The organism is Ruegeria sp. BE10 (assembly GCF_056538905.1).
On the sequence record NZ_JBQFTX010000001.1, the window covers coordinates 112,163 to 224,902 of the forward strand.

112 protein-coding genes, 3 tRNA genes and 1 other RNA gene are annotated in these 112,740 nt (G+C 56.7%); 49 read left to right on the forward strand and 67 right to left on the reverse strand.

The genetic code is table 11. The features are described 5' to 3' along the window. Nucleotides 1–100 precede the first annotated feature (100 nt). Nucleotides 101–1,246 (forward strand): tRNA 2-thiouridine(34) synthase MnmA, encoded by a 1,146-nt coding sequence (mnmA, locus tag ACR0M2_RS00595; RefSeq protein ID WP_170348649.1) that lies wholly within the window; start codon nt 101–103, stop codon nt 1,244–1,246. Here mnmA and ACR0M2_RS00600 read toward each other — a convergent pair. From ACR0M2_RS00600 to ACR0M2_RS00685, 18 genes are all read right to left on the reverse strand, one after another. Continuing rightward, nucleotides 1,243–1,824: a cadmium resistance transporter gene (locus tag ACR0M2_RS00600; RefSeq protein WP_170358391.1), complete on the reverse strand. Its 582-nt coding sequence runs from the start codon at nt 1,822–1,824 to the stop codon at nt 1,243–1,245. The genes mnmA and ACR0M2_RS00600 overlap by 4 nt on opposite strands. Beyond that, nucleotides 1,824–2,981, reverse strand: coding sequence for a lipid-A-disaccharide synthase (lpxB, locus tag ACR0M2_RS00605; protein WP_170409774.1), 1,158 nt, complete (start codon nt 2,979–2,981; stop codon nt 1,824–1,826). The genes ACR0M2_RS00600 and lpxB overlap by 1 nt, the downstream gene beginning before the upstream one ends. Then, nucleotides 2,981–3,775 carry an LpxI family protein gene (locus ACR0M2_RS00610; protein ID WP_480703768.1) on the reverse strand — a complete coding sequence of 265 codons (795 nt, stop codon included), beginning with the start codon at nt 3,773–3,775 and terminating at the stop codon, nt 2,981–2,983. Before ACR0M2_RS00610 ends, lpxB begins: the two co-directional genes overlap by 1 nt. Before the next feature lie 4 nt (nt 3,776–3,779). After that, nucleotides 3,780–4,565 carry an acyl-ACP--UDP-N-acetylglucosamine O-acyltransferase gene (gene lpxA, locus ACR0M2_RS00615; RefSeq protein WP_480703769.1) on the reverse strand — a complete coding sequence of 262 codons (786 nt, stop codon included), beginning with the start codon at nt 4,563–4,565 and terminating at the stop codon, nt 3,780–3,782. Next, nucleotides 4,562–5,035 carry a 3-hydroxyacyl-ACP dehydratase FabZ gene (gene fabZ, locus ACR0M2_RS00620; RefSeq protein WP_170358383.1) on the reverse strand — a complete coding sequence of 158 codons (474 nt, stop codon included), beginning with the start codon at nt 5,033–5,035 and terminating at the stop codon, nt 4,562–4,564. The genes lpxA and fabZ overlap by 4 nt, the downstream gene beginning before the upstream one ends. A 72-nt stretch (nt 5,036–5,107) precedes the next feature. Continuing rightward, on the reverse strand, nt 5,108–5,674 hold the full coding sequence (locus tag ACR0M2_RS00625; RefSeq protein WP_254428437.1) for an OmpH/Skp family outer membrane protein: 567 nt from the start codon (nt 5,672–5,674) through the stop codon (nt 5,108–5,110). A 24-nt stretch (nt 5,675–5,698) separates the two neighbouring features. Next, nucleotides 5,699–8,059, reverse strand: coding sequence for an outer membrane protein assembly factor BamA (gene bamA, locus ACR0M2_RS00630; protein ID WP_170358378.1), 2,361 nt, complete (start codon nt 8,057–8,059; stop codon nt 5,699–5,701). Between the two features lie 127 nt (nt 8,060–8,186). After that, complete coding sequence (locus tag ACR0M2_RS00635) at nt 8,187–8,315, reverse strand: hypothetical protein (RefSeq protein ID WP_264187062.1); 129 nt, start codon at nt 8,313–8,315, stop codon at nt 8,187–8,189. A gap of 90 nt (nt 8,316–8,405) precedes the next feature. After that, complete coding sequence (gene rseP, locus ACR0M2_RS00640) at nt 8,406–9,758, reverse strand: RIP metalloprotease RseP (RefSeq protein WP_226688478.1); 1,353 nt, start codon at nt 9,756–9,758, stop codon at nt 8,406–8,408. A 4-nt stretch (nt 9,759–9,762) separates the two neighbouring features. Then, on the reverse strand, nt 9,763–10,935 hold the full coding sequence (gene dxr / locus ACR0M2_RS00645; protein WP_480703770.1) for a 1-deoxy-D-xylulose-5-phosphate reductoisomerase: 1,173 nt from the start codon (nt 10,933–10,935) through the stop codon (nt 9,763–9,765). Beyond that, on the reverse strand, nt 10,935–11,717 hold the full coding sequence (locus ACR0M2_RS00650) for a phosphatidate cytidylyltransferase (RefSeq protein WP_170348640.1): 783 nt from the start codon (nt 11,715–11,717) through the stop codon (nt 10,935–10,937). Before ACR0M2_RS00650 ends, dxr begins: the two co-directional genes overlap by 1 nt. Further along, nucleotides 11,714–12,445, reverse strand: a complete 732-nt coding sequence (locus ACR0M2_RS00655) for an isoprenyl transferase (RefSeq protein ID WP_170577549.1) — start codon at nt 12,443–12,445, stop codon at nt 11,714–11,716. The genes ACR0M2_RS00650 and ACR0M2_RS00655 overlap by 4 nt, the downstream gene beginning before the upstream one ends. Before the next feature lie 8 nt (nt 12,446–12,453). After that, nucleotides 12,454–13,017: a ribosome recycling factor gene (gene frr / locus ACR0M2_RS00660; protein ID WP_170348638.1), complete on the reverse strand. Its 564-nt coding sequence runs from the start codon at nt 13,015–13,017 to the stop codon at nt 12,454–12,456. Between the two features lie 186 nt (nt 13,018–13,203). After that, on the reverse strand, nt 13,204–14,199 hold the full coding sequence (acuI, locus tag ACR0M2_RS00665) for an acryloyl-CoA reductase (protein ID WP_170348637.1): 996 nt from the start codon (nt 14,197–14,199) through the stop codon (nt 13,204–13,206). Nucleotides 14,200–14,298: 99 nt separating this feature from the next. Next, nucleotides 14,299–15,402: a dimethylsulfoniopropionate demethylase gene (locus ACR0M2_RS00670; RefSeq protein ID WP_480703772.1), complete on the reverse strand. Its 1,104-nt coding sequence runs from the start codon at nt 15,400–15,402 to the stop codon at nt 14,299–14,301. Further along, on the reverse strand, nt 15,403–15,909 hold the full coding sequence (locus ACR0M2_RS00675) for a DinB family protein (protein ID WP_480703773.1): 507 nt from the start codon (nt 15,907–15,909) through the stop codon (nt 15,403–15,405). Next, complete coding sequence (locus ACR0M2_RS00680; protein ID WP_170348634.1) at nt 15,909–16,613, reverse strand: DUF1326 domain-containing protein; 705 nt, start codon at nt 16,611–16,613, stop codon at nt 15,909–15,911. Before ACR0M2_RS00680 ends, ACR0M2_RS00675 begins: the two co-directional genes overlap by 1 nt. 4 nt (nt 16,614–16,617) lie before the next feature. Beyond that, nucleotides 16,618–17,409: a DUF2182 domain-containing protein gene (locus ACR0M2_RS00685; protein WP_170409754.1), complete on the reverse strand. Its 792-nt coding sequence runs from the start codon at nt 17,407–17,409 to the stop codon at nt 16,618–16,620. Nucleotides 17,410–17,495: 86 nt separating this feature from the next. Between ACR0M2_RS00685 and ACR0M2_RS00690 the strand changes: the two genes are divergently transcribed. The 7 genes from ACR0M2_RS00690 to ACR0M2_RS00720 all read left to right on the forward strand — a co-directional run bounded on the left by ACR0M2_RS00690 (nt 17,496) and on the right by ACR0M2_RS00720 (nt 22,245). Next, complete coding sequence (locus tag ACR0M2_RS00690) at nt 17,496–18,227, forward strand: FadR/GntR family transcriptional regulator (RefSeq protein WP_480703774.1); 732 nt, start codon at nt 17,496–17,498, stop codon at nt 18,225–18,227. 10 nt (nt 18,228–18,237) lie between these two features. Further along, nucleotides 18,238–18,600 carry a DUF4345 family protein gene (locus ACR0M2_RS00695; protein ID WP_480703775.1) on the forward strand — a complete coding sequence of 121 codons (363 nt, stop codon included), beginning with the start codon at nt 18,238–18,240 and terminating at the stop codon, nt 18,598–18,600. A gap of 36 nt (nt 18,601–18,636) precedes the next feature. Continuing rightward, nucleotides 18,637–18,984: a transfer-messenger RNA gene (gene ssrA, locus ACR0M2_RS00700) on the forward strand. Nucleotides 18,985–19,084: 100 nt separating this feature from the next. Then, a complete protein-coding gene (locus ACR0M2_RS00705) occupies nt 19,085–19,516 on the forward strand; it encodes an ester cyclase (RefSeq protein ID WP_170348630.1) in 432 nt (143 codons plus the stop codon). Nucleotides 19,517–19,644: 128 nt separating this feature from the next. Next, nucleotides 19,645–20,460, forward strand: a complete 816-nt coding sequence (locus ACR0M2_RS00710; RefSeq protein ID WP_480703776.1) for a chromate resistance protein ChrB domain-containing protein — start codon at nt 19,645–19,647, stop codon at nt 20,458–20,460. Further along, the gene (chrA, locus tag ACR0M2_RS00715) at nt 20,457–21,710 is read left to right on the forward strand and encodes a chromate efflux transporter (RefSeq protein WP_480703778.1); all 1,254 of its coding nucleotides are present in this window, start codon (nt 20,457–20,459) and stop codon (nt 21,708–21,710) included. The genes ACR0M2_RS00710 and chrA overlap by 4 nt, the downstream gene beginning before the upstream one ends. Before the next feature lie 76 nt (nt 21,711–21,786). Further along, complete coding sequence (locus tag ACR0M2_RS00720) at nt 21,787–22,245, forward strand: SspB family protein (RefSeq protein WP_170348627.1); 459 nt, start codon at nt 21,787–21,789, stop codon at nt 22,243–22,245. A gap of 12 nt (nt 22,246–22,257) precedes the next feature. On the opposite strand, the gene ACR0M2_RS00725 is transcribed toward ACR0M2_RS00720, so the two are convergent. Then, a complete protein-coding gene (locus tag ACR0M2_RS00725) occupies nt 22,258–22,785 on the reverse strand; it encodes a PH domain-containing protein (protein WP_480704209.1) in 528 nt (175 codons plus the stop codon). A 231-nt stretch (nt 22,786–23,016) separates the two neighbouring features. Here ACR0M2_RS00725 and fumC point away from each other — a divergent pair, with 231 nt between their 5' ends. From fumC to ACR0M2_RS00745, 4 genes are read left to right on the forward strand one after another with little or no spacing between them, the layout of a single operon-like run. Then, complete coding sequence (gene fumC, locus ACR0M2_RS00730) at nt 23,017–24,411, forward strand: class II fumarate hydratase (RefSeq protein WP_170393956.1); 1,395 nt, start codon at nt 23,017–23,019, stop codon at nt 24,409–24,411. Beyond that, complete coding sequence (locus ACR0M2_RS00735) at nt 24,411–24,587, forward strand: DUF4169 family protein (protein ID WP_170393954.1); 177 nt, start codon at nt 24,411–24,413, stop codon at nt 24,585–24,587. Before fumC ends, ACR0M2_RS00735 begins: the two co-directional genes overlap by 1 nt. Next, complete coding sequence (locus ACR0M2_RS00740; protein WP_170348623.1) at nt 24,584–24,805, forward strand: ribbon-helix-helix domain-containing protein; 222 nt, start codon at nt 24,584–24,586, stop codon at nt 24,803–24,805. Before ACR0M2_RS00735 ends, ACR0M2_RS00740 begins: the two co-directional genes overlap by 4 nt. 59 nt (nt 24,806–24,864) lie before the next feature. Then, on the forward strand, nt 24,865–25,467 hold the full coding sequence (locus ACR0M2_RS00745) for a DNA-3-methyladenine glycosylase I (protein WP_480703779.1): 603 nt from the start codon (nt 24,865–24,867) through the stop codon (nt 25,465–25,467). A gap of 6 nt (nt 25,468–25,473) precedes the next feature. Here ACR0M2_RS00745 and ACR0M2_RS00750 read toward each other — a convergent pair whose 3' ends face one another. The 4 genes from ACR0M2_RS00750 to ACR0M2_RS00765 form a co-directional block, all read right to left on the reverse strand. Then, nucleotides 25,474–26,355, reverse strand: coding sequence for a fructose bisphosphate aldolase (locus ACR0M2_RS00750; protein ID WP_480703781.1), 882 nt, complete (start codon nt 26,353–26,355; stop codon nt 25,474–25,476). Between the two features lie 73 nt (nt 26,356–26,428). Then, the gene (locus ACR0M2_RS00755; RefSeq protein WP_480703782.1) at nt 26,429–27,778 is read right to left on the reverse strand and encodes a cytochrome P450; all 1,350 of its coding nucleotides are present in this window, start codon (nt 27,776–27,778) and stop codon (nt 26,429–26,431) included. Next, nucleotides 27,775–28,989: a hypothetical protein gene (locus ACR0M2_RS00760; protein WP_480703783.1), complete on the reverse strand. Its 1,215-nt coding sequence runs from the start codon at nt 28,987–28,989 to the stop codon at nt 27,775–27,777. Before ACR0M2_RS00760 ends, ACR0M2_RS00755 begins: the two co-directional genes overlap by 4 nt. A 55-nt stretch (nt 28,990–29,044) precedes the next feature. Further along, nucleotides 29,045–29,797: a cytochrome c biogenesis CcdA family protein gene (locus ACR0M2_RS00765; protein WP_170348618.1), complete on the reverse strand. Its 753-nt coding sequence runs from the start codon at nt 29,795–29,797 to the stop codon at nt 29,045–29,047. Between the two features lie 105 nt (nt 29,798–29,902). Here ACR0M2_RS00765 and ACR0M2_RS00770 point away from each other — a divergent pair, with 105 nt between their 5' ends. Then, nucleotides 29,903–30,136: a sulfurtransferase TusA family protein gene (locus ACR0M2_RS00770; RefSeq protein WP_170348617.1), complete on the forward strand. Its 234-nt coding sequence runs from the start codon at nt 29,903–29,905 to the stop codon at nt 30,134–30,136. A gap of 55 nt (nt 30,137–30,191) precedes the next feature. On the opposite strand, the gene ACR0M2_RS00775 is transcribed toward ACR0M2_RS00770, so the two are convergent. The 7 genes from ACR0M2_RS00775 to purC form a co-directional block, all read right to left on the reverse strand. Continuing rightward, a complete protein-coding gene (locus ACR0M2_RS00775) occupies nt 30,192–33,044 on the reverse strand; it encodes an Rne/Rng family ribonuclease (protein WP_480703784.1) in 2,853 nt (950 codons plus the stop codon). Nucleotides 33,045–33,559: 515 nt separating this feature from the next. Then, nucleotides 33,560–34,894: a sigma-54-dependent transcriptional regulator gene (locus ACR0M2_RS00780; protein ID WP_170348615.1), complete on the reverse strand. Its 1,335-nt coding sequence runs from the start codon at nt 34,892–34,894 to the stop codon at nt 33,560–33,562. Between the two features lie 13 nt (nt 34,895–34,907). Continuing rightward, on the reverse strand, nt 34,908–36,686 hold the full coding sequence (locus ACR0M2_RS00785; protein WP_170348614.1) for a sensor histidine kinase: 1,779 nt from the start codon (nt 36,684–36,686) through the stop codon (nt 34,908–34,910). Between the two features lie 36 nt (nt 36,687–36,722). Then, nucleotides 36,723–37,391 carry a phosphoribosylformylglycinamidine synthase subunit PurQ gene (gene purQ / locus ACR0M2_RS00790; protein ID WP_170375204.1) on the reverse strand — a complete coding sequence of 223 codons (669 nt, stop codon included), beginning with the start codon at nt 37,389–37,391 and terminating at the stop codon, nt 36,723–36,725. 23 nt (nt 37,392–37,414) lie between these two features. Continuing rightward, nucleotides 37,415–37,645, reverse strand: coding sequence for a phosphoribosylformylglycinamidine synthase subunit PurS (gene purS, locus ACR0M2_RS00795; RefSeq protein WP_170348612.1), 231 nt, complete (start codon nt 37,643–37,645; stop codon nt 37,415–37,417). A gap of 116 nt (nt 37,646–37,761) precedes the next feature. Then, on the reverse strand, nt 37,762–38,424 hold the full coding sequence (locus ACR0M2_RS00800; protein WP_480703785.1) for a MarC family protein: 663 nt from the start codon (nt 38,422–38,424) through the stop codon (nt 37,762–37,764). 133 nt (nt 38,425–38,557) lie between these two features. Further along, entirely contained in the window at nt 38,558–39,313 is a 756-nt protein-coding gene (gene purC / locus ACR0M2_RS00805; protein WP_170358332.1) for a phosphoribosylaminoimidazolesuccinocarboxamide synthase, read from the reverse strand. 187 nt (nt 39,314–39,500) lie between these two features. Here purC and ACR0M2_RS00810 point away from each other — a divergent pair, with 187 nt between their 5' ends. Together ACR0M2_RS00810 and bmt are read left to right on the forward strand one after the other, a co-directional pair. Beyond that, nucleotides 39,501–39,818, forward strand: a complete 318-nt coding sequence (locus tag ACR0M2_RS00810; protein WP_170358330.1) for a DUF1476 domain-containing protein — start codon at nt 39,501–39,503, stop codon at nt 39,816–39,818. 122 nt (nt 39,819–39,940) lie between these two features. Continuing rightward, nucleotides 39,941–40,957, forward strand: coding sequence for a betaine--homocysteine S-methyltransferase (gene bmt, locus ACR0M2_RS00815; RefSeq protein ID WP_170358328.1), 1,017 nt, complete (start codon nt 39,941–39,943; stop codon nt 40,955–40,957). A gap of 5 nt (nt 40,958–40,962) precedes the next feature. Here the strand turns inward: bmt and ACR0M2_RS00820 are convergent, their stop codons facing one another. The 10 genes from ACR0M2_RS00820 to ACR0M2_RS00865 form a co-directional block, all read right to left on the reverse strand. Beyond that, nucleotides 40,963–41,739 carry an enoyl-CoA hydratase-related protein gene (locus ACR0M2_RS00820; protein WP_170348607.1) on the reverse strand — a complete coding sequence of 259 codons (777 nt, stop codon included), beginning with the start codon at nt 41,737–41,739 and terminating at the stop codon, nt 40,963–40,965. A gap of 72 nt (nt 41,740–41,811) precedes the next feature. After that, the gene (locus ACR0M2_RS00825) at nt 41,812–42,267 is read right to left on the reverse strand and encodes a cytochrome c-type biogenesis protein (protein ID WP_170375196.1); all 456 of its coding nucleotides are present in this window, start codon (nt 42,265–42,267) and stop codon (nt 41,812–41,814) included. Next, entirely contained in the window at nt 42,264–44,228 is a 1,965-nt protein-coding gene (locus tag ACR0M2_RS00830; RefSeq protein WP_170358324.1) for a heme lyase CcmF/NrfE family subunit, read from the reverse strand. The genes ACR0M2_RS00825 and ACR0M2_RS00830 overlap by 4 nt, the downstream gene beginning before the upstream one ends. 74 nt (nt 44,229–44,302) lie before the next feature. After that, nucleotides 44,303–44,881, reverse strand: coding sequence for a holin family protein (locus tag ACR0M2_RS00835; RefSeq protein ID WP_480703786.1), 579 nt, complete (start codon nt 44,879–44,881; stop codon nt 44,303–44,305). Continuing rightward, a complete protein-coding gene (locus ACR0M2_RS00840; protein WP_480703788.1) occupies nt 44,872–45,483 on the reverse strand; it encodes a holin-associated N-acetylmuramidase in 612 nt (203 codons plus the stop codon). The genes ACR0M2_RS00835 and ACR0M2_RS00840 overlap by 10 nt, the downstream gene beginning before the upstream one ends. 115 nt (nt 45,484–45,598) lie before the next feature. Beyond that, a complete protein-coding gene (gene ccmE, locus ACR0M2_RS00845) occupies nt 45,599–46,045 on the reverse strand; it encodes a cytochrome c maturation protein CcmE (RefSeq protein WP_170348602.1) in 447 nt (148 codons plus the stop codon). A 7-nt stretch (nt 46,046–46,052) separates the two neighbouring features. Further along, entirely contained in the window at nt 46,053–47,081 is a 1,029-nt protein-coding gene (gene argC / locus ACR0M2_RS00850; RefSeq protein ID WP_480703789.1) for an N-acetyl-gamma-glutamyl-phosphate reductase, read from the reverse strand. Nucleotides 47,082–47,175: 94 nt separating this feature from the next. Continuing rightward, complete coding sequence (locus tag ACR0M2_RS00855) at nt 47,176–47,985, reverse strand: glutamate racemase (RefSeq protein WP_170513897.1); 810 nt, start codon at nt 47,983–47,985, stop codon at nt 47,176–47,178. 8 nt (nt 47,986–47,993) lie between these two features. Beyond that, the gene (locus ACR0M2_RS00860) at nt 47,994–48,872 is read right to left on the reverse strand and encodes a lysophospholipid acyltransferase family protein (RefSeq protein WP_480703790.1); all 879 of its coding nucleotides are present in this window, start codon (nt 48,870–48,872) and stop codon (nt 47,994–47,996) included. A gap of 81 nt (nt 48,873–48,953) precedes the next feature. Continuing rightward, on the reverse strand, nt 48,954–52,373 hold the full coding sequence (locus tag ACR0M2_RS00865; RefSeq protein WP_480703791.1) for an indolepyruvate ferredoxin oxidoreductase family protein: 3,420 nt from the start codon (nt 52,371–52,373) through the stop codon (nt 48,954–48,956). 169 nt (nt 52,374–52,542) lie between these two features. Here ACR0M2_RS00865 and ACR0M2_RS00870 point away from each other — a divergent pair, with 169 nt between their 5' ends. The 6 genes from ACR0M2_RS00870 to grxD all read left to right on the forward strand — a co-directional run bounded on the left by ACR0M2_RS00870 (nt 52,543) and on the right by grxD (nt 59,577). After that, nucleotides 52,543–53,451 carry a LysR family transcriptional regulator gene (locus ACR0M2_RS00870; protein ID WP_226688493.1) on the forward strand — a complete coding sequence of 303 codons (909 nt, stop codon included), beginning with the start codon at nt 52,543–52,545 and terminating at the stop codon, nt 53,449–53,451. A 280-nt stretch (nt 53,452–53,731) separates the two neighbouring features. Continuing rightward, nucleotides 53,732–56,014 (forward strand): mechanosensitive ion channel family protein, encoded by a 2,283-nt coding sequence (locus tag ACR0M2_RS00875; protein ID WP_480703792.1) that lies wholly within the window; start codon nt 53,732–53,734, stop codon nt 56,012–56,014. Nucleotides 56,015–56,173: 159 nt separating this feature from the next. Beyond that, nucleotides 56,174–58,333, forward strand: a complete 2,160-nt coding sequence (purL, locus tag ACR0M2_RS00880) for a phosphoribosylformylglycinamidine synthase subunit PurL (protein ID WP_480703793.1) — start codon at nt 56,174–56,176, stop codon at nt 58,331–58,333. Nucleotides 58,334–58,468: 135 nt separating this feature from the next. Beyond that, nucleotides 58,469–58,705: a BolA/IbaG family iron-sulfur metabolism protein gene (locus ACR0M2_RS00885; RefSeq protein WP_155147029.1), complete on the forward strand. Its 237-nt coding sequence runs from the start codon at nt 58,469–58,471 to the stop codon at nt 58,703–58,705. A gap of 232 nt (nt 58,706–58,937) precedes the next feature. Beyond that, nucleotides 58,938–59,228: a hypothetical protein gene (locus ACR0M2_RS00890; RefSeq protein WP_170358306.1), complete on the forward strand. Its 291-nt coding sequence runs from the start codon at nt 58,938–58,940 to the stop codon at nt 59,226–59,228. Further along, complete coding sequence (gene grxD, locus ACR0M2_RS00895) at nt 59,215–59,577, forward strand: Grx4 family monothiol glutaredoxin (RefSeq protein ID WP_170513882.1); 363 nt, start codon at nt 59,215–59,217, stop codon at nt 59,575–59,577. The genes ACR0M2_RS00890 and grxD overlap by 14 nt, the downstream gene beginning before the upstream one ends. Here the strand turns inward: grxD and ACR0M2_RS00900 are convergent, their stop codons facing one another. Genes ACR0M2_RS00900 through ACR0M2_RS00910 form a run of 3 tightly spaced genes read right to left on the reverse strand, consistent with a single transcriptional unit; the run spans nt 59,578 to nt 61,120 of the window. Beyond that, on the reverse strand, nt 59,578–59,931 hold the full coding sequence (locus tag ACR0M2_RS00900; protein WP_480703795.1) for an MliC family protein: 354 nt from the start codon (nt 59,929–59,931) through the stop codon (nt 59,578–59,580). It abuts the gene before it with no gap. Beyond that, a complete protein-coding gene (locus tag ACR0M2_RS00905; RefSeq protein ID WP_170358299.1) occupies nt 59,928–60,323 on the reverse strand; it encodes a cell division protein ZapA in 396 nt (131 codons plus the stop codon). Before ACR0M2_RS00905 ends, ACR0M2_RS00900 begins: the two co-directional genes overlap by 4 nt. Next, nucleotides 60,323–61,120 (reverse strand): hypothetical protein, encoded by a 798-nt coding sequence (locus ACR0M2_RS00910; protein ID WP_170409697.1) that lies wholly within the window; start codon nt 61,118–61,120, stop codon nt 60,323–60,325. The genes ACR0M2_RS00905 and ACR0M2_RS00910 overlap by 1 nt, the downstream gene beginning before the upstream one ends. 234 nt (nt 61,121–61,354) lie before the next feature. On the opposite strand from ACR0M2_RS00910, the gene tkt reads away from it, so the two are divergent. Continuing rightward, nucleotides 61,355–63,379: a transketolase gene (gene tkt, locus ACR0M2_RS00915; RefSeq protein ID WP_170375168.1), complete on the forward strand. Its 2,025-nt coding sequence runs from the start codon at nt 61,355–61,357 to the stop codon at nt 63,377–63,379. Between the two features lie 57 nt (nt 63,380–63,436). Here tkt and ACR0M2_RS00920 read toward each other — a convergent pair whose 3' ends face one another. Continuing rightward, complete coding sequence (locus tag ACR0M2_RS00920) at nt 63,437–64,399, reverse strand: DUF808 domain-containing protein (RefSeq protein ID WP_226688497.1); 963 nt, start codon at nt 64,397–64,399, stop codon at nt 63,437–63,439. Between the two features lie 181 nt (nt 64,400–64,580). Here ACR0M2_RS00920 and gap (ACR0M2_RS00925) point away from each other — a divergent pair, with 181 nt between their 5' ends. From gap (ACR0M2_RS00925) to gap (ACR0M2_RS00935), 3 genes are all read left to right on the forward strand, one after another. Continuing rightward, entirely contained in the window at nt 64,581–65,582 is a 1,002-nt protein-coding gene (gene gap / locus ACR0M2_RS00925) for a type I glyceraldehyde-3-phosphate dehydrogenase (RefSeq protein ID WP_170393912.1), read from the forward strand. A 71-nt stretch (nt 65,583–65,653) separates the two neighbouring features. Beyond that, nucleotides 65,654–65,797: a hypothetical protein gene (locus ACR0M2_RS00930; RefSeq protein WP_170348585.1), complete on the forward strand. Its 144-nt coding sequence runs from the start codon at nt 65,654–65,656 to the stop codon at nt 65,795–65,797. Between the two features lie 82 nt (nt 65,798–65,879). Next, complete coding sequence (gap, locus tag ACR0M2_RS00935) at nt 65,880–66,884, forward strand: type I glyceraldehyde-3-phosphate dehydrogenase (RefSeq protein ID WP_480703796.1); 1,005 nt, start codon at nt 65,880–65,882, stop codon at nt 66,882–66,884. Here the strand turns inward: gap (ACR0M2_RS00935) and coaD are convergent. From coaD to ACR0M2_RS00950, 3 genes are all read right to left on the reverse strand, one after another. After that, a complete protein-coding gene (gene coaD, locus ACR0M2_RS00940; RefSeq protein WP_480703798.1) occupies nt 66,876–67,367 on the reverse strand; it encodes a pantetheine-phosphate adenylyltransferase in 492 nt (163 codons plus the stop codon). The two genes, gap (ACR0M2_RS00935) and coaD, sit on opposite strands and share 9 nt — an antisense overlap. 85 nt (nt 67,368–67,452) lie before the next feature. Further along, nucleotides 67,453–67,890 carry a CBS domain-containing protein gene (locus ACR0M2_RS00945; RefSeq protein WP_170358288.1) on the reverse strand — a complete coding sequence of 146 codons (438 nt, stop codon included), beginning with the start codon at nt 67,888–67,890 and terminating at the stop codon, nt 67,453–67,455. Between the two features lie 57 nt (nt 67,891–67,947). Then, nucleotides 67,948–68,850, reverse strand: a complete 903-nt coding sequence (locus ACR0M2_RS00950; protein ID WP_170348581.1) for a LysR family transcriptional regulator — start codon at nt 68,848–68,850, stop codon at nt 67,948–67,950. A 105-nt stretch (nt 68,851–68,955) separates the two neighbouring features. Here ACR0M2_RS00950 and ACR0M2_RS00955 point away from each other — a divergent pair, with 105 nt between their 5' ends. Together ACR0M2_RS00955 and ACR0M2_RS00960 are read left to right on the forward strand one after the other, a co-directional pair. Next, on the forward strand, nt 68,956–70,455 hold the full coding sequence (locus ACR0M2_RS00955; protein ID WP_226688500.1) for a CoA-acylating methylmalonate-semialdehyde dehydrogenase: 1,500 nt from the start codon (nt 68,956–68,958) through the stop codon (nt 70,453–70,455). Between the two features lie 212 nt (nt 70,456–70,667). Next, on the forward strand, nt 70,668–71,252 hold the full coding sequence (locus ACR0M2_RS00960) for a L,D-transpeptidase (RefSeq protein ID WP_170349399.1): 585 nt from the start codon (nt 70,668–70,670) through the stop codon (nt 71,250–71,252). Nucleotides 71,253–71,303: 51 nt separating this feature from the next. Here ACR0M2_RS00960 and ACR0M2_RS00965 read toward each other — a convergent pair whose 3' ends face one another. Together ACR0M2_RS00965 and ACR0M2_RS00970 are read right to left on the reverse strand one after the other, a co-directional pair. Continuing rightward, the gene (locus ACR0M2_RS00965) at nt 71,304–71,780 is read right to left on the reverse strand and encodes a fasciclin domain-containing protein (RefSeq protein ID WP_170348579.1); all 477 of its coding nucleotides are present in this window, start codon (nt 71,778–71,780) and stop codon (nt 71,304–71,306) included. Nucleotides 71,781–71,840: 60 nt separating this feature from the next. Further along, nucleotides 71,841–72,692 carry a class I SAM-dependent methyltransferase gene (locus ACR0M2_RS00970; RefSeq protein ID WP_170348578.1) on the reverse strand — a complete coding sequence of 284 codons (852 nt, stop codon included), beginning with the start codon at nt 72,690–72,692 and terminating at the stop codon, nt 71,841–71,843. Between the two features lie 133 nt (nt 72,693–72,825). Here ACR0M2_RS00970 and ACR0M2_RS00975 point away from each other — a divergent pair, with 133 nt between their 5' ends. From ACR0M2_RS00975 to ACR0M2_RS00995, 5 genes are all read left to right on the forward strand, one after another. After that, nucleotides 72,826–73,941 (forward strand): carboxylate-amine ligase, encoded by a 1,116-nt coding sequence (locus tag ACR0M2_RS00975; RefSeq protein WP_170348577.1) that lies wholly within the window; start codon nt 72,826–72,828, stop codon nt 73,939–73,941. A 91-nt stretch (nt 73,942–74,032) separates the two neighbouring features. After that, nucleotides 74,033–75,175, forward strand: a complete 1,143-nt coding sequence (locus ACR0M2_RS00980; protein WP_170358277.1) for an acyl-CoA dehydrogenase family protein — start codon at nt 74,033–74,035, stop codon at nt 75,173–75,175. Nucleotides 75,176–75,182: 7 nt separating this feature from the next. Beyond that, the gene (locus ACR0M2_RS00985) at nt 75,183–76,223 is read left to right on the forward strand and encodes an enoyl-CoA hydratase/isomerase family protein (RefSeq protein ID WP_480703799.1); all 1,041 of its coding nucleotides are present in this window, start codon (nt 75,183–75,185) and stop codon (nt 76,221–76,223) included. Nucleotides 76,224–76,226: 3 nt separating this feature from the next. Next, nucleotides 76,227–77,099: a 3-hydroxyisobutyrate dehydrogenase gene (gene mmsB / locus ACR0M2_RS00990; RefSeq protein WP_480703801.1), complete on the forward strand. Its 873-nt coding sequence runs from the start codon at nt 76,227–76,229 to the stop codon at nt 77,097–77,099. Between the two features lie 97 nt (nt 77,100–77,196). Beyond that, nucleotides 77,197–77,526 carry a hypothetical protein gene (locus ACR0M2_RS00995; protein WP_170375148.1) on the forward strand — a complete coding sequence of 110 codons (330 nt, stop codon included), beginning with the start codon at nt 77,197–77,199 and terminating at the stop codon, nt 77,524–77,526. An 11-nt stretch (nt 77,527–77,537) separates the two neighbouring features. Here ACR0M2_RS00995 and uvrA read toward each other — a convergent pair whose 3' ends face one another. From uvrA to ACR0M2_RS01010, 3 genes are all read right to left on the reverse strand, one after another. Continuing rightward, entirely contained in the window at nt 77,538–80,396 is a 2,859-nt protein-coding gene (gene uvrA, locus ACR0M2_RS01000) for an excinuclease ABC subunit UvrA (RefSeq protein ID WP_480703803.1), read from the reverse strand. A gap of 175 nt (nt 80,397–80,571) precedes the next feature. Then, a tRNA-Asp gene (locus tag ACR0M2_RS01005) sits at nt 80,572–80,648 on the reverse strand. Nucleotides 80,649–80,700: 52 nt separating this feature from the next. Next, nucleotides 80,701–80,777, reverse strand: a tRNA-Asp gene (locus tag ACR0M2_RS01010). Between the two features lie 555 nt (nt 80,778–81,332). Here ACR0M2_RS01010 and ACR0M2_RS01015 point away from each other — a divergent pair. From ACR0M2_RS01015 to ACR0M2_RS01025, 3 genes are all read left to right on the forward strand, one after another. Then, on the forward strand, nt 81,333–83,210 hold the full coding sequence (locus tag ACR0M2_RS01015) for a M10 family metallopeptidase C-terminal domain-containing protein (RefSeq protein WP_170358270.1): 1,878 nt from the start codon (nt 81,333–81,335) through the stop codon (nt 83,208–83,210). Nucleotides 83,211–83,336: 126 nt separating this feature from the next. Then, a tRNA-Val gene (locus ACR0M2_RS01020) sits at nt 83,337–83,411 on the forward strand. A 128-nt stretch (nt 83,412–83,539) separates the two neighbouring features. Beyond that, complete coding sequence (locus ACR0M2_RS01025) at nt 83,540–85,126, forward strand: APC family permease (protein WP_480703805.1); 1,587 nt, start codon at nt 83,540–83,542, stop codon at nt 85,124–85,126. Nucleotides 85,127–85,158: 32 nt separating this feature from the next. On the opposite strand, the gene lon is transcribed toward ACR0M2_RS01025, so the two are convergent. The 4 genes from lon to ACR0M2_RS01045 all read right to left on the reverse strand — a co-directional run bounded on the left by lon (nt 85,159) and on the right by ACR0M2_RS01045 (nt 90,402). Continuing rightward, nucleotides 85,159–87,567: an endopeptidase La gene (gene lon / locus ACR0M2_RS01030; protein WP_480703807.1), complete on the reverse strand. Its 2,409-nt coding sequence runs from the start codon at nt 87,565–87,567 to the stop codon at nt 85,159–85,161. Nucleotides 87,568–87,789: 222 nt separating this feature from the next. Continuing rightward, nucleotides 87,790–88,203: a DUF6636 domain-containing protein gene (locus ACR0M2_RS01035; protein ID WP_480703808.1), complete on the reverse strand. Its 414-nt coding sequence runs from the start codon at nt 88,201–88,203 to the stop codon at nt 87,790–87,792. A gap of 89 nt (nt 88,204–88,292) precedes the next feature. Next, on the reverse strand, nt 88,293–89,423 hold the full coding sequence (gene tgt / locus ACR0M2_RS01040; RefSeq protein WP_480703809.1) for a tRNA guanosine(34) transglycosylase Tgt: 1,131 nt from the start codon (nt 89,421–89,423) through the stop codon (nt 88,293–88,295). A 67-nt stretch (nt 89,424–89,490) separates the two neighbouring features. Then, nucleotides 89,491–90,402, reverse strand: a complete 912-nt coding sequence (locus tag ACR0M2_RS01045; protein ID WP_170349397.1) for a nucleoside hydrolase — start codon at nt 90,400–90,402, stop codon at nt 89,491–89,493. 174 nt (nt 90,403–90,576) lie between these two features. On the opposite strand from ACR0M2_RS01045, the gene ACR0M2_RS01050 reads away from it, so the two are divergent. From ACR0M2_RS01050 to ACR0M2_RS01060, 3 genes are all read left to right on the forward strand, one after another. Next, nucleotides 90,577–91,467, forward strand: a complete 891-nt coding sequence (locus ACR0M2_RS01050) for an SPFH domain-containing protein (RefSeq protein WP_170348566.1) — start codon at nt 90,577–90,579, stop codon at nt 91,465–91,467. Then, nucleotides 91,467–91,745 carry an NfeD family protein gene (locus tag ACR0M2_RS01055; protein WP_170348565.1) on the forward strand — a complete coding sequence of 93 codons (279 nt, stop codon included), beginning with the start codon at nt 91,467–91,469 and terminating at the stop codon, nt 91,743–91,745. The genes ACR0M2_RS01050 and ACR0M2_RS01055 overlap by 1 nt, the downstream gene beginning before the upstream one ends. A 96-nt stretch (nt 91,746–91,841) precedes the next feature. Beyond that, entirely contained in the window at nt 91,842–92,204 is a 363-nt protein-coding gene (locus tag ACR0M2_RS01060; protein WP_170348564.1) for an SUF system Fe-S cluster assembly protein, read from the forward strand. A 220-nt stretch (nt 92,205–92,424) separates the two neighbouring features. Here ACR0M2_RS01060 and ACR0M2_RS01065 read toward each other — a convergent pair whose 3' ends face one another. Beyond that, nucleotides 92,425–92,760 (reverse strand): hypothetical protein, encoded by a 336-nt coding sequence (locus ACR0M2_RS01065; RefSeq protein ID WP_170358260.1) that lies wholly within the window; start codon nt 92,758–92,760, stop codon nt 92,425–92,427. 179 nt (nt 92,761–92,939) lie between these two features. On the opposite strand from ACR0M2_RS01065, the gene ACR0M2_RS01070 reads away from it, so the two are divergent. Together ACR0M2_RS01070 and tpiA are read left to right on the forward strand one after the other, a co-directional pair. Beyond that, the gene (locus ACR0M2_RS01070; RefSeq protein ID WP_170358258.1) at nt 92,940–93,305 is read left to right on the forward strand and encodes a HesB/IscA family protein; all 366 of its coding nucleotides are present in this window, start codon (nt 92,940–92,942) and stop codon (nt 93,303–93,305) included. Between the two features lie 140 nt (nt 93,306–93,445). After that, nucleotides 93,446–94,195, forward strand: a complete 750-nt coding sequence (gene tpiA / locus ACR0M2_RS01075; protein WP_170548641.1) for a triose-phosphate isomerase — start codon at nt 93,446–93,448, stop codon at nt 94,193–94,195. Nucleotides 94,196–94,203: 8 nt separating this feature from the next. Here the strand turns inward: tpiA and ACR0M2_RS01080 are convergent, their stop codons facing one another. The 6 genes from ACR0M2_RS01080 to ACR0M2_RS01105 form a co-directional block, all read right to left on the reverse strand. Next, complete coding sequence (locus tag ACR0M2_RS01080; protein WP_480703810.1) at nt 94,204–94,515, reverse strand: DMT family transporter; 312 nt, start codon at nt 94,513–94,515, stop codon at nt 94,204–94,206. Nucleotides 94,516–94,676: 161 nt separating this feature from the next. Beyond that, complete coding sequence (locus ACR0M2_RS01085; RefSeq protein ID WP_170348559.1) at nt 94,677–96,053, reverse strand: TRAP transporter large permease; 1,377 nt, start codon at nt 96,051–96,053, stop codon at nt 94,677–94,679. Then, nucleotides 96,053–96,730, reverse strand: coding sequence for a TRAP transporter small permease (locus tag ACR0M2_RS01090; RefSeq protein ID WP_170348558.1), 678 nt, complete (start codon nt 96,728–96,730; stop codon nt 96,053–96,055). The genes ACR0M2_RS01085 and ACR0M2_RS01090 overlap by 1 nt, the downstream gene beginning before the upstream one ends. Nucleotides 96,731–96,850: 120 nt before the next feature. Further along, complete coding sequence (locus tag ACR0M2_RS01095; protein ID WP_302476798.1) at nt 96,851–97,852, reverse strand: DctP family TRAP transporter solute-binding subunit; 1,002 nt, start codon at nt 97,850–97,852, stop codon at nt 96,851–96,853. Nucleotides 97,853–98,224: 372 nt separating this feature from the next. Further along, nucleotides 98,225–99,454: a sigma-54-dependent transcriptional regulator gene (locus ACR0M2_RS01100; RefSeq protein WP_170513802.1), complete on the reverse strand. Its 1,230-nt coding sequence runs from the start codon at nt 99,452–99,454 to the stop codon at nt 98,225–98,227. Further along, nucleotides 99,451–101,184, reverse strand: a complete 1,734-nt coding sequence (locus ACR0M2_RS01105; protein WP_480703812.1) for a sensor histidine kinase — start codon at nt 101,182–101,184, stop codon at nt 99,451–99,453. The genes ACR0M2_RS01100 and ACR0M2_RS01105 overlap by 4 nt, the downstream gene beginning before the upstream one ends. 47 nt (nt 101,185–101,231) lie before the next feature. Between ACR0M2_RS01105 and ACR0M2_RS01110 the strand changes: the two genes are divergently transcribed. Further along, nucleotides 101,232–102,404 carry a cytochrome P450 gene (locus ACR0M2_RS01110; protein WP_480704210.1) on the forward strand — a complete coding sequence of 391 codons (1,173 nt, stop codon included), beginning with the start codon at nt 101,232–101,234 and terminating at the stop codon, nt 102,402–102,404. A 6-nt stretch (nt 102,405–102,410) separates the two neighbouring features. Here ACR0M2_RS01110 and ACR0M2_RS01115 read toward each other — a convergent pair whose 3' ends face one another. Beyond that, complete coding sequence (locus ACR0M2_RS01115; RefSeq protein ID WP_170348555.1) at nt 102,411–102,890, reverse strand: Lrp/AsnC family transcriptional regulator; 480 nt, start codon at nt 102,888–102,890, stop codon at nt 102,411–102,413. A 141-nt stretch (nt 102,891–103,031) separates the two neighbouring features. On the opposite strand from ACR0M2_RS01115, the gene cobA reads away from it, so the two are divergent. The 7 genes from cobA to infC all read left to right on the forward strand — a co-directional run bounded on the left by cobA (nt 103,032) and on the right by infC (nt 108,655). After that, nucleotides 103,032–103,808, forward strand: coding sequence for a uroporphyrinogen-III C-methyltransferase (cobA, locus tag ACR0M2_RS01120; protein WP_480703814.1), 777 nt, complete (start codon nt 103,032–103,034; stop codon nt 103,806–103,808). Beyond that, nucleotides 103,808–104,122, forward strand: coding sequence for a DUF2849 domain-containing protein (locus ACR0M2_RS01125; protein ID WP_170348553.1), 315 nt, complete (start codon nt 103,808–103,810; stop codon nt 104,120–104,122). Before cobA ends, ACR0M2_RS01125 begins: the two co-directional genes overlap by 1 nt. A 66-nt stretch (nt 104,123–104,188) precedes the next feature. Continuing rightward, the gene (locus ACR0M2_RS01130; protein ID WP_170358243.1) at nt 104,189–105,853 is read left to right on the forward strand and encodes a nitrite/sulfite reductase; all 1,665 of its coding nucleotides are present in this window, start codon (nt 104,189–104,191) and stop codon (nt 105,851–105,853) included. Further along, the gene (locus ACR0M2_RS01135; RefSeq protein ID WP_170348551.1) at nt 105,843–106,604 is read left to right on the forward strand and encodes a phosphoadenylyl-sulfate reductase; all 762 of its coding nucleotides are present in this window, start codon (nt 105,843–105,845) and stop codon (nt 106,602–106,604) included. Before ACR0M2_RS01130 ends, ACR0M2_RS01135 begins: the two co-directional genes overlap by 11 nt. Further along, nucleotides 106,601–107,008 carry a DUF934 domain-containing protein gene (locus ACR0M2_RS01140; protein ID WP_170348550.1) on the forward strand — a complete coding sequence of 136 codons (408 nt, stop codon included), beginning with the start codon at nt 106,601–106,603 and terminating at the stop codon, nt 107,006–107,008. Before ACR0M2_RS01135 ends, ACR0M2_RS01140 begins: the two co-directional genes overlap by 4 nt. 106 nt (nt 107,009–107,114) lie before the next feature. Next, nucleotides 107,115–107,948: a ferredoxin--NADP reductase gene (locus ACR0M2_RS01145; protein ID WP_170358241.1), complete on the forward strand. Its 834-nt coding sequence runs from the start codon at nt 107,115–107,117 to the stop codon at nt 107,946–107,948. Between the two features lie 245 nt (nt 107,949–108,193). After that, complete coding sequence (gene infC, locus ACR0M2_RS01150; protein WP_238528775.1) at nt 108,194–108,655, forward strand: translation initiation factor IF-3; 462 nt, start codon at nt 108,194–108,196, stop codon at nt 108,653–108,655. A 78-nt stretch (nt 108,656–108,733) separates the two neighbouring features. Here infC and ACR0M2_RS01155 read toward each other — a convergent pair whose 3' ends face one another. After that, on the reverse strand, nt 108,734–110,050 hold the full coding sequence (locus ACR0M2_RS01155) for an aspartate aminotransferase family protein (RefSeq protein WP_480703816.1): 1,317 nt from the start codon (nt 110,048–110,050) through the stop codon (nt 108,734–108,736). After that, complete coding sequence (locus ACR0M2_RS01160) at nt 110,047–110,826, reverse strand: beta-keto acid cleavage family enzyme (RefSeq protein ID WP_480703817.1); 780 nt, start codon at nt 110,824–110,826, stop codon at nt 110,047–110,049. Before ACR0M2_RS01160 ends, ACR0M2_RS01155 begins: the two co-directional genes overlap by 4 nt. A gap of 89 nt (nt 110,827–110,915) precedes the next feature. Between ACR0M2_RS01160 and ACR0M2_RS01165 the strand changes: the two genes are divergently transcribed. Continuing rightward, entirely contained in the window at nt 110,916–111,815 is a 900-nt protein-coding gene (locus ACR0M2_RS01165) for a MurR/RpiR family transcriptional regulator (RefSeq protein WP_480703819.1), read from the forward strand. 43 nt (nt 111,816–111,858) lie between these two features. Here ACR0M2_RS01165 and ACR0M2_RS01170 read toward each other — a convergent pair whose 3' ends face one another. Continuing rightward, nucleotides 111,859–112,650, reverse strand: a complete 792-nt coding sequence (locus tag ACR0M2_RS01170; RefSeq protein ID WP_170348546.1) for an FAD binding domain-containing protein — start codon at nt 112,648–112,650, stop codon at nt 111,859–111,861. Nucleotides 112,651–112,740: the final 90 nt, after the last annotated feature.

A 112,740-nucleotide genomic window follows, 5' to 3' on the forward strand; every position in this document is an offset into this window, starting at 1 on the left:
CTGACACCACCCTACTTAATGCTGAGTGAAACCGCCCCTTGAGAGTGTGTAGAATTTTCCTATATTCTGCCGGTCTTTCTTAACCCGCACTGGAATCACCATGGCCCTCGCTGCCGAGACCCAACTCAATTCGCTTGGCTTTGCCAAACCGCCCTCGGAAACGCGGGTGGTTGTTGCCATGTCCGGTGGCGTAGACAGCTCTGTCGTGGCGGCCCACCTGGCCGACCAGGGCTATGACGTGGTTGGTGTAACGCTACAGCTTTACGATCATGGTGCAGCGCTGGCCAAGAAAGGTGCTTGCTGTGCGGGGATCGATATCCATGACGCACGCCGTGTGGCCGAGGAACGCGGATTTCCGCACTATGTTCTGGATTACGAGAACATCTTCAAAGACGCGGTGATCGACGAGTTTGCTGACAGCTATCTGGCAGGTGCTACTCCGGTGCCCTGCATCCGCTGCAACGAACGGGTCAAATTCAAGGATTTGCTGGAGACCGCCAAAGATCTTGAGGCCGACTGCATGGCCACCGGTCACTATATCCAACGCAAAATGGGTCCCAATGGGCCAGAGTTGCATAGCGCCGAGGACGCGAACCGCGATCAGTCCTATTTCCTGTTCTCGACCACACCCGAGCAGTTGGATTTCCTGCGTTTCCCTCTGGGCCACCTGCCCTCGAAGGACGCCACCCGCGAGATGGCAGCGCAATACGGGCTGGCCGTGGCGGACAAGCCGGACAGTCAGGACATCTGCTTCGTGCCCAACGGCAATTATGCCAGCGTCATCGAAAAACTGCGCCCCGGTGCGGCAGAACCCGGTGAGATCGTGCATGCGGACGGTCGCGTTCTGGCGCAGCATAACGGTGTGATCCACTATACCATCGGACAACGCCGCGGTCTGGGCATCGGTGGCCTTAGCGAGCCACTGTATGTCGTAAAACTGGACGTCGATGCGAAACAAGTCGTTGTTGGCCCCAAAGAGATGCTGGCCACCCGAACCATTCCTGTGCGTGAAATCAATTGGCTTGGGGATGAACCCTTCACCTCACGAGATGAATGGCATGTTCTGGTTAAGGTCCGCTCGACCCGACCCCCGCGCGAGGCGATCGTAAGACCTTTGTCCAATACCACGGCAGAGGTTGAGCTGTTGACGCCCGAAGAAGGTGTCTCACCCGGTCAGGCCTGTGTGTTCTACGCGTCGGAAGGCAGCCGTATCTTTGGCGGCGGCTGGATCTGGCGCGGGTACTAAATCGCGTCCGTCCACGAGTTGCTAAGGATATAGAGCCCGGCGCAAATCATCACATAGGGAACCAACCGTTCCAACCGCCGGGCCAGCGTGCCGCTCATGAACGGCGCTTTGGCCCCTAACAGCGCAACGGTTGCCAGACCAAGTGCCGCCAACACGGCCCCGATAACACCAGCCGTTCTGAACGTGGGGGCCGAGTCGGCCAGCAGAGGCGCAAGGACGGCAAACGTATCCATCGACAGGCTGATGAACAGCAGCGTGACCATGATCACCGACGCCCCGGTATCCAGATTTGCGTGCGTTTCAGTCTCGGTTCCCCGCCTTTGCCGGATCAAGGCTAAGATGCCCAAACTCAGAGGTATCAGACCCAGATACCCGGCCCAGTGCGGCACGACATCCTCAACCCCCAACGCCAGCAAAAGCGCTGCGCTGATCACGACCCCCTGCGCAAGCAGAAAGCCAAAGACCGCGCGTTTGGCCCCCGACACCAGCGATAGCGCCAGCAGCGCCGCCAGATTGTCCAGATTGGTCAGAATCTGAGCCATAAAGGCGGACAGTCCGAACAGCACGAAGTCCAGCATTACGGAGTCATCCGATCAAGAACGGCTCGGGCGGCCCTCAAACCGGGGGCCTCACCTCCGCGCCCCAGACGTTCCATCGTGAGGGTCATGGCATCGCGCTGCGCATCGGGGGCAGCCGCGACCTGTTTCAACGCCCCTGCTATCTGTTCAGGCTGACAATCATCCAGCAAACACTCGGGGACTGTTCGGGTCTCGGACACCAGATTGACGAGCGTTACAGTATCCAGCTTGACCATCCGCTTGGCAATCAGAGTGGTCAGCCAGTTCAGATTATACGCTATCACCATAGGCGTCGATTGCGCGGCCAGTTCCAACGAAACCGTCCCCGAAGCGGCGAGTGACAACTCTGCCGCCGCAAACGCGACCCGCTTTTGTGCTTGTGCCTGATCCGAAGGCATCTCGCGCGGATCGACGACAACAGGGTTTCCGGGCCAGCTTTGCATATGCTCGGTGACGGTATCCACCATATGCGCAACCGCGGGCACCACAATACGTGCGCACGGCCGTTCATTCAGATAAAGGCGCAGCGCCTCACCAAAGATCGGAGCCAGACGCTCAATCTCGCTTCCACGCGAACCAGGAAGCGCCAGTATGATCGGTGCGTCGCCCAGTTCGTAGGTCGCGCGAAAATCCTGGATATCCTGATCCGAAGCTATCGGTTCGCTGGCCACCGGATGACCAACGAAATCACACTCCATCCCTGCACGTTCCATATAGGGCGGTTCAAATGGTAACAACGCCAGAACTTGGTCGATCACCTTGGCCATCTTGTCCGCGCGCCCGGGGCGCCATGCCCAGACACTGGGGGCGACGTAATGCACCGTTCTGATATCACTCTGCGCTTTTACCTGCTTGGCGACGCGCAGTGAAAAATCCGGGCTGTCGATGGTAATCAATACATCGGGCTGCGTATCCAGAACGGCCTGAGCGGTCTCAGAAATCCGGCGTTTCAGGTGGAAGAACTTGGGCAAAACCTCAACCAGCCCCATCACCGACAGTTCGGCCATTGGAAAGCGGCTGTCCAAACCCTGTGCCTGCATCAGCGGTCCGCCAACGCCATCGAACTGGATATCGGGTACGAGACTGCGCAACCCTTCCATCAAGGCGCCGCCCAAACGGTCGCCCGAAGGTTCACCGGCGACCAGGAAGACTCGCATCAGATCGCCCGCTCACGCACATACAGAAACAGGCCCAGACGGTTGCATTCGTCGATCACACGATCCTGTTGCAACACGATCACGCCACCTTTTTCGATGACAATACCCGCTAGCCCAGCTGCCACCGCACCAGAAACGGTCCCAGGGCCAATGGTCGGCAAGTCAGCACGTCGGTCCTGATCGGGTTTCGGCGCTTTGAACAAAACGCCACCCCCCGCATCCGGTCGTTGGGTCAAGGATTGCAGCATCCAATCTGTGCCGTAGATGCTTTCGACCGCAAGCGCCTGCCCTTTGGACACCGCACAAGCCTGACCGATATCCGCAGCTCCCATGGCCCGTAGAATACCCGCTGCCCTGTCTGCATCGGACAGTTCAGCCTCGGATGGCTGCGTTTCGGTAAGGCACCCTAGTTCCGGCAGTAACGCCGGGGCAATTTCGTGAGCGGCACGAACGGTCAGTCCAGAGTTTTCGAATATGCCGATCACGGCGCGCAATGCCCCGTCATCCCCGGACATCATCGCCTGTTGCAGTACTGGAACCAGAGTCATCGTGGCCGCATCAATCCGCGATGGATCAATCGCGGGACGGCGCACCGCGCCAGCCATGCAAATCTCGGTCACGCCGCGCGCTTTCAAATCCGCAAGGAAGCTTCCCAGCTGTTCCAATTGAAAGACGATATCCGCAGTCAAAGTGTCCGGTGTGAACCCTTCCATCGCACAAATCAGAGGGCGATCGGAAAGTTGGTCAACCACTTCGCCCGGCAATGCGCCTGTTCCAGCAATCAATGCCAGCATCGACCTATTTCCTCGGCGTCAGGAACGAGCGATCGGATTGCCCGGTCACGAAATCCACGATCCGCTGCACATATTCGCTTTCGTTGTCCACACCTACCCGGTGCGCGCGTTCCATGAACGTGCCATCGCCAGTCGACAATTCGCGGAATGCAGCACGCAGGGCCGAGATATCCTCGCGCGAGACACCGCGCCGTTTCAAGCCAACCAGGTTCAGTCCGTCCAACTCACCCCGAGGCGCCTGAACCAGGCCATATGGGATCACGTCATTGGGCACCATAGTCAGTGCGCCGATGATCGCGCCACGGCCCACGCGCACCCATTGATGAAGGCCGGAAATTCCGCCCACGATCACATCATCCTCGATGACACAGTGACCCGCCGCGCCGGAATGGTTCACCATGATCACACGATCCCCGATCTGAACGTCATGCGCCACGTGCACACCTGCCATAAAAAGACAATCGTCGCCGATCCGGGTCACACCGCCGCCGCCCTCGGTTCCGGCATTCACCGTCACATGTTCACGAATGCGGTTACGCTTGCCGATCTCAAGCCGCGTATCCTCACCCCCGAATTTCAGGTCCTGCGGAATTTCTCCGATCACCGAGAAATTGAAGATCACGGTCTCATCACCGATCTGGGTGTCGCCGGTCACGACGACATGGGACTTCAATTCGACCCGGTCGCCCAGCTTAACCTGACTGCCGACAAAGCAGAATGGTCCGATGGAGCAGCCTTCACCGATCTGCGCACCGTCTTCGATGATTGCGCTGGGGTGAATGCCGCTCATGTTGTCTTTTCCATGTCCCAGTCGACATAGGCCGAAAATTCGGCTTCGGCTGCGACTTCGCCATCAACCGTCGCCCGGCCGCTGAATTTGAAGATCTTGCCACCCTTCTTACCCCGCACGGTTTCCACGTGCATTTCAAGCACATCGCCAGGGATCACTTTGCGGCGGAATTTGCACTTGTCGATGTTCATGAAATAGATCAGCAATTCGCTGTCGATCACGTCCATACCGACACCCAGCATCACACCTGCAGTTTGCGCCATCGCTTCAACAATGGTCACGCCGGGCATGATCGGCGTTCCGGGAAAATGGCCCTGAAAATGTGGTTCGTTCATTGTGACATTCTTGATGCCAACGGCCGATTGATAACCCGAGATATCAACCACCTTGTCGACCAGCAGAAACGGATAGCGGTGCGGCAAAATCCGTTGGATCAACTGGATGTCGGCGCTTTTGGTTTCCGTGCTCATGGTGTTGTAGTCCCATTCTGGATTTCTGTTTGCGGCGTGGTTAGCAATACCGCGCCCTAAGGGCAAGCAAACCTATTCACTGGCCCCATTTTCAACGGCGCTGCCGTCGCCGATCGCCGCATTGATCCGAGCAATGGCGGCATCGGTGATATCGGTTCGATCCGAACTGAGGAAAACGCTGGATCGTTCAATAATGATCGAAGCGCCGGATTCGCGTAGCAGGTCAATCAAAACCGGCCGTGCAAGTTCCAGAAACATCTGCCGAGCCTCTTCACTGCGTCGTGCCAACACGTCCAGTTTTGCGCGCTGCCCCTCCCGATGCGACTGAACCTTTTCGTCAAAGGCATCGGCCAGGGGGCGAAATTCTTCGGCCGTCATGGTCGCACGCTGTTCCGTCAGAACCTTTTCCTCCCGGCTCAGCTCGGCCACGATCCGTTCGTTTTCTTCCCCTAAAAGAACGCCTTCGGCCTCTATCTCTCGAAGGACACGTTGACCAAAGGCAGATTCAGCAAACAAACGCTCGCTGGACAACGTCACCACGCTGCTTTGCGGAACCCCCAATTGTTGGGCCGCTACTGGCTCCAAAAAGACAAGGGTCAGAAATACACACAGGGCCCATAAAGGGCCCTGCAGTTTCATGAACACACTTTTCAACATTCAGGATCAGAACCGAGCCTGAACCGTCAGGTCGAAATTCTGCTCTTTGTCAAAGTCTTCCTTTTTCAACGCTTTCGAGAAGTTGAAGCGCAGCGGACCAAACGGCGTTTCCCACAGAACCGACACACCAATTACGTGGCGGATCGAGCCGTCTTCGCCGACGATATCGGCACCGGTCGTATTGACGTCGTTTAGATTGTACAAGTTACCAAAGTCGTAGAACACGCCGCCACGCAGGCCGAATTCTTCGGGCAGACCCAGCGGGAAATCCGACTCCAAACGCGCAACCCAATAGTAATTGCCCCCGATCGCGTCATCCTGTCCGTTGGACAAGTCGCGCGGACCAAGACCCGCGGGCTCGAACCCGCGGAAGATGCTGGGTCCCAAAACAAAGCGGTCGATAGTGCGGCTGAAATCATCACCTCTCCAGTGCAGCGCACCGACTTCCATCGACGCACGCAGAACAACTTCTTCGTTCCAGACACGTGTCTGGGCGACACCACGGGCCGTCGTCTTGAAGTATTCGTTGTCGCCGCCCAGTCCTGCAGCATCGATACCGGCCTCAAACAGGACGCCTGCATTCGGGTTCAGACCTCCGATCCGGCTGTCATAAACATATGAGAGGCCAAGAGAACTGGTGGTACGCTCACCCTGATCAATTTCCGAAGAAATGACTGCACCGTTAGTTTCGTCACCTTGCTGGGTCATTTCGCTGTTTTGCCAACCATAGCGCAGACGCAGGGATGACAACTCGCCAATCGCATAGCTCAACTGAGGCCGGAAGAATAGCGTCTCGGTGTCATAACTGGCAAAGCTTGAATTGGTCGTCGACAGACCCAATCCCAGATCAAACCGAAGTTTGCGCCCCAGCAGGTAAGGTTCTGAGAAGTTCAACGTGTATTGTTCGGCATCCTGGGCAGTCGACAAATTGACGCCAATTGTTTGCCCGCGTCCCAGGAAGTTAGATTCCTGAAGGCCAATCGCAACCCCGAAACCATCAGAAACCGAGTAGCTACCACCCAGGCTCAGCGAACCCGTCGGCTGTTCCTCTACATCCACATCCACAATCACCTGGCTGGGCGAAGACCCTTCGCGCGGTTCGACATCGGCCGCAGCAAAGAAACCCAAGGCCCGGATACGTTCGGCGGCCTGACGGATCTCACGCGGGTTAAAGGGGTCACCTTCCACCGTATCGAATTGACGACGGATCACGCGGTCAAGCGTGGTTGTGTTGCCTTCAATATCGATCCGCTCGACAAAAATCCTTGGGCCTTTGGTCAGAACAAACTGCACATCCAGCGTCAAGTCACGTGCGTTGCGCGTCACGCGCGGCTCCACACGCAGGAAATCGACGCCCTGCTTGATGCCGAGACGTTCCATCCGCGCAATCGAGTTTTCGATCAGCATCGGAGTGTAAGTCACTCCCGGTCGAATTTTCAGTGCATCCTGATACGGAGCAGGATCCACACCCGGAATTTCGCTGACAGTGCTGATCTGCCCAAATGAGAATTTTTGACCTTCGGTGATGTTCATCACCAAGAAGAAAGCGTCGCGCTCGCGAGTGAATTCCACATTTGCGCTGTTCACGCGGAAATCGACATAACCACGCGACAAGTAGAAATCCCGAATGACCTGTTTGTCGAATTCGATCCGGTCAGCAATGAAAGTATCGCTGCTTACAAACGTCCGCAGGATATTCGCCTGTTTCGATTCCAGAACCCTGCGCAGGCGCCGGTCAGAATAAGCTCGGTTGCCGACAAAACTCACACGCTCGACTTCGATCGTGGTCCCTTCTGCGACCTCGAATACCAGATCGACACGGTTGTCACTGCGGCGAATGATGCGGGGAATGACCGTTGCAGACACCCGTCCCTGAGACGAGTAGATCTCGGCGATCAGGTCGGCGTCAGCCTCCGCGACTTGCGGTGTAAAGACGCGGCGTGGCTCTGATGAGATCGCTTCAAGCAGCACGTCGTCTTTTACGCGGCTGTTACCTTCAACGCTGATCTGATTGATTGTCGGATATTCTTCAACTTCGATAACCAGCGTACTGCCACGCGGCGTCAATTCGACTGTCTCAAAAACACCACTGTCAAGCAAACGCTGATACGCATCGTTCAATTCGCCCGCTGTGACCGACTGGCCCGGCTCGATTCCTGTACGTTCAATAATGGTCGAGGTTTCGATACGTCGGTTGCCTTCGACATCGAACGAATTAAAGACGAAATTTTGCGCCCACGCGGCCTGCGGAAACGGTACAAAACCTACCAATGTAAGAAGGAATATTAACGTTAGTGACCGCCACAAAATCTTGTTTTTCGGCTTCTGCCCACCGCAGGATGTGCCCGCGCCTCGCCTATCAGTCATATTTTTCACTACCCAATATTTTTGGACTTTAAAGCTGATTAGCGAGAATATTTAGCCTTGTCAAAAGACCAAAACAGAAAGCGGCCCGTGGGCCGCCTTGTGTAGTTTCAATAACAGGTCTTAAGAATCACATAGTGATCAAATAGGCCCAACCGCCCATTGCCACGGCAGTCACACCGAAGAACAGCAATGTATCCCAGTTCAACACGAACAAGCACCCAAAGCTTTTGGCGGATTTACGCAGGGCCTTTGTCATAACTACCTCTGACACGGTTCAATTACCGGCTATTAAGCTAAGCTGGAATTGAGGCGGAATTGGGGCATTTTCTTGTGATCAATGCCACAATCAGCAGAACAGATCGTTCGTAACCGAAAAGACCATAAGTCCAAGGATCAACGATACGCCAACCCCCATAAGCACGCGCAGTACACCGTCGCTGGGTGGTTTGCCTGCAATAGCCTCATACGCATAGAATACCAGATGGCCCCCATCCAATGCCGGAATGGGAAAAAGGTTCAGCAAGCCTACTGCGGTCGACAGAACGGCAATAAAGAAAATGAAATTCTGAGCACCCTGACTGGCCATAGCGCCCGAAGTTTCCGCAATGCCGATGGGACCGGAAATGTTGCAGGTGCTGATCGCCCCCGTCACCATATGCCAGACGCCCGACAAAGAGCCGTCAACAATGCGAATGGTCTGCTGCACACCGCCGGAAAGAGATGCCAGAAGGCCCGCGGGTTCCGTCGCTGGTTCCAAAGCCATTCCACCCACAATCCCGATGCGCCAATGGGTCACAAAGCCACCTTCCGGCTGCGGCTCATCCGTGCGACGCGGGGCCAGGGCAAATTCAAGCTCGGCCCCGTCGCGCCAAACGTTCAGCAACAGAACCTTGCCGTCCGATCCCTCTACATGTTCTTTGAGCTGCTCAAAGGCAAAGATAGGATCGCCGTTGACGGCCGTGATAACGTCGCCCGACTTCAGATCGATATCCATGGCTGCACTGCGTGGAACGACCTGTTGGATCAGCGCCGGGAACAACCAGGGGCCGGATACATCCAGTGTCTGCCCATCGCGGATCACCGTGTAATCCAACTCCGGTTCAACAGGCAGTGCATCCGTAAAATCAGACCAGGCCCCCTGCTGATCAAAATCAGGAACGGGAAGACCCGCAATTGCGACGATTTCATCCCCGTCCTGCAACTCCTGCACCGAACCGGGCAACGAGCGCAATTCGCCGACTGTAAAAGGATCGCGCGTAACGCCCTGAGACATAAAAATCAGGCCAAACACCACAATGGACATCACAAAGTTGAACACCGGCCCTGCGGCAACGGTAGCTGCCCGCGCCCACAAGGGCGCGCCGTGCATGGTGCGGCGTAGCTCTTCGGGGGTTTGCTCGGTGATTTCCTGCATTGCGCCTTCGTCCTTGCCGGATGCGGCGTTGGCATCCCCAAGGAATTTGACATACCCGCCGAAAGGCAAGGCTGCGATCTGCCAACGTGTTCCGCGTTTGTCGATACGGCTCCACAATACCGGGCCAAACCCGACCGAGAACACCTCGGCATGGATACCGGACCAACGCCCGACGATATAATGGCCGTATTCATGTACCGCGACGATGACGGACAGGGCGATCACAAAGGCAACGATGGTATAAAGCAAGTTGCCGAATTGAGGGATCAGAGAGAGTACGTCCAAGTTTCTATCCTGCTTTCTGCATCACGGCTTCTTCTGCCCACTTACGTGCCAGATGGTCCGTTTGCAGTACGTTATCAAGGGTTAAAGAGGCATCAAGAAGGCCGTCTGACGTCTCAAATCTGTCCAATACACTTTCAACGATCTGGGCCATCTCTGGAAAACTGACCCGGCGTGCGATGAACAGGTCCAGCGCCCGCTCTTTCGCGGCGTTGAACACCGCACCTGACAGACCGCCGCGCTGCATCACGTTACGGGCGAGGCGCAGCGCTGGATAGCGGGTCTCGTCCGGGTCCTGAAAGCGCAACTGACCCAGTTTCGCCAGGTTCAGACGTTCGACCGGTAGCTTGCGCCGATCCGGCCAGTGCAGCGCATAGCCAATTGCATGGCGCATATCCGGTGCGCCCATATGAGCCATGACCGCGCCGTCATTGAACCCAACCAGCGAATGCACGATGGATTCGGGATGCACCAACACTTCGATCTGATCAGGGGAAACACCAAAGAATTCCCGCGTTTCAATCACTTCGAGCGCTTTATTGAACATCGAAGCGCTGTCTATGGTGATCCGCTGACCCATATCCCAGTTCGGATGGCTCGAGGCTTGCTCGACCGTGGCATTGACCAGATCGCTCAACGGCCAATCGCGGAACGCGCCACCGCTGGCGGTGATAATGATCCGTTCAACCGCATCCATATCCTCGCCCACCAGCGCCTGGAACACGGCAGAGTGTTCGCTGTCCACCGGCAAAAGTCGGGCATTGTGTTTTCGCGCCGTTTCCAACACCAACGGTCCGGCACAAACGAGCGTTTCCTTGTTTGCCAGGGCTAGGGTCGCACCTTGTTTCAATGCCTCAAGACCCGGTGGCAATCCGGCCGCACCGACGATGGCCGACATGACCCAATCCGCTGGCCTCGCTGCCGCTTCGGTCAGCGCAGCCTGTCCGGCCGCAGCCTCGACACCGCTGCCGGATAGTGCAGCACGCAGGTCCTCGAGCTGATCCTCATGCGCGGTCACGGCCAAATCAGCCTGCAGTCGGCGTGCATCGTCGGCCAGCTTTTCGATATTTGCACCGCCGGTCAATGCCACCACGTCATAGGCCGACGGATTCCGGGCAATCAGGTCGATTGTGTTCTGTCCGACCGATCCGGTCGCGCCGAAAATGGAAACTCTTCGCATTACATGCCCCCGGGGGAGTAAATCAAACCCGCGATCAGAACGAACAAGGCCGCCCCCATCATCCCGTCAAACCGGTCGAGAAATCCGCCATGTCCCGGGATCAGGTTCGAACTGTCCTTGACCCCAAATTTCCGTTTGGTCGCACTTTCGACGATATCTCCGGCTTGACTGGCCATCGAGGCCAAAACCGAAATCACAACAAACATGAACCCAAATCCGGCATAGATCGCAAAAACAGCCCCCACGATGGCTGCTGCGGCCCAGCCTCCGGCAGTGCCCGACCATGTTTTCTTGGGGCTGACCTTGGGCCAGAACTTAGGGCCCCCAAAGGTTTTGCCAACAAAATACCCGGCGACATCCGTCGCCACGACCACCGAAATCAGCCAAACCATCCAGCCAAAACCCATCGTCTCGCGGATAGAGATGAAGCCCAGACCAGATGCCGCAATCCAGACGGCAAATAGCGCATAAATCGTTTTCGAACGACCGACCTGCCCCGCCCCAACCAAAGCCGGAGCCACCAGAACCGGAAGCTTAAAAAGCGGAGGCACGTGATAGCTGATCAAGACGGCCACTCCGGTCAGAATGCCAAGCTGAACGCGCACGCCGACCTTGTCCGGGTCGATCATCCGCACCAGCTCCCAGGTCATCAAACCGCAGGCAATTGCGATGAATGCTTCGAACCAAAGGCCGCCCAGCCAAACCTCGACCGAACCGATGGCAATTAAAACGGCTGCGGACAGAATCCGGGCGCTTAGGTCAGACCATCGGCCGTCGCTCATACCCGCACTGCCCCAAACCGGCGCTCGCGAGAGCCAAAGTTGCGACACAGCCGTTCCAGCTCGGCCGCTGTGAAATCCGGCCAGAGCGTGTCGATGAATTCATATTCGGAATAGGCCGATTGCCACAGCAGAAAGTTGGATATCCGCGCCTCACCACTGGTCCGGATAACCAGATCGGGATCAGGAAGAACATGCGTGTCCAGATACTTGGGCAGAGTTTCTTCATCAACTTCTTCGGGGCGCAACCGTCCTTCGGCTACGTCCAGCGCAAGACGTTTGGTGGCCCGCGCAACCTCATCCCGACCGCCGTAATTCAGGGCGACCGTCAGGTGTACCAGATCGTTGTTCTTGGTTTCTTCTTCCAGCGCGTCCATCAAGGCGATCAGCTTGGCGTCCAATCGAACGCGATCCCCAATGAACCGAACCCGGATACCATTTTCCTTCAGAGTCCGGGTTTCTTTGATGATGTAGCGCCGAAATAGGCTCATCAGCCCGGCAACCTCAGCCTGCGTGCGTTTCCAATTCTCAGTCGAAAAGGCAAAAACCGTCAGGTATTTGATTCCAAGTTCCGGGCAGGCCTCAACCACCTCGCGCACGCGCCGCGCCCCGGCGTGGTGTCCGAACAGTCTTGGCCGACCACGCGCCTGCGCCCAGCGACCATTTCCGTCCATGATAATAGCGACATGGCGCGGCCCAAGCGCGGGCGAAGTATGAGGGGTGTTGAGCATTCCCTGTCTCAGACCTGCATGATCTCGGCCTGCTTGGTCTCAAGCGCGGCGTCTACAGATTTGATCATCTCATCGGTAAGGTCCTGAACCTCGGATTCCCAGAATTTCTGATCGTCCTCGGACATACCGTCCGCTTTGGCTTTTTTGACTTGATCCATCCCGTCGCGGCGCACATTCCGGATCGAGACACGGGCGTGTTCGGCATATTGCCCGGCAACCTTGCCCAATTCGCGGCGGCGTTCTTCGTTCAGTTCCGGGATCGGCAGCATGATGATCGTACCGTTCAGCTGCGGATTGATCCCCAGCCCGCTTTCGCGGATCGCCTTTTCGACCTTGCCCACCAGACCCTTGTCCCAGACGTTGACGGTCACCATGCGCGGTTCGGGTACATTCACCGTCCCAACCTGATTGATCGGAGTCATCGAGCCATAGGCATCCACCATCACCGGCTCAAGCATCGAGGCCGACGCCCGCCCGGTCCGAAGCGAGGCGAATTCGGTTCTGAGGTTGGCCATGGCGCCTTCCATGCGCCGTTTCAGATCATCGGTATCCAGTTCGAAATCGTCAGACATGCTGCTCACTCCCCGTATTCAGGTGCTGTTTGCATGGCTTCTAAGCCATCGCAATTGGGATGTATAGCAATGATGATGTGGAAATGCGCCATTGACCAGAGGTGTCTTCAGCATTTTTTCGGTTGATTGAATACCAAACAGACCAGCCGACATCCTAGTCGGCGGGTCTGAAGGAAGCTTTTCCGATCAGGCGTTTACGTCAACGACGACGCGGCCTTTGACCTGACCTTTCAGAATATCGGCGCCCAGTTGCGGCAGATCGTTAAGGGTTGCTGGCTGAACCATTGCCTCAAGCTTATCCATCGGCAGATCGGTGGCGATACGTTGCCACGCCCGGACGCGATTTTCATAAGGCTGCATCACGCTGTCGATGCCCAGCAGATTTACGCCGCGCAGAAGGAATGGAATGACCGTCGCAGGCAAAGCAGCACCACCCGCCAACCCCACAGCCGCGACCGAGGCGCCGTATTTCATCTGCCCCAGGACGCGCGCCAGCATCTCTCCTCCGACCGCATCAACGCAGCCAGCCCAGCTTTCGCTTTCCAGAGGCCGCTTGGTGGTTTCGTTCAGCTCTTCCCGCGGGACGATTGTGCTGGCCCCCAGAGATTTCAAGTAATCCCCCGCCTCGGGTCGACCGGTAACAGCCGCCACTTCGTAGCCAAGATTGGACAGAATGGCCGTGGCCACAGATCCGACCCCACCTGCGGCCCCGGTTACCAAAACCGGCCCGTGATCGGGTGTCATTCCGTGATCCTCAAGCGCCATCACAGCCAGCATCGCAGTAAATCCGGCCGTGCCTACAGCCATTGCCTGGCGCGCATCCAAGCCATCGGGCAAGGGCACCAACCAATCGGCCAGCGCATTGGCTTTCTGCGAATACCCGCCCCAATGCGCCTCACCCACGCGCCAGCCGGTTAAAACTACCTTGTCACCGGGCTTATAGCGGTCATCTGATGACGCTTCGACGGTCCCGGCATAGTCAATGCCCGGTACATGTGGGTAGTTGCGCACCAGCCCGCCACCCTTTGGCGACGTACACAAACCATCCTTGTAATTCACCGTCGAATACTCGACCGCCACGGTCACGTCACCATTTGGCAAATCATCCAGAGACAACTGCTTGACCGAGGGGCTGGCCAAGCCGCTCTCTTCATCCTTTTCCATCACCAATGCGTTGAACATCCGATTTCCTTTCGTTTTCCTAGCGCCAGGCCGTTCTACGCCTGGCTAAATGAGTTCGGGTGCGCCGTGTAGCGACGAGGGCGACGCCCAAACCCTCCCTTAGATCCAGAAACGCTCCTGCACTGTGGCGCGGCGCATGCCGTCTGGCGTTTCAACCTCGACAATCGTTCCTGCTTCCCAGTGACTTAATCGCAGCATGCCGATTGAGACATTCGTCCCGAAATCCGGGGACCACGCGGCTGAGGTCACCTGCCCCACACGCCTTCCACCTGCGAACACAGACCACGGTCGGTCGCAGGGCGGTACTGCGTCGCCCTCAATCGCAATTGGACGAATCTGCTGTACCGGGCCTTCCTTAGCCACACGCAACAATGCATCCCGACCGATACACCCAATCGCGGTGTGAGTATTACAGAACTTGCCCAAACCACATTCGTGCGGCGTGTTGTCGTCGGTCATGTCATTGCCATAAGACAGCAAACCACCTTCGATCCGCTCGATCAGGTTGGGACAGCCCGCCCGCACCTGCAGGTCCTCACCCGCCGCAAAAAGGGCGTTCCACAACGGCATGCCTATTTCAGTGCCTTCGAGATAGATCTCGAACCCACCCTGTTTCGAATAACCCGACCGAGCCACAGCCAGGTCACGCCCTTCGAATTCGAACATATCGAATTTGAAAAACCGGATATCCCGCACGCGATCCCCGAATACGCGCACCATCAGGTCATCCGCCTTGGGCCCCTGAACCGCCAAGGGCGACACGTCGGGTTCATCCACCAGAACATCCAGCCGATACCCGTTGGCGACCCCTTTGACCCAAAAAAGCAGGTCACTGTCAGCAATGGAAATCCACCAACGATCATCGGACAACTTCACCGCCACAGGATCGTTCAGCATCCCACCGGTTTCATCGACGATGGGCACGTAAAAGCACTGCCCCGGCAGCATCCCCCGCAGATCACGCGGCGTCAGCATTTGCATCAATCTGCCCGCGTCCGGGCCGCGCAGCTCAACCTGCCGCTCACAGGAAACATCCCAGACCTGAACTTGGGATTTCAGATGCCTGTAATCTGCCTCGACGCTTTCGAAAACTGTGGGCAATAACATGCGGTTATAGACCGTGTATGCTTTAACTCCCGCAGCCTCGACACCGTCTGAGAAGGGCGTGCGCCGCAACCGGCGGGATAAGGAAATTTGCGGCATTCAAACCTCCTTTGGCATAAACACCAAATCGCTAACAGGTGCGGCTGATCCGGTCTCGGTCAGCATTTGGTGCAATTGCCCGCGATGATGGGTCTGATGGTTGAACATATGGATGACGCATTGCGCGTAAGGCAATGTAACGTCATCTTCTTTTGCCGCCGAGAACCACGTGAATTCACCAGTCAGAAGGTCCTCTTCAAGCGATCCAGCCCAATTGGAGATGCGGGCGTCGACTGTTTTGCACAGCGGCAACCACTCGGCCAGATCAGCGCACAAAGACACACTTTCCGGGATGCCGCCACCTGGACTATCGCCCTGATCAAAACGCGAAACCCAAATCCAGTTACCCCACAAAAGATGGTTAGCAGTCCTCATGATCGAGCCAAAAAAAGCGCCGCGATCTTTCGCTAACTCCTCGGGCGTCAGGTCTTGAAGAAAAGCGGACAACTGACTGTTCTGCCATTGATTATACCGCGCCATTTCCTGTGCATAGGCCCCGGTGATCATTATTTTGGTCCATGCCAGTCAATCGGGCAAATCTCGGCCGACTTACCGCCGAAATCCCAGACGCGGCCATAATCACGCACCTTGGATTTGGTTCCACGCGCTACGATGATATCCGGTCCCATCCAGTATTTCGAGTTCGAAACCATCACCGGATGCTCGGGGTCTTTACCCGCCAACATCTCAATCTCGCCCTGAATCTTGCGACCGATTACGATGCGGCGCTTGTTGCCATCACGTTCGATCTGGACAGGGGCCCGCTCGGCCCCGATGATCTCGCTGACCAGCATGGTGAACAGACCAGTTGTACCGCCCGCCTGCCCGCTGAAGATTTGCAGCAGACCGTTATAGGCCTTGCCGCTAGCGCGTTCATCGACATAGGCCGCGACTTTCCACTGGCCCTCGCCCATGCGACCGGGAATATCGACCAGCAAACCAACGTTCAAACCCGACAGGTCCTCGCCCTCGTAATGGCCTTCATCGATGATGACCCCCATCCACGCGTGGCAATGCCCTTCGGTCGGAGGATGCGCCCCCAGTGATACAACGCAGGGACAAAACACATCGCACGAGCAGTTGAGGATCAACTCTCCCTTGATGACCCAATCAGTCGGGCTCATCTCACGCCGCTTGGGATTTGGCATACGACTGTCGATACGTTGGCTGATCGGCAACCTGTCTGCTTCAGGTTTTCTGTTCTTAGCCATATACTTATCCTCCGAAAATAAAGGGATAGATCAACAGGAGAATTCCCCCTGCAACAAGAGCAAACCCCATTGGTCGCGTCACTGCGTGACCGATCTGAGGCAATTTTTCCAAAACCATGAACAGAGTCGCCAACCCCATCCAAAGCAAGCTCATGACGCCTCCAACGAAACCCAGCGCCATAAAGCCCCAACAACATCCGACGCAAAAGGCACCTAGCCCCAGGCCCATGCGCAACCCGCCTGTGAAACCGGTTTTCCAATGAACTAGAAAATAGGTCATGGGCGCGTGGCAAACTCCGTGGCAGACCTCTTTCGCGCGGGTGAACTGAAAAGCGCCAACTGCGATCATCAAACCACCGGCCACAAAGCTAGATTTGGCGATGCCCAGCATGTCGACAACGCCACCGAACAGTAAAACCAGCTGAACCCCCGTGATCAGCGCCGCGAACCCGACCCAGACGATGAAATACCCCGCCAGAACGCCCAGCCAACCAGCTCGTGTGCCATTGACGCTGTAGATCAGGTCATCATAGCTGCGCAAGGTCGGCACAAGGGTCGGCAACATCATAGCGGCCATCATGATGGCCCACATCCAGAACAGCGGGCTAAATTCGGCCATCGGCATGTACATATCCATGCGCGGATCCATGGCGGCCATCGCTTGCCCCATTGGGCCGGGGCGCCCGATCCAATCCAGATCCATTCCGCGGCTCATGGTGAACATCATCCACCAGGCCCACAGAATCAGGCTGTAAAACCCAAGCCACAAACCGCTGCGTAGAACTGCGCGACTCATGCGTCCCTCCCGACTCAGTCCTTGCAATTCAAATGTCAGACTTTTAAATGTCAGACAAATAAAATCTTACCAACGGTCCCCGGAATATGAAAATCGACCCACGAAAACCCGCCGATTTGTCCGCGCAAATCGCGCAGGCCATCCGTGATGCCATCATCTCGGGTAAATTGATCGTGGATGAGCGTTTGCCGTCCGAGGCAGAACTGTCCGATCAGTTTCAGGTCTCACGCCCCACGGTGCGCGAGGCATTGAAACGTCTAGCCGCGCAATCCTTGATCCGAACGCAGCGGGGCGCCAGCGGGGGTGCTTTTGTCAACCGGATCAGCTTTGAGGACGCGTATTCGCAGCAAATCACGACCTCAACACTGTTGTTGTCGATGAATGAGGTCAGCTTTGATACTGCCTGCGAGGCCCGATTTTCGTTGGAACGCGCCTGCGCGCCTTTGTCTGCGCAACGCCGTACTTCGGATCAACTGGCCACCATGCGGGCCGAGATTTTCCGTCAGGCACAGCCTGGGCTTTCGGATGAGGCTTTTTGCGCTTCAGACGTCACATTCCATCGGGCCTTGGTAGATGGTGCCGACAACCCGGTGCTCTCTTACCAGTTGGCCGGCGCTGTCGAGGCCATGCAGCCCTTGATGAACATGATCACCTTCACCGCCCGATCGCGTGAACAAATCATCTCCTTGCACAATCAGATTGCCGATGCGCTGGAACAAAGGGATGCGGCAAAGGTAGATGCAAAACTAGTTGAGCTAGAAGAATACACCCGTAAGCTGGCCCAGGATGTCGCCCAGCAACATCGTAAACCTGCTTGATGAGGGACAGATGACAACAGCGCTGAACGTAATTGCCGCCCTCTTGACCATAGGTTTTGGCCTCTTCGGATTTCTGGCGCCCGCGTTCACTGCGGCCTCATTGGATTTGACACCAACCGACAGCAACATGGGTCTTAGCGAGATGCGCGCATCAGTCGGTGGGCTATTTGTCGTAACCGGCGCAGTGGTGCTGTGGCTGAACAATCCTATGGCTTATGCCATGTTGGGCATTGTTTATGCGGGCGCGGCGCTTGGGAGGTTTGTCTCGGTCATTCTTGACAATCCGCCACTCATCAAAGCCATGACATTCGGAGGAATCGAATTGGCCCTGGCGCTGTGGTTGATCTTGGCGAACATCAACAGGGCCGCGTAAGCATTTGTTTTTAAAACAAGCGTAGATTAGAATTCCTGGTTTGCATCCACGCGCGCGCTCACCTATATAGGATATGTCTTTCGGGACTATGGACATAAACGCGCTCGTAATAAGCGGATCGGACCCGGGGGCGGTACCCGGCGGCTCCACCAACCATCCTTCGTTTGAGGATTCTGGGGCCGAAATAGGATCGACGAACGTCTAAAGGGGTTAGCTTTGTCTCGGCTGTCTGCCACCGTTACCGGCGAAAATAGTACAATTGCAAACGACAATCGTGCTCCGGTTGCAGTTGCTGCGTAAGCAGTAACAAGACCGAAACTTAAGTCCTTGCGCCTAGCCGCGTAAGGCGGGGTTCGCAGGTACCTGGCAACAGAAACCTGCATTTTCTCCCTAATGTCTGCTGTTTAACCCTGATCTTGTTCACGTTCAGAGTTTATTCATCCTTTGGTCTCATGCTGACCCCGACAGAAAAAGGAGAGTCGGGATGTCCCATACAGATGTCGTCAAAGGATGGTATTCCGAGGTTTGGGAAAACGGGAACCTTGATGCGATAGATCAGTATTTTAGCGCTGATACGATGGCCGAAGGGTTGATCCCCGAAATGCAGGTCGGCGCGGATGATTTCCGCGATCTGGTCATGGCGTTTCGTCACGTTCTTGGGGACATCAAGGTCGAAATTCCAAAGATCGTCGAAGATGGGGACTGGGTTTCTGCCATTTTGCATGTCAGCACGACGCGGGCCGACAATGGCGCCCCGCTAAAGGCCACGGGCAGTGTGTTCGCGCGGGTCAAGGACGGTCGCATGGTCGAGGCTTATAACCAATTCGACTTCATCTCTTTATTCGAACAACTCGGGCAGTTTCCGCAAGACACTTTGCCTGTCTGCATGACAGGTCAAAGGCTCGATTGGGCGTAACACGGTTCAGGCAATCTTGACCCTTTTGGCGCTTAGCCGTAAGCAAAGATCATGGGGTAAGATTGCGAACGCCCCGTGAGGCGCCAGCCCAAGTTTCGCATGTATCCGCCCAAAACAGGAGACATGCTATGCCTGCGCCCAATTCAATTACACCTAAACAGCTGATGCGCCTAATCGGAACGCCACAGGCTCCGGTTTTGGTCGACATATGTCTGGATGAGGATTTCACAGCTGACCCCTATCTAATCCCCGGCTCATTGCGTCATCCCGCCAAAGATATCGACGGGATCGCCGAAAGGATTGGCGACCGTGCGGCTGTCATCATTTGCCAAAAGGGCAAAAAGCTCAGCCAAGGGGTTGTCTCTTGGCTGCGCAGCAAAGGTTGTGTGGCGGAATTCCTGGAAGGTGGTATGTTTGGCTGGCAGGAAATGCCCGACGCGCCGCGGGTTCCAGCCTCGGCCGTACCATGGCACGAGGGTGGTCGATCCGTCTGGGTCACGCGTCACCGACCCAAAATCGACCGGATCGCATGCCCTTGGCTGATCCGCCGCTTTGTCGACCCGGACGCGCAGTTTCTATTCGTGGCACCGTCCGAGGTGCAAGCCACCGCCGAAGCCTTTGACGCAACGCCGTTCGATATAGAGAATACGTTTTGGTCCCACAGACAGGATCGCTGCACCTTTGACACCATGCTGGACGAGTTTCAGCTGCACATGCCCGCGCTTGACCGATTAGCCACGGTCGTTCGGGCCGCCGACACCAATCAACATGATCTCGCCCCCGAAGCTGCCGGACTATTGGCAATCTCGGTCGGCCTGTCACGTCAATACCGCGATGATCACCAGAACCTCGAGGCTGGGCTGCATCTGTATGACGCGCTGTACCGCTGGGCACGGGACGGGTTTGACGAGGGGCACGACTGGCCAACGGATCGCAAATCATGACGCCATCCCTTTCAGAACTTGTCCGGGTGTTTGGCCGCATCGGGTTGTTGTCGTTCGGAGGGCCGGCCGCGCAAATCTCACTGATGCACCAGGAACTGGTCGAGCGACGCCCGTGGCTGGACGAACAGGCCTATCTGCGCGCCTTGTCCCTGTGCATGCTGCTGCCCGGCCCCGAGGCCATGCAACTGGCCACTTATGCGGGTTGGCGTCTGCGCGGCGTGACCGGCGGGTTGATCGCTGGTGCCCTGTTTGTGCTGCCAGGGGCGTTTGTCATCGCCGTTCTTGTTGGGCTCTATGCTGCGTTTGGCGACCTGCCATTGGTACAGGCTGGTTTTTTGGGTGTGAAAGCGACGGTGATTGTCATCGTTCTTCAGGCTCTTAGGAACCTGTCGCGCAAAGCTCTGACCGACACACAGCATCGGGCGATCGCTGGGCTGGGTTTTCTTGCTATATTCGCGCTAAACCTTCCCTTTCCTCTGATCATCCTTGCGGCAGCACTCTGGGGCTTTGTCACCTTTAACGGCGAGGTCAATACCGCAAATGCACCCCCTGCCCCAAAGGTCAAAGGCATGCTCGGTACCGCCGCAATTTGGCTGGTTTTGTGGCTGGGGCCACTATTGGCACTGACCTTGACGGGACAAAAACTGTTGAGCGATCTGGGCTGGTTCTTTGCTCGCCTTGCCGTTGTCACGTTTGGCGGGGCCTATGCAGTGCTGGCCTATATGACCCAGACTGTGGTGGAAAAATATCAATGGGTCAGCACAGATCAAATGATCGACGCGCTGGGTCTGGCCGAAACGACCCCGGGACCGTTGATTCTGGTGACACAGTTTGTCGCCATGTTGACTGGTCAAATCAACGGCGGTGCGTCGCTTGCAATAGCGGCCGGCGCAGTCGCCCTTTGGGCCACATTTGTACCGTGTTTTTTGTGGATTTTCATGGCCGCCCCCTATCTGGACCAATTGGCGACCCGTCCAAGGTTATCCGCCGCGCTGCACGGGATTACTGCCGCTGTAGTAGGTGTGATTCTTAACCTGTCGGTGTGGTTCAGTCTGAACGTTCTGTTTAAGACTATTCCCCAACAGTCGTGGGGTCCGGTGACCATCCCCAGGCCCGATCCAGCCAGCCTGGATCCTGCCGCTCTGATCCTGACACTATTGGCTGGGCTATTGATTTTTAAGTTTAAATTTGGGATGGCAACGACTCTGGCCATCATGGCCGTGATTGGAACGGGAATTCACTTCCTTTGAACAATCCTCGCATACCCGGTCTTTCGTTTCCGTCGAAATCCCCTATGCTGAGGGTAACCACTTTTGAGGATGACACATGTCGCAAGACATCGATTATGGAAACTTGATGCACACCGCGATGCGCGGGCTCATCAAATCCGTTCTGAACAGCGTTGCCGATAATGGCCTGCCTGGGGCGCATCATTTCTTTATCACCTTTGATACGCGTCAGGATGGCGTTGAGCTGGCGGATTGGCTGCGCGAGCGGTACCCTGAAGAGATGACAATTGTCATGCAGCACTGGTTCGAAAATCTAGAGGTTGGCGACGAAGGCTTTGCCATCACGCTAAACTTTGGAGACGCACCGGAACCGCTATACATCCCTTATGCGGCGATCAAAACCTTCGTCGACCCATCCGTCGAATTCGGCTTGCGGTTTGAAAGCCCCGATGATGAGGAAGAAGCCGACCCCATCGTCGAGGAATCAATCGAGGTTGAGGAAGGGGCAGATCAACAAGACGCCGAGGTCGTCTCGCTGGACAGTTTCCGCAAATAATTGCTCAATAGACTATTGTTTTTTAAGAAAAGTCTCGACCGAACGGGACTTTTCCCCATTGCGGAACCGCGAAAACGACAGGTCCAGACCGCCCTCAGCCAATGTACGGTCGTATTGCTGCAATTCGTAGTCGCCGGTTTCGCCGATAAACAGAGAAAATATGGTTAGAGTATCACCTTGGATCCGGCCCCAGACAAAGGGTTCGCCCTGCATCGGGTCAAGCGGTACTTCGTGTCCGAACACATTGCGTTTCATCGCAGCCGAAAAAACATCTGCCCGGTCGGACTGTTTGAAATCAATCGAGAATTTCTGTTCCTTGATGCGGCCATCCGCCTTGTAGGTCGTTGTGGTCCAACTGATGTTAAAACCGTTCTTCATCTCGTGAATCGACACGCTCATGTCGCGTGGCGTTTCGGTACCGTCATCATCGACAACACTTGCAGATCCAACATAGTCGCCGACAAAAGGCGAAATATCCGCCGCTTGGACAGGAACGCCAGATAATGCGATCAAAAACAGGAAGCACAGCGAAAAGACTATATATTTCAAGAAATAAGTCTGAACCAATTTGCCCACCGGAGCCTCCAATATGGTGATCCTATTATTGTAGCGGACACGTATGCACGCACAATGCGATTCACAAGAAATTTCACCGTCCCTTCCACCTATACCTCTGGCACCCTTAAGTTTATGGTGCGCGCAACTGGCCAATTGCTCTGCAACTATGTTGCGGGTAAATGGCATACGAACGTATACACTACGGAGTGATAGATGTCTCAGACCCGCACCGAATCCGACAGCTTTGGCCCGTTGGAGGTTCCTTCTGACAAGTATTGGGGTGCCCAAACGCAGCGATCAATCATGAACTTCCCGATCGGTTGGGAAAGGCAACCCGTTGCCATCGTGCGCGCGCTGGGCGTGATCAAAAAAGCCTGTGCGATGGAAAACAAAGCCATTGGTAAGCTGGATGCAAAGATCGCAGATGCCATCATTCAAGCCGCTGGCGAAGTGATCGAAGGCAAGTTTGACGACAATTTCCCTCTGGTCGTCTGGCAGACCGGTTCGGGTACGCAGTCGAACATGAACTCGAACGAGGTGATCGCCAACCGCGCGATCGAAATTCTGGGCGGCGTTATTGGTTCGAAGGAGCCTGTTCACCCCAACGACCACTGCAACATGGGTCAATCGTCGAACGACACCTTCCCCACCGCCATGCATATCGCTACCGCGATGAGCGTGCGCGATGTGCTGTTGCCGGGTCTTGAAAAATTCGCTTCGGCGCTGGAAGCCAAAGCAAAAGAGTTTGCAGGCATCATCAAAATCGGCCGGACCCACACTCAGGACGCGACGCCACTGACGCTGGAACAGGAATTTGGCGGTTATGCGCACCAGATCCGTCAGGGTATCGCCCGTGTCCATGCGTCGATGCCCGGAATTTATGAACTGGCGCAAGGTGGTACGGCTGTTGGTACTGGTTTGAACACCCATAACGGCTGGGATGAGGCCGTGGCCAAGAACATGGCAGACATCACCGGCCTGCCCTTCATCACCGCACCGAACAAGTTCGAGGCACTGGCCGCCCATGACGCCATGGTGTTCCTGTCGGGTGCTTTGGCGACCATCGCGGGCTCTTGCTACAAGATCGCCAACGATATCCGCCTGCTGGGATCGGGGCCGCGCTCAGGTCTGGGTGAGTTGATCCTGCCGGAAAACGAACCCGGTTCGTCGATCATGCCGGGCAAAGTGAATCCGACACAGGCCGAGGCTCTGACTCAGGTGGCTGCCCATGTAATGGGCAATGATGCCGCGATGAAGTTTGCCGGTTCGCAGGGGCACTTCCAGCTGAACGTCTATAACCCGATGATGTCCTATAACCTGTTGCAATCGATTCAACTGCTGGGCGACGCAACCGACAGCTTTACCGAGCGGATGCTGCTGGGCATCAAGGCTAATGAGCCGCGCATCGACAAGCTGATGAAGGAATCGCTGATGCTGGTGACCGCTCTGGCCCCGACGATTGGCTATGACAACGCCACAAAGGTTGCCAAAACCGCGCACAAAAATGGCACCACCCTCAAGGAAGAGGCCATCGCGCTGGGCTTTGTCGACGAAGAAACCTTTGACGCAGTCGTACGTCCTGAACATATGATCGGCCCGAAAGACTGATGGGTAAGCCGGTCAATCTGAACCGGTACAGAAAAGCAAAGGCTCGGGCCGAGAAAAAGGCCCGCGCCGACCAGAACGCTGTCAAATTCGGGCGCAACAAGGTCGAAAAGGCCGAGGCCAAGTTCGAGCAGGACAAACAGCGCCGCGACATGGACAATCACGAGTTGGATGAATGAGCGGTCGCCCGGTCAAACGCTCACTGACTTTGAAAGGTCATCGCACTTCGGTGTCCCTTGAGGATGAGTTCTGGCAAGCCTTTCGCGACATTTCGAAAGAAAAAGAAATGGCAATAAATGCGTTGGCGGCTGAGATTGACGTCGAACGTGACCCCGATATCGGTCTAGCTTCAGCCATTCGCGTCTATGTTCTAAATTGGTACCGCACCCGCGATTGATGCTTGTCACCCTGTTTCCTTTGCCTGTACCCTGATCCGGAACAAAAGGGGTACATCATATGAGCAAGACTGTAGCCGGACCTGATGGACAACCGCGCTGTGCTTGGTGCCAAGCCGCCCCCGAGTTCTTTGAGTATCACGATCAAGAATGGGGCTATCCGGTCGCGGACGATCAGCGATTGTTCGAAAAGCTGTGCCTTGAAAGCTTTCAGTCCGGACTTAGTTGGCGAACAATTCTGAACAAGCGCGAGAATTTTCGCAAAGCGTTTAATCAATTCGATTTCAACGCTGTAGCTGCATTTACTAATGCAGACATCGAGCGTCTCTTACAGAACGAAGGCATCATACGTCATCGCGGCAAGATCGAGGCCGTGATCAACAACGCCCGCTGCGCGCAGGACCTTATCGTGGCCGAGGGGTCTCTGGCCGCTTATGTGTGGCGATACGAGGCCGACAACCCGCCTGCGCCGCAAACTGCGTCAACCTCGGCCGAGTCCATTGCAATGTCGAAGGATTTGAAAAAACGCGGTTGGAAGTTTGTTGGGCCAACCACGGTATTTGCTTTCATGCAGGCCATGGGGTTGGTCAACGACCACGCAATCGGCTGTACCATGCGTGAAAAAGCGGCGCAGATGCGCCGCGAATTCATCAAGCCGGAATAGCGCCTCTTAGACCGAGGCGCGGAAGATCTTGTCGATATTGCCGCCCAGAGCCGTATTGAACTCAGCATCTGATTGCTGTTTGGACAGCCCTTCGGTCAACGCGCGCGAAAACGACGCAATCATCTTGCCGTTCTGGTTCAGCAGATCACAGGCTTGCTTGGTTGAATAACCACCAGACAAGGCCACTACGCGGACAACACGAGGGTGGTCGGCCAGTTCGTCGAACAGGTTGGCATTGGTGGGGATGGTCAGTTTAAGCATGATGTCCTGCCCCTCGTCCAGTTGATCGAGGTTTTTCAGGATTTCGGCCTTCAGAATATCCTCGGCCTCGGCCTTGGTGGAGGAATTGATGTTCACTTCGGGCTCGACAATCGGAACCATACCTGCGGCAACAACCACGCGCGCGACGTCAAATTGCTGGGCAACTACGGCGGCAATTCCTTCGGCGTTGGCTTCATGGATCACCGAGCGTTCCTTGGTGCCGAACACGCCATCCACCTTGGCCAGTGTTTCCGCCAGTCCAGGAATCGGTTTCATCATCTGTACACCGTTGGCCTGATCTTCCAGACCCTTGTCGATCTTCAGGAACGGCACGATACCTTTCTGCGACCACAGGTAATCGGCGACTTTGCGGCCATCGATTTCCTCGCCCAGCGTGCGTTCGAACAGGATCGCACCGATCACTTTGTCCTTGGTAAAGTCGTCAGCCAGAATAATGCGGGCGCGCATCTTCTGGATCTCTCCGAACATTTCCTCGTCCGAGCTATAGTCCGAGGCCTCAACCCCATAAAGAGCCAGCGCCTTAGGCGTCGACCCGCCGCTTTGATCCAGGGCCGCAATGAAACCCGCGCCGTTGGACATCTGCTCGCGCTGTTCTGCTTTGGACATAAGACTTTCCCGTTTAACAATGATTCCGCATTTTGCACTCGCATACAGCAAGGCGGCGGGCGATGGTAGCGTGTTAGCGCTCAACCACGCGCAGCCAGATGCCATCTTTGGACCGCACCGTCAGATGCGCCACTGGCACTGGTGTGCGATCTTCAACCATTTCGAACCGGAAATTTTGCAACAACATCGACAACAGCAATGGCCCTTCGACCATGGCGAACCCGGCCCCGGTACACACGCGGGGACCGGCGGAAAAAGGGATATATGCGTGGCGCTGGCAGGTTTTCCCGTTTGAGGTAGACCATCGAGTAGGATCGAAATCATCGGGTCGATCCCACAAACGCTCTTGCCGATGCAGGTGCCAGGGGCTGATGACGATCTGCGCGCCCTTGGGAATGTCCCGCCCCCGGAATTGTTCAGGGCACGTCGCTTCGCGCACCATCATCGGTACCGGAGGGTACAGGCGCAGCGCCTCGCGAAATACATCGCGGCTGAGCTTCAATCTGGACACTGCGCTAAAGCTGGGATCATTCAGAATATCCGCCTCAGCGCTTAGTTTTTCCTGCCATTCGGGGTAAAGCGCCATCAAATACAGCGTCCAGGCCAGCGCTGATGCACTGGTTTCATGCCCAGCCAGGAAAAAGATGGCGACCTGATCCACCATCTCTTGCGAGTCGAAACAATGACCGGTTTCCGGATCAGGTGTGGTCATGATCTTGGTTGCCAAGTCGTCCGGCGCCTGACCCGTGGCGATCAGATCGGCACGCTCTGCTATTAGACCTGAAATCAAAGCCCGGATATCCTGCGCGTTTCTGCGTGTATTGCGCGCATGCAACCGGGGCACCCACTTCGGTACCGGAATAAAGGCCGCCAGGTTCAACAAAGGCTGTTGCCGCTGATAGGCTCGGAACTTTTCGAACACCTGCGCGGCTACTTCATGTTCAATCGGAACTGAGAACAGCGTTCGGAAAATCACGTCCGCCGCGGCGTGGCTGGTAACCTCCTCGCATTCAATCACCTGCCCCGCTTGCCCTTTCAACCGCGTGACACAGGCTTGCGCGGCTTCCAGCATGGCTGGGAACGTGTCTTTCAACCGCCCGCCTTCAAAGGCCGGGTCGATGATTCGGCGCTGCCGTTTCCAGGTCTCACCATTGGTCAGAAAGACCGAGTCACCCAATAACGGGCGCAACCCCTCGCTTATGCGACCAGATTTCGGGAAATCGTCGGGGCGCTGCTTAAGGACGGTTTCTACAAGCTCGGGCTGGTTGATCATGTAGGACCGAAAGAACGGCGTTCGGAACTCGGCCATCCAGGCCCGGTACAGGCGCTGTGGTTGGGCCGATAACAGGTCCTTGCGGAACAGTTTCAGATAGCGCCACAGAGAGACCTTATCCGGGCGGGATGTTGGTTTGGGCGGCTTCACGGAAGAACCGACCTGTATTTCGAAACCGGCTGGTCGATACGCGATTTTGACGGATCACGGCCTTGAAACCTTTGCGCCAATGAAAGCGGCCCTGCGGTAACGCGGAAATAGTCATAATCGCCGGGGCGATCAAACGCGCAGAGATACTGAAAATGCAGCCGGAAAAACCGCCAGCGCAGCTCGTGCCAGCGTTCTGGCGACAGAGTCTGTGTAAAGGCCGCGGACAGCACCAGCGGCCAACGTTTTTGATCGGGGGCAACGCCACTGACGCCCACTGGGTCACATAGAGCAAAGGCACACCCATCCCCCGGGGCGGACACGTCAACCCAGGTGGGTTCACTTCGGGTCGACAGAAATTGCAGATCGGTGCGCAAATCCCTGGCGTCCGGCAGGAATGAGACCATAGGCACCACCTGCCCAAGGCTTAGAAAGGACAGGATCGGGCCGTCGCTGGGAAGGTTTTGCGAACGGATCAGATCAGCCAGTACCATCACACCCAGATGCGCCCCCGATGAATGGCCAACGACCAGAACCTCATCCACATCCGTCTCAAGTGCGCGTTGAATATGTTTGGTAAATTCGGCCAGACGTGACCGTAACTCGGCTGGGGTGGAGCCGTTCGAAGCAGCCGAATAGGCATAATCATGCATCAGGTAGTACGCAAACAAGCGATTATCGATCTTGCGAAACCAATGCAGCAAGCCATAAGCGGCCGCTATTGCCGGCACCAACGCCACCCACCCAGCAACAGGCCATAGCAACGCCGCAAATATCCACAGCACGCCTAGCGACAGGGCCAATTGCGCAATCAGCATGCCGACAGGATACAACGCTGCAATCACTGGCCCTTTGCGCAAGCGCATAAGGCGCCACAATGCCCCTGACCCAATATAAATCCAGGCCGTGCGCACAAGCTGCAAGTAGGCCGCGGGGATCGAATTCGACATGCTGTCGCGCACGATGTCCGACCAGACCAAGACCTCGATATCTACCTCGACGTCGACGCCATCCTGGTGCGAGCGGACATGCCAGCCGTACGGACCGTCACCTGACTTGGGCGACAGTGAGATCTCGTAGCCTGAGATTTCCGCCTGCGCCCGACCTTCTTTTCGGTACAGCTCTCGATATCGCCGAGGGTGAATCGGATCGTAGCCGGGTATGTAGAAAACCCGACGCCGTCTTACCTGAGGCTGATTTGTGTGACTGCTCATGGCCTTACCTTCTGCGGCGCAGGTTAACGCAGCCTTGCCGCCAAGGTAAGTCAGATCATCCGAAATTAGCGAGTGCGGGGAAGGTTTCCAGCAGCCACCAGCTGAACTCGGTGAACAGGCCAGTGATCAGCATGATGCCGACGAACAGCAGCAGACCCCCCATGACCTTTTCAATCGTACCCATGTAAGGCTTGATCCGGTTCATCACTGACATCGACCGGTTCAGGAACATCGCGGCCAGTAGGAACGGAATACCCAGACCTGCCGCATAAACACCCAGCAACAACGTACCCCGCGCCACCGAGGACTCGGACGCCGCCAGCGACAGGATCGCACCCAGTTGCGGTCCGATGCACGGAGTCCAGCCGAACGCAAAGGCCAGACCCAGGATATAGGCACCAAAGACCGAGCCGCCGGAATCTCCGGTTTCGATCCGCGCCTCACGATCCAGGAAAGGAATGCGGAAAACATTCAGGAAATGCAGACCAAAGACAATCACCACTGCACCGGAGAGTTTGGCGAAAAGCACCTGGTTCTGCAGCACGAATACCCCAAAGGCCGATGCTGTGAACCCCAATAGCAAGAACACCGTGGACAGACCCAGCACAAAGAACAGCGCCGACATCGTCGCCTTACGCCGCGCACGCGCCTCATCCTGCATCTCGTTGATGGTCACACCACTCATATACGCCAGATAAGGTGGCACTATGGGCAGAACGCAAGGCGACAAGAAGCTGATCAGCCCGCCCAGCATCGCGATGAACATGGCGGGCAGCAGGCCCGCGTCTATGATATCAATTCCGAACATAAATCAGCACATATGGTATCAACCCCGCCACGTCACGGGGCCATTCGGTCACATCCCCGTGCTTGGACGCTGGACACTGCGTCAACTTGGAAATATCTGCACATTATGTCTAGCCCCACTGAAACATTGGATGCGCTGGGTCTTTTGTGCCCTTTGCCCGTCCTGAAAGCCAGAAAACGCCTTAAATCTATGCCCTCGGGGGCAATTTTGCGCGTGTTGGCCGATGATCCTGCCGCCATCATCGATGTTCCGCATTTCTGCACCGAAAGTGGGCACCAGCTGGTGTCACAAGAGGATGCGGACGGACATCAGATCTACCTGATACAAAAATCAGGCTGAGGTGGAAACACGTCTGGTTCAAGAAAAAGGCGGGCTCAAAGCCCGCCTTTCTTATTTATTGCCCCAAGGACCACCACCCGCGCCGTTTCGGCTTGGGCGGTTCGCTGGGTTGCTCAGGCTCTTCGGCCACAACTTCCAGAACAGGCTCAGGCGTTTCTGCAACCGGCTCTTCCAGCGCTACTTCGACTTCAGCGGTCTGGACAGTCTCGGCAACCTCTTCCACAGCTTCTTCAGCTTCGACAGCTACTTCGGTAATCACTTCTGTCTCGGTTACCTCATTCGCTGTCGGCGCATCGGGTTCCGCTGAAACCGGTTCGGTCACCACCTCAGCAGCTTCGGGCTGTTCAACGGCTTGTTCCGGCGCAGGTTCTCCTGCAGTGGTTTCCTCGGCCTGCTTAGCGACTGCTTCCTCAGCTTTATCAGCGGGTGTTTCGTCGGTTGCTTCAACCGTTTCCGCGTCCTTCTTACGACGGCGCGGCGCACGGCGGCGCTTCGGTTTTTCAGCCTTTTCTTCCGCAGCAGGTTCTTCGGGTTGAGCCTCAGCAGATGCTTCATCCGTAGCTTCGGCTGCGGTCTCACCGTCCTCTGCACCAGTTTCAGGTGTATCCCCCGAGCCGTTGCTTTTCTTACGACGACGGCGGCGACGTTTGCGCTTGGGCTTAGTCTCTTCTTCGGCCTGAACCGCCGTTTCTTCTTCGACGGCTTCGTCCTCGTCCGCATCCACCAGATCCATCAGCGTTGCGTCCACGGATACAACCGGCGCTGTCGCCTCGGGCACGATACGGCTGGCGGTCTTAAACTTCTCCATCGAGAAATCGGGACTGACCAGATGCACGTCGCCTTCGATGCGAACTGACAAGCCATAACGTGCTTCGATCTGCGCAATATGTTCCCGCTTTTGGTTCATCAGGAAGTTAGAGATACTGACCGGGCAGCGCACCAGAACCTCGCGCGAGCGGCGGCGAGTGCCCTCCTCTTCGATCTGACGCAGGATGGTCAGCGCCATGTTGTCATCCGACCGGATCAACCCGGTGCCATGACAGGATGGGCACGGCTGTGTTGTCGCCTCCAGCATGCCAGGGCGCAGACGCTGTCGGCTCATCTCCATCAGGCCAAAGCCGGATATCCGACCCACCTGAATACGCGCGCGGTCTGTCTTGAGCTTGTCTTTCAGACGCTTTTCAACGGCCGAGTTGTTCTTACGCTCGTCCATGTCGATAAAGTCGATGACAATCAGACCAGCAAGATCGCGCAACCGAAGTTGCCGCGCCACTTCTTCAGCGGCCTCAAGATTGGTCTTAAGCGCGGTTTCCTCGATCGAGCCTTCCTTGGTTGCCCGGCCCGAGTTCACGTCAATCGCCACCAGCGCTTCGGTCACGCCGATCACGATATATCCGCCGGACTTCAGCTGCACCGTCGGGTTGAACATGCCGGTCAGATAGCTTTCGACCTGGTAACGGGCGAACAGCGGCAGCGCGTCTTCATACCGTTTCACGTTCTTCGCGTGGGACGGCATGATCATTTTCATGAAGTCCTTGGCGATGCGGTAACCGCCTTCACCCTCGACCAGAACCTCATCAATCTCACGATTATAGAGATCGCGGATCGACCGTTTGATCAGGTCACCCTCTTCATAAATCTTGGCGGGCGCGATGGACTTCAGCGTCAGCTCGCGGATCTGCTCCCACATGCGCTGCAGATATTCATAGTCGCGTTTGATTTCGGACTTGGTGCGCTTGGCCCCCGCAGTCCGAATGATCAGGCCCGCACCAGTCGGCACGTCAATTTCAGCCGCGATTTCCTTTAGTTTCTTACGATCCGGGGCATTGGTGATCTTGCGGCTGATGCCACCGCCACGCGCGGTGTTGGGCATCAGAACGCAATAGCGACCCGCCAGCGACAGGTATGTGGTCAACGCGGCACCCTTGTTGCCGCGCTCTTCCTTGACGACTTGTACCAGCAGAACCTGGCGTACCTTGATCACTTCTTGAATCTTGTACCGGCGCGGACGCGGCTTGCGCGGCGGACGGATGTCCTCGCTGTCGTCCTCATCAGCAACTGACTCAATGCTATCATCCTTAGCCGATGCGTCTGAACGAGGTTTTTCTTCGGCATCGTCTTCGTCTTCGGCGTCGGTTTTGGTGGCTTCCGCAGCAGGCGCGTCGTCTGCGTTGTCGTCCGCAGCGCTTTCGGCTTCAGCCTCCCCTTCGGGAGAGGCACCTTTCGCCTCAACGTCTGCAGTTTCTTCTACAGGCTCCGCAGATACCTCTTCCGTGGCGGCTTCCTCAGCCTCGGCTGCAGGCTCCTCCGCGGTCGCAGGCTCTTCTGCCTCAGCGGCAGGTGCCTCAACTTCATCCGAGGCTTCTGCGTCATCGCTGGGTTCCTCAACCGGCGTCTCAGCAACATGATCCATCGGAGAGGTGCCTTCTGGAACAGAAAGACCAGCCCCTTCTTCGCCCTCATCCAGATCAATCGTTTCCATGCCCGTTGGCTCAGACGAAACCTCGATGGATTCGACTGCGTCGTCGGATTTCACATCCGCCGCCTTGGTCCGCGATCGGGACCGGCGCTTTTTAGGCTTGGCTTCTTCCGCCTCGTCCCGCGCCTTCATCGCCTCGGCATAGGCGCGCTCTTCTTCCATCAGCGCTTCGCGGTCGGCGACCGGAATCTGATAGTAATCCGGGTGGATTTCCGAGAACGCGAGGAACCCATGCCGGTTCCCGCCGTAATCCACAAAGGCCGCCTGAAGGGACGGTTCTACTCGCGTAACTTTTGCTAGATAGATATTGCCAGCAAGCTGACGTTTGTTTTCGGACTCAAAATCGAACTCCTCGACCTTGTTTCCGTCGACCACCACAACGCGGGTTTCCTCCGCGTGGGTGGCATCGATAAGCATTTTCTTAGCCATTTGTCCTTGGTGCACCGCGCCAAACGCGTTGTCCTGGCCCGTCCGGGAGGACAGGCGCTTTTGGGGTGGTGTCTTGTCAGGGCGATATTGGACGGCGCGCGGCAGGGTCTGGCGCTTTGGCCCCCTGCCCGTACTCTCGATCGTTGCGCGCGCGTCATCGCGGTTCTTCTCCGACAGGTGCGGAATGCCGCGTCCTGCCCATTTTTTCCTTTCGCCCGCTCAGGCGGGCTCAGGCGTTCAACTGCCCGGTTAAGGGCATAATCGGTCTGCTTTGCCTCGTGGGGATCATCACCATCCGCGGCAGAGCAGCGAAACTCAAAGCTTGGGGCTTAAGGGCGTGAAAAGGCCCGGCCCGTCCCGCCACCATAAAGGCAGTCCTGTGGAAAAGACAATGGGCAAACTGCACGGTTCACTCCGAACACCGGCCAGGATCGCTTCATCTGGCCAAAAATACCTCGGGGGAGAGTAAATTGGCCCAAAGGGCCAAGAGAGGGGGCTGGCCCCCTCCCTGGTGTTTACAGGTAATCCGAACGCTGCAGGCTGTATTTGGCCATTTTCTCGTTCAACGTCCGTCGCGGCAGGCATAGCTCTTCCATCACGGACGCAATCGAGCCCTTGTGACGGCGCATCGTGTTGTCGATCAGCATCCGTTCGAACGCCTCGACATATTCCTTCAGCGGCTTGCCCTCAGTCGTCATAACCGGCTGCATTTCTTCGTGATCCGACATCAGCAACGATGCAATAGTCCCGGAACCCCGGCGAGATTGCAGCACGGCTCGTTCGGCGATGTTGATCAACTGGCGCACATTGCCTGGCCACGGCGCCTGCAACAACTGCGCGGCCTCCTGCGCGCTGACCTGCGGTGCGTCACAGCCATATTCTTCAGCAAATTGCTCGCTCAAGCGCGTGAACAGCGTCAGGATATCTTCTCCGCGCTGGCGCAAGGGCGGCATGGTAATCCGAAGCGCGGCCAGGCGATAAAACAGGTCCGGGCGCAGGACATCTTCGCTGGTCTTACCCGCCTCTTGCAGGTTCGAAATCGCAACGATCCGCGTCTCGGCCGGTGTACCCTGATCATTCATGACGCTCAGCAGTCGGGCCTGAAGCGTGTCACTGAGGGCTTCGACATCTTCCAGCACCAACGTCCCACCGCGCGCCTCTTCAATCGCGGGCAGTTGCGCGTCTTCGGGCATCATCGGACCGAACAGACGTTTCGACAGCGCCTCTTCTTCCAGCGCTGCGCACGAAACCAGAACGAATTTCTTGCCCGCCCGGCTGCCAACAGCATGCAGAGCATGCGCAACCAGGGTTTTACCCGTGCCGGTCTCACCGTCGATCAGAACATGGCCGTCCGCCTGCCCCAAATCCAGGATATCCTCTCGCAAGCGCTCCATCACCGGGCTGGCCCCGATCAGCTTGTTCATGATCTGAGTGCCGCCGGACAGCTCGCGCCGCAAGGCCCGGTTGTCCAATGTAAGACGGCGTGCATTGCTGGCGCGTTTTGCCAGCTCTGACATGCGGTCCGGGTTGAAAGGCTTTTCAAGAAAGTCGAACGCGCCCACGCGCATCGCCTCAACCGCCATCGGAACATCGCCGTGACCGGTGATCATGATGACCGGTAAGGTGCTATCAGCCCCCATCAGCTTTTTCAGCAATTGAATGCCATCCATTCCCGGCATCTTGATGTCCGAGATGACAATGCCCGGATAATCCGGTCCCAGTACCTTCAGAGCGTCCTCGGCGCTCGAGAACGTTTCAGTGTCATATCCCGACAGTGCCAGCCATTGGCTGATCGACTGGCGCATGTCCTGTTCGTCATCCACAATGGCGATTTTCATGGCCTGTGCCATAGTCATTCCTTTGTTATTCAGCGGCCTCCAGGCCGTCGCTTCCTAGTATCGGCAATTGCATCTCAAACACCGCGCCGCCGTGCTGGCCGTTGCGCGCAGTCAACCGTCCCCCATGGTCGTTCACGATACCCGACGAGATGGCAAGCCCCAACCCGACCCCATCGCCGGGCTGCTTGGTGGTGTAGAAGGGCTCGAACAGATTCTCGATATTCTCGATCCCGTGACCATTGTCGCGGACGGTCAGCACCGCCATGTCACCAGCTGCCAGGATGATTTCAACATCCGGCTCTGATACAGATTTGGTGGCGTCCAGCGCATTGCGCAAGAGGTTCACCATCACTTGTTCGATCCGCATCCGGTCCCCCATCACTATAACGGGTTCTTCGGGCAGGATCTGCGTTATTTTAACGTGTCGCTGCCGCAGCTGCGGTTCCATCATTGACAGGCTGGAAGCCAGCGCTTCACCAAGATTTACTGGTGAAAACGCATCCGCGCCCTTGCGCGCATAGGATTTAAGCTGTCGGGTGATCGCCCCCATCCGTTCGATCAAGCCGTCGATGCGACCAAAGCTGGCCAGCGCCTCTTCGGGGCGGTTTCTGCGCAGCAACAGACGCGCGCCAGCCAGATAGGTCTTCATTGCAGCCAGCGGTTGATTCAGCTCGTGGCTGACAGCGGCCGACATCTCACCCAAGGCCGCAAGTTTCGAACTTTGCGCCAGCGTTTGCTCGGCAACTTCTAGTGTCTTTTCAACCCGTTCACGTTCAGCAATTTCCCGCTGTAGCCGCATGTTCAATGCGCGAAGCTCTGCCGACTCGCGCTGGAACAACGCCATCCGCAGCGTCGCCCGGCGGCTCAGCGCGTAAAAGGCCAGCGCCAGCAGAATCGCGAATCCCATAATCTCAAGCGCCAGAACGCTGTTCACCTTTTCCCGGATCGACGCATAGGTGGTGAATGACGTCATTTGCCAACCGCGGAATGGAATGCGCGTCTCCATGCGCATCACGGCCTCACCCTGCAGGTAGGCATCAGGCGGCAAGGCGGTCCAATCGGTCGTTGCCCGGATTGCGCGCTGGATGGCCCCTTCGGGCGGCTGACGCAGCATCGCCTCGCCTTCTTGCACGCCGCGCCACTGTGGTTCGGTCGACAAGATGATCGTGCCGGTACTATCTGCCACCATCACCGCGTCCGAAATCCCTGCCCAGGCCAGTTCGAATTTGTGCAAATCGACCTCAACCACGATGACGCCAAGGATTTCGGCGTTGGCTTCCATACGACGCGAATAGACAAAGCTATAGCCGCCGGATTCCTTCGGGATTACCGTAAAGATCGTGGCGTTCGAGCGTACAGCATCAATGAAATAAGGCAAACTCCTGTGTGCCTCACCCAAACGGTTGCGATCGGTGGACGCGACCGAACGCCCATCCCCATCCAACAGCATCAGCGAGGCTGCTCCAATTTCTTCCACAAATGAGATCAGGCGCTGGGTCGACAGAGAATAATCGCTGGATTGAAGCGCCGAGATCAGCGTGGGATCCCGCGAAAGCAGCTGCGGCACAATCGCATTTCTGCGTAGTTCGCTCAGCAGGTTGCCGGAATACAGGGCTAGACGCAGCTCGGCGCGGTTGCGGGTGGACTCAGTAAATCTGTCCGTCAGCAGCCGGTTTGTGATCCAGATCGTCGCAACAGCGACCACCAGAAGGGTAATGACGGCCAATCTCAGGCGCCACCCAAGGGGCGCGCCGCGAAAAGGTTTTGTCAGAATGGACCAGCCAGAGCGAACATCAGAACTCATCCCGGGAAATTACGCGGGCTTGATCGCAACCTCAAGTCACGCAGGTGCGAGGACCCCCGACAATGCGCGGAACAATGCCGTTCCGTCAGTGCCGCCGTGACCTTCATCCGCCGCCCGTTCAGGATGCGGCATCATCCCCAACACCCGGCGGTTTTCCGACAGGATACCAGCAATATCACCGACCGAGCCGTTTGGATTCTCGGTATAGGTGAATGCAATCCGATCCTGATCCCGCAACGCAGCCAGAGTGGTGTCATCCGCGAAATAATTGCCGTCATGGTGTGCAATCGGAATACCGATCACATCGCCGGCGTTGTAACCTTGGGTAAAGGCGCTGTCGCTGGTTTCCACCTTCAGACCGACAGTTTTGCAGATGTATTTCAGACCCGCATTGCGCAGCAATGCACCCGGTAGAACGCCGGTTTCTGTCAGAATTTGGAAGCCATTGCAGACACCCACGGCATAGCCACCACGGTTGGTATGTTCGACAACCGCCTTGCAGATCGGCGATTGCGCGGCAATCGCGCCGCAACGCAGGTAGTCACCATAGGAAAACCCGCCGGGAACGCCCACGATGTCGATGCCCTCGGGCAGCGCGGCATCCTTGTGCCATACCATGTCGACCTGAAACCCCGCCTGTTCAAAAGCGACGGCAAGGTCCCGGTCACAGTTGGACCCAGGGAATACAATAACAGCAGCGCGCATGGCGAGGCCTCCGGGGTAAAGGGTCAGACCAGTTCGATTTCGTAGCGTTCGATGACCGTGTTGGCCAACAGCTTTTCGCACATCTCGGTGATGTCGGCCTCGGTCGCGCCTGCAGCCAGCTCAAGGTCGATCACCTTGCCTTGACGCACGCCTTCGACCTGATCGAAGCCCATAGCGCCCAATGCGTGCCGCACTGCTTCACCCTGCGGGTCAAGGACCCCATTCTTGAGCATCACATGCACCCGTGCTTTCATTCCTGCAACTCCAGCTAAGGGCCATGGTTCCGGGCCCGTTCCGTTGCGCGGGGGATAACGCGACAAACCGCGTTCGACAACCCTTGTCCGCACACAGTTTGCCGCAGGTGTGACGCTCAGCCACTGCCGGTTAATCCGGGGTAATGCGCATCAATGGCGTTAAACGTACCGGTCAGCACCATTTCGACGGCCACAGCCACAAGTATAATCGCCATGACACGAGTGATGACGTTGATCATGGTCGGCCCGAAAAACCGCGAGATCGGGTCCGCGAACAGTAATCCCAGCCCTACGATGGCGCAGGCAATCAGCACGGCGGAGCCTAGTGTCACGATCTCGGCCCCATTCGACAGCGTATGAGCAAACACGATGGTCGTGGCAATCGTGCCGGGTCCGATGGTCAAGGGTATTGCCAACGGTACGACGGCAATGTTGCTTTTCTTCTTTTCGCCCTCTGCAACCGCCCTTTGATCACCTTTTGGCGGGTCAGACGCGTTCAGCATCGACATGCCGACCCCCAGAATGATCAACCCGCCGGCAATGCGGAAGGACGGGATGTCGATGCCGAAGACCGCCAGAATCTCTTCGCCAACCAATACCGCGATCAAGGCCACGACAACCACTGTTCCGGTTACGACCAGTGCCACGCGCTTGCGTTCGGGACCCGAGTAGCCTTCGGTCATACTCAGAAAGATCGGGATACCGTAAAGCGGATTGAAGATCGCCAGTAACGCCGCGAGGAATTTCAGAAAAACCGCCTGATCGAACAATTCGGCCATTTCGGGACTATCCTTGATTGCACCTGCCCCGACAATGCGAAGGTGCGGACCGTCTGTCAAACCACCAGAGCAAAAGAAAAAAGCGCCGTCTTAGAAACGGCGCTTTTGACAGAATTTACATCCGAAAACCGGCTTAGTTGATCAGCGTGGGCTTGGTCACGTTGCTTTTTGGCAGAACGCCCAGACGTCGTGCGACCTCTGAATAGGCATCAGTCAGATTACCCAGATCGCGGCGGAACACGTCCTTGTCCAATTTCTGTCCGGTTTCGATATCCCATAGGCGGCAGCTGTCCGGACTGATCTCGTCCGCGATAATCAGACGCTGATAGTCGCCGTCATAAACGCGGCCAATCTCAATCTTGAAATCGACCAGACGGATGCCCACGGCCAGCATCACGCCGCTCAGGAAATCATTCACGCGCAGCGCAAGGCTCAGGATATCTTCCATGTCCTGCTGGCTCGCCCAGCCAAAGGCGGCAATGTGTTCCTCGGTTACCAGAGGATCACCCAGCGCATCATCCTTATAGCAGTATTCCACGATCGGGCGCGGTAACTGCGTTCCTTCGGCAATGCCAAGACGTTTCGACATCGTACCGGCGGCATAGTTGCGCACGATCACTTCAAGCGGCACGATCTCGCAGCTGCGCACTAACTGTTCGCGCATGTTCAGGCGGCGAATAAAGTGGGTCGGTACGCCGATCTGGGTCAGGCCGTTCATGAAGAACTCGCTCAGGCGGTTGTTCAGCACGCCCTTGCCGTCGATCACGTCCTTTTTCTCGGCGTTGAACGCGGTGGCATCATCCTTGAAATATTGCACGATGGTGCCCGGCTCTGGGCCTTCATACAGAATCTTAGCTTTACCTTCGTAGATTTTCTTGCGACGCGCCATAAGCGACCCTTCCAGTCTGGTAAGAGGGAATGAGTCCCCTCACGTTGGCGTCCTCATAGTGCAAGCCCCCCTTTCCCGCAAGTTCGCACACAAGAAAGACTTTGATACAACGCAAATCCCTTGCACGCGGCGTCCTGTATGGTCATATCAACATCAACGATATGTTACTCGAAGAGGTCCCCAACCTATGACGACGTTTGACGAACGCGAATACGCATTTGAAGCCAAGTTTGCGCATGATGAAGAGATGCAGTTCAAGGCACAGGCCCGCTGCAACAAACTGCTTGGCCTATGGGCCGCGGAAAAGCTGGGCAAAACCGGTGACGAAGCGGAAGAATACGCCAAAGCCGTCGTGAAATCCGATTTTGAAGAAGCCGGTCACGAAGACGTCGTGCGCAAGGTTTCCGGCGATCTGGGTGCTTTGTCGTCTGACGATGAAATTCGCGCCAAGATGGCCGAGCTTCTGCCCGAAGCCAAGTCGCAGATTCTTAGCGAGACTGACTAAGGGCTTTTGCCCCACCTCATGATCTTCATGAGATTTATGAGTTTGCTTTGGCGTCCCGGTCATGAGACACGGGGCGCCTCTGTTATTATCAGGCCACTTGCGCCTTTTTCCGGATAACCCCAATGACAAATGCATTGACCGAACTTCTCAAGACCAAAGATGCCATTTTGGCAGATGGTGCAACTGGGACCAACCTGTTCAACATGGGTTTGCAATCGGGTGATGCGCCCGAATTGTGGAACGTGGACGCGCCGAATAAAATCCGCGCTCTATATCAAAGCTCGGTGGACGCGGGCAGTGATCTTTTCTTGACCAATACTTTCGGGGGCACGTCGGCCCGGTTAAAGCTGCATGATGCGCAAAACCGCGTGGCCGAGTTGAACCGGATCGGTGCCGAGTTGGGACGTGAGGTTGCTGACAAAGCCGGACGCCCGATCGTTGTGGCCGGATCGGTCGGCCCAACCGGCGAGATTCTGGTGCCCGTTGGCAGCCTGACCCATGCCGACGCCGTCGAAATGTTCCATGAACAGGCCGACGCGCTCAAGGCTGGTGGCGCCGATGTTGTGTGGCTGGAAACCATAAGCGCCCCTGAAGAATTCCGCGCCGCTGCCGAAGCGTTCGCTTTGGCCGATATGCCCTGGTGCGGCACCATGAGCTTTGACACCGCTGGGCGTACCATGATGGGTGTTACTTCGTCCGACCTGGCCCAACTGGTCGAAACCCTGCCCAACCCGCCGATTGCTTTCGGGGCCAACTGCGGCACCGGTGCGTCGGATATCCTACGCACCGTTCTGGGCTTTGCCGCGCAAGGCACCGAGCGGCCCGTGATCTCGAAGGGCAATGCCGGTATTCCGAAATACGTGGATGGCCACATCCACTATGACGGGACGCCCGAGTTGATGGGTGAATACGCCGCCATGGCGCGCGATGCTGGGGCCACAATCATCGGCGGTTGCTGCGGTACCATGCCCGACCACCTGCGCAAAATGCGCGAAGCGTTGGACACAAAACCGCGCGGGTCACGCCCGACCTTGGATCAGATTACGGATGCCCTGGGGCCGTTTTCCTCGGCTTCGGATGGTACCGGCGACGAAGCCAACGCGCCCGAGCGGCGCACGCGCCGCCGCCGCCGCGCCTGAACGGTTCAGCGCCCCTCGAATTTCGGGGGGCGTTTTTCCATGAAGGCGACGACACCTTCGGCAAAATCACGGCTGCGCCCGCATTCCCCTTGTAAATGTGCTTCGGCGGCCAATTGCTGTGGCAGCGTTTTCTCATACGTCCCGCGGATGGCCTGTTTGATCGCGCCAAAGCCGGCTGTGGGACCATTCGCCAGATAGGCTGCACGTTTGCGCCAATGGGCATCGAATGTGTCGTCGGACACGGCTTCCCAGATCAGACCCCATTCATCAGCCTGCCGCGCGCTGATCTTGTCCGCGAATAAGGCGGCGCCCATCGCTTTGGCAAACCCCATCTGACGCGGCATGAACCACGTACCGCCCGCATCCGGCAACAACCCGATCCGAGCGAACGCCTGCAGGAAGTATGCGCTTTCGGTGGCGATCACCACATCAGCGCACAGCGCAAGGTTTGCCCCTGCCCCGGCTGCCGGTCCGTTCACAGCCGCAATAGTGGGCACCGGGCAATCATAGATCGTTTCCAGCATCGGTTCATATTCATCACGCAGCGTGCGTTCTAAATCGACCTTGCCGGTGCTGGACGCATCACCCAGATCCTGTCCTGAACAAAAGGCGCTTCCCGCTCCGGTCAGAACGATCGCCCTTGCATGACGCGCCGCATGTTTCATTGCATGAGTGACTTCGGCCCGCATCTGCGCGGTCATCGCGTTCATCTTGTCGGGCCGGTTCAGGGTGACAACAGCCAAATCATCCGTGATGTCCAAAAGGATTGTTTCGTATTCCATGAACCTTCCCCCAATTCCAAACTTTTCGGAACCCTGACCGAAATGGAGGGGAAGGAAAAGATGAACGCGGGGTCAGTCTTCAAGAATCTGGCGCAAACGCTCTTTCTCAGCCTCGCTGAGCGTGTCCTTTTCACCCGTGATCTGAACCCGGGACCGTTTTCGCAGGAAACTCCAGCCCATGACGGCTGCGATCAACAACATGATCGGGCCCGCAAGCCACAGCATCAGATTCGATCCCGAAGTGGTTGGCTTCAGCAAGACATATTCACCGTAGCGATCGACAATGAAAGCGATTGCCTCGTCATCCGTGTCCCCAGCCACCAGTCGCTCACGCAACAACAGGCGCAAGTCACGGGCCAGTTCGGCGTTGCTTTCGTCGATGCTCTCGTTGCGGCAAACCAGACAGCGAAGGCCGGTGCTAAGGTCGCGCGCCCGCTGTTCCAGCGCTGGATCGTCCAGCACTTCGTCCGGTTGTACGGCAAACAGGGGCGACGCGATGAGAGACAGGATCAGGACCAGACGTTTCATTCCGCAGGTACTCCGCCCGATGGCGCCTTGCGCGCACCTGCCGCCACACGGAACCGGCGGTCCGACAGGCTGAGCAGCCCGCCCAGAGCCATCAGGATACACCCACCCCAGATCCAGTTGGCCAGCGGCTTGATATAGGTCCGCATGACCCAGCCACCATCCGCTTGCTGATCGCCGATTACCACGTAGAGATCCCCCAGGAACCGATAATCAATTGCAGCTTCGGTCGTGGGCATCCGTGCCACTGGGTAATCGCGCTTTTCAGGATGCAATGTTCCCATAGGCCGTCCATGCTTTTCGATCCGAACGTCAGCAGTGGTCGAGAAATAGTTTGGCCCTTCCACAAGCCGGACGTCTTCCAAGGTCAGAGTAAACTGCCCCACCTCGAACGGCTGACCTGGTTGTGCAACACGAATGTCTTCGACCTCCCACGCGGTCAACCCGGCGATGGCGAACATGGTCACGCCCATACCTGTATGAGCAACGGCCTTGCCCCAATCCGCACCGGGCAAACGAAACAGACGTTTCAGATTGCCTTTGCGGCCCGTACGGCTCCACAAATCAACCGCTGCGCCAAAGGTGATCCACGCGCCAAGGAACAGCCCAACCGGACCCAGCGCACTGCGCCCTGTTTGCATTGCCCAGACCAGCAATGCCAGCGCAACCGCCAGAACAAAGGCATAGCGCAGCGAATAGGCAGTTTTGCCAAGCTTGCCGCGCTTCCACGGCAACATCGCACCCACTGGCAATGCAATCCCTAACGCCACCATGAAGGGCGTAAATGCCGAATTGAAGAACGGCGCGCCGACCGAGAGTTTGCGGTCAAAGGCCATCTCAGCCACCATCGGCCACATTGTTCCGACGAATACGACGAAACAGCTGACGGCCAGCAGGATATTGTTCAACACCAGCGCGCTTTCTCGGCTAACCATACCAAAAACGCCTTTGGCCTCCATCGCCTGCGCCCGCGCGGCAAACAGGGTCAGCGCGCCGCCGATGAAGATCACGAGGATAATCAGGATGAACACGCCACGCTCGGGGTCATTGGCAAACGCATGGACCGAAGTCAGAAGGCCCGAACGCACAATGAAGGTACCAATCAGCGAAAAGCCAAAAGCAATGATTGCCAGCAGGATCGTCCAGCTTTTCAACGACTCGCGTTTTTCCACGACGATGGCCGAATGCAACAGCGCAGCGGCCAGCAGCCATGGCATGAACGATGCATTTTCGACCGGATCCCAGAACCAGAACCCGCCCCAGCCGAGTTCGTAATAGGCCCACCAGGACCCCAGCGCGATACCGATGGTCAGAAAAACCCAAGCCGCCAGCGTCCATGGGCGTACCCAGCGGCCCCACGCGGCGTCTACGCGCCCTTCGATCAGGGCGGCGACGGCAAAACTGAACGCCATGCTCAGCCCCACATAACCCAAATACAGAAACGGCGGATGAAATGCCAAACCGGGGTCTTGCAGCAACGGGTTTAGATCGCGCCCGTCAAAGGGGGCCACGATCAGCCGGTCAAACGGGTTCGAGGTGAATAGGATAAACGCGAAAAACGCGACCCCAATTGCTCCTTGCACCGCCAATACCCGCGCCTTCAAAGTCGGCGGCAAACCGCCCCCAAAAAACGCGGCCATCGCGCCAAACAAGGACACGATAAGAACCCACAACAGCATCGAGCCTTCGTGGTTACCCCATGTTCCGCTGATCTTGTACAACATTGGTTTGGCCGAGTGACTGTTTTCAACCACGATCCTCAGCGAGAAATCGGACGTCACAAAAGCCCAGACCAGCGCACCGAAGGAAAAGGCAACCATCGTAAATTGTATGATAGCAGCCGGTTCAGCGAAATTCATCCAGCTAGGCCAGCGTTTCGCTGCGCCTATCAGTGGAACCACCGATTGCACGATGGCAACCAGAAAAGCGAGGATCAGGGCAAAGTGGCCAAGTTCGGTAATCATGGCCCGGGTATATTCCTGTTCCTGGGCAAGCACCAATCACTTTCGCCCCTTTGGGGCGAGCATAGTGTCGCGGGTCAGGCCACGCGATTGCGTCGCCAATCCTCAAGCGCCGGATTTGCATCAGGACGGCCTGCCTTTTCCGCCAACGCGGCGTCCGTTCCGGGATTTGCTGCGCCGACAGCGTCGCCATGCATTGCCTTCAGGGCTTGCAGGTTTTCTAAAACCTGAGGCGTGCGCTGCATCGTTGCGGTGATCTCTCGCTGCAGATCCTGCACCTTGGCCTGATGACGCGCGCCGAAATAGAAGGACACAATTACCCCCAGCAACCACCACAGGGGTTCCGGTACCAGGGCAATCCCCTGCATTCGGGCCGCAAACCACAGCGGATCAACCATCGCCGCCACAAACAAACCCAAAGTACCAAGTGCCATAGCCGGTCGCGGCAGACGGTTGAGCCCATCCATGAACCGGTCAAACGCGCCCTTATTCGGGCCCTCAAATTCATCTCCGAACTGAACCATCGCCTGTTGTTGCAAAGCCAGACCACGCTCTGCCCCGTTTTCAGCATTTTCCCTAAATATTTCAGCAGTTTCCCGCACGACATTACGGCCACCGCCAAACAAAAACGTCAACACGTCCGTGATCAAACCCATCCTGAAACCCTCGCTTGAAATTCCGCGTCACTCAGGTGGTAAATCGGCGAAACAAATTCCTCGGCCCGGCGAATCCAACCGCCCTTGCGGCCCGCCCGAGTACGGGCATATTTGCGTGACGCAGGCCGATGATCTGCCAGACGGAAATAGTAGTTCCGCCGCGCCACACCGTACGCATCCCTGAGTGCATCCGGATCGGGGTCAGCCGCATCCCGGCAGGCCCGCGCGGTTTTGGGACCAATTGCCCCATCAACCACGATTTCGAACCCCATATCGCGCAACAGACGTTGCAGGATTTTGACCGCGTGACTGCCAGCGTTGACATACATGTCAAAAACCGAAGCCCGCAATTCGTGCGGCAAGAGGTCCAACCGCGGTTGTTCAAAATAATGCTGCACGAAAATATCAATGGCCTGAGATTTGCTGAGCATCCGAACATCGGTGCGGTTGATTATCCCGTCACCTGAAAGATCAAGCCCGAGACGCCGCATCGTGTGAATGGTCAACCCGTATTTCGTCGCGCCACCGGGATCGTCCGAATCGTCCACAAAGCCACCTTCTCGCGCCACGATCTCAGTTGCAATCTGTCGCACCGTCTGCATCGCACCCTCCGCCTGCCGTTGACCAAACGCTGAGGCTAACCGGTTAATTTGGCGCAATGAAAAAGGGCGCTGCATGCGCAACGCCCATCAGTTCTTGCTTGTCAGCTAAGGTAAATCAGCTTTCACCAGCCTCTTTGTAAACACCCTGTTCTTTCAGGGCGTCGACCACCTCTTTCGGCATGTACGTTTCGTCGTGTTTTGCAAGAATTTCTGTGGCTTCGAATACACCGTTCACGTAAGAACCCGTCCCTACCATGCCCTGGTTTTCCGCAAACAGATCCGGCAGAACCCCGGTAAACGCCACCGGCACACTTTCACCGCCATCGGTCACGACGAAACGCACCGTCTCGCCCTGCCCGCGAATGATCGAGCCTTCCTCGACCAGACCGCCGATACGAAACACTTCTGTCGGTTTCGGGGGTTCAGCAATCACCTGACTGGGAGAGCGGAAAAAGTTAATGCCATCGCGCATCGCAAACCCAATCAACCCCGTCGCCAAGACCAATGCCACGACGGCCAGAAGAATGACTTGTACTCGACGACGTTTCTTGAGCGTTTTCATACCGTCCTCACGGGAATAGCGGGGCCATCATCAGCCCCCGGGTTTCATCTTCACCTAACATCAGGTTGGCGTTCTGCAAGGCTTGGCCGCTGCTACCTTTTGTCAGGTTATCCAATGCGCCGATCACGATGGCGCGGCGTTCGATCCGATCGCCGACAACACCGATATGGCAGAAATTCGAACCGCGCACATGGTGGGTCGAAGGTGTTTCGCCGAACGGCAACATCTGAATAAAGGGTTCATCTTCATAGGCTTTGGCAAGTGTCTCATAAACACTTGCCGAGTCCCCTTTGACGTAAGTCGTCGCAAGAATTCCCCGGTTAGCCGGGATCAGGTGCGGCGTGAACTGCACATGCACCGTACGCCCCGCCAGTGCCGAGAATTCCTGATCAAACTCACCCAGATGCCGGTGCGTACCGCCAACGGCATACGCATTGTAGCCTTCGCTGAGTTCCGCATGCAGCAGATTTTCCTTCAGCGACCGGCCTGCGCCTGAAACGGCGCATTTCAGATCCAGCACGATATCATCCAAATCGATAACACCTGCAGAAATCAACGGACGCAGCACATACTGACCCGTCGCTGCATTACACCCGGTTCCCGCGACCAACCGCGCATTGCGGATGTCATCCCGGTAGAACTCGGTCAGGCCATAGACGGCCTCTTCCTGCTGTTGCAGCGCGGCGTGCGGGTTTCCGTACCATTTTTCGTATTCATCCGGGTCACGCAGACGGAAATCCGCGGACAGATCAACGATTTTGAGGTTTTTCGGCAGGTCACGAATGACCTCTTGGCTGGTTTTGTGTGGCAAGGCGCAGAAACACAGGTCGATCTGCGAAAAGTCGATCTCAGAGATCTTGCACAGGTCTGCCAAATCCATGTGGCGCAGATGCGGAAAGACCTGTGCCATTGACATGCCGGCCTTCCGCTCGGCGGCCAAGGCAGTGATTTCCATATTCGGGTGCTCGGCGATCAGCCGCACCAGTTCGGCGCCGGTATAGCCGGATGCGCCCAAAATTGCGATTTTATGGGTCATGTCAGACCTCTTGTTCCAGTGTGTCACAAATCACGACCGCCGATGTGACGGTCTTCGAATAAAGGAGAGTGTGCAGCAGCGTCCTTGACCTAAGTCAGGCGGCCTCGAACGAAATTTGTCGTCGGAGGAACTGCGTCGCCCGGTCGCTGACAAAATCTGGCTTTCCTGTCGTCAAGAAGCCGCCCTTGCCTTCACCCTGCATGTTGGGGTGACGTTGAAGGTAATCCCTAAGGCTTTCAGCAACCAAGGCGCCCTGACTGTAAACCTGAACATCCGGGCCCAAGGCGGCCTGAAAGGTTTCCGCCATCAACGGGTAATGCGTGCAACCCAGAATGGCTGCTTGCGGTTCTGGCATTTTCCGTTTCAGCGCATCCACATGGCTGCGTACCAGTGCCTCGGCCAAGATCATGTCGCCGTCTTCGATGGCATCAACCACGCCGCCGCACGCTTGCGCCTCGACGTCTACGCCGATGGCTCGGAACGCCAGCTCTCGCTGGAAGGCTCGGCTAGACACCGTTGCGGGCGTGGCAAACAAAGCAACGTGCTTTACGGCAACCTCACGCGGAGGGCTGTTGTCGCCCCACTGCCGCTCAGTCAATGCCTCGATCAAGGGCACGAAGACGCCTAAGACACGCTTGCCAGCAGGCACACCCTCTTCCTGCATCCGACGCAGCGCGGCGGCGCTGGCGGTGTTACAGGCCAGAATCACCAGATCGCAGCCACGGTCCCACAAGTTGTAAACAGCGTGCCGTGTCAGATCATAGATATTCTCGGCGTCCCGCACGCCATAGGGCGCATGCGCGCTGTCCGCAAAGTACAGAAAATCCACGTCCGGCAGACGTTTCTGCGCGGCGTCAAGAACGGTTAAACCGCCCAAACCAGAATCAAAAATGCCTACTGCCATTAGCCTCTTTAGGCGCGATGCCGTTCCTCGAATTCATAGCCGTAATCATAAGATTTCAACGGCGTCGGGGACAGCTCATACGTGGCTTTGCGCAAGAAATCCATCATCTTGCGCGTATCCGTGGCCAATGGGTCCAGAACGTCGCGGCCGATGGGCTCTCCGATCACCACTTTGACAGGTGTATCCACGCGTTTTTTGAACTCTTTGATCAGCAGTCCCATGCGTAAAGTATTGTGCAAATGACTGGCGATCTGAAACAAGCGCGACGTGTGACCGTCAAAGAAGACCGGCACTACAGTGGCGTTCGATTTGGCCACCATTCTTGCCGTGAACCCACGCCAGCCCGGATCCATCGGGTGTGAAAAGGGTTTGAGCCCGGTGCTGACCGTACCACCCGGAAATACCCCGATGGCTCCGCCCTCGTCCAAATATTTCAACGCCGCTTTGCGCGTCTCAAGGTTCTGTCTCATCGCCTCTTTGGTTTCATCAAACGAAATCGGCAGGACGATCTTGTTCAGATCCTCGGCTTTGCGAAACACGTGATTGGCCAAAATTCGGAAATCGCCACGTGTCTGAGACAGGATGTGGCCCATCATCAACCCGTCCAGAATACCGTACGGATGATTGGCAATCAGAATCAGAGGCCCGGTCGTCGGAATATTCGTCAACGAACCGTCGACAATATCCAGCGACAGACCATAGCGACCCACCATGACCGACCAAAAGTCGCGCCCTTTGGCGACCTCTTTCTCATAACCGTCTGCGCGCTTGATCAGGCGCAAACGCCCAGTGGTGTTCTCCATCAGCTTGATCACCATCCGCCCCCCTTTGGTTGCGGCGGAATAGGCATAGGATATGTCACGAGCGATATGGCGGCGCGAGGGCATACGACTCTCCGAGAGTTTGCGGCCTGCAAGATAAGTATAAGCGGCAATTTTGCCTAGGTTTCGTGACAATCCCGTTACGGTTTATTCGGCGGCAGCGCGCAGCTCTGGTCCTCCGTTCCGTATGGTGGCCAGTAATTCCTCGCGCCGCTTGGCCGCCTTGGCCTCGTTGGCCTGCAACACCGGCCCGAACCCGCGAATGTCCAGCGGCAATTGCGCCAGCGCAATCACTGCGTCGCGGGTCTGAGGTGTAACAAGAGGTTTTATCTCATTGAGATCATTTTCATATTGCTTGATCAACGCGCGTTCCATCCGCCGTTCTGCACTGTAACCAAAAATATCCAGAGGTGTTCCCCGCAGTGACTTCAACCGCGTGAGCAGTTTCATCGGCTTCAAAATCCACTCACCGAAGGAACGTTTGCGCGGACGCCCGTCAGCACCAGTTCCGCCAAGGATGGGCGGGGCCAGATGAAAGGTCATTTTGAAATCCCCGTCAAACTCAGCCACGGCTTTTTCGCGGCTGTCCAACATCAACCGAGCAACCTCGTATTCATCCTTGTAAGACAACAACTTATGATAGCCTTTTGCCACGGCTTCGCGGATTGCTTCATCATCAAACATATCCACCATTTTGCGATATCGTTTGGCCAACCGACCGCTTTGATACGCTGTCAGGTGCTGCGCGCGATAGTCGATCTTTTGCTCCAAAGATCTTGGCATATCTGACACGTTAGGCTCTAAAATGCCTGCGACCTCTTGCGAGTGCAGAACCGCCCAACGCCCAATGTCAAAAGCACGCTTGTTGCGCTCGACCGCAGTTCCATTCAGTTCGATGGCCTGAATTACGGCATCATGGCTGATGGGCAGCAAGCCCTTCTGCCAGGCCGCACCAAAAACCATCATGTTGGAATAGATCGAGTCGCCCATCACCGCGCGCGCCAGATCGGTTGCGTCAAACAGTGAGACGTCATCCTTCAACCGCGCCTGCAAGGCCAGTTCAAGCCGGTCACCCGGAATACGGAAATCGGTATCGCGAGTGAAATCTCCGGTCACCGTCTCATGGTTGTTGATCACGGCCCCGGTTTGACCCGCGCGCGTCAGACCCAGCGTCTTGGCCCCGGCAGAGACAACCAGATCGCCACCGATCAGTGCATGTGCCTCACCTGTGGCAACACGAATGGCGCTGATATCCTCGGGCCGGTTTGCCAAGCGACAATGGATATGAACGGCACCACCTTTTTGAGCAAGACCTGCCATCTCCATCATTCCGGCGCCTTTACCGTCGATCTGTGCCGCCTGTGCCAAGATCGCACCCAGCGTCACCACACCTGTGCCGCCAACACCAGTGATCACCACGTTATGTGTCCCTTTGATTTCAGGCAGCACTGGTTCAGGTAGATCCGGTAGATCGATATCGGTGGTTGCTTCCTTGCGGATTTTTGCACCTTCCAAGGTTACGAACGACGGGCAAAACCCGTTGAGGCAAGAGAAATCCTTGTTGCAGCTTGATTGATCAATAGCCCGTTTGCGACCGAACTCCGTCTCTTTCGGCACAATCGAGACGCAGTTCGATTGCACGCCGCAATCGCCGCATCCCTCGCAAATGTCAGTATTGATGAATACGCGCTTATCGGGGTCAGGAAACTCACCTCGTTTGCGCCGACGCCGTTTTTCGGCCGCGCAGGTTTGGATGTAGACGATGACCGAAACACCCTCGGTCTCGCGGAACTGTTCTTGTACCCGCATCAAATCCGCGCGCTCAAAGGTTTCCACACCAGCAGGCATCGCCTTGAAATTCACATCTTCCTTTTCGTCATAGACTACGGCCACGTTCTGCACGCCCATAGCCTTGACCTCGGCTACGATCCGTTCCGCCGACAGTCCGCCCTCGTTTTCCTGACCGCCGGTCATGGCGACAGCGTCGTTGAACAGGATTTTGAAAGTGATGTTGGTGCCCGCAGCCAACGCCGCCCGGATCGCCTGCACACCGGAATGGTTATACGTCCCGTCACCAAGGTTCTGGAACACGTGCTTGGTGGTCGAAAATGGCGCTTCGCCAATCCAGTTTGCGCCCTCACCCCCCATCTGCGTGAACCCGGTGGTCTCGCGGTCCATCCATTGCACCATATAATGACAGCCAATACCCGCATAGGCGCGACTGCCGTCGGGCAACCGGGTAGAACTGTTATGCGGACAGCCCGAACAGAAATACGGCAGACGAGTCGCGATTTCTTCGGCGTTGTCGGCTCGGCGGGCCTCGGACAGTTTGGCCAAACCGGCGCGGACGCCTTCTGTGTCGTGGCCCTCTTCGATCAGAATCTCACCCAGCTTCTCGGCGATCATATTCGGATCAAGCGCACCACGAGTTGGAAACAGTTCCTCGCGATGCAAGGTGCCAGCCCCGCCCTTATACCAGCCGTAAACCCGGCGGCCGCGACGGTCGTCAAAGATGGCTTCTTTGACCTGAACCTCGATCAATTTTCGCTTTTCTTCAACGATAACAATCAGGTCCAGTCCTTCAGCCCAGTCGTGAAATCCAGTCATGTTCAGCGGGAAGGTCTGACCTATCTTGTAGGTCGTGATCCCCAACCGTTCAGCCTCATCCGCGTCGATGTTCAGCAACGACATGGCATGGGACAGATCCAGCCAGTTCTTGCCGGCCGCAACAAACCCGATCTTGGCACCGGGTTTGCCCCACACACGCTTGTCCATCTTGTTGGCGTGCGAGAACATCTCGGCCGCGAAACGTTTGTGGTCGATGATCCGCCCTTCTTGCAGGTGCGGCGTGTCGCCCAAACGTATGTTCAACCCGCCCTCGGGCATATCGAACTCGGGCACGACAAGGTTCATCCGGTCAGCACTACCATCAACGACCGACGTGACCTCAATCGTGTCCTTCATCGTCTTCAGGCCAACCCAAAGCCCCGAAAACCGGCTGAGCGCGAAACCGTAAACGCCATAGTCTAAAATCTCTTGCACACCCGCAGGGCTGACAATTGGCATGTACATATCAACCAAAGACCATTCCGACTGATGCAGAACGGTCGAGCTTTCGCCAGTATGGTCATCACCCATCGCCACCAGCACGCCGCCATGTGTGGCCGTACCCGCCATATTTGCGTGACGCATCACGTCACCGGACCGGTCTACACCCGGCCCCTTGCCGTACCAGAGACCGAAAACACCATCGAACCGCCCATCCCCGCGCAGCCCAGCCTGCTGGCTGCCCCAAAGCGCTGTGGCGGCTAGGTCCTCGTTCAAACCGTACTGGAATGTGATGTCGCTTTCAGTCAGCTGTTTCTGTGCCCGCGTCATCTGTAGGTCCACCGCGCCCAGCGGTGAGCCGCGGTACCCGGTCACCAATCCAGCTGTATTCAGTCCTGCCTGCGTATCCCGGGACTTTTGCATCAGCATCAGGCGAACCAGCGCCTGCGTGCCGTTCAAAAGAATTGGATTCTTATCCAGATCGTAACGATCATTTAGCGATATTTGCGGCTGACTCATCAAACGCCTCCCCACGTCAGATCAGTGTGCTATATATTTCTACATTTTAGGTCATAAATTCTGACCTGCATAGGGTTTATCCCCTGAAACCTAAGGATTTCACCGTTTGAATGTAGAAGTTGTTACCTATTTCATATAGGCAGTTCGAAAGATAACGAAAGTTGCGGCGATGGATTGGGACAAGCTTAGAATATTTCACGCAGTTGCGGATGCAGGCAGCCTGACTCATGCGGGTGACAAGTTGAACTTGTCGCAATCGGCCGTCAGCCGACAGATCAGAGCGTTGGAAGAGTCGCTTGATTCGACGCTGTTCCACCGCCACGCGCGCGGGTTGATCCTGACAGAACAGGGCGAGTTGTTGTTTGACGCAACCTCGGCCATGACAAAACGTCTGGACGCTGCTGCTGCGCGCATTCGCGACAGCGAAGAAGAAGTGTTTGGCGTTCTGCGCGTCACAACTACGTACGGCTTTGGCACGCTTTGGCTGGCACCGCGCCTGCCGAAACTGTACGAGCAGTTCCCCGATCTCAATATCGACCTGATGCTGGAAGAGCGCGTGCTAGACCTGCCCATGCGCGAGGCTGATGTCGCCATCCGTATGAAAGAGCCCAGCCAAGCCGATCTGGTCCGCAAACGCCTGATGACCGTGCAGATGCAGCTGTATGCGACGCAGGAATACATCGATACCCATGGCGGTATGCTGAAATCTTTGGACGAAATTAAAAATCACCGGCTGATCTGTCAGACACCTTCAGCACCGCAAGTTGGTGCGGGTGCTGCGATGGTGCGCCATCTGATGACGTACAATCCAGGATCCCTGCTGACCGTGAACAATTATTTTGGTGTTCTTCAGGGTGTGTTGCATAACTTGGGTATTGGCGTCCTGCCGGACTACGTTACCCAAGGGCTTCCCAATGTCGCGCCGATCCTGTCGGATATCGAAAGTGCGGATGTTCCCGTATACCTCGCCTATCCAGAGGAACTGCGCCATTCCAAGCGCGTCGCGGCCTTCCGTGATTTTGTTCAGGATGAGATCATAACGCAGCGCAAACAATTGAAGCAGATGGGAAAACTCTAGCTATGCACCACTGGCATAGCGGGGTTGATCAGCAATCATTCTGAAATCTCTTGATCGTTCACAAAGTGATCCCTAAATGAACTCTCGAAGGCGGTGATGCTGAAACGCTCATCATCTTCATACCTCCCTGTTGGACTACGGCCGAGCTTAGTGCTCGGCCTTTTTTTTGGCCATTCGGCAACGCGCCCTGTGTTCGGCTGGCAAAACATCTGGGAAACTCGGGCACTTAGACCTATGATCACGAAAAATTCACGAAGACTTGTGTTCGAGGACAGATTCGATGTTTCAGCCCCTTCGCCTTTTGTTGGCGATACTTTCCGTCATTTGCCTTTCAGGGCCGGTTCTTGCGCAGGATAGCGGATCGACCGGTTCCTCAACCACTATCAGCATTCCCGATGATCTGACGCCTGAACAGGTGGACGATCTGGTCGCGCGTATGTCTGACGATCAGGTCCGCGCTATTTTGCTTGAGCGTTTGGACGCGGTCGCTGAACAAAAGGCTGCCGAAGCAGAGGATCGCGAAGATCCCATCAAGGAAATCGGCGCGATTTGGGCGGCAATGGTGACGTCCTGGACGCAAGTCGTAGTCACGGTGCCAAATATATTCAGCGCTCAGGCCCATGCGGCCAAGAACTTTATAGGCACATTCGGATCAAGCGGCGCTCTTACGTTGATGGGTTTGATTCTGAGCGTTTTGATTGCAGGCTACATTGCGGAAAAGCTTTTCTACCTGCTCACCAACAGATGGCACAGCCAAGCAAGCGCGACCGAAGAAAGTGACCTTTGGGGTGCGGTACGCTTCCTGTTTCGCCGTTTTTGTCGCGAGATCGCCGGGCTAGTTGTTTTTTATGTCGTGATCCGCGCCTTGGGACGCGGATTGTTGACGCCTGAACAACTGACCTACGCCGCACCTTTCGTCCTTTACCTGATCTGGGTTCCACGCCTGGGCGCGGCTGCCTCGCGGTTCATACTGGCCCCGAACCAACCCCAATATCGGCTGGTCAACATTGACGACCACTGGGCAAAATACCTGCACCGTAATCTGATCGGGCTGTTGATCCTGATCGGGTTGACGTTGTTCATTATCCATTTCAACGAATTGAACGGCATCACCGGGCGTGAAACCCGGATCGGGTTCTGGCTGAACGGTGCGATCCACATCTATATCGGAGTGATTGCCTGGAAAGCCCGTGAAGGCCTGTCCCAAATGATGCTGGGGACAGACCCGGACCACACCAAGTTCGACGAGGAAGTCGCTCATTATTATCCATATTTCGCCATCGGCGTATCTGCGGTGATCTGGCTACTTGTCGAGTTCCTGGCTGCTCAGCGCGACCCGATGTTGCGCGCCTTGTTGCTGCAGGGTGCACATTTCACCACCATGTTCTGGCTGCTGATTGCACCCGCGCTTGATACGTTGATACGTGGCTTGGTGCGCCATCTGCAGCCGCCCATGCAGGGCGAAGGCCCGGTGGCCGAAAAGGCGTATAAATCGACTAAGCGCAGCTATATCCGCATCGGACGGGTCTTGGCTGGCATTCTGGTCATCTTGATGATCGCCAACGCCTGGGACCTTGATCTTCGGGAAATCGCAGGCGGCGGCGATGAATCCGGCAGCAAGGTTATCCAGTTCTTTATTATTATTGCCGTTGGCTACATCCTCAATGAGCTTGTGTCGCTTTGGGTCAATCGCCGTCTGGCCAAAGAACAAGCAGCCGATCAAAGCCCGGATGAAGAGGCTGGCGAAGGTGGTGGTTCGGGCGGGTCACGATTGGCCACCGTCCTGCCCCTGCTGCGTGTGACCGCTCAGGTCGCTATCGCGGTCATCTTTGTGCTGCTGGCGCTTGGGGCGTTGGGGATCAACATCACCCCCCTGCTGGCCGGTGCTGGTGTCCTGGGTCTGGCCATTGGTTTTGGCGCACAAAAGCTGGTGGCCGATATCGTGGGCGGTATCTTCTTCCTGGTCGATGATGCCTTCCGTGTTGGAGAATACGTGGATGTCGGCGGCACCACAGGTACGGTCGAAAAAATCTCGATCCGTTCGATGCAACTGCGCCACCACCGCGGGCCGGTTCACACTATTCCCTACGGTGAGATTCAAAAGCTGACCAACTACAGCCGCGACTGGGTCATCATGAAGCTGAAATTCACCGTGCCCTTCGACACCGACCCCAACAAGGTCAAGAAGATCTTTAAGAAGATCGGTGCCGAGATGATGGAGGACGAAACCCACAAGGACGGCTTCCTGCAGCCCTTCAAGTCTCAAGGCGTGTTCGACTTTGATGATGTCGGCATGATCATCCGCGGTAAGTTCATGGCCAAGCCGGGTAAGCAGTTCACCCTGCGAAAGGAAATCTTCAACCGTGTGAAGGCCGCGTTCAAGGAAAACGGCATCGACTTTGCCCGCCGCGAGGTGCGCGTTGCGATCCCCGGCCTGGATGACGCGGATAACCTGAACGAGGAGCAAAAGGCAGCTATCGGTGCAGCAGCCGGAGAAGCAGCCAACCAACAAGCGGAACAGCAGGGTCAGAAATCGGGTTCCGAACACGGTGCGCCAAAATAACGACCTGACAATACAAACACGCAAAGGCCGCCCTCAGGGCGGCCTTTTTTCATCGGATTGGCACAGGAAACCATCAGACCCCGGTCTTAACCCTTTCCACCGACGCGCCCTTGCCCTAAAAGGCGCGCAATCTCGGCCACCTTGAGAACAGGACAGACGATGCAAGAGCCCGCCATCACACCGGATCTGATTGCCGCCCACGGATTGAAGCCCGACGAATACGACATGATCCTTGAGATCATCGGCCGCGAGCCGACCTTCACCGAGCTGGGCATCTTTTCCGCCATGTGGAATGAGCATTGCTCGTACAAGTCCTCGAAGAAGTGGCTGCGCACCCTGCCCACTTCGGGTCCGCAGGTGATCTGCGGTCCGGGTGAGAACGCCGGTGTCGTTGATATTGGCGATGGGCAAGCGGTTGTTTTTAAAATGGAAAGTCACAACCACCCATCTTACATCGAACCCTATCAGGGCGCGGCGACCGGGGTTGGTGGTATCTTGCGCGATGTCTTTACAATGGGTGCGCGTCCCATTGCGTCAATGAACGCACTGTCCTTTGGCGAGCCCGGCCACCACAAGACCCGCCAGTTGGTCAATGGCGTTGTCGAAGGCATCGGCGGCTATGGCAACTGCTTCGGAGTACCCTGCGTCGGCGGCGAAGTTCGATTCCATCCCGCCTATAACGGCAACTGCCTTGTGAACGCCTTTGCCGCAGGTCTGGCCGACAGCGACAAGATTTTCTACTCGGCGGCGTCCGGCGTCGGCATGCCCGTCGTCTATCTGGGTGCCAAGACCGGTCGAGACGGCGTTGGCGGCGCAACCATGGCCTCGGCCGAGTTTGACGACACGATCGAAGAAAAACGCCCCACCGTTCAGGTTGGCGACCCCTTCACCGAAAAGCGCCTGATGGAGGCGACGCTGGAACTGATGCAGACCGGTGCCGTGATCTCAATCCAGGACATGGGTGCGGCGGGTCTGACCTGTTCCGCCGTTGAAATGGGCGACAAAGGTGGTCTGGGCGTGCGCCTCGATCTGGAGAACGTCCCTCAGCGCGAAGAGGATATGACAGCGTACGAGATGATGCTGTCTGAGTCTCAGGAACGCATGCTGATGGTCCTGAAGCCTGAGCTTGAGGCCGAAGCCCGCGCCGTGTTCGAGAAATGGGATCTGGATTTTGCCATTGTCGGCGAGACCATCGCCGAAGATCGGTTCCTGATCGTCCATAACGGCGAGGTTAAAGCCGATCTTGTGCTGTCGAAGCTGTCTTCCACCGCACCGGAATACGACCGCCCGTGGGAGCCTACGCCCGAAGCTGAAGAACTGGCCGAGGTCCCACAGATCGACCCGATCGACGGCCTGCGCGCCCTCCTCGCTTCGCCGAACTATGCGGGCAAGCAATGGGTGTACGAACAATACGACACCATGGTCATGGCCGACACCGCGCGCACGCCGGGTCTGGGTGCGGGCATGGTTCGCGTGCATGGCACAGACAAGGCATTGGCCTTCACCAGCGATGTCACCCCCCGCTATGTGCGCGCCAACCCGGTTGAGGGTGGCAAGCAGGCCGTCGCCGAAGCGTATCGCAACCTGACTGCCGTTGGGGCAAAACCACTGGCCACCACGGACAACCTGAATTTCGGCAACCCCGAAAAGCCCGAGATCATGGGCCAGTTTGTTGGCGCAATTCAGGGTATCGGCGCTGCGGTCGCCGCGCTGGACATGCCCATCGTGTCGGGCAACGTGTCGCTGTATAATGAGACCGACGGTCAAGCGATCCTGCCTACCCCGACCATTGGCGCGGTTGGCCTGTTGGACCACACCGACGAAATCATCGGTAACGAGGTCCGCGAAGGCCACGTCGCGCTGGTCATCGGCGAAACAAATGGGCATCTGGGTCAGTCGGCCCTTCTGGCCGAAGTGTTCAACCGCGAAGACGGCGACGCGCCGCATGTCGATCTCGACGCCGAAAAGCGCAATGGTGAGTTTATCCGCGCCAATCGCGAGATGATCAAAGCCTGCACCGATCTGGGTGATGGTGGTCTGGCCCTGGCGGCTTTCGAACTGGCCGAAGCCGCAGGCGTTGGCGTTCACCTCGACGAAGCCTCGACCGAGTTTTTGTTTGGCGAAGATCAGGCCCGATATCTGGTTGCCTGCAACTTTGACCAGGCCGAGGCGTTGATGATCGCAGCAGGTCAGGCCGGTGTTCCACTGGTCTCGGTCGGTCGCTTTACTGGTGACGCCGTCAAGGTCGGCAATTCCGAGGCCCCTCTGGCCGAGTTGACGGACACGTTCCGCGACAGCTTTGCCGCTGCCGTGGCTTGATCATATCTTGAAACTTATTCGCAAAACCTGTGCCCACACCGGCGCAGGTTTTGTCGTTTCAAGCCAACCATCACACCCTTGCGCGCCCCGCCCCGGCGCTCTACATCTTGGGAAAGATCTTCAGGAGTTACCTACATGCCGATGAGCGCCCACGAAATCGAACACTTGCTGCGCGAAGCCTTTCCGGATGCGGAAATACAGGTTGGCGGGCATGACGGCGTGCATATGTCCGCCATGGTCGTGGACGAAAGCTTTCGCGGGAAAAACCGGGTGCAGCAACAACGCGCGGTTTATGCAGCGTTGAAGGGTAAAATGGATGGCCCGGATGGAGAGCTGCACGCGCTGGCGTTGACGACGAAAGTGCCTGAATGACGATCACGTTCTGGATTTATACAATTAGCGGCTTATTGACGTGCGCCGGTTTCGTGTTGATTCTGAAATCAACTTTCGGCAAATCCCGATACAAACAGAAGCGCGGCGCAACACCCAGCCAGAACGCGAGCTTAGTTGCGTCTACAACAGACACGGGTAAAGGCGGTGGCGTTAGTGCAATGCCGATACCTCGAGATCCTCAGCAATATACTAAAGCAATGTCCCCGAAAAAATGAGCGGCTGGCTGTTCTGGATAGGTGTAATCGCAACATTGATAGTTGCCGCTGCTCTGATCGAAGCCTATGTGAAGCGGAACAGAAAACGCAACCTCGCCGATATGCGTCCGGACCCGGACAAAATCAGTAAGGTTGGCGGCATTGAAAGATACGGGCTGGACCCGCTGGCCCTGGCGCAAGCCGAACACCGGCGGTTGGAGGAAGAAGGATGGGACCCCGACCCGTCACAGAATGAAATTACTGCCCCCGATGCGGGCAAAGAGGACAAGCAAGATGACCGACGTTAAGACCCAGATCGACGACACAGTCAAAGCCAACGACGTGGTGCTGTACATGAAAGGCACCAAAGAGATGCCGCAATGCGGGTTCTCGTCCCGCGTGGCCGGTGTGCTGAACTATATGGGTGTGGACTACACCGATGTGAATGTCCTCGCCGATGACGAAGTACGTCAGGGCATTAAGGACTATTCCGACTGGCCGACCGTTCCGCAACTGTATGTCAAAGGCGAGTTCGTTGGTGGCTGCGATATCATCACCGAGATGACCCTTTCTGGCGAGTTGGACACGCTGTTTGACGACAACGGTGTCGGCTACAACAAAGAAGCAGCCGACAAGATCCGCGAAGCAAACGCTTGATCAGCGGCTGACGCAATTATCCAAAATGACCTGCTCACTGGCGGCATCCGATCCTGTCGCCAGAAAGCTCACCGTTGCGTCCCATCCTTTTGAGCGCAGGATGTACGTCCCTGTCCCTCCGTCGGATTCATAGCGTATGCCGGAACCGCTTTGGACCTGACGCAGAGTGACCAATTGGTTGTCTACCATCATTGCTGCTGCACTCGACCCGTCCGGCGCGTTGAAATAGGCCACTTCCAATGGCACGCCGTTCTGGCATGTGAATGTCACTGGCAGAATGTCGATCTCAGCCCAAGCCAAGCCACCGGGCAAAGCAAATGCCACGGCGAAGGCGACCGTCTTTACAGAGTTCATCCCGCTGACTTCTCCTCGATCACGGATGCCAAGGCTTCGGCCCGCGCGGCTATTTCCGCCAGCGTGTCCGTCACTGACGGAGGTACCACGGCCACCTCGATACGCTCAGGCTCGGGCTGTGGCATGTTTCTGAGGGTTCGAAGCTCGGTCTCAACCTCGGCCAGCTTTGCCTCGAGCGCCTTGATCTTGTCATCGGTTCCGGCGGCCTTGTCGGCCAGCATCAGCCCGGCCATCAGCAGCATCCGTGATTCTGGCATGCGCCCGATCTGATCGGACAAAACTTGCGCCTCGTCATCCAGCAATTTTGCAGCCGAGTGCAGGAACGCTTCTTCCCCCTCCTGGCACGAGACATCAAAGCCGCGGCCACCGATTTGAATAGTCAATTCGGGCATTATTCAACCTCTCCTTCTGCCAGTTTCGCCTTCGACAGCAACGGCTCTAACCGCGCCAGAACTGCGTGCGCTTCGGCAGCGTCGGTTGCTTGTGCGGCGCGCGTCGCCTCAAGTTCGGCCACTGTTGCGCGGTTAAGCAGATCAGCATCCGGCACGCCGTCTTCGGCGGCGGCGCGCAGTTCATCCACCGATTGCCGCAACTGTTCATTCGCCTTGCGCATGCGTTGCAGATCGTCATCCAGACGGGACATCGCCGCCCCGTGACTGGATCGCTCAGCGCGCAACATATCCAGCTCGGCGCTCAACTCGGCGACGCGTTCGCTGTCCGCCAGTTCAGACCGCAGGCGCGCGTTTTCGGCTTCGACACCCTGTGTCGCAGCCGCGGCAGCCTTGAGCTGTGCATTTTCGGCCTTTAGCGTCTCAACCTCATCCTGATTTTCCAGCGCGGCCTTAGCCGCGGCCAACTCGGCGCGGGCGGCCTCAACCGAGGCCAGTTTTGCCTGCGCCTCTGCCAATTGCTCGCGCAATGCCCCGTTTTCCGGGCTTTCAACGGGCGTGGTCCGCAGCCGTTCCATGTCCGAACGCATGGCGTCGACTTCTAGTTCGTGGCGCTCTTTCAGCGATTTCAGACGTTCTTCCAACTGCGCATTGGCGACACGTTCATCATCCAATGCCGTCCGCAGAGCGTCATCTGCACCACCGCTGACCGGAGACGTATCCCGCAGCGTATCGACGCCGGTCCCTATCCGATCCATTGCAGCAACAATACGGCGATGTAATTCTTCGATCTGGCTCATGCCCCTGCCACCTCTTAACCAAGGTTCCTTGTATCGCGGATAGTCCGAATCAATATCATCCACGTCTTGCCCTAGTCTAACCTAACGAGGCGGAAAATACCCACTGTTTGCTTTCAACAACTTGGGCAGCTTTCTTGAACCACTACCTCATCAGAAATCCCGGTTCTACTTGCACTTTGGAGGCTGGATGGTATTGAGCGCCACATCTGCCTGTAATCCAAAGGAACAACGCCCGTGGACCTGACTGCGCTGCGCAATGCAAACCCCGAACACTGGGACAAAGCTGCGGCCATCCGCACCCTGACCCTTGACGCCGTCGCCGCCGCCAATTCCGGCCATTCCGGTATGCCGATGGGCATGGCCGACGTTGCGACCGTGCTGTTCGAAAAGCACCTGAAATTCGACGCCTCGGCCCCGAATTGGCCTGACCGCGACCGGTTTATCCTGTCGGCGGGTCACGGTTCGATGCTGATCTATTCGCTGCTGTATTTGACCGGCCACGGCGACGTGACCCTTGAGGAAATCAAGAACTTCCGCCAGTTGGGTGCAAAGACAGCTGGTCACCCGGAGAACTTCCTGGTTGATGGCATCGAAACCACGACCGGCCCGCTGGGCCAAGGCATCTCGAACGCTGTGGGCTTTGCCATGGCCGAAGAAATCCAGCGCGCGCATTATGGCAAGAAGGTTGTGGATCACTATACCTATGTGATCGCCGGCGACGGCTGCCTGATGGAAGGCGTCAGCCAAGAGGCAATAACCTTGGCCGGTCGTCATGAACTGAGCAAGCTGATCGTCTTCTGGGACAACAACAACATCACAATCGACGGCACCGTCGATATGGCTGATCGCACCGATCAGGTGCGCCGTTTCGCAGCCTCGGGCTGGCACGTAATCGAGATTGACGGGCATGATCCGCAAGCCATCGACACAGCCATCGTACAGGCGAAAAAGTCGAATAAACCGACCATGATTGCCTGCGAAAGCCACATCGCATTGGGTCACGCGGCTCAGGATACCTCGAAAGGTCACGGCGCGCTGACCGATCAGGACCAACTGAAGGCTGCGAAAGAAGGCTATGGCTGGCCGCATGACGCGTTCCATGTGCCCGCCGAAGTGAAATCCGCATGGGAGGCCATCGGTTCCCGCGGCGTCGCCGAGCGTACGGCTTGGGAAGAACGTTTCGCGCAGTTGTCCGAACGCAAGCAAGCCGAATTCAACCGCGCCTATGCGTTTGAAGCGCCCAAAAAACTGGCCGGTGCGATCCGCGCGTTCAAAAAGCAGATCTCGGAAGATCAGCCGAAACTGGCAACTCGAGCGTCGTCCGAGAAGGTTCTGAACGTTGTGAACCCGATCATGACCGAAACAGTTGGCGGTTCGGCGGACCTGACCGGTTCAAACAATACCAAATCGGCTGACATGGGTGTCTTCCTACCGGAAAATCGTAAGGGTCGTTACATTCATTACGGAATCCGCGAACACGGCATGGCTGCAGCAATGAACGGTATGGCCCTGCACGGCGGCATTCGCCCTTATGGCGGTACGTTCATGGCGTTCACCGACTATGCCCGTCCGTCCATGCGTCTGGCAGCGCTTATGAAGGTTCCTTCGGTCTTCGTGATGACTCACGACTCGATCGGTCTGGGCGAAGACGGTCCGACCCACCAGCCGGTCGAGCATCTGGCAATTTCGCGCGCGACCCCGAACACCTATGTGTTCCGCCCCGCAGATTCTGTGGAAACCGCCGAAGCGTGGGAACTAGCACTGACGTTCAAGGACAGCCCCTCCGTTCTGTCGCTGACCCGTCAGGGCGTTCCGACCGTACGCACGGAACACAAAGCCAAGAACCTGACCGCGCAAGGTGCATATGTGCTGGCTGATGCCGAAGGCAAACGTCAGGCCATCCTGATCGCAACGGGTTCCGAGGTTTCTTTGGCTATGGAAGCCAAAGCGATGCTTGAGGCTGAAGGCATCGGTACTCGCGTCGTGTCCATGCCCTGTATGGAGTTGTTCGCACAGCAGGACGAAGCCTATCGCAAGCGCGTTCTGCCCGGTGGTCCGGTCCGCGTCGGTATCGAAGCCGCCGTTCGCGCCGGTGGCTGGGATCGCTGGCTATTGGGTGAGCGTGGCCGCGAAGCCAAGGCCGGCTTCATCGGTATGTCCAGCTTCGGCGCGTCCGCTCCCGCGAATGAGCTGTACAAGCATTTTGGCATCACTGCCGAGGCGACCGTTGCTAAGGTCAAGGAATTGCTGGGACTGTAATCCAGCACACGAAGAATAAGGCAAAGGGCGGCATCAGCCGCCCTTGTTAATTTCACTTCAATGTGTTGCGGTCTTCTTTGATAGCAACGGCCCGATCACCTTGGTGGCTACAGGGATCAGAACAAAGCCCCACGCCAGACCAAACACACCATCCATTGTTGCTTTGGAAATCCATTCGACAGCCCCTACCCAGCCGTCTGACACGGAATGCCCAATCGCATATGCCCAGTCGTGGATGTGATGGCCCAGCCAGCCGAAGCCCAGAACTTCCATCCCGTGAATGATGATCGACCCGCCGACCCACAGCATCGCCGCAGTCCCAACAATAGACAGGGTCTTCATCACACCGGGCATTGCCTTGACCAATCCACGCCCCAGCCCGCGCCCGACAGGTGTCGGGGCATTGTTTGCCAGAAACAATCCGACATCATCCATCTTCACGATCAACGCGACCGAGCCATAGACGGCCACCGTCACCCCGATGCCCACAACCGCCAGAGTCGCCGCCTGCATCCACAGATTCGGCGCCTCGATCGCGGCCAGTGCGATGGTCATGATTTCGGCGGACAGGATGAAATCCGTTTTGATCGCACCTTTGACTTTCTGCTCCTCTAGATGACCAGGGTCGCGCACGTTCATGTCTTCATCAATGGCATGGCTGCCATGTGGAAACAGAACATGAAATATCTTTTCAGCCCCCTCGAAGCATAAGTAAGACCCACCGATCATAAGCAGCGGCGTAATAAGCCAGGGCGCAAAATTGGCCAGCAAAAGGGCCACAGGCAGCAACAGCACGATCTTGTTGAATACCGATCCACGCGCAATCCGCCAGATGATTGGCAACTCGCGCGCAGGCGCAAAACCCTGAACGTATTTCGGAGTGACGGCTGCATCGTCAATAATCACCCCTGCCGTCTTGGCCCCGGCCTTTCCCGCCGCCGCCACCACGTCGTCCACCGACGCCGCCGCAACCTTGGCGATCCCCGCCACGTCATCCAAAAGAGCCAAAAGACCGCTCATCGCGCTACCTTTCCTGTCACCTGCCGCCTCAGGAACCTACCCAATCTTACAGCCAGTGCAAGCGTTAGCGCAATCGTACGAAGTTTGCGCTAACACATTAAAAATATGCCGCTTTTGCTCTTTTGAGATTCACCAATCGCGGCTATATGGCCTGCAAGGCAAGCGCATTTGGAGACGTCACATGACCATCAAGGTCGGCATCAATGGTTTTGGCCGTATCGGCCGCTGTACCCTGTCGCATATCGCAGCGTCAGGCCGGAACGATATCGAAGTTATCAAGGTCAACGCGACCGGGCCGCTGGAAACTTCGGCTCATCTGCTGAAATACGACAGCGTTCATGGACGGTTTCCGCGCGACATCGCCATCAATGGCAACACCATGGATCTGGGCCGCGGCCCAATGGAGATGTTCTCGACCTACGACATGAACGAGCTGGATTGGGAAGGCTGCGACGTCGTTCTGGAATGCACCGGCAAATTCAATGACGGCACCAAGGCGAAAACGCACCTCGAGCGTGGCGCCGGCAAGGTTCTGTTGTCCGCACCGGGCAAGAACGTCGACAAAACCATCGTGTTTGGTGTGAACCACAACACGCTGACCGCCAACGACAACATGGTCTCGAATGGGTCTTGCACCACGAACTGCCTTGCTCCGCTTGCCAAGGTTCTGGACGAAGGTGTCGGCATCGAAAACGGCATCATGACCACGATCCACGCCTATACTGGCGACCAGCCGACCCTGGATCGCCGTCACAGCGATCTGTATCGCGCCCGTGCCGCTGCCATGTCGATGATCCCGACATCGACCGGAGCTGCGAAAGCACTGGGTGAGGTTCTGCCGAACCTGAAAGGCCGTCTGGACGGTTCCGCCATCCGCGTACCTACCCCGAACGTGTCGGCGGTGGACCTGACTTTCCGCGCCTCGCGCGAAGTGTCTGTCGAAGAAGTCAATGAAATCGTTCGCGAAGCCGCGCTTGGCCCGATGCAGCGCGTTCTGGGTTATGAACCCGCGCCGCTGGTTTCGACCGATTTCAATCACACCGAAGAAAGCTCGATCTTTGCGCCGGAACAAACCCGCGTTGTAGACGGCCGCCTTGTCCGGGTTCTGGCCTGGTACGACAACGAATGGGGCTTCTCGGTTCGCATGGCCGATGTCGCCGTTGCCATGGGTCGGCTTAACTAAGACCGGTTTGAAATCTTGAACATTTTTGCCCGCTCAGGTTATCTGGGCGGGCATTTTCGTTCGGGGCCGCTATGACCAACCAAATCGCTATCTGGCTTGGCCTCTTGATCCTTGGCGGGTTGATTCTGGACTACGCCATCTTTGGACCCGAACATTTGGTTTTCCTCGGGAAAAAGCTTTACGCCTTTCTGGATTGGCTGGCTTTCTGGCGCTGACTGAGGTTTTGCTTGACTTTTCCGCTCATCTGGCTTTGTTAGCGCTAACTTTACTAAAGTCGAAATTCGGACGGAGCGGAACATGACACTCAAGCTGGCAATCAACGGATTTGGTCGGATCGGACGCGGAGTTCTGCGTGCAGTGATGGAATCGGGACGTACAGATGTAGAAATTGTTGCCATCAACGATTTGGCAATACCCGAGATGAACGCTCATCTGTTCGAGTTCGACAGCGTACATGGCCGTTATTCCAACAAGGTGACATTGACCGACGAAGGCCTGGACGTTGGCGCAGGCCCCATTCGTCTGTCCAGCGAGCGCGACCCCGAAGCGCTGGATTGGTCCGATATCGACGTAGTTCTGGAATGCACAGGCGTTTTCCGCACCCGCGAAGCGGCTGAACGTCACCTGAAAAACGGTGCCAAGAAAGTCCTGATCTCTGCGCCTGCGCGGGGCGAAGGTGCCGTTAAAACAATCGTCTATGGTGTGAATGAGCATGAGCTGACAGCCGGGGATACCGTTGTTTCGAATGCTTCATGTACCACCAACTGCTTGTCGCCAGTTGCCGCCGCGCTGGATGCCGGGCTTGGCATCGTCCATGGCAACATGACCACGGTCCATGCGTATACCGCCAGCCAGCCAGTTCACGATGCCGCGGGTAAAGACCCCTATCTGTCGCGCGCTGCGGCTTTGTCGATGATCCCGACCACCACGGGTGCCGCAGCGGCTGTCGGTCTTGTCCTGCCGCAATTGGCAGGCAAGCTGACCGGTCAGGCCATCCGTGTTCCGACGCCCAACGTGTCTGTTGTCGATCTGGTGGCCGAAGTATCGCGCCCCACCAGCGAAGAAGAGGTCAACGCGCTGTTCGTCGAAGCCGCCGCCAAAATACCGGGCGTTCTTGCCGCCGAAAGCCGCCCACTGGTGTCGATGGATTTCAACCACGATTCCCATAGCTCGACCGTGTCATTGGCCGAGACCAAAGTCACCGACGGCACATTGGTGCGCGTTCTGGCCTGGTATGACAATGAGTGGGGCTTTTCGAACCGGATGCTGGACACAGCCGCCGCGATGGGCGCGTTAGCCTAACCTTTCCCGCAATGCAGTATGAACGCGGGGCGTCACGAATTTCGACACGTCCCCGTTCAGGCGCGCGATTTCCTTAACCAGTTTCGATGCGATGGCCTGATGCCGTGCTTCGGCCATTAGAAAGACGGTTTCGATTGAATCGTCCAAAGCACGGTTCATTCCGACCATCTGGAATTCATACTCGAAATCCGCAACGGCCCGCAGCCCGCGAACAATGATTTGTGCACCCACATCGCGGGCGCAATCGATCAGAAGGTTTTCGAACGGATGAGCGAAAATTTCGGTTCCGGTTTGTTCAGACAAAAGCGCACATTCCGCCTCGATCATGGCCACGCGCTCTTCCAGAGAAAACAACGGTCCCTTATCGCGGTTGATCGCTACTCCAATCACTAGCTTGTCGACCAAAGCCGAGGCGCGCCGGATAATGTCAATATGGCCCAGAGTTATCGGGTCAAAGGTTCCGGGGTATAGACCAACCCGCATCACGCTCTCCTGCGTTCTGGAAATTCTGCGTCAGCAAACATAACTTTGCTGTCGGCGCAAGAGGTTGCTATCGCAACCAGCCCCGTCAGTGACCCATAATCATACCTTGAAGGGCATCCTTTTCCATCGCCAGCTCGGCCAATTGCGCCTTGACCACATCGCCCAGGGTCACAATGCCTATCAGCTTACCCTCTTCGACCACGGGCATGTGGCGAAAGCGGCCTTCGGTCATGCGGGCCATGATGTCTTGCACGGTGGCCTGTCGTGTGGTGGTGATCAGATCCTTTGTCATGTAAGAGCTGACCGGCTGCGTCAAACATCCGCTGCCACTGGCAGCCAATTCACGAACGATATCGCGTTCAGACAGAATGCCGGCTGCCGTCTGACCACCATCTTCGGAAACGATGACGGTACCAATGCGCTTTTCCGCAAGGATTTTCGCAGCCTCCGACACAGTCATCGAAGGCTCGACCGTCACGACGCTGTCTGTCGCCTTGGATTTTAGAATGCCCTGAACGAGCATGAAAGCACCTCCGGAATAATGAATTTATCCAAAGCGTTGCGCGATTGTGTCGACCTGTCAAGCGTTGGCATCGGCTTCAAGCCGCGCAACTTCGTCACGGATGCCTTGCGTTAAAGCCTCGGCAAAGCGGTTTAACCGTTCGTTGCGCTGATCGCCCTGATGCCGGACAAGATAGAAGCTTCGCGTCAAACCCACTTGATCCGTCAAGATTTTCCGCAGGTTTGGATGGAACGGCAAAGTAAAGTCATGGGCAACACAAACACCGGTACCCAACGAAACCTGTCGCAATTGAACTGAGACCGAATTCGATGCAAGTGCGACACGGTCAACGCCAATATCGTTGAGATAGTCCAGCTCTCGGTCAAAGATCATATCCGGGATGTAACCAATCAGGCGGTGCCCCTTAAGATCGTTGACTGAACCAATAGGCGCATGGCGATCCAGATAATCCTGCGTGGCCACCATATGCAGCTTATAATCGCTGATCTTCTTGACCAGCAACCTTCCTGCTGTGGGCGCGCTGACTGTTACGGCCATGTCGGCCTCGCGCCGGGATAGGTTGATGATCCTTGGCAGCGCCAGGATCTGGATGTCCAGATCAGGGTTGGCATCACTGATTTTCGCACAAACCTGTGGCAACAGGTAATTGGCGCTGCCATCGGGCGCACCAATCCGTATCTGCCCACTGAGGGATTTGGTCGACCCAGTGACCACACCAGCCGCCGCGCGCATCGCCTCTTCGGCCTGCAAACCGTGGTCCAACAGGCGTTCACCTGCGGCGGTCAGGATGTATCCCTGTTGCGACTTCGTAAACAACAGCGCATCCAATGTTGTCTCAAGCCGCGCAATGCGCCGCCCTACAGTTGCAGGATCAATCTTGAGGATACGGCCCGCCGATGACAGGCTTTCCTCGCGCGCGACGGCCAGGAAAACCCGCATATCATCCCAGTTCGGATTCATATTTTCCCTTTTGCATTTTTGCAAAGCAATTTTGAAACATTGCCTCTGTTCACCAAATTTTTGCAAGTCTATTTTGCCGACAGGTCTACCCGGAAGGAATTTGTCATGCAGAACCTGACCCACTATATCAACGGCGAGAATGTAGAAGGTACATCTGGCCGTTTCGCCGACGTGTTCAACCCCGCCACCGGCGAGGTTCAGGCCCATTGCCCGATGGCCAGCGTTGCCGAAACCGAAGCTGCGATTGCCGATGCCGCTGCTGCTCAGCCTAAATGGGGAGCAACGAACCCCCAGAAACGTGCACGCGTCATGATGGCAATGGTTGGCCTGATGAACCGCGACATGGACAAACTGGCCGAAGCGCTGAGCCGCGAGCACGGCAAAACCATTCCCGACGCCAAAGGCGATCTCCAGCGTGGCCTGGAAGTGATCGAATACTGCATCGGCGCACCGCAGATGCTGAAGGGTGAGTTTACCGACAGCGCAGGTCCCGGCATTGACATGTATTCGATGCGCCAGCCTCTGGGTGTTGTCGCCTCGATCATGCCGTTCAACTTCCCGGCCATGATGCCTCTGTGGCATGTCGGCCCGGCTTTGGCCTGCGGCAACGCGGTGGTACTGAAACCGTCCGAGCGCGATCCTTCCGTGCCGCTCATGCTGGCAGAACTGTTCGTCGAAGCTGGCCTTCCCAAGGGCGTATTCCAGGTCGTGAACGGCGATAAGGAAGCGGTCGACACTCTGCTTGACAGCGAAATCATTCAAGGCGTCAGCTTTGTCGGTTCAACACCGATCGCGCAATATATCTATTCCCGCGCAACCGCAAACGGGAAGCGTGCACAATGCTTTGGCGGTGCGAAGAACCATATGATCATCATGCCGGATGCCGATCTGGATCAAGCCGCCGACGCGCTGGTCGGAGCTGGTTTCGGAGCAGCTGGCGAACGCTGCATGGCAATTTCGGTTGCTGTACCCGTAGGCGAAGAGACCGCCGACGCGTTGATCGAGAAACTGATCCCGCGTGTCGAGAAACTGAAGGTTGGCCCCTACACCGCCGGGGACGATGTTGATATGGGACCGGTTGTAACCGGTGCCGCCAAAGAGCGTATTCTTGGCCTGATTAACTCGGGTGTTGAACAAGGTGCAAAGCTGGTTGTCGACAACCGCGATTTCAGCTTGCAGGGATATGAAGACGGATTCTTTGTTGGCCCGCACCTCTTCGACCATGTCACACCCGACATGGACATATACACCCAAGAAATCTTTGGCCCAGTTCTGTCTACCGTTCGCGCAGGTTCGTATGAAGAAGCGCTGAAATTGGCGATGGACCATGAATATGGCAATGGTACCGCGATCTACACCCGCGATGGCGATACCGCGCGTGACTTTGCGAGCCGTGTCAACATCGGCATGGTCGGCGTCAACGTTCCGATCCCGGTTCCGCTGGCCTATCACACCTTTGGTGGTTGGAAAAAGTCCATGTTTGGTGACCTGAACCAGCACGGCCCAGACAGCTTCAAGTTCTACACCCGCACCAAAACCGTGACCTCGCGATGGCCGTCGGGCATCAAAGAAGGTGGCGAGTTCAACTTCAAAGCGATGGACTGATCTGCATCCGTAAAACCGCCTATCACCAATACCGGCCCCCAACGGGCCGGTATTTTTTGGCGAAGTATTGCCACAGTGGATAAGAAAATCCCGGCTTCACGATAAATTCACAGCTCTGGCACTGGAAAAGCAACTACAGCGACAATAGTTTGTTGCCAATTTCCTAGTTTCGAGCAGTACGAATACCGGAGGCCGCTTTGTCAAATCCGTACATGACCCGCCGCTCTGCCCTGTTGGGCGCAGCTTCTCTTTTGGCGACGCCCGCCTTGGTGCGCGCTCAAAGCTCTGATGCCTTCCCGGTTGATGAAGAGGCCATCAGCACGCAATTGCCAGTACGCCGCAATGTGTCGTCGTTCTCGCAACAGAACTGGCAAGACCACTTCGATGAGCTGGGTGTCGGCTGCCTGCTGGCCGATATCACTAGCCGAGCAGTGCATTACTGGGGACCGGACGGAACGTATAAGCTGTACCCCAGCTCAGTTCCGATGAGCGAAGAGCTTACCAAGCGCGGCTATACCGAGGTCAAGCGCAAGACTGAAAATCCAAGCTGGACTCCAACCGCGTCTATGCGTGAACGTGATCCGTCCCTGCCCGTACGCATGGAAGGTGGCGATCCCGGCAACCCGTTGGGAACTCGCGCCATGTATCTGGGCTGGCCCGCTTATCTGGTGCATGGCACCCATGACACGCGCAAGATTGGCCGCCAAAGCTCGTCAGGGTGTATCGGCCTTTACAACCAGCACGTTGAGGAACTGTACCCTCTGGTCCAGGTTGGAACTCAGGTCAGACTGGTTTGACAAAAAAAGCCCCGACCACCAGGACCGGGGCTTTCTACTTAGCGGGGGTCGTTATTCCGGCAGGATCACCGCATCGATTACATGGATCACGCCATTGCTGGCTTCAATGTCGGCCTGCACAACTTTGGCATCATTGACCTTGACGCCTTTTTTGGCGTTCACGCTCAGCTGGTCGCCCTGTACCGTGCGAACCTTGGCGCGTTTGCCGGCAATATCACCTGACATCACCTTGGCCGGGACCACGTGATAGGTCAAAATCTCGACCAGTTGATCCTTATTTTCCGGCAATAGCAGCGTTTCAACCGTGCCTTCAGGCAACGCGGCAAAAGCTTCGTCTGTGGGTGCAAAAACGGTGAACGGTCCATCACCTTTTAACGTGTCAACCAGACCTGCGGCCTGCACAGCGGCGACCAGAGTGTTGAACGATCCGGCCGAAACGGCGGTGTCCACGATGTCGGCAGCTTGTGCCTTGACGGGCAGTGCAAGTGCAAGTGCGGCGGCGGCGCCCATGAATGTGCGGCGAAACATGGCTGTTATCTCCTCTCCAGCTTGTTATGAAAAGGGTTACGGAGGTTCAGCCAGCCCGGATCACTTTTCTTTGATTTGAACCCAGATACTCTGCGCGCGCCCGTCTTTGAGAAACGGCAATGCTTCAACCGCATCAGGACGATCCTGTTGCAGGAAGTACCCCGGCCAAAGCAATGAATACGCGCCAGATTGCAACAAAGCATGTAGGATGTACTGCTCTCCCCATCCGGGGCAATCATAGAAGAACCGCTTGGGGTACTCGAAGGGCAGAAAAACATCATGTACGTGAATCACCACACCCGGCTTTAGCGCGGGAATGATGCGGCAGAACAGATGTGCCACGTCGTTGCTCATCCGTACGACGTGGCTGGAATCGATGAACAGAACGTCACCTGCTTCAAGCTGATCGAACAGCGCCGGATCGACCTCTTCCAGCCGCTTCTGTTCAAAGTGATCGACGACATGCGCGATATCCGCCCGTGGATACGGATCAATCGCAATGATCTGCGTATCAAAACCGCCGTCGATGACGGCCTGCCGGGTGACGCGGGTTGAATTGCCGCAGCCGACCTCAATCACGCGTTTGGGTGCGAACCGCCGGACCATCAGGTACAAGGCGTCAGCATCCGGGCTGTCGTAATATCCATTGCCCTGGCGATAGCCGGTTTGATTGCGCGCAGGGTCTTTCAACGCCTCCAGTGCGGCAGCGTGCTGACCATATTCTGCAACCAGCTCGGTGATATCAAATCCCTCCATCCCCGGCGACAAGGCATAGGCCGGGCGGGTCAATCCGCCTGCCCTTTCAAACGCCTCAAGCCGCGCACGCTCGTCCAGTTCTGTGACCTTATCGACGAGCTTCACCCCCAACTCATCAAGGGCTGCATTGATCTGTGGGAATTTTCTGGGTTTCACGGACGGCTCCAATTTGCGGTTCGCGTGTTCCATACCCGTGCGGGCCGGGCTTGTGCAAGATGAGCCACCCCAAACGCTTGGCAAAACAGAAATTTCCGTATTCACTGGTCGGATTAGTAGTACGAGGGTCGCCATGCAGCAGGAATTCACGCTGGGCATAGAAGAAGAGTATCTGCTGGTCGATCGCGACAGCCTGCAACTTGCGCAAGCACCCACTGCCCTGATGGAGGCTTGCCAAGCGGATTTCGAAGGACAGGTCAGCCCCGAATTCCTGCAATGCCAGATCGAAGTCGGCACCCGGCCACATTCAACAGTCAAATCAGCCCGAGAAGACTTGAAACGCCTACGTTCATGCGTTGCGAGTCGGGCTGCAGAATACAACCTCGCGCCAATTGCCGTGTCCTGCCACCCGTTTGCCGACTGGAAGAAACAGCACCACACCCGCAAGGATCGCTATGACGCGCTGCAACATGCCCTTGGTGGCGTGGCCCGGCGCATGTTGATCTGCGGGATGCACGTTCATGTAGGTGTCGAAGACCCTGCCATGCGCGCTGACCTGATGCCTCAGCTGTCCTACTTCCTGCCGCATCTGTTGGCCCTGTCGACGTCGTCCCCCTACTGGAATGGAGAGGACACTGGCCTGTCATCTTATCGCCTGACCGTTTTTGACAACCTGCCGCGCACGGGTTTGCCGCCGGTTTTGGCCAGCTGGTCGGATTATGAACGCACTACCGGTATTCTGGTCGAACTTGGCGTGATCGAAGACACGACAAAAATCTGGTGGGATCTGCGCCCGTCACACCGATTTCCCACGCTGGAAACGCGCATCATGGATGTGCAGCCACGGTTAGAGCACACACTATCGTTGGCGGCCCTGGTCCAGGCGTTGACCCGCATGCTGTGCCGCCTGAAGGACCGCAATCTGCGCTGGCGGCATTACGATCAGTTCCTGATCAGCGAAAACCGTTGGCGCGCGCAGCGCTACGGCGTGGGCGAAGGTCTGATCGACTTTGGCGACCGTTCAATAAAACCCATGCCCGAGTTGATGGGTGAACTGATGGGAATGCTGGCTGAAGACGCCGAGGCACTAGGCACCATGACCGAGCTGGCGCGCCTGCAGCAAATCGCACAGACCGGCACGTCGGCCACCCGACAGCGCCGCGTCCATGCCGAAGCTGCAGCACGCGGCGATGATCCCGGCAAAGCCGTCGTGCAGCACCTGATCGAAGAATTTCATCACGATCTTTAATGCCCCTGCCGATTGCTGGCCGTGCAAAATTTCTGTAAGAATTCGGAAATAAACAGTCGTTCAATTCATTCGGCAGCGTGGGAGGCAAGCCTTGGATTTCGCACTGACAGAAGAGCAAACCGCAATCTTCGACATGGCGTATGATTTCGGGCAGGACAAGATCGCCCCGAACGCACGCCAGTGGGAGGCTGACGGAACCATACCCAAAGACCTTTGGCCGCAAATCGGCGAGTTGGGGTTCGGCGGGCTTTATGTCTCGGAAGACGGCGGCGGGTCCGGCCTTACCCGTCTGGACGCGACATTGGTGTTCGAAGCGCTGTCAATGGCTTGCCCTTCCGTCGCGGCCTTTCTGTCGATCCACAACATGTGCGCCAAAATGTTGGACAGTTTCGGAAGCGACGATCTGAAATCCCGCATCATGCCGGATGTGCTAAGCCTCAATACCATCCTCAGCTATTGCCTGACGGAACCCGGATCAGGCTCGGACGCGGCTGCACTGAAAACCCGCGCGGATCGCACGAACGAGGGCTATACGCTGAACGGCACCAAGGCCTTTATCTCGGGTGGTGGTTATTCTGACGCCTATGTCTGCATGGTGCGTACCGGCCAGGATGGGCCAAAGGGCATTTCAACGGTTTATGTCGAGGACGGCACGCCGGGCCTCAGCTTTGGCGCGCTGGAACAGAAGATGGGTTGGAAAAGCCAGCCGACAGCACAGGTGCAATTCGATGACTGCCACATCCCGGCCGGAAATCTGGTGGGCACCGAAGGAGATGGGTTCAAATATGCGATGAAGGGTCTGGATGGCGGGCGGCTCAATATCGCCTCTTGTTCCCTGGGGGCTGCCCAGTCCGGGCTCAACATGACCTTGCAATACATGTCTGAACGCAAGGCATTTGGCCAATCGATCGACCAGTTTCAGGCGCTACAATTCCGGCTGGCGGATATGGAGATCGAACTGCAAGCCGCCCGTACCTTCCTGCGGCAGGCCGCCTGGAAGCTGGATCAGGGCACGCCTGATGCCACCAAGTTTTGCGCCATGGCCAAGAAATTTGTGACCGAGACTGGATCGAAAGTTGTCGACCAATGCCTGCAATTGCATGGTGGCTATGGTTATCTGGCCGATTATGGCATCGAAAAACTGGTGCGCGATCTGCGCGTTCACCAGATTCTGGAAGGCACCAATGAAATCATGCGGGTCATCGTCGCCCGTCAAATGCTTGCCGAACACTGAGGAACACATGCCAGACATCGACATCCGCATCACTGGTCGCGCCGGGCGCATCACCCTGACCCGACCAAAGGCCCTGAACGCGATGACCTATGATATGTGCATGGCCATCGACACGGCCCTGCGCAACTGGCGCGAAGATGATGCCGTGGATCTGGTCATTATGGACGCCGAAGGCGACAAGGCCTTTTGTGCGGGCGGCGATATCGCCGACCTTTACGCGTCAGGTTGCAAGGGGGATTTCGATTATGGACGTACCTTCTGGCGCGATGAATACCGGCTGAATGCGCTGATCTTCGAATACCCCAAACCGGTCATCAGCTTTCTGCAGGGTTTCACCATGGGCGGTGGCGTGGGCATTGGATGCCATGGCAGCCACCGGATCGTTGGGGAAAGCTCGAAGATTGCTCTGCCGGAATGTTCGATTGGGCTTTTGCCGGATGTTGGCAGCACATTGATGCTGGCGCTGGCCCCCGGTCGTCTAGGCGAATACCTGGGCACAACCGGTCATCGCATGGACCCCGGAGACGCCGTCTTTGCCGGTTTTGCCGACCACTTCATCCCGATATCGGATTGGTCCGCCTTAATCGAGATGCTCGAGGCTTCGGGTGATGCCGAACTGATTGCAAAACATTCCACGCCGCCGCCCGAAAGCACGTTGGAACAACAGCACTCCGTTATCGAAGCCCTATTCGCCGGGGAAAGCCTGGGCGATGTCCTAAACGCATTGACCCATTCCAGCGACGCAATGGCTGCGGACGCGCTGACGCTGATGGGCCGCAATTCGCCGCTGTCGATGGCTTGTACGGTCGAAGCGCTGCATCGCCTACGGGGGCCCAGCCTGACGCTGCGCAAGGCGTTGGAACTGGAATACCGCTATACGTTCCGCGCGATGGAGCATGGCGACTTTCTGGAAGGAATTCGCGCTCAGATCATCGACAAGGACCGTAATCCACAATGGCGGTTTGCCGACCAATCCGTCCCAGCGGTGGCGGTGTCGAAAATGCTGCAGCCACTGGGCAAAGACATGCTGACATTTGAGGAGGTTTGAGAGATGAAAATCGGGTTTATCGGTCTGGGCAACATGGGCAATCCAATGGCCACTAATCTGGCAAAAGCCGGGCATGAGGTGACTGGTTTTGACATGGCCGAGGTCAGTGTCGCTGGTGTCGCCATGACCGGTTCGGGTGCCGAAACTGCCGCAAACGCCGATATCGTCATCACCATGCTGCCAAACGGAAAAATCTTGCGCGCTGTCGGGGATGAGATCATCCCTGCAATGCAATCCGGGTCTGTGTGGATCGATTGTTCAACCGTCGATGTCGACAGCGCCCGCGCTGTCGCGGATCAGGCAAAACAGGCTGGAATTCTGGCGGTAGATGCCCCTGTTTCGGGTGGGATCGGCGGCGCAGCGGCTGGCACTTTGACTTTCATGGCAGGTGGCAGCGATGCCGCATTTGCGAAAGCCGCGCCGCTGTTCGATATCATGGGTCAAAAAGCCGTTCATTGCGGTGAATCCGGCGCCGGTCAGGCTGCCAAGATCTGCAATAACATGATCCTCGGTGTCACCATGATTGCCACGTGCGAAGCTTTTGCGCTGGCAGATAAACTGGGCCTGGACAGGCAAAAGATGTTTGATGTGGTCAGCACATCCTCGGGCTATAGCTGGACCATGAACGCCTATTGTCCCGCACCCGGCGTGGGGCCGGAAAGCCCGGCAGACAACAATTACCAACCCGGTTTCGCCGCTGAATTGATGCTGAAAGACCTGCGTCTAAGCCAACAGGCCGCCGAAAGCTCGGATGCCGATACGCCGATGGGTCAGGCCGCAACCGCGCTTTATGAACAGTTCGTTGAGTCTGAGGGGGGATTGGGCATGGACTTCTCTGCCATGCTGCCGCGGTTCGAAAAGCGCGGTCGTAGTTAGGCGCGCTGCGTGGGCGGCTTCTTGCCCACGGGGTTGACCATACAGGAACCAACGGCCATTTATCCTTAACTACGGCATGTTTGCAGAGGGAAGTTAGATGTCGCGAGTCTTAACTATTTCCACGTCAATCCTCGCGCTCGCGCTCAGCGCTGGGCTTGCCGACGCCGGGAACGGCAAAGGGAAAGCCGGGCATTGCCCTCCTGGACTGGCCAAGAAAGCCGTTCCGTGTGTGCCGCCGGGTCAGGTTAAGAACCTCTATCGCACGGGCGACTACATCAACCGCGACTATCGCTGGATCAACGACCCGTATCGCTATGGGCTGAACCGTGGCAGCTACATCCGCGCAGGTGACTATGTCTATCGAGTCGATCCTGATACACGAAAAGTGCTGAACCTTATCGGTGCGGTGGCTGACATCCTTAACTGAGGATCAGCCCCCTATTCCGCAGCAACACGCGCGCCCTCAAGCATCTGCTTCAGATACCGCCCCGTATGGCTGCGTTCCACTGCAGCCACATCCTCGGGCGTGCCGGTCGCGACGATCTCACCACCACCATCGCCACCTTCGGGGCCGATATCAATGATGTGGTCGGCGGTTTTCACAACGTCCAGGTTGTGTTCGATCACCACAACCGTATTACCCTGATCGACCAATTCATGCAGCACTTCCAACAGCTTACGGACGTCTTCGAAATGAAGACCGGTGGTCGGCTCGTCCAGGATATACAAAGTCCGCCCGGTTGAACGCTTGGACAACTCCTTTGACAGCTTCACCCGCTGCGCCTCACCACCAGACAGCGTAGTCGCCTGCTGACCGACCTTGATATAGCCAAGCCCGACCCGTGCCAGCGCATCCATCTTGTCGCGGATCGAGGGCACGGCCTTAAAGAACTCCTGCGCATCTTCCACTGTCATATCAAGAACATCGGCGATGGACTTACCCTTGAACTTGATCTCAAGCGTTTCGCGGTTGTAGCGCGCGCCCTTGCAGGTTTCGCAGGTGACGTAAACATCGGGCAGAAAGTGCATCTCGATCTTAATGACGCCGTCACCTTGACAGGCTTCGCACCGGCCGCCCTTGACGTTAAAGCTGAACCGACCCGGCTTGTAACCACGCGCCTTGGCTTCGGGTAAACCGGCGAACCAATCACGGATCGGGGTGAAGGCCCCAGTGTAAGTTGCTGGATTCGAACGCGGAGTCCGCCCGATAGGCCGCTGGTCGATGTCGATGACTTTATCCAGATGTTCCAGTCCCTTGATTGTCTCACAGGGTGCCGGGGTCTGACGCGCACCGTTCAGACGCATCGAAGCGGTTTTGAACAACGTCTCAATCGTCAATGTCGATTTGCCACCGCCCGACACTCCGGTCACGCAGACAAACTTACCCAGAGGGAAATCGGCGGTGACGTTCTTCAGGTTGTTGCCCGTCGCCTTAACTACCGAGACCTTTTTCTTATTCCCCTTGCGCCGTTCTGTTGGAACGGCAATTTCCCGTGTGCCTGCCAAATACTGACCGGTCATAGAGGCTGCATCTGAAGCGATCTGTTCAGGTGTGCCCTTACTGACCACCTGTCCGCCATGAACACCGGCTCCAGGTCCTATATCAAACACATAGTCGGCCTCACGGATTGCCTCTTCGTCATGTTCGACGACGATCACCGTGTTGCCCTGATCGCGCAGGTTCTTGAGCGTTCCCAGCAGACGGTCATTGTCCCGTTGGTGCAGACCAATCGAAGGCTCATCGAGCACATACAGAACCCCGGTCAGACCCGAGCCGATCTGGCTGGCCAGACGAATACGTTGGCTTTCACCCCCGGACAGGGTGCCACTTGAACGGGACAGCGTAAGGTATTCTAGTCCAACGTTATTCAAGAATCCCAACCGTTCACGAATCTCTTTAAGGATTGCCCGTGCGATCTCATTCTTCTGAACGCTCAGATGGTTCGGAGCATCCTCGACCCAAGCCAGAGCCTCTTTGATCGACATCTGTACGACCTGTCCCACATGCAAGCCTGCGATCTTGACGGCCAGTGCCTCGGGACGCAGGCGATAGCCGTGGCATGCGCCGCACGGCCGGTTGTTCTGGTATCGCTCAAACTCTTCACGTATCCAAGCGCTGTCGGTTTCGCGATAGCGGCGTTCCATATTGGGAATCACGCCCTCAAAGCTGCGTGTCACCTGATAGACCCGACCACCTTCGTCGTAACGGAACTGGATTTCTTCGTCGCCCGAACCGCGCAGAAACACCTGTTGTACCTTTGTGGGCAAATCTTTCCATGGGGTGTTCTTGTCGAATTCGTAATGGCGGGCAATCGCCTCGATCGTCTGCAGGAAATAGGGAGACTTGCCTTTGCGCCACGGGGCCAGTGCCCCGTCGTAAAGCTTCAGCGTCTGATCCGGCACCACAAGACGTTCGTCAAAAAACAGTTCGACCCCCAGGCCGTCACAGTCCGGGCAGGCACCAAAAGGCGCATTGAATGAGAACAGGCGCGGTTCAATCTCGGGAATCGTGAAGCCGCTGACCGGGCAGGCAAAATTTTCACTGAATGTAATGCGTTCTGCATCACCTTCGCGCGGGGCGGTTTCCAGAACCGCGATCCCATCTGCCAAATCCAAAGCGGTGCGCAGACTGTCGGCCAGTCGAGTCTCCATCCCTTCACGCACGACCAGGCGGTCGACCACAACGTCAATGTCGTGGCGGAATTTCTTGTCCAGCGTGGGCGGCTCGTCCAATTCGTAGAACTCGCCATCCACCTTGACGCGCTGAAATCCCTGTTTGCGCAGTTCGAGGAATTCCTTTTTGTATTCCCCCTTGCGGTCCCGCACGATGGGGGCCAGCAGATAGCCGCGCATGCCCTCCTCCATCGTCATGATGCGGTCGACCATGTCCTGCACCTGCTGTGCTTCGATGGGCTGCCCAGTAGCCGGACTATAGGGTGTCCCCGCGCGCGCAAATAACAGACGCATATAGTCGTAAATCTCGGTCACCGTCCCAACGGTCGAACGCGGATTTTTCGACGTGGTTTTCTGTTCAATCGAAATCGCCGGGGACAGGCCGCTGATATGGTCTACATCCGGCTTTTCCATCATATCCAGGAACTGACGCGCATAAGCCGACAGGCTTTCGACATAGCGACGCTGACCTTCGGCATAAATCGTATCAAACGCCAAAGACGACTTGCCAGAACCCGACAACCCGGTGATCACCACCAGCTGATCGCGCGGGATATCCACGTCAATGCCCTTGAGGTTATGCTCGCGCGCGCCGCGCACCTCGATATTTTTCAGCTCAGCCATTTTGGCCCCCAACACACAAGTGTCCTAGAAATAGGCGAGCGGCTCCGAGTCTCCAACAAAAAAGTTAGAACAAAGTGTGAACGACCGGATTATTGCCGACATCTCCTGACAGTATGACCCCGATCCGATATGTGCCCCGGAAGGGGTTGATTGAATATTCGGTATTTCAGGAAAATGGCGCGGTTGACGGGGCTCGAACCCGCGACCCCCGGCGTGACAGGCCGGTACTCTAACCAACTGAGCTACAACCGCGCATTTAGGGTCTATGTGCGATCCATTAACCCGGATCAAAGGCTGGCAGCGATGGCGCGGTTGACGGGGCTCGAACCCGCGACCCCCGGCGTGACAGGCCGGTACTCTAACCAACTGAGCTACAACCGCCCGCTGCCCGTTCGTTGCTGAACGTTTGGGTGTATTATGGCCACGCCCCGGCATCGTCAAGCGGGGTTTTGAAGTTTTTTTAAAGAAGGCAGAAATTGTTTCCGGGCTTCGCGACACACCTTCTTCGTAACCAGACCTTTCCGAAGCTACCGCAAGACCCCAAACACACTTTCTCTAAAATGATTCTTAAATTTGGAAATGTCGAAATATCCAAGGATTTTTCTTTCAAACGATTCCTTCGAAAGGCACTCATAGGTTGTATGCTTTCTGAAAAACCCGAACATAATCCTCGATATATCTGTATCTAGCAAAACGACCTTTTGAGCGGCTTGAAACCCCCGCCATTATTCAGCCACATTGCGTGTGCAAGAGGCGACACTGCCCCCACAAAATCAAAAATACGTGTCGGCAAACTTGCACAGGCAAGTCTCGAAGTGAAGTATCCCAGCGGATAACAAAATCTCGGCTTACGAGATCGGAAGGAAGCTTAACGCAATCAAAAGTCATGATTTGTGATGACCTATCGGTTGCGTTGTTAATGATGGAAATAGCGGAATGTCAGTTGCAAATCAGAATTACCCGGGCGCCAGCCCAACCGGTCATGAATATGTTGACGGATTGATTTGGGGGACCTCTTGGAACCTTGGCACAAATAACGGAGGACCGGCTGGCACGATTACCTATTCATTCGGGGACTCGTCGGTTCAGGGCTTCGTAGATTTTCTCCCCCATGAAAAACAGGCGTTCCGCCAAGCCCTGGCCGTGATCGAACAATACATCCCGATTGATTTTGTCGAGGTCAATTTCCTATCGCCTCAGGGGACGCCCTATTACGAAAACATCTCGTGGGGTCTAGTTACAACCCAATCCCTTGATGGCGGCCTCGGCGCACACCAAGTGCCCGGAAGCGATCCCATTCTGCAAGGGTTTGGTATCAACACCCTGTTTGGCTGGTTCGCATACGATACTCCTCTGTTCAGCCAATCCGCGCTGGCAAAGGGCGGCGAAGGATTTGCAACCATTGTGCATGAGATCCTGCATGGCCTCGGCCTTGCACATCCGCATGACAATGGTGGACAATCAACCGTCTTCGACGGTGTGACACAAGCGTTCGATGACTATGGAACCGATGGTCAGAACCAAGCCGTCTACACGATCATGTCCTATAACTCTGGCTACCCGCAGGTTGTGCCGCTGCCTTCGTTCAACTACGGCGGCGTGGCCTCGCCCATGGCACTGGACATCGCCGCTCTTCAAGCGATTTACGGAACCACATCAAACAATACCGGCAACAACATCTATTCTTTGAAAGGCTCCAATGCTCCCGGAACATATTGGGAAGCCATTTGGGATACTGGAGGCAATGACGCGATTTCGGCCATCGGAGTAAATCGAAAAGTGGTCATCAACCTCAATGATGCTGATCTCGAGGGAAGTGATGCAGGTGGCGCAGTTTCTCGTGCGCAGGCCGTATCAGGAGGGTTCACCATCGCCAACACCGTAAAGATCGAAAACGCTTTTGGCGGTAGTGGCAATGATTTTCTGATCGGCAACGAATACAATAACTTCCTTAACGGCGCCAACGGCAACGACAGCCTCTTTGGTGACGCGGGCAATGACTGGATTTATGGCTCTTTTGGAAACGATACGATCTCTGGCGGCGCCGGTAATGACAGCCTTTCGGGTCAACGTGGAAACGACACGTTCAAAAACAAAGACGGTGACGGCAACGACACGATAAACGGCAACAGAGGCAATGATTGGCTGGAGTACAGTGGCACCAATGGGGCCACCGTGGATCTTTCGAACACCTCTGCGCAAAACACCGGCTATGGCACTGACACCATTCTAAATATTGAACACATTGTTGGCTCGGCGCAGGGCGACAATTTAACCGGCAACGACCAGATCAACTATTTACTCGGCGGTGCCGGTAACGATGTCCTTGATGGCGGTATTAAAGACGACGTTCTGCGAGGCAGTAAGGGTGATGACCTAGTAATGGGCGCTCGCGGTTGGGATACTCTCTATGGGGGAAACGGTAATGACACCATCGTCGGGGGCATTGGTCGTGATATCATGACAGGCGGTGCTGACGCAGACACATTCGTTTTCAATTCCATTACAGAAGGTTCTGCTATTCGCCAAAAAGCTGACCTGATTATGGACTTCACACGCGGCGTAGACAAAATCGATCTGAGCGCCATTGATGCAAGCGAAGTCCTAGCGGGAGATGACACTTTTCTCTTCAACGGTGCGGCACCGGCAACCGCTTCTGATGAGGGTGAGGTTTTCTATGTCCAAAGCAACCCAGCGGGCACAATCTACGACCGAACTTTTGTCTATATTGATACTGACGGCGATCAGGATCCGGAAATGATGATCAAAATTGTCGGCCTACACGACCTGACAGCGAACGACTTCATCCTGTAAGGCTGTATCCGAAATCAACAGGCAGCAGGTTTATGCTGCCTGTTTTTTTTGTGTCCGCAGCATATTAGTTTTACCCTTTGGGTACCCTTGCAAGCCTGCGGAACACTCTGTATTAGGCGCGCTTATGGGTGATTAGCTCAGTGGTAGAGCGCTTCGTTCACATCGAAGATGTCAGGAGTTCAAATCTCTTATCACCCACCATTCCTCTCATTGGTAGGCACCATCCAAATTTCCGTTTCTTGACGGATGCTTGCCAGATTTCTCCTGGGCTGCGTATCCTGTTTTGAACGGCCGCATAATTTTGTGGCGCCTTGGGATGGAGTAGTATCGTGGCCAGATTGAAGCGAGACATCGGCCTCGTTGGGCTAACCTTCATCTCGGTTGGTGGAATCATTGGCTCTGGGTGGCTATTTGGTCCGCTGCTGGCGGTGCAACATGCAGGGCCTGCTGCCATCTTTTCATGGATCATTGGCGCCGCGGCCATGTTCATTCTGGCAATCACCTTCGCCGAAATATCGGCCATGTTGCCGATCCCAGGGGGCATCGCGCGGGTGCCGCAGTTTTCACACGGCAATATCGTCTCGATGACGATGGGTTGGACCGCCTGGATCGGCTATAACACCACCGCCCCGATCGAGGTCGAGGCGATGCTGAAGTACCTGGCCCCCTACGCCCCTTGGCTCCACACAGCAGACACAGGTGACCTGACTGGCGCGGGAATCACCGTGGCGCTGTTCTTCATGCTGCTGTTCGTCGCGGTTAACGCGTTAGGCGTCAAGTTCTTCACTCAGGTGAACGCGACGCTGACATGGGCCAAGATTGCAATTCCAATCGTATTGGCCGCCTTGTTGATCGGCAATCGGTTCGACGCTCAGAACTTCACTCAACCAGATGGATTCGCACCCTATGGGCTGCAAGGCATCATGGCTGCTGTCTCGACCGGAGGCGTTATCTTCTCCTTCATCGGCTTTCGTCATGTGGTTGATATGGCCGGTGAGGTTCGAAACCCCAAATTCGCCATCCCTGCCGCACTGATTCTGTCCATCGTGCTTTGCGCGTTGATCTATGTGGGCTTGCAAATCGCCTTTATCGGTGCGCTCGACTCGAAAATGCTGAGCAACGGTTGGGCCAGCTTGAGTTTCGGAGGTCAGGGTCCGTTGGACGGCGTCATCATATCGGTCGGGTTTGTCTGGTTCCTGAGCGTACTGAACATCGGATCGGTCATCGGTCCGTTCGGCAATGGCCTTGTCTCAACCGGATCAAATGCGCGGATCGCTATGGCTTTGGCAAAAAACGGATTTTTACCGTCGCGCCTGATGATGTTGTCGTCGTTCGGAGTGCCCCTTTGGGCACTGGCACTGAACTTCCTGATCGGCACCTTGTTTCTTTTGACGGTTCCCTTCACCACCGTCATCGCCTTGAATGGCGCCGCCATCGTGCTGTCTTTTGCGGTCGGTCCTATCGCCGTCGTGTGCCTGCGCCATCTGATGCCGGATCGCCCCAGATCCATCCGCATCCCCGCCGTGAAACTGGTTGCGGTCTCGGCCTTCGCCATCGCAACCCTTGTGGTTTATTGGAGCGGTTGGGACACGGTCTGGCGTCTGGGTGTCGCCCTTGCCATCGGGATGGCCCTGCTGCTGGTACGGTTCCGCAACAGGTTGGATGAGATGGACGTGACCGAAGCGCTATGGCTGCTCCCTTATCTGGTGGGTGTCGGCCTGATCTCATATCTCGGACAGTTCGGGGATGGCGCGCTGAAGCAAATCCCGTTTGGGTGGGATATTGCGCTGTGCGTGTTGTTTTCTGCTGTGATCTTTGGGTTGGCAGTACGTTCTGCCCTGCCCCAGGAAAAGTTCCAGGAATACATCGACGAAGAAGAGATTCTGGACCCGAAAAAACCCATCATTGGGTTGTAAAAAAGGCGGGGTCTACCCCGCCTTTGATCTGCTCAATGCGCTGTTGCCGATGGGCTGGCACCTTCGGCCGCCTTGGCTGCTGCTGCTGCGGCCTCTTCTGCGGCTTCATCCCATTCGACAGGCTCAGGCTCGCGGATCAGCGCGTGTTTCAGAACTTCCGAGACATGTGTAACCGGGATGATTTTCAACCCTTCTTTAACGTTGTCCGGAATTTCCGCCAGATCCTTTTCGTTTTCTTCCGGGATCAGAACGGTCTTGATACCACCGCGCAGAGCCGCCAGCAGCTTTTCTTTCAAACCACCAATCGGCATCGCGTTACCGCGCAGTGAAACCTCACCCGTCATCGCGATATCCTTGCGCACCGGAATTCCGGTCAGCACAGACACGATCGAGGTCACCATCGCCAGACCGGCGCTTGGGCCATCCTTGGGTGTGGCACCATCCGGCACGTGGACGTGAATATCCAACGTGTCGAATTTCGGCGGCTTCACCCCGATCTGGGGCGAGATTGACCGCACATAGGACGAAGCCGCGTCGATGGATTCTTTCATCACATCACCCAACTTACCGGTGGTCTTCATCCGACCCTTACCCGGCAGTTTCAACGCCTCGATATGCAGCAGGTCGCCACCTACGGATGTCCACGCCAGACCGGTGACCACACCGACCTGATCATCTTGTTCGGCCAGACCATAACGGAATTTCGGCACGCCCAGGAATTCATCCAGATTGTCAGGCGTAACAATGACTTCTTCCGCCTCATTCTTGATGATCTTGGTCAGCGATTTCCGCGCTACCTTGGCGATCTCACGCTCAAGGTTCCGCACGCCCGCTTCGCGAGTGTAAGTGCGGATCATCTTTTGCAGCGCCTCATCCGTCAGTTCAAACTCCTTGGCTTTCAGACCATGGTTTTTCACTTGTTTGCTGATCAGGTGCTGCTTGGCGATCTCGCTCTTTTCTTCTTCGGTGTAACCGGCCAGCGGGATGATCTCCATCCGGTCCAGCAGAGGCCCTGGCATGTTGTAGCTGTTCGACGTGGTCAAGAACATCACATTGGACAGGTCATATTCGACCTCAAGGTAATGGTCCATGAACGTGCTGTTTTGCTCAGGATCCAACACCTCAAGCATGGCCGAGGCCGGATCGCCACGGAAGTCCTGACCCATCTTGTCGATCTCGTCGAGCAGGATGAGCGGGTTCGTAGTTTTTGCCTTTTTCAGCGCCTGGATGATCTTGCCGGGCATCGAGCCGATATAGGTCCGACGGTGGCCGCGAATCTCGGATTCGTCGCGCACGCCACCCAGCGAGATGCGAATGAATTCGCGCCCCGTTGCCCGTGCAACCGATTTACCCAAGCTGGTCTTACCAACACCCGGAGGACCGACAAGGCACAGGATCGGGCCCTTCAGCTTTTTCGAACGCTGTTGAACTGCCAGATATTCGACGATCCGTTCCTTGACCTTTTCCAGGCCATAGTGATCGGCATCCAGAATGTCCTGCGCCCGGCCCAAATCCTTTTTGACGCGGGATTTGGTGCCCCACGGCAGTGACAGAATCCAGTCCAGATAGTTACGAACAACGGTAGCCTCAGCCGACATTGGGCTCATGTTGCGCAGCTTTTTCAGCTCGCCTTCGGCCTTTTCACGCGCCTCTTGCGACAGCTTGGTCTCGTTGATCTTGGCTTCTAGCTCAGCGACTTCATTACTGCCGTCCTCGCCGTCGCCAAGCTCCTTCTGAATGGCCTTCATCTGTTCATTCAAGTAGTACTCGCGCTGCGTCTTCTCCATCTGGGACTTGACGCGCGTCTTGATCTTTTTCTCGACCTGCAGAACCGACATTTCGCCCTGCATCAGGCCATAGACCTTCTCAAGCCGCTCGCTAACGCTGAGGGTTTCCAACAGTTCCTGCTTTTGCTCGACCTCGATACCCAGATGACCTGACACAAGGTCGGCCAGCTTGGCGGGTTCGGCGGTTTCACCAACGGCGGTCAAGGCTTCTTCGGGGATGTTTTTGCGCACTTTTGCGTAGCGCTCGAACTCATCCGCAACGGTGCGCAGAAGCGCCTCGGTCGTGGTGACATCGCCCGGAATTTCGGTCAAATATTCGGCACGAGCCTCGAAAAACTCTTCATTTTCAAGGAACTCGGTGATCTGCACGCGTGCTTGACCTTCGACCAGCACCTTTACGGTACCATCAGGCAGCTTCAGCAACTGCAAAACATTGGCCAGAACACCCGAGCGGTAAATTCCGTCTTCTGCCGGGTCATCATCACCCGGATCAATCTGGCTAGACAGCAAAATCTGTTTGTCGTCCTGCATCACCTCTTCCAGTGCGCGGACGGATTTTTCCCGACCCACGAACAGCGGTACGATCATGTGCGGGAACACCACAATATCGCGCAGCGGAAGTACGGGGTATGAGGAATTAAGGGGCTCTTGCATGCTCAATCCTTATCGTTGGCAAGATGGCTCCGGTCCCTGTTCAGGCAACGCTCGGCCATCTCCTGTCTTGGACGATAAAGGTGGGGCCTCATCGCCCTTTTTCAACCTTACCGCCATGTATCGCGATTCAGAATGGCCCGAGGTTTAGCGGACTGCAAGGCGTCCAACGAACATATCCACGGAATTTAACAAAACATGCCAACAAGGCTTAGAATGCGTGCGTTAGAACACCCTTTGAACTGCACGAGACAGAAAAAATCCGTGCCCGTCTTCATTTTTGCACTCCAAACCCTTTGTCGAAGAATGGCAAACAAAACCGCCGAAATTACCAGTCACACCATATTCGGCCCGATCAAATCCGTCGCGATGACGGTTGAGCGGACGGCACAGCATTTCGACTGGCCCGGTATTTGCCATGAAGAAATCATGCCCCCAATCGGATTGGCAATCAAAGGGGCGCGGCAGGGCCGGATCGCCCCGGCGCTCGATGATGGTACAGTGGATATCTGCTGTGTTCAGCTCTTGCCCGACCGAGCATTGGATGTTTTCCGACGGAGTTTCAAAAGTCCAGACGTCGGCATAAGCCGACGTCACAATCGCAGATAGAACAAGTAAGAATCCAAATAGGCGAGGCATCGTAACCCCCAACGAAAAACAGAAAATTTCTTGGTTAATCAGTCTGTAGATTACCAAAAAATCAACGTTCTGTCATCAAAGGTTCAGCGCTACAGCGGTTCGATATCGCCTTGCGCCCTCTGTGCGTGAAACTCTGCCTGCCATGCCTCGAATGTTCCGGCTGCAATGGCATCTCGCATGCCCTGCATGATTTCCTGAAAGTAATGCAGGTTGTGCCAGGTCAACAGCATGCCCGAGATCATCTCGTTAGACCGGAACACGTGATGAAGGTAGGCCCGCGAATAGTTCGAACAGGCCGGGCAAGAGCATGCCTCATCCAGCGGTCGTGGATCATCGGCGTGACGGGCGTTCTTGATGTTCACAACGCCATAGCGAGTGAACACCTGGCCAGTGCGCCCCGAACGTGAAGGCAAGACGCAGTCCATCATGTCGATGCCACGCGCAACTGCTCCGACGATGTCGTCCGGCTTGCCGACCCCCATCAGATAACGCGGTTTATCGGTGGGCAAGAAGTCAGGCGCATAGTCGAGGCAATCGAACATCGCTTCCTGCCCCTCACCCACAGCCAGACCACCGACTGCGTAACCTTCGAAACCGATGGCTTTCAGGGCCTCAGCGCTTTCTTCGCGCAAGTCCTGTTCCAAACCGCCTTGCATAATGCCGAACAACGCGTGACCAGGGCGATCCCCGAAGGCTTCGCGTGAGCGTTCGGCCCAACGCATCGACAGGCGCATCGACTCGGCGATGCGGTTGCGGTCGGCAGGCAAGGCGGGGCATTCGTCGAAACACATGACAATGTCAGACCCCAGCAAGCGCTGAATCTCCATCGACCGTTCCGGCGTCAGCTCGTGTTTGGATCCATCGACATGGGATTTGAACGTCACGCCCTTTTCGGTCAGCTTGCGCAGACCGGCCAGTGACATGACCTGAAACCCACCCGAGTCCGTCAGAATGGGTCGGTCCCAGTTCATGAATTTGTGCAACCCACCCAACCGGTCGATACGTTCCGCCGTGGGACGCAGCATCAGGTGATAGGTGTTGCCCAGCAGAATATCCGCCCCGGTCGCCCGCACACTTTCCGGCATCATCGCCTTGACCGTCGCTGCGGTGCCCACTGGCATAAAGGCCGGCGTGCGCACTTCACCCCGCGGCGTGTTAATCACACCGGTTCTGGCCTTGCCATCGGTGGCTTTCAGGTCAAATGAAAAACGCTCGGTCATGGGGGGGGTGCCTCGGGGTCTCTGAACCGGGCAGCATTTGCCCGATCTGTCGGTCCAATGCAACCCGTCAGGGAAGCGAGGCGACGCGGTCTGTGAACAGATTCACCACCCCTGCCCCATCTACATCCCGACACACACGAACCGGAGGTCGCGAAGGATCGGGACGAGTCGCGCCAACTTCAGCCCCCTCGGTCGCCACGCGCAACCCTGTTTCGACCATATCGAACATTGGTTCATGGGTGCAGGCAATCACAGCCGTCGAGTCGTGTAACCCACATCCCTCTAGCCCGCCAACCTCTTTGTAGAACTTCAAATAGAACCGAGAGATATCGCGCAGGAACCCTCCCATATTCGGTGATCGGCCCGCCAACGCCTCGAAATCCGCGGTTTCATAAAGGGTTTTCAACGTCACATCCAAACCCACCAATACGGTCTGTGGTGGTGCGGCGAATACCTTATCTGCAGCCTGGGCGTCGTGATAGATGTTGGCTTCGGCGAATTGAGTGACGTTCCCGGGGCAGTAAACCGCGCCCCCCATGATCACCAACCGTTTGATATTTGTCGCAAACTGCGGATCCAAACGCATAGCAGCGGCGACATTCGTCAGTGGACCAACTGCGCAAACGACTAACTCGTCCTTATGCTCACGCGCCATATCGACCAAAAACTCAGCTGCTGTCAGCGTATGATTGGCCCCAATCTCTGGAATCTCGGTCACATCGCCAAAACCTTCAGGCCCATGCACATGATCCGAGGGGTCATGACTACTTTGTCCCACTGCAAAGGCCGCACCTTCGGCCACTGGTACTTCCAACCCCAGTTTATCCAGCAAAAACCGCGCATTGCGGCTGGATTGGTGAATGTGTGTGTTACCGAAAACCGTCGTCAGACCGATCAGGTCAATCTCGGGCGCGGCGGCGGCATAAGCGATGGCCATGGCATCGTCGATGCCGGGGTCTGTATCAATGATCAGTTTCATAGCGCCCGATACCGCAAACAAGACGGGATGCAAAGCGGTCACATTCCTGAATTTCCACCCCGCATCCGCAGCTTCAAAGATTTGCATCTGCGACTGTTCACCCCATACCAGAGTTGAAATCGGGCGACTCAATCCCCACATGTATACCATAGTACACAATAAAAGAGGACAGATATGATCGAAGACCAGATTATTGGCTTGCTGACGTCCAATATCATTTACGTGCTGGCGGCGGTGCTGATCGTCGTTGTCATTTTCAAGGGCATTAAAATCGTCCCTCAATCGGAAAAATACGTGGTCGAACGGTTTGGCCGCCTGCATTCGGTGCTTGGCCCCGGCATCAATTTTATCGTTCCTTTTCTGGATGTTGCACGTCACAAGATATCTATTTTGGAACGCCAGCTGCCCAACGCGACCCAAGATGCGATTACCAAAGACAATGTTCTTGTGCAGATCGACACCTCGGTGTTTTATCGCATTCTCGAACCGGAAAAGACGGTGTATCGTATCCGTGATGTAGACGGTGCGATTGCGACAACTGTGGCCGGTATCGTACGGGCGGAAATCGGTAAAATGGACTTGGATGAGGTCCAATCGAACCGCGCACAACTGATCGAACGCATTCAGGAAAGCGTCGAAACCGCCGTGGACGACTGGGGTATCGAAGTGACCCGGGCCGAGATTCTGGACGTGAATTTGGATCAGGCCACCCGCGACGCGATGCTGCAGCAGCTGAACGCGGAACGCGCCCGCCGTGCGCAGGTAACCGAGGCCGAAGGTCAAAAGCGCTCGGTCGAGCTGCAGGCAGATGCCGAACTGTATGCCGCCGAGCAAACCGCCAAGGCGCGCCGCATTCAGGCCGAGGCTGAAGCTTATGCAACCGGCGTGGTCGCCAAGGCCATTCAGGATAACGGCATCGAAGCCGCGCAGTATCAGGTTGCCCTGAAGCAGGTCGAGGCTCTGAACGCCCTGGGCAACGGCACCGGTTCGCAAACGATCGTTGTGCCCGCCAATGCGTTGGAGGCCTTTGGCGACGCCTTCAAGATGCTGAAAGGAGGAAAATAATGGCCGATCCCTTCTGGCTGACCTGGTGGCTCTGGCTGGCCGGAGCGCTGGCCTTGGGTATCCTTGAGATCGTACTGCCCGGTTTTATCTTTCTGGGCTTTGCGATCGGGGCCGCTGTTACAGGGGTGTTGCTGGTTATCCCCGGTCTCACACCGTCTCTGCCAATCCTTCTGTTGATCTTTGCGGCACTGTCGCTGATCGCCTGGTTGGTGTTGCGCCGGGTGTATTCCCTGCCCCATGGTCAGGTGAAAACCTTCCGGCACGACATTAACGATTAAAAGTTTCTGGCGCCCCTCAGGGGGCGTCATTGCGCCTCTGGACGCTGCCGTTGGCTTTCCCTATATAATTGCTCAGGTAACAGACCCGAGGCACAAATGACTCATCCGAGTGAACACCTAGAAGGCACCCCGCTGATTGCACCTTCGAGCGTTGAACACCCCCTATATGACAACGTGGTAGAAGCCTGCCGCTCGGTCTTTGACCCTGAAATTCCGGTGAATATCTACGACCTTGGTCTGATCTACACGATCGACATCACTCAAGAAAACGCAGTGAAAATCATCATGACGCTGACCGCACCCGGCTGCCCGGTTGCCGGTGAAATGCCTGGTTGGATCGTCGAAGCGGTAGAGCCCGTCGCAGGCATTAAAGAGGTTGACGTCGAGCTGACATGGGAACCCCCCTGGGGCATGGAAATGATGTCCGACGAAGCGCGACTTGAGCTTGGCTTTATGTAAGCCGGGCAAATATCCCCCTGACATAAAAGCTTTATATTTCTGTCATCACCGCGTTGAAAAACCGTTACCAAAAACTGGTGATAGTGTCCGCGTGTCCATGCTTGCACCCCACCAAGCGCTGGCCGGGCCTGTGCTTGCCCCCCGTTAAAGACCCGGCTTAACGACCAGAACACTAGACCGCTCTTGCCCGAGAGCGGTCTTTTTCAAGCTAAAGCGCGACTTATTGCACGCCACATTTGGATTTAATTTCCGCCGCTCGTTCATCCAAGGCTTTTACATAATCGCCTGACAACATGGACAATCTCTTGTTTTCGGTTCCTGTTATTAGACCCAAAAGCGCCCCAGCGGGCAGAATTGATACCACACTTTCCACTTGCTGATCCTGCGCATGCTTTTTTTCGGCCGCAATTGCGCGCAGGTCACCTTCGGCAGTTGCACAATTAACGGGGTGTCTTTCCAGCTTTGCCTCAGCTAAAGCCACGCTTGCAAGTAACGGAGACATGGCAACAACCGACGCCAATGCAATGCTTTTGCAGGTAAAATTAATCTTGGTCATTTTGCTTCACCCTATATCTAACTGCCTGAAATTACCCGTGCTCAGCTAAGGTCAGCATGTTTCAAAACGCAAGAACAATCACCAACGCTCCGAATTGTTAGGTAAGAATGGCTGCTATGCCTTGAGCCATTGTCCTGTCGGTACTAAATTGAAGGCTACGCGCGACAACGGAGATCACAATGTTCGGCATTCCCGGCAAACAGGCCGTGACCATGACGCCTAAGGCGGCAGAGCAGATTGCCCGCCTGATGGATACTGGCGGCCATGCGGGCCTGCGCATCGGCATCAAAAAAGGTGGCTGCGCTGGCATGGAATACACGATGGACTATGTCGATCAGCCAGAAACGAACGACGAAGTCGTAGAACAGGATGGCGCACGGATCATGATTGCACCGATGGCGCAGATGTTCTTGTTCGGAACCGAGATCGACTATGAGGTCTCGCTGCTGGAATCCGGGTTCAAGTTCCGCAATCCAAATGTCGTTGACGCTTGTGGGTGTGGCGAATCGATTAAATTCGACGAAAAACTGTCTTCTCAATCTTAAGTCCCCCGAAGTTAACGACCCCCTACCTTCGACTGCGGTGGAAGCTGCCGTTTTGATGGCTGCGCTGGAACCGCAATTGTCAGCCCGAGCTGGCAATGCTATCCGGTTCCAGAATTTACGAATTTCAAGGAGATCGGGATATGCGGCGCAAGCTGGCGGCTGGGAATTGGAAGATGAACGGAACCACAGCAGCGCTGAGCGAGTTGGACGCTCTGGCCCGCGCCTTTCCTTCGCCGACGATCGACATTCTGATCTGCCCGCCTGCAACGTTGCTGCACCGTGCCGCCGAAACTGTACGCGAGACCGGTGTCGCCACTGGAGGACAGGACTGTCACGCTGCGCCCTCGGGCGCGCATACGGGTGATATCAGCGCGGATATGCTAGTCGATGCCGGAGCCAATGCCGTCATTCTGGGCCATTCCGAACGTCGCGAAGATCACGGTGAACAGAACGAAACCGTCCGCGCCAAGGCCCGCGCAGCCATGGATGCCGGGTTGAAGGCGATCATTTGCGTCGGCGAAAGTCTGGAACAGCGTGAGGCCGCCAATACGCTGGATATCATCGGCGGCCAATTGTCGGGTTCGATCCCGGATCAGTCGACCGGTGAAAACCTGATCGTCGCTTATGAGCCGATCTGGGCCATCGGCACAGGTAAGGTGCCTACGCTGGAAGAAATCGGAGAGGTTCACGACTTTATCCGCAACCGTCTGGAGCGGCGCTTCGGCGAAGGAGTCGGGCGGTCCGTGCGCCTGTTGTATGGGGGTTCGGTCAAGCCCAACAATGCCGCCGATATCTTTGCCGTGTCGAATGTGGACGGCGCGCTTGTCGGTGGCGCCAGCCTGAAGGCGCAGGACTTCTCGGGCATTATTGATGCGCTGCAAAAGGCCTGAGCGGCAGCTCAGGCCAGTTTCATTGTCACCAGACCTGTCACGATCAGAGCCGCCGCGATGATACGCGCGGCATTTACTGTTTCGCCCAACAGCATGATTCCGACAAGAAACGCCCCTACTGCGCCAATGCCGGTCCAGATAGCATAGGCCGTGCCCAAGGGCAGTGTACGCATCGCCATGGCCAGCAAACCGAACGAGCCAACCATGGACACCCCCATGATGGCGGTCGGCCAAAGCCGCGTGAAACCCGCGGATTGCTTCATGGCGACGGCCCACACGATTTCAAGCAGGCCAGCGAACAACAGATAAATCCAAGACATAAGGACACCTCGAAACTCTTCGGGTCGTCCCGAATGATCACCCTAATGGGGAGGTCGTCCTCTGCCACCCATGTGGGAAGGTTGGCCACAACTTCAAGTGGCTGGCAAAGAAAAAGGCCGGGCAGATTGCGCTGCCCGGCCTGAACGAAGGGTTCTCTTCGCTAGTTCGTTATGATTTCCGGCCCCATGAAGGTATTGGGCAGGAAGGTCGATATCCACGGGATATACGTCACCATGATCAGGAAGACGAACAGGACGGCCAGGAACGGCAGCGCCGCCTTCACCACACCCATCATCGGCATGCCCGCCACGCCGGATGTCACGAACAGGTTCAAACCAACTGGGGGTGTGATCATCCCTATCTCCATGTTCACCACCATGATGATGCCCAGATGGATCGGGTCGATGCCCAGCTCAATCGCAATCGGAAAGACCAGTGGTGCAACGATGACCAGCAGGCCCGAAGGCTCCATGAACTGACCGCCAATCAGTAGGATCACGTTAACCACGATCAAGAAGGTTACCGGCCCCAGACCAGCCGAGAGCATGGCGCTGGCGATGTGCTGTGGCACCTGTTCGTCTGTCAGCACATGCTTCAGGATCAGCGCGTTGGCAATGACGAACAGCAGCGTGACGGTCAGCTTACCGGCCTCAAACAAGGTGTGTTTGGTGTCAGGGTGGAAGAAGGCCGTGATCAGTGCATAGGGTTTCTTGATCAGCGACAGGTTCGCCTGACCCTCTTCCGTGCTAAGTGGCCCCATATCCTTGTAGACAAAGCTAGCAATCAGGAACGCATAGACGGCAGCCACAGCCGCAGCTTCGGTTGGGGTAAAGATACCACCATAGATCCCGCCAAGGATGATGACGATCAGGAACAGCCCCCAACCGGCTTCGCGTGCCGAGGTAAAGACCTCGCCCCACCCTTTCCATTCACCTTTCGGCAGGTTCTTGACCTTAGCCATGACATAGATGGTGATCATCAGCATCAGACCGGCCATCAGGCCCGGAATAACACCGGCAAGGAACATACGCCCAACCGAGACTTCAACGGCCGCGGCATACACAACCATCACGATTGACGGTGGGATCAGAATGCCCAGCGTACCCGCGTTACAGATCACACCGGCGGCAAATTCCTTGGAATAACCCACTTGGCGCATCCCTGCGATCACAATCGAGCCGATGGCCACAACAGTCGCTGGAGACGATCCGGACAGCGCCGCGAACAACATACAGGCAAACACGCCCGCGATTGCAAGACCGCCCGGCAAATGGCCCACACAGGCAATCGAAAACCGGATGATCCGCCGCGCTACACCGCCCGTCGTCATGAATGATGACGCGAGGATAAAGAACGGGATCGCCAGCAGTGTGAAATGCCCCTCAAACGCTTCGAACAACGTGCCAGCCACCGAGGCCAGCGAACTGTCGGAATACATAAGAAGGAACAGGGTCGAGCTTAGGCCCAGAGCCACCGCAATCGGAACCCCGATCAGCAGCAGGCCGATGACCATCGAGAAAAGGAATACAACGTCCATCAGTCATGCTCTCCTTGCTGAGCGCGCACTTCTTCGATCTCGTCCTCAACCTCATGGCTGGCGACAATGCGATCGGCCTCGCCCCGCCAAATCTGAATGGCGGCCTGCGTAAAGCGGATCACCAGCAGCAGCATCGACAACGGTAGGATGAAATACGGGACGACTTTAGGCAGTTTCTCGTAGGCCTCGTCGTAGTTGATCATCGCTTCCAGGAATCGCAGCGGCGCGACCATGGGGATATCGTCGACCTCGTAGAAACTCTGACTACGGGCGTCGAAATTGAAACCTGTCGGGAACCAACGGCCCGACGTGGGCGGCAGATCAGCGAATACAGCCCAATAGTCATACGCGCCTTTGAGCATCAGCAGCGAAAACACCAGACAGCACCCCACTGCAACTAACGCCAGAACGCGACGTGGCGCTGGGGCCAGCATATTCAGGATGGCATCCACACCCAGATGCGCGTGCTTTTTCACCGCATATGACGCCCCCAGCAGCACCAGCCAGCCAAAGGTGAACACCGTCAGCTCAAGCGCCCACAGAATGTTGGAATTGAACACGAACCGCGCGATCACATTGGCAAAGGTCACGGCCGTCATCAGGCCCAGCAACAACGCGATCAGGGTTTCTTCGATATGGTCGACCAGCCCGCCTTGGCCGGATTTCGCACCAGACATCTCTTTAGTCCCCGCAAATTTTTTGTGATGAGAGTGATAGCGGGCGGGCCTGTTATGTCGGCCCGCCCGGCCTGCGCGTCAGCAACTCCCCAGCCCCCTGACGCGCGGCCTCAACCAGGATCAGAACCCGGCGTTGATTGCCTGAGCAGCGTCGATCTTGTCCTGACCCACGTCGTCGGCGAACTTGTCCCAAACCGGCTTCATTGCATCAACCCAGGCCTGACGCTGTTCGGGGTTCAGATCACGAATGATTCCACCCGCGTCGGTGATCGAGGCTTTGGCCGCTTCGTTCACAGAAAAGGCCTCCTTGTTCCGGGTCTCGGTAACCTCTGCCAGAATGGTCAGAAACTGCTCACGCACTTCCGGATCAAGGCTGTCCAGCCAGTCGACCGAGGTGACGACCAGATAGTCGATGATACCGTGATTGGTCTCGGTGATGCCGTCCTGAACTTCAAAGAACTTCTTGCCGTAGATGTTCGACCAGGTGTTTTCCTGCCCGTCCACAACGCCCTGTTGCAAGGCGCCGTACACTTCCGAGAACGCCATTTTCTGCGGGCTGCCGCCTATTGCTTCCATCTGCGCCACCAGTACGTCCGAGGACTGAACGCGGAACTTCAAACCATCCGCATCCGACGGATCAACCAGCGGCTTGTTGGCCGACATCTGCTTCATGCCATTGTGCCAGAACGCCAGACCTTGCAGGCCACGGCGCTGCATGCTGTCTTTCATTGCCTGACCTTCCGCCGAGGCCTGGAATGCATCCACAGCGTCGATGTTTTTGAACATGAACGGCAGGTCAAACAGGCGGAACTGCTTTGTAAACTTCTCGAATTTCGACAGCGACGGTGCAGCCAATTGCACGTCGCCCTGCAGCATCGCCTCAAGCACCTTGTCGTCGTTATAAAGTGTTGAGTTCGGATAGACCTCAACGCACATCACGCCGTTCATCTCATCATTCACGCGCTGTTCCAGCAGCGATGCCGCGATGCCTTTGGGGTGCTTATCAGTGTTCGTCACATGCGCAAACTTCACAACGATTTCACCATCGTCGCAAGCCGCCATGCCAGTCGTCGCAATTGCGGACAGTGCAATCGCCGTTGCAGCGGTTGTCAGAAATTTCATCAGCCTTTTCCTCCCGGACTTCCTAGATACTCCAATTGGCGCTTGATCAGCGCCGGATGCCGGGAAGTGAACTGAATCAGCGGGTACGGCTCAACGATTTGTTACAACGCGCCACATTCGAAATTTTTCCCTTTCAAATTAGCCTGTTAAATGGTGAGCTTTCGATTAATCTATAACGCAACGTGACACGCTGTGTGAAAATCCGCACACGCCTGACGATCGTTGTGCGGATTCTCGCACTTCTCTCGAATCACTTCGAAAGAATCAGGTCTCTCTTGGCTTGATCCAACCGCAGCCCGCGCCAGCGGGCTGCCCTGCCCAACGCCTTTAACCGCATGATAATGCGGTCAAAGGGGGCGGGAGAACCTGCGACTACCTGCGGTAATCCTCTGGGCGAATCTGATATCTGGCCAGTTTGTCATAGAAGGTTTTGCGCGGCAGCTTCAGCGCCTTTGCCGCCTCTGATGCCTTGCCGTTGTGCCGCCCCAGCGCTGCAATCAGCAATGACCTCTCAACTCGCGCCATCTGTTCGCTCAGCCCCAAGTCGACGGCTTGTGAAACCTCTTCGGGCATCCCCAGAACAAACCGCATCGCCGCAGACATCAAGGATCGCGCGTTCCCTGGCCATTCTCTGACCATGAGCGTGGCGAGATGATCCGAAGTTATCTCGGGTTCCGCAATGCCCGACTGTTCGGCGGCCTGAGCCACATAGTGGCGAAAGATCACCGGAATATCCTCAGGCCGTTCCGCCAAAGACGGAATGCGCACGCGCATCACATCCAAGCGATAAAACAGGTCCGCATGAAACCGCCCCTCAGCAGACAGTGCGGCCAAATCCGCCGTTGTGCCCGCCAAAATACGCGCGCCCACGCCCTGCTCGACCAACTCCAGCGCGGCATACTGAGTGGCCTCTGGCATAGCTGAAATCTCATCCAAAAACAGTGATCCCCCCGCGGCATCTTCGCAGACCTGGATCAGCGCCTCAGGCGTCAAACCCGATGACGGCTGTTTCACGAATGAGCCCTGAACCTGTGGCGACATCAGATGAACGACCTCGGCCACTTTCGAAATCCCGCTGCCTGCGGGCCCGGTAACCAGCACTTCGGCCCCGGTGGGGGCGACGGTCCGAACACGCTCTCTCAACGCTTCGGCCTGTGCGGATAGACCGAACAGCAACCGCGCGGCCGGATCTCCGCGCATCAGTTCGTTCTTCAAGGCTCGCCGTTCCAGAACCTGAGCGCGAGCAGCAAAAGCCTTATTCAACACCTCAAGCAGGTCTGCAGCCGCACAGGGTTTTTCCAGAAAATCGAAAGCGCCCTGTCCCATGGCCCGCACTGCCATGGGAATATCCCCTTCGCCTGTCAACAGAACAACCGGCAGTTCCGGGTCGACCTCATTCGCGTAGTTCAAAAGATGAAACCCGTCCCGCCCCGGCATGCGGATATCCGAAACGATCACACCCGGAAAATCATCGCGAATGTGGTCCTTGGCCGCCACAAACGACCCCGCCGTGACCGGATGGTATTCTGCTAATTCCAGCGTCTGCGCCAATGCCTCGCGAACGGCGGCGTCATCATCGACCAATAGAACCTTGCGCGTCATGCCACTTTATCTTCCCGGTAATATTCAAGCTCGACCGTAAACATCGCACCTGTTCCGGCGTTGGACCCCCGAATGTTACCGCCAAAACTCTGTACCAGACCATACGAGATCGAAAGGCCAAGACCCATCCCTTCGGACGAACCAACAGCCTTTGTCGTGTAGAACGGCTCGAACAGTTTTTCCGTGTTTTCAATGCCCGGCCCGATATCTCGCACAGTAACAGTCAGCTTCTTTCCGTTGTTGATTGCAATTCGAATAAGCCGATCATCCTGCTGGCTCATCGCGTCTGCGGCGTTGTTGATCAGGTTTACAAAGACCTGAACCAGTCGCACTTCCCCGCCCCACGCATATACCGGCGTTTCCGGGGGATGCCATTCCATCGTGACGCTCTCGGCACGCAGGCGCGCTTCGGTCAGCTCCACAGCCGTGTCAATCACCTGCACCAGATCGACCTTGCCCATTGGTTCACTTTCATTGCGGGCAAAAGCGCGCAGGTTTTTGATGATCCGCGCCATCCGGGCGGCCATATCAGAAATGCGTGTCAGGTTTTCGCCAGCCTTTTCTGCGCGGCCTCGCGACAGGAACGCAGCCCCATTGTCAGCAAATTGCCGGATTGCCATCAGAGGTTGATTCAATTCATGACTTATGCCCGCCGACATCTGACCCAGGGCGCTCAGTTTGCCGGCCTGAATAAGCTCTTCCTGCGCGTGTTTCAACGCGGCCTCAGCCTCTTGCCGCTCGTGAACCTCGCGGCGCAAAGCAGTGTTGACCGCCGTCAGAGCATGGGTGCGCTCGGCGACGCGAATCTCAAGTTCCGAATTGGCCTCGGCCAGGGTACGCCTGCGCTCGGTCGCCAGAAAAAGCAGGGCGCCAAAGGCCAGGCAGATCGCCGCAACTGTAGCCGCCTGCAAACCGGCCAGACGCCGTGCGGGGGCCACATCCATGACCACTTCGCCCGTCATACCGATCACCGGCAAATCCCGACTGAGATGTAAGGCGCGCTGCGGCAGGTATGGCCCCCACCCCAGCTGCCATAACTCGAACGAACCAAGGCGGGTTTCGGAAAACACCACCTTTTCGCCGCCCGGAGGGATCAATCCCAATTGCCCCTCAGTGCGTTGCCAAAACAACAATTCTGATCGGTTGGAAATGAATACCAATCCGGTGCGATCAACAAAATATACGGCTTCGGTGCTACCGCGCCAAGTCTGCTCGATACCCTCGACATCGGCGATGACGATCAAAGCGCCTAAGACTTTACCATTGGGTGCAAAGTCCGGCGCAGCGTAGGTGAAAATCCGGCTTCCCATCTTGGGCAGGACGCCGTGGGAACTGCCTAATGCGCCTTGCATCGCACGTTCGAACGCAGGTTGACCCGAAACATTGCCGCCTACAACGTCATGCGCTGCCGCCAAAACGCGCCCCGAAGCATCTGCATACAAAACATCGACAGCCGCAGTTTTATCAGCAACCTCCAGCAACAAGGCACGGGCAACAGCCAAATCCACAGGATTGTTCAGGTTGCGCAATTCAGGGTGACCTGACATTAGAACGGCCAGCTCCTGATACACCTGCAACTGAGTACTGAGCCGATCTGCAGCCAATTCAAGATCTGCTTCGGCCTTTTCACTCAGCTGCGACAGCGCCTGCCGATACCCATAAGACCACACCCCGGCGGACAACAGCCCGACGGCACACAGAAAACCCAAGATCAACCAAACCCTTTGCATGACTTAGGGTCTTGCATTCGACGGACCACATGGCAAGTCTGCCGAGCATGAAGACGGTGTTCCAATCCCCGGTCGAACCGGATTTTTTTCAAAACCCCTATCCGTTCTATGACGCCGTCCGTGCGCATGGGGACCTTGTATATTGGGAGGATTACCAAAAGGTCGCAGCAGTTTCGCACCGGGCTGTACAGGCCTTCCTGAAAGATCGCCGCTTTGGTCGGGAGGTTCCCACCGAACTGCAACGCCCAGGGCCCGACCACTTGGCACCCTGGTTGATGACCGAGGCGCATTCCCTGCTTGAGGCTGAACCACCCCGCCACACACGGTTGCGCGCACTGGTCATGCGCGCCTTTACGTCGCGCGCGATTGTCGCGTTGGAACCTTCCATCCAAGAGCTCAGCCACAGCTTGATCGACCAATTCCCTGGTACGCCTTTCAACCTGCTGGACGCGTTTTGCACGCAGGTTCCCGTGATCACCATCTGCCGTCTTCTGGGTGTACCCGAAGAAATGTCGCCGGATCTGTTACAATGGTCGCATGCCATGGTGGCAATGTATCAGGCCAGCCGGACACGCCAGACCGAGGACAAAGCCGCAGACGCCGCGCGTGATTTTACACTTTTCCTCACTGACTATATCGAACAGCGCCGGACCGATCCCCAGGACGATCTGATCACCCGCTTGATCGCGGCCGAGGAAGAGGGTGAAAAGCTTTCGCACGATGAACTGGTCGCCACCTGCATATTGCTGCTGAATGCGGGACATGAGGCGACGGTTCATTCATTGGGCAACGGTGTGAAAACGGTTCTGCAACTAGGATTTGATCCCCGAACTTGTGATCCGGACAGGTTGGTCGAGGAAATCCTGCGTTACGATCCGCCCCTGCATATGTTCACGCGCTATGCGTATGAAGATGTTGAGGTTTTCGGCCACGACTTCAAACGTGGAGAAGAGGTTGCCCTGCTACTGGGTGCCGCAAACCGTGACCCTTTGATCTGGAGCGATCCAGGGCACTTTGACCCCTCGCGCCCGATTGTTACCAATACCAGTTTCGGTGGCGGGTTGCATTTCTGCGTCGGTGCCCCACTGGCCCGGTTAGAGATGCGAATTGCGTTACAAGCGTTGTTCGACCGATGCCCAGAGATGCGTTTGGTCGACGAACCGGAGTATTCGAATACCTATCATTTCCACGGGCTGACCCGGTTGATGGTTCACCTCTAAGCGGTTTTAGCTTTCGATCAGCGCATTCAGCGGCAGCATTGTGGTGGATTTGATCTCTTCCATCGACAGCAAGGCGGTCACGTTATGCACGCGCACCTCGGAAATTAGGGTCTGATAGAAGACGTCATAGGCCCGCGCGTTTTTGACCCGCACCTTCAGGATATAATCAATGTCACCGGCCAGTCGGTGTGCCTCTTGCACTTCGGGCCGGTCACGCAGGGCCTTGAGGAACTTGCGCTGCCATTCGGCCTCGTGTTCCGAGGTTCGGATCAGAACGAAGAATGTGGCCTCAAACCCCAGCGCTTCGGCGTCCAGCAAAACGGTCTGCTGACCGATGACTCCGGCCCCTTTCAGCTTGCGGATTCGATTCCAGACGGGGGTCTTGGAGCTGCCGACACGGGCGGCTATTTCATCCAGCGATTGGCTGGCATCGCGCTGTAGCTCGGCCAAAATTTTCCGATCCGTGTCATCTATCCGCACCGACATTCCAATTTTCCCTTTGTTTCGAAACCAGCGTCCCAATTGGCGATGCCAGAAGAACATTTGTCCTTATTTGGTCGCCCATATGGCGCAATACCGGGAATATTTCCTATATTGCAGGTCAAGTCAAACCAAGCGGAACAGAACATGCAGTTTACGCATTCATATGATGGCACAGGGCACGTCGACTTTGTCGGCGCGGGTCCGGGCGATCCGGAATTGCTGACGCTCAAGGCGCTGGAAGCCTTCGCGCGCGCTGACGTCGTACTGCATGACCGCCTGATCAGCGCCGAGGTTCTGGAACTGGCTGGCAAGACCGCTGTTCTGGTCGATGTCGGCAAGGCAGGGTTTGGTCCGTCATGGAAGCAGGAAGACATTGATGCCCTGCTTGTGGATTACGCTCTGAAAGGTCAGCGCGTGGTACGGTTGAAGTCTGGCGATCCGACCGTTTTCGGGCGCCTGGATGAAGAGATCGAAGCAGTTGAGGCCGCAGGCATCACCTGGCAAATCGTGCCTGGCATCACTGCTGCGTCGGCAGCCGTCGCCGGGATTGGTCAAAGCCTGACCCGCCGTGGCCGCAACTCGTCCGTGCGCATCCTGACCGGCCATGACATGAAAGGATTTGCCGATCACGACTGGACGGCGCTGGCAAGTGCTGGTTCCGTTGCGGCGATCTATATGGGTAAGAAATCCGCCCGCTTCATTCAGGGCCGCCTGATCATGCACGGTGCCGACCGGGACACGCCGGTGACGCTGGTCGAAAATGCCTCGCGCCCCGATCAACGCATTCTGGCCACCAATCTGGACCAACTGCCCAATGACCTGGCCGCCGCTGAAATGGACGGCCCCGCCCTGACCTTTTATGGCCTCGCCCCGCGCCAAGCGGCCCAGGCCCTGACCGAATTCAAGAAGGAGCACGCCTGATGGCCCGCGCTTTTACCCCCAAAGTGGTCACCGCCAACGATCTGTTGGAAGGTGACGTCATTTACCTGACCGAGGACGACCGCTGGTCGCGTGATCTGCGCGAAGCGGAACTGATCACTGACGAAGCACATGCGCAGGTTCGCTTGCTGGATGCCCAACGCCAGGCCAACAAGATTGTCGGTGCTTATCTGGCGGATGCCGTCGCTGGCGCAACCGGCCCCGAACCCACCCATTTCCGCGAGGATTTCCGCCGTACCGGCCCGTCAAACTATGCCCACGGCAAGCAGGAAACAGCAACGCAGCCCCGGGCCTAACTTCTGGCCTACTCTCTCCCCTTCAAGGCCCCTTGGTATCGGGGCTGCAACTAAGGACAGCTAGACATGTATCGCTACTCCGAATTTGACCACGATTTTCTGGCAGAGCGTAACGCACAGTTCCGCGCCCAGGTCGAGCGCCGCATTGACGGTTCGCTGACCGAAGATGAATTCAAGCCCTTGCGCCTGATGAACGGCCTGTATCTGCAGTTGCACGCCTATATGCTGCGCGTCGCGATCCCTTACGGCACGCTGTCCAGTGCGCAAATGCGCCAGCTGGCTCTGCTGGCCGAGAAATGGGACAAGGGCTATGGCCATTTCACCACCCGCCAGAACATTCAGTACAACTGGCCGAAACTGAACGACGTTCCGGATATGCTGGACGCGCTGGCCGAGGTTGGCATGCATGCCATCCAGACCTCGGGCAACACCATCCGCAACGTGACAGCCGACCATTTTGCCGGCGCCGCGGCTGATGAGGTCGCCGATCCACGCCCCTATGCCGAACTTCTGCGCCAGTGGTCCACCGACCACCCGGAATTCCAGTTCATGCCGCGTAAGTTCAAGATTGCCATCACCGGCTCGGAAGAGGACCGCGCCGTGATCAAGGCGCATGACATTGGCCTGCAACTGATCGAGCGTGACGGCGTTCTGGGTGCCCGCGTCATCGTGGGTGGTGGTCTGGGCCGCACGCCGATGATTGGCAAGGAACTGTCCGAATTCGTCGCCTTTGACGATCTGCTGGCTTACCTCGAAGCCACCGTTTCCGTCTGGAACCAGATCGGCCGCCGTGACAACAAGTACAAGGCGCGCATCAAGATCACCGTGCATGAACACGGCATTGACGCAATTCGCGCGAAGGTTAACGAGCGCTTCCTGCAGGTTCGCTCGCAGTTCAAAGGGGCCGATATGGCCCTGCTGGAGGAAATCAAGGGCCACTTCGCCCCGCCTGCCTTCCGCGAAGGTTCGGTTGCGTCGTTTGAAAGCGCCTATACCAACGATCCGGTCTTCCGCTCGTGGGTCGACACCAACATCGCGCCGCACAAGAACGCGGATCATGCGATTGTTACGATCTCGATCAAAAAACACGGCGCGACACCGGGTGACGCGACTGCCGAGCAGATGCGCGTGATGGCCGATCTGGCCGAAGAGTTTGCCTATGACGAGCTGCGCATCAGCCATGAGCAGAACGTGATCCTGCCGCACGTCCACAAGTCGGACCTGCCCGCGATCCACGCGAAGCTGAAAGAGTACGAGCTGGCGACCGCCAACATCGGCCTGATCAGCGACATCATCGCCTGCCCTGGCATGGACTACTGCGCCCTGGCGACAGCGCGCTCAATCCCTGTTGCCCAGGAAATAGCGACTCGCTTTGATGACCTCAAGCTTGAGCATGATATCGGCCACCTGAAGATCAAGATCTCGGGCTGCATCAACGCCTGTGGTCACCACCACGTTGGTCATATCGGTATTCTGGGTCTGGATCGCGCAGGCGTCGAAAACTACCAGATCACACTGGGTGGCGACGGCACCGAGAACGCGGCCATCGGCGATCGCACGGGTCCCGGCTTTGCCTATGACGAAATCGTGCCTGCCGTGGAACGCATCGTGGACACGTATCTTGAGCAACGCGAAAGCGCAGAGGAAGAATTCCTGCAAACCTATCGCCGGGTAGGAATGGCACCATTCAAGGCTGCCCTCTACCCCGAGGCGCAGGCCAATGCCGCTTGACCTAATCCAGACGGAACTGGGTAAAGATCGTGCTGAACTGACCGAACAGGTCGAAGCACTGAACGCCCAGTTCCGCCATCACAGCGCTCATGATGTGATGCACGGCGCGATTGAAGAGATCGACGAGCTTGCTCTGGTCTCAAGCTTTGGGGCTGAATCGGTTGTGCTGCTGCATATGGCGGCTGTGGTGAACAAGGCCACACCGGTTTTGTTTGTGGATACGCAAATGCTGTTTACCGAAACGCTGGAATACCAGCAGGAGGTGAGCGAGCGTTTGGGCCTGTCGAATGTCCGCATCATTCGGGCCGAGGACGAAGACCTTGAGCGTGACGACCCATACGGTGCTTTGCGGCTGAACGACATGGATGCGTGCTGCAACCTGCGCAAGACCTTCCCACTGCAAAAGGCGCTGGCGGGATTCGACGGCTGGATTACCGGGCGCAAACGGTTCCAGTCCGGCTCGCGGTCCGCTCTGGATTTCTTTGAGGTCGAGGACGGAACCGGTCGGATCAAGGTCAACCCGCTGGCCCATTGGGCGCCCGAAGATGTGCGCGCCTATATGGAAGAGAACAACCTGCCCCGGCATCCGCTGGTGGCCAAAGGATACCCTTCGATCGGTTGTGCGCCCTGCACTTCGCCGGTCAAAGAGGGCGAAGATCCCCGCGCCGGACGTTGGCGCGATCAGAACAAGGAAGAATGCGGCATCCATTTTGTCGATGGTAAGATGGTGCGCGCAGGAGAAAAAACATGAACGTAATCGTAACGGATACGGGGTTCGCCCCCGATGACTGGACCGATGGCTTTGTCACACTGGAAGATGCGGCCAATGATGTGGTCGCACTTGACGTGGCCTCGGATACGGACCCGGATGAGTTGTTTGACCGCCTAGGCAACGCCAAAATGGTGCGTGTAGATTTTCCATCCTCGGCCGATGGTCGCGGCTTCACCATTGCGCGTGTCCTGCGCCTGAAAGGTTACACCGGTCGCCTGCGTGCCAAGGGTCATGTGCTGGCCGACCAATACGCGATGGCCCGCCGCAGTGGCTTTGACGAGGTTGAAATCGATCACGCGCTTGCTAATCGTCAGACCGAAGATCAGTGGCTGGCCCGCGCCAACTGGAAAGATCACCACTATCAGGACCGCCTGCGCGGCTGAGATCGCAATCGCCAGCTTGTGACTAAAGGGGGCAAACTGTCCCCTTTTCCTGCCTTGAAACAACGTTTAAACGGAGATGCCGGTCACGCTGACCGACAGTGAAACCATGACAGAGATGAAGCCCGTGACCGAAGCAACCGCCGTGAAGGCCCCCGTTCTGCCGGACGCCCAGACCGTAACCGACGTCAAACACTGGACCGACAGCCTGTTCTCGTTCAAGGTGTCGCGCCCTGCCTCGCTGCGGTTCCGCTCGGGTGAGTTCGTGATGATCGGCCTGTTGGGCGACAACGGCAAGCCGCTGTTGCGCGCATATTCCATCGCCTCGCCATCTTGGGACGAAGAGTTGGAGTTCTACTCGATCAAGGTGCAGGACGGCCCGCTGACTTCGAAACTGCAGCACATCAAGCCAGGTGACCAGATCATCCTGCGGCCCAAACCCGTTGGCACGCTGGTCCATGACGCCCTGCTGCCTGGCAAACGCCTGTGGTTCTTCGCCACCGGCACCGGCTTTGCCCCCTTCGCTTCGCTGCTGCGCGAGCCGCAGACCTATGAGGATTATGACGAGGTCATCATCACACACACCTGCCGCGAAGTGGCGGAACTGGAATACGGCCGTCAGTTGATCGAAAGCATCCGTCAGGACGAGATGCTGGCCGAATTGATGGGTGAAGGCTTTGCCGACAAGATTCGCTATTACCCCACCACGACCCGCGAAGAGAGCCCCAAGATGGGCCGCATCACCAACCTGCTGAAGGACGGGACCGTGTTTGCCGATCTGGGCATCGAAGGCGGCATCAACCCTGACACCGACCGTGCCATGGTCTGCGGTTCGCTGGCCTTCAACCTGGACATCAAGGCGATCCTGGAAGAGTTCGGCCTGCGCGAAGGCGCCAATTCCGAACCCAAGGAATTCGTGATCGAAAAGGCCTTTGTGGGCTGATCTTCTGTCGCGGGCCGCTGGAATTACCGTGGCTCGCGCATAAACCCGCTGCAAACCTGTGAATTTCAGCCATTTCCGCGCGGATGGCGCTTGAAACGGGCCGCGCAGCAGTCTAAATTTCGGGCTCGAAATTCTGCAATCATCAAAGGAATGAACCAATAGCTCGCAGACCTCACAACGCGCCGCCGCAGCGAGACACCGGCCCGCGCGTCAATGATAAGATCCGTGCCCCCGAAATTCGCCTGATTGGCGCCGAAGGTGAAAACGTCGGGGTGGTTCATCCCGCCAAAGCAATGCAAATGGCCGCCGATGTCGGACTTGATTTGGTTGAAATCTCGCCCAATGCGAACCCGCCTGTCTGCAAGATCATGGATTTCGGCAAGTTCAAGTACGAACAGCAGAAACGCGAAAGCGAAGCACGCAAAAAGCAAAAAATCATCGAGGTGAAAGAGGTCAAATTCCGACCCAACACCGATACGCATGATTATGATGTGAAAATGCGCAACGTGTTCAAGTTTCTTGAAAACGGCGACAAGGTCAAAGTCACCCTGCGTTTCCGTGGTCGTGAAATGGCGCACCAGAACCTGGGCCGTGAGTTGTTGGAACGCGTGGCCGAAGACGTCAAGGATCTGGGCAAGATCGAAAACATGCCCAAAATGGAGGGCCGTCAGATGATCATGATGATCGGGCCTCTGCCACAGAAATAAAGTTCTCACAGAATGAATGATCAAAGCCCCCTTTTCATAAGGGGGCTTTTTTCATTGCAAGCGCGCTGTCCCATACCGCTAGATCACGGACGCAATAGCCTTGCTCAGCTTGCTGACCATCTCATCAATCTGCGCGTCTTCGATGATGAAGGGCGGTGCCAACAGGATGTGATCCCCCAGCAGCCCATCGCGTGTGCCAGACATGGGATAGCAGATCAGGCCTTCGGCCAGCGCGGCCTTTTTGATCTTGCCAGCCACCCCAAGCGCGGGGTCAAGCGGTGTCTTGGTGTCACGATCCGCCACCAGTTCAATGCCCCGGAACAATCCCCGACCCCGGATATCTCCGACATTCGGATGCTGGTCCAAAGCAGCCTCAAGTTTGGATTGGACCCTTTGACCCATGACCGCCACCCGAGCAGGCAGATCGCGTTGTGTCATTTCGCGGACAACTGCCAGGGCTGCCGCTGTCGCGACCGGATGGCCGATATAGGTGTGGCCGTGCTGAAAAAAACCAGACCCATTGCGGATCGCATCAAAAATCTGTGCGGTACACATCATCGCGCCGATGGGTTGGTATCCAGCGCCCAACCCTTTGGCGATGCATAGAATATCCGGGGCAACCCCATCGTGATCACAGGCAAACAGATGCCCGGTCCGACCCATGCCGCACATCACCTCATCCAGGATCAACAACACACCATACTGGTCGCAGATTTCGCGGATGCGTTTGAAATACCCCTCAACCGCTGGCACCGCGCCCAAGGTTGCGCCAACAACCGGCTCGGCCATGAACGCCAGCACGGTATCAGGGCCCAGCCGCAGGATCTCGGCTTCAAGCTCATTGGCCACGCGCTGACCGTAGTCAAAGCTGCTCTCGCCGTCGGGTTTCTCCGCGTATTCATAGCAGGGCGCGATATGAGTCATCTCGATCAGCATCGGTGCGAACTGCGCCCGCCGCCACGCGTTGCCTCCGGCTGACAAAGCCCCCAGAGTGTTCCCGTGATAGCTCTGCCGCCTGGCAATTACATGTCGCCGCTCAGGCTGGCCAATTTCCAAATAGTACTGCCGCGCCAGCTTGATCGCAGCCTCGGTCGCCTCGGATCCACCCGAAATGAAATACACCCGGTCCAAGTCACCCGGAGCATGCTCGACCAGCAAATCCGCCAACGCTTCGGCCGGTTCCGAGGTCATGAACCCGGTATGCGCAAAGGCGATCTGCTCGACCTGTTCCTGCACTGCCCGGATGACGGATGGATTGGAATGCCCCAGACACGACACCGCAGCATCACCACAATCCAGATAGCGGCGGCCCTGCGCGTCAATCAGGTAACACCCGTCCCCACCAGCCGCGACCGGCAGATCTGATTTTGTGTGACGCGGAAATACGTGACTCATTTGACTGCCCCTTCCAACTTGGCAACAAGCGCCGACACCGACGCGGCATTGTCTTTCCAAAGGGTTCCGCTCTCATCGGTCAGGCTGTTTTCAAACCCGACGCGAACGTCCCCGCCCTGCCCAGCAGCGTATGCCAGACAGGCATGTTCATGCGCGCCAAAGGCACACACCATCCATGGCGACGACCCTTTGGGAAATCTGTCCAGGTCCTGCGGGGTAGATTGCTGGCCGGCCGTATAGCGCCCCAGAACAAAAATACACTCCGCCTGATTTTCACGCACAATTTTGGCCTTTTGCCATTGCACCAGCAAGTCGGCATCGTCAGCATCGTACAGAATATGCTGCACCCGCGTCCCCTGCGCGGCACACAGGCCGTAAACCCGATCAGCCAATTCAGGCGAGCGCGCAATCTCCCGTATGGAAATCGACGCCCAATCCGGGCACACCTGCTCCAGACACGCAAACTGGGCGACCACATCGAACACGCCCGCGGCCTCGGTCGTGATTTGCAGGTCCAGCCCGGGTACACTCTGACGCAGCGCGGCCATCGTTTCCCGGTATTGACCAGCGTCCAGAGAATGCTGCCCCTCCGCATCCCTGATATGCAGATGCAATCCGTTCGCGCCCGCCGCAAAACAGGCGCGTGCGGTCTGGATAATCTGATCAGTGGATACCGGCAATTCCGGGTGATCCGACGCCCCACGCCGCGCACCATTTGGGGCGACAAGAACATAGGGCCGTCCAACAGTTTGGATTTTTGATTGCGAGTCCGACATGCACATTCCTCGGCTAATACTTGCCCTATCTAATCTGCCAAAAATTGTTTTTTACTTGCTAATTGCATAACATTTGTTTTTTTACAGCTATGAACAGCACACCAACCCAGATCATCGACCATCTGCGTCAAGAGATTGAACAGATGCCAGCTGCCCTGCAAGCTGCTGCCAAATACATCATCGACTACCCCGGAGATTTCGGCATTGATCCGATCCGTACCACAGCCACCCGGATCGGCGTCAGCTCGAATGTTCTGGTTCGTTTGGCGCAACGCATGGGTTTCGATGGTTTCGAGGCCTTCCGCACCCCATTCCGAAATGCTCTGGTTACCGACAGGGAAAGCGATCTGGGACAAGATTGGTTGAGCGCCCTGCAATCCGAGGATACCTTTGGCTCCTACCAAGCCAAACTGGTACAGAACGAACAGAACGTCGTCACACGGTCGCTGCGCCTCATGAAACCCGATAAAGTGCGCGAGGCCATCCAGTACATGACCAGGTCTCACCGGTGTTTCGTGACGGCCACGCGCGCCAGCTATGCGCTGGCCTACTATTTTTCCTATACAGGGCGCATGGCGCATCCGGGCATTCAGCTGGTGCCGCGCCATGTGGGATCCGCAACTGACGACCTATTGGATGCGGACCAACAGGATTGCCTGATCGCCATCACTGTTCATCCCTACTCGGCAGATACAATCCAATCGATGCGAATTGCGAAGCAACAGGGGCTGCGCCTGATCCTGATCTCGGACAGTGACGTGATCGCACCTGGGATCGAGCCTGATGTTACCTTCACCGTCAGCACCCGCGCCCTGCATCCGTTTTCCTGTTTCGCCGGCGCAATGGCCGTACTGGAATGCCTGCTGGGTCAACTTTTCGACGCAGGAGGTGAAGCTGCCCGTCAACGGTTAGACGCCTATCAAAAAGCGCGCGAAGACACCGGTGCGTATTGGCAGCCTTCAAAACCTCCAAGACTACGCCGTACCTAAAAAGCCCCGACTTGCGGCCGAGGCTTCAAGGGTTTTCTACCATTCACATACAGGCTTCGACGGCCCGTTTTGTCATGACACCGACAAGATGCGCGCGGTATTCTTTGCTACCATGCAGATCACCGATCATGTTTGCCGGATTGATACGTAGATCCATCAGAGCATCGGCCCTGAACTCTTTGTTCAAAGCTTCCTCCGCTTCGGACCAACGGAAGACACCGTCTTCACTGGCGCCGGTCACAGCAACGCGCACCCCATCCGCAAAACGTGCAAGGTAGACACCCACCAGTGCAAACCGCGACGCAGGCTGCAGGAACTTCTGGTAGCTCGCCGCCTGTGGCACCGGGAACCGGACTGTGGTGATGATCTCACCTTCATCCAGTGCGGTCGAGAACATCCCTTCAAAGAAATCATCCGCCGCAATCTGGCGCGTATTGGTGATAATTGTCGCGCCCGACCCCAAAACGCCCGCCGGATAGCAAGCTGCTGGATCGTTATTGGCAACCGAACCGCCAATGGTGCCGCGATTGCGCACCGCGGGGTCACCAATCTGACCAGCCAACGCCGCCAGTGCAGGATAGCTGCCCGCCGCCTCTGCCGCGACGGTTGCATGTGTTGTCGCTCCCCCAATCGACACCGAGCCGTCGTCGTCGACACATACACCCTTCATCTCGGCAATCCCGCTCAGCGAGACCAGAGCGGAAGGTGCCGCCAGCCGTTGTTTGAGCGTCGGAATCAGTGTTTGCCCGCCTCCTAGGGCTTGGGCATCCTCAACCGCCAGAGCAGCAACCGCATCCGCAATGGTCGAGGGTTTCTCAAACTCGAAATTGTACATTTCGTCTTCCTTTCCGAAAGGCGCGGAACCGCCCTTCATCTGGCTGTAATTATTTCGGAGAGCGCGAGGGGCAGCCCCTCGCACCCCAAA

Excerpts from the sequence above, each read along its gene's own strand:
- mnmA (WP_170348649.1), top strand. The coding sequence starts at position 101 with ATGGCCCTCGCTGCCGAGACCCAACTCAATTCGCTTGGCTTTGCCAAA.
- ACR0M2_RS00600 (WP_170358391.1), bottom strand. The coding sequence starts at position 1,824 with ATGCTGGACTTCGTGCTGTTCGGACTGTCCGCCTTTATGGCTCAGATT.
- lpxB (WP_170409774.1), bottom strand. The coding sequence starts at position 2,981 with ATGCGAGTCTTCCTGGTCGCCGGTGAACCTTCGGGCGACCGTTTGGGC.
- ACR0M2_RS00610 (WP_480703768.1), bottom strand. The coding sequence starts at position 3,775 with ATGCTGGCATTGATTGCTGGAACAGGCGCATTGCCGGGCGAAGTGGTT.
- lpxA (WP_480703769.1), bottom strand. The coding sequence starts at position 4,565 with ATGAGCGGCATTCACCCCAGCGCAATCATCGAAGACGGTGCGCAGATC.
- fabZ (WP_170358383.1), bottom strand. The coding sequence starts at position 5,035 with ATGAGCACGGAAACCAAAAGCGCCGACATCCAGTTGATCCAACGGATT.
- ACR0M2_RS00625 (WP_254428437.1), bottom strand. The coding sequence starts at position 5,674 with ATGAAACTGCAGGGCCCTTTATGGGCCCTGTGTGTATTTCTGACCCTT.
- bamA (WP_170358378.1), bottom strand. The coding sequence starts at position 8,059 with ATGACTGATAGGCGAGGCGCGGGCACATCCTGCGGTGGGCAGAAGCCG.
- ACR0M2_RS00635 (WP_264187062.1), bottom strand. The coding sequence starts at position 8,315 with ATGACAAAGGCCCTGCGTAAATCCGCCAAAAGCTTTGGGTGCTTGTTC.
- dxr (WP_480703770.1), bottom strand. The coding sequence starts at position 10,935 with ATGCGAAGAGTTTCCATTTTCGGCGCGACCGGATCGGTCGGACAGAAC.
- ACR0M2_RS00650 (WP_170348640.1), bottom strand. The coding sequence starts at position 11,717 with ATGAGCGACGGCCGATGGTCTGACCTAAGCGCCCGGATTCTGTCCGCA.
- ACR0M2_RS00655 (WP_170577549.1), bottom strand. The coding sequence starts at position 12,445 with ATGCTCAACACCCCTCATACTTCGCCCGCGCTTGGGCCGCGCCATGTC.
- frr (WP_170348638.1), bottom strand. The coding sequence starts at position 13,017 with ATGTCTGACGATTTCGAACTGGATACCGATGATCTGAAACGGCGCATG.
- acuI (WP_170348637.1), bottom strand. The coding sequence starts at position 14,199 with ATGTTCAACGCATTGGTGATGGAAAAGGATGAAGAGAGCGGCTTGGCC.
- ACR0M2_RS00670 (WP_480703772.1), bottom strand. The coding sequence starts at position 15,402 with ATGCCGCAAATTTCCTTATCCCGCCGGTTGCGGCGCACGCCCTTCTCA.
- ACR0M2_RS00675 (WP_480703773.1), bottom strand. The coding sequence starts at position 15,909 with ATGATCACCGGGGCCTATGCACAGGAAATGGCGCGGTATAATCAATGG.
- ACR0M2_RS00680 (WP_170348634.1), bottom strand. The coding sequence starts at position 16,613 with ATGGCTAAGAACAGAAAACCTGAAGCAGACAGGTTGCCGATCAGCCAA.
- ACR0M2_RS00685 (WP_170409754.1), bottom strand. The coding sequence starts at position 17,409 with ATGAGTCGCGCAGTTCTACGCAGCGGTTTGTGGCTTGGGTTTTACAGC.
- ACR0M2_RS00690 (WP_480703774.1), top strand. The coding sequence starts at position 17,496 with ATGAAAATCGACCCACGAAAACCCGCCGATTTGTCCGCGCAAATCGCG.
- ACR0M2_RS00695 (WP_480703775.1), top strand. The coding sequence starts at position 18,238 with ATGACAACAGCGCTGAACGTAATTGCCGCCCTCTTGACCATAGGTTTT.
- ACR0M2_RS00705 (WP_170348630.1), top strand. The coding sequence starts at position 19,085 with ATGTCCCATACAGATGTCGTCAAAGGATGGTATTCCGAGGTTTGGGAA.
- ACR0M2_RS00710 (WP_480703776.1), top strand. The coding sequence starts at position 19,645 with ATGCCTGCGCCCAATTCAATTACACCTAAACAGCTGATGCGCCTAATC.
- chrA (WP_480703778.1), top strand. The coding sequence starts at position 20,457 with ATGACGCCATCCCTTTCAGAACTTGTCCGGGTGTTTGGCCGCATCGGG.
- ACR0M2_RS00720 (WP_170348627.1), top strand. The coding sequence starts at position 21,787 with ATGTCGCAAGACATCGATTATGGAAACTTGATGCACACCGCGATGCGC.
- fumC (WP_170393956.1), top strand. The coding sequence starts at position 23,017 with ATGTCTCAGACCCGCACCGAATCCGACAGCTTTGGCCCGTTGGAGGTT.
- ACR0M2_RS00735 (WP_170393954.1), top strand. The coding sequence starts at position 24,411 with ATGGGTAAGCCGGTCAATCTGAACCGGTACAGAAAAGCAAAGGCTCGG.
- ACR0M2_RS00740 (WP_170348623.1), top strand. The coding sequence starts at position 24,584 with ATGAGCGGTCGCCCGGTCAAACGCTCACTGACTTTGAAAGGTCATCGC.
- ACR0M2_RS00745 (WP_480703779.1), top strand. The coding sequence starts at position 24,865 with ATGAGCAAGACTGTAGCCGGACCTGATGGACAACCGCGCTGTGCTTGG.
- ACR0M2_RS00750 (WP_480703781.1), bottom strand. The coding sequence starts at position 26,355 with ATGTCCAAAGCAGAACAGCGCGAGCAGATGTCCAACGGCGCGGGTTTC.
- ACR0M2_RS00760 (WP_480703783.1), bottom strand. The coding sequence starts at position 28,989 with ATGAGCAGTCACACAAATCAGCCTCAGGTAAGACGGCGTCGGGTTTTC.
- ACR0M2_RS00765 (WP_170348618.1), bottom strand. The coding sequence starts at position 29,797 with ATGTTCGGAATTGATATCATAGACGCGGGCCTGCTGCCCGCCATGTTC.
- ACR0M2_RS00770 (WP_170348617.1), top strand. The coding sequence starts at position 29,903 with ATGTCTAGCCCCACTGAAACATTGGATGCGCTGGGTCTTTTGTGCCCT.
- ACR0M2_RS00775 (WP_480703784.1), bottom strand. The coding sequence starts at position 33,044 with ATGGCTAAGAAAATGCTTATCGATGCCACCCACGCGGAGGAAACCCGC.
- ACR0M2_RS00780 (WP_170348615.1), bottom strand. The coding sequence starts at position 34,894 with ATGGCACAGGCCATGAAAATCGCCATTGTGGATGACGAACAGGACATG.
- ACR0M2_RS00785 (WP_170348614.1), bottom strand. The coding sequence starts at position 36,686 with ATGAGTTCTGATGTTCGCTCTGGCTGGTCCATTCTGACAAAACCTTTT.
- purQ (WP_170375204.1), bottom strand. The coding sequence starts at position 37,391 with ATGCGCGCTGCTGTTATTGTATTCCCTGGGTCCAACTGTGACCGGGAC.
- purS (WP_170348612.1), bottom strand. The coding sequence starts at position 37,645 with ATGAAAGCACGGGTGCATGTGATGCTCAAGAATGGGGTCCTTGACCCG.
- ACR0M2_RS00800 (WP_480703785.1), bottom strand. The coding sequence starts at position 38,424 with ATGGCCGAATTGTTCGATCAGGCGGTTTTTCTGAAATTCCTCGCGGCG.
- purC (WP_170358332.1), bottom strand. The coding sequence starts at position 39,313 with ATGGCGCGTCGCAAGAAAATCTACGAAGGTAAAGCTAAGATTCTGTAT.
- ACR0M2_RS00810 (WP_170358330.1), top strand. The coding sequence starts at position 39,501 with ATGACGACGTTTGACGAACGCGAATACGCATTTGAAGCCAAGTTTGCG.
- bmt (WP_170358328.1), top strand. The coding sequence starts at position 39,941 with ATGACAAATGCATTGACCGAACTTCTCAAGACCAAAGATGCCATTTTG.
- ACR0M2_RS00820 (WP_170348607.1), bottom strand. The coding sequence starts at position 41,739 with ATGGAATACGAAACAATCCTTTTGGACATCACGGATGATTTGGCTGTT.
- ACR0M2_RS00825 (WP_170375196.1), bottom strand. The coding sequence starts at position 42,267 with ATGAAACGTCTGGTCCTGATCCTGTCTCTCATCGCGTCGCCCCTGTTT.
- ACR0M2_RS00830 (WP_170358324.1), bottom strand. The coding sequence starts at position 44,228 with ATGATTACCGAACTTGGCCACTTTGCCCTGATCCTCGCTTTTCTGGTT.
- ACR0M2_RS00835 (WP_480703786.1), bottom strand. The coding sequence starts at position 44,881 with ATGGGTTTGATCACGGACGTGTTGACGTTTTTGTTTGGCGGTGGCCGT.
- ACR0M2_RS00840 (WP_480703788.1), bottom strand. The coding sequence starts at position 45,483 with ATGCAGACGGTGCGACAGATTGCAACTGAGATCGTGGCGCGAGAAGGT.
- ccmE (WP_170348602.1), bottom strand. The coding sequence starts at position 46,045 with ATGAAAACGCTCAAGAAACGTCGTCGAGTACAAGTCATTCTTCTGGCC.
- argC (WP_480703789.1), bottom strand. The coding sequence starts at position 47,081 with ATGACCCATAAAATCGCAATTTTGGGCGCATCCGGCTATACCGGCGCC.
- ACR0M2_RS00855 (WP_170513897.1), bottom strand. The coding sequence starts at position 47,985 with ATGGCAGTAGGCATTTTTGATTCTGGTTTGGGCGGTTTAACCGTTCTT.
- ACR0M2_RS00860 (WP_480703790.1), bottom strand. The coding sequence starts at position 48,872 with ATGCCCTCGCGCCGCCATATCGCTCGTGACATATCCTATGCCTATTCC.
- ACR0M2_RS00865 (WP_480703791.1), bottom strand. The coding sequence starts at position 52,373 with ATGAGTCAGCCGCAAATATCGCTAAATGATCGTTACGATCTGGATAAG.
- ACR0M2_RS00870 (WP_226688493.1), top strand. The coding sequence starts at position 52,543 with ATGGATTGGGACAAGCTTAGAATATTTCACGCAGTTGCGGATGCAGGC.
- ACR0M2_RS00875 (WP_480703792.1), top strand. The coding sequence starts at position 53,732 with ATGTTTCAGCCCCTTCGCCTTTTGTTGGCGATACTTTCCGTCATTTGC.
- purL (WP_480703793.1), top strand. The coding sequence starts at position 56,174 with ATGCAAGAGCCCGCCATCACACCGGATCTGATTGCCGCCCACGGATTG.
- ACR0M2_RS00885 (WP_155147029.1), top strand. The coding sequence starts at position 58,469 with ATGCCGATGAGCGCCCACGAAATCGAACACTTGCTGCGCGAAGCCTTT.
- ACR0M2_RS00890 (WP_170358306.1), top strand. The coding sequence starts at position 58,938 with ATGAGCGGCTGGCTGTTCTGGATAGGTGTAATCGCAACATTGATAGTT.
- grxD (WP_170513882.1), top strand. The coding sequence starts at position 59,215 with ATGACCGACGTTAAGACCCAGATCGACGACACAGTCAAAGCCAACGAC.
- ACR0M2_RS00900 (WP_480703795.1), bottom strand. The coding sequence starts at position 59,931 with ATGAACTCTGTAAAGACGGTCGCCTTCGCCGTGGCATTTGCTTTGCCC.
- ACR0M2_RS00905 (WP_170358299.1), bottom strand. The coding sequence starts at position 60,323 with ATGCCCGAATTGACTATTCAAATCGGTGGCCGCGGCTTTGATGTCTCG.
- ACR0M2_RS00910 (WP_170409697.1), bottom strand. The coding sequence starts at position 61,120 with ATGAGCCAGATCGAAGAATTACATCGCCGTATTGTTGCTGCAATGGAT.
- ACR0M2_RS00920 (WP_226688497.1), bottom strand. The coding sequence starts at position 64,399 with ATGAGCGGTCTTTTGGCTCTTTTGGATGACGTGGCGGGGATCGCCAAG.
- gap (WP_170393912.1), top strand. The coding sequence starts at position 64,581 with ATGACCATCAAGGTCGGCATCAATGGTTTTGGCCGTATCGGCCGCTGT.
- ACR0M2_RS00930 (WP_170348585.1), top strand. The coding sequence starts at position 65,654 with ATGACCAACCAAATCGCTATCTGGCTTGGCCTCTTGATCCTTGGCGGG.
- gap (WP_480703796.1), top strand. The coding sequence starts at position 65,880 with ATGACACTCAAGCTGGCAATCAACGGATTTGGTCGGATCGGACGCGGA.
- coaD (WP_480703798.1), bottom strand. The coding sequence starts at position 67,367 with ATGCGGGTTGGTCTATACCCCGGAACCTTTGACCCGATAACTCTGGGC.
- ACR0M2_RS00945 (WP_170358288.1), bottom strand. The coding sequence starts at position 67,890 with ATGCTCGTTCAGGGCATTCTAAAATCCAAGGCGACAGACAGCGTCGTG.
- ACR0M2_RS00950 (WP_170348581.1), bottom strand. The coding sequence starts at position 68,850 with ATGAATCCGAACTGGGATGATATGCGGGTTTTCCTGGCCGTCGCGCGC.
- ACR0M2_RS00955 (WP_226688500.1), top strand. The coding sequence starts at position 68,956 with ATGCAGAACCTGACCCACTATATCAACGGCGAGAATGTAGAAGGTACA.
- ACR0M2_RS00960 (WP_170349399.1), top strand. The coding sequence starts at position 70,668 with ATGACCCGCCGCTCTGCCCTGTTGGGCGCAGCTTCTCTTTTGGCGACG.
- ACR0M2_RS00965 (WP_170348579.1), bottom strand. The coding sequence starts at position 71,780 with ATGTTTCGCCGCACATTCATGGGCGCCGCCGCCGCACTTGCACTTGCA.
- ACR0M2_RS00975 (WP_170348577.1), top strand. The coding sequence starts at position 72,826 with ATGCAGCAGGAATTCACGCTGGGCATAGAAGAAGAGTATCTGCTGGTC.
- ACR0M2_RS00985 (WP_480703799.1), top strand. The coding sequence starts at position 75,183 with ATGCCAGACATCGACATCCGCATCACTGGTCGCGCCGGGCGCATCACC.
- mmsB (WP_480703801.1), top strand. The coding sequence starts at position 76,227 with ATGAAAATCGGGTTTATCGGTCTGGGCAACATGGGCAATCCAATGGCC.
- ACR0M2_RS00995 (WP_170375148.1), top strand. The coding sequence starts at position 77,197 with ATGTCGCGAGTCTTAACTATTTCCACGTCAATCCTCGCGCTCGCGCTC.
- uvrA (WP_480703803.1), bottom strand. The coding sequence starts at position 80,396 with ATGGCTGAGCTGAAAAATATCGAGGTGCGCGGCGCGCGCGAGCATAAC.
- ACR0M2_RS01015 (WP_170358270.1), top strand. The coding sequence starts at position 81,333 with ATGTCAGTTGCAAATCAGAATTACCCGGGCGCCAGCCCAACCGGTCAT.
- lon (WP_480703807.1), bottom strand. The coding sequence starts at position 87,567 with ATGCAAGAGCCCCTTAATTCCTCATACCCCGTACTTCCGCTGCGCGAT.
- ACR0M2_RS01035 (WP_480703808.1), bottom strand. The coding sequence starts at position 88,203 with ATGCCTCGCCTATTTGGATTCTTACTTGTTCTATCTGCGATTGTGACG.
- tgt (WP_480703809.1), bottom strand. The coding sequence starts at position 89,423 with ATGACCGAGCGTTTTTCATTTGACCTGAAAGCCACCGATGGCAAGGCC.
- ACR0M2_RS01045 (WP_170349397.1), bottom strand. The coding sequence starts at position 90,402 with ATGAAACTGATCATTGATACAGACCCCGGCATCGACGATGCCATGGCC.
- ACR0M2_RS01050 (WP_170348566.1), top strand. The coding sequence starts at position 90,577 with ATGATCGAAGACCAGATTATTGGCTTGCTGACGTCCAATATCATTTAC.
- ACR0M2_RS01055 (WP_170348565.1), top strand. The coding sequence starts at position 91,467 with ATGGCCGATCCCTTCTGGCTGACCTGGTGGCTCTGGCTGGCCGGAGCG.
- ACR0M2_RS01060 (WP_170348564.1), top strand. The coding sequence starts at position 91,842 with ATGACTCATCCGAGTGAACACCTAGAAGGCACCCCGCTGATTGCACCT.
- ACR0M2_RS01065 (WP_170358260.1), bottom strand. The coding sequence starts at position 92,760 with ATGACCAAGATTAATTTTACCTGCAAAAGCATTGCATTGGCGTCGGTT.
- ACR0M2_RS01070 (WP_170358258.1), top strand. The coding sequence starts at position 92,940 with ATGTTCGGCATTCCCGGCAAACAGGCCGTGACCATGACGCCTAAGGCG.
- tpiA (WP_170548641.1), top strand. The coding sequence starts at position 93,446 with ATGCGGCGCAAGCTGGCGGCTGGGAATTGGAAGATGAACGGAACCACA.
- ACR0M2_RS01080 (WP_480703810.1), bottom strand. The coding sequence starts at position 94,515 with ATGTCTTGGATTTATCTGTTGTTCGCTGGCCTGCTTGAAATCGTGTGG.
- ACR0M2_RS01085 (WP_170348559.1), bottom strand. The coding sequence starts at position 96,053 with ATGGACGTTGTATTCCTTTTCTCGATGGTCATCGGCCTGCTGCTGATC.
- ACR0M2_RS01090 (WP_170348558.1), bottom strand. The coding sequence starts at position 96,730 with ATGTCTGGTGCGAAATCCGGCCAAGGCGGGCTGGTCGACCATATCGAA.
- ACR0M2_RS01095 (WP_302476798.1), bottom strand. The coding sequence starts at position 97,852 with ATGAAATTTCTGACAACCGCTGCAACGGCGATTGCACTGTCCGCAATT.
- ACR0M2_RS01100 (WP_170513802.1), bottom strand. The coding sequence starts at position 99,454 with ATGACGCGCAAGGTTCTATTGGTCGATGATGACGCCGCCGTTCGCGAG.
- ACR0M2_RS01105 (WP_480703812.1), bottom strand. The coding sequence starts at position 101,184 with ATGCAAAGGGTTTGGTTGATCTTGGGTTTTCTGTGTGCCGTCGGGCTG.
- ACR0M2_RS01110 (WP_480704210.1), top strand. The coding sequence starts at position 101,232 with ATGAAGACGGTGTTCCAATCCCCGGTCGAACCGGATTTTTTTCAAAAC.
- ACR0M2_RS01115 (WP_170348555.1), bottom strand. The coding sequence starts at position 102,890 with ATGTCGGTGCGGATAGATGACACGGATCGGAAAATTTTGGCCGAGCTA.
- cobA (WP_480703814.1), top strand. The coding sequence starts at position 103,032 with ATGCAGTTTACGCATTCATATGATGGCACAGGGCACGTCGACTTTGTC.
- ACR0M2_RS01125 (WP_170348553.1), top strand. The coding sequence starts at position 103,808 with ATGGCCCGCGCTTTTACCCCCAAAGTGGTCACCGCCAACGATCTGTTG.
- ACR0M2_RS01130 (WP_170358243.1), top strand. The coding sequence starts at position 104,189 with ATGTATCGCTACTCCGAATTTGACCACGATTTTCTGGCAGAGCGTAAC.
- ACR0M2_RS01135 (WP_170348551.1), top strand. The coding sequence starts at position 105,843 with ATGCCGCTTGACCTAATCCAGACGGAACTGGGTAAAGATCGTGCTGAA.
- ACR0M2_RS01140 (WP_170348550.1), top strand. The coding sequence starts at position 106,601 with ATGAACGTAATCGTAACGGATACGGGGTTCGCCCCCGATGACTGGACC.
- ACR0M2_RS01145 (WP_170358241.1), top strand. The coding sequence starts at position 107,115 with ATGACAGAGATGAAGCCCGTGACCGAAGCAACCGCCGTGAAGGCCCCC.
- ACR0M2_RS01155 (WP_480703816.1), bottom strand. The coding sequence starts at position 110,050 with ATGAGTCACGTATTTCCGCGTCACACAAAATCAGATCTGCCGGTCGCG.
- ACR0M2_RS01160 (WP_480703817.1), bottom strand. The coding sequence starts at position 110,826 with ATGTCGGACTCGCAATCAAAAATCCAAACTGTTGGACGGCCCTATGTT.
- ACR0M2_RS01165 (WP_480703819.1), top strand. The coding sequence starts at position 110,916 with ATGAACAGCACACCAACCCAGATCATCGACCATCTGCGTCAAGAGATT.
- ACR0M2_RS01170 (WP_170348546.1), bottom strand. The coding sequence starts at position 112,650 with ATGTACAATTTCGAGTTTGAGAAACCCTCGACCATTGCGGATGCGGTT.